Below are 86,889 nucleotides of genomic sequence, written 5' to 3' on the forward strand. Positions count from 1 at the left end.
AAGATGAGATTTCCCATTGCGCAAGCAAGTAAGATCCCTCAAAGACGATGAGGTAGATAGGTTCGAGGTGGAAGCGTGGCGACACGTGCAGCTGACGAATACTAATCGATCGAGGACTTAACCAAATTTGTATACGGAATCCTTGCATGTTCCGGTGTCGTTTATCCAGTTTTGAGCGAACAAGCTCAACCAAACAGTCCAGTGATGATGGCAAAGAGGCCACACCCGTTCCCATCCCGAACACGGCAGTTAAGCTCTTTTGCGCTGATGGTAGTTGGGGGTCTCCCCCTGTGAGAGTAAGACGTCGCTGGGCATCGAAAAGAAGTCGTTACCGATTCCGGTAACGGCTTTTTTTGTCGTGGAAAAAAACAGTGCAATCCTAACATTCCGCACAAGTCTCCGTGCTTCTCCTCTAGCCCCTTAAGAAAGGAGAAGCACTCAATCAGCCGTACATCAGCAGCCGGAAAAATGCCGTAATACTGGAAAACCAGAAGCCACCCATCAGATCCAACAGTATCAATTATTCAAACGAAAGCGAACTAATTGTTATTCTTGTTCAGTACCCTTCAAAACAGTTCCTAACAAAACAGGGAGAAATCGGTTTAAATCATTTATGAGATCCGAATTGGTGTAACTGTGAGGAAAAACGAACAATGGATAGAACCTTCAAAACAGGAAGCAATCAGGCAACCATAAAAACTTAAAAAACCTCTTCCTGATTCTTAAACATTCAGAGAGGCTGGCAGCTAATGAGAAGAATAGATGGAAATAAAGAATGAGCGTTGACTACTAAACTAAGATTAATTTTCACTGGAAAACAACTTTTAGCAGTCTTGCACTATCATTATAGTATATCTGTATAAAATAGATTCTACTTCTATAGAATAATCATATAATGAATACCGCAATCCGAAGAAGTGTGAAAAATCAGCTGGGCAGTATCTGACATTCTAAAAAAAGAATAGAATTACCAACAACCTTTATAGAATAAGGCTTCTCCAACTTTTCTCTCTTGCTTTCTCAGTATTTATCCCCTAATATGAAAATTAATTCTTGTTGGAAAGTGAAAGGGTGTAGAAATTGGATGTAAATCCGTGGATTATGGTATTAATCATTTTCTCAATCAACATCGTATACGTAACTTTTTTCACGGTGCGAATGATTATGACCTTAAAAGGCTATCGCTATTTAGCTGCAGTCGTCAGCATGGTCGAGGTTGTTATTTATATAGTAGGACTTGGTTTGGTACTCGATAACCTTAATGAGATCCAAAACCTTGTTGCTTATGCTTTGGGATACGGTTCCGGTGTCATCATTGGTTCCAAAATCGAAGAGAAAATGGCCCTAGGCTATATCACAGTGAATGTCATTACCAGCGAAGCCGGTGAATACTTGCCTAACAAGCTTCGGGAAAAAGGATATGGCGTGACGGACTGGCATGCAAATGGCCGTGATGGCGGTCGGCAATCCATGCAGATTTTGACTCCACGAAAATGGGAGTTGAAATTGTATAAAACTATCCAAGAAATTGATCCAAAAGCATTTATCATTGCATACGAGGCCAAAACGATTCATGGCGGATTCTGGGTCAAGACAGTGAAAAGGGGAAATCTATTTAAATGAGTAAAAATACTATTTGGTTTGAAGTTGAAGAACACGAGACCATCTCAGAATGTTTGGAGCGTATGAAAGCTGAAGGCTATGCGGCTGTCGGCCGCAAAGAAGAGCCGTTATTTGAAGAAATAAACGGTCAACCAGTACCCATAAGGCAAATTGTTAGATTCAAAGGGAGTAAACTGGAACAATAACAAATTATTCCTATTAAAACCGAACGATTATATAGATGGTTAACTTATCGTTCGACTTTATCATTGACGTCCTTTAACCATCTTGTTATGATAAGTAAGGATACCCCATATATGCAGAAGAATTGGCTTCTGCGTCTCTACCAGGACACCGTAATGTCCGGACTATGCGGGAAAGCAACTTATTGGATTTTAAAACGAAGGATGTGCTCTTCTATGTCATCATCCATGAATTCGTTTCATTTACTGTCCTTAAGTACACTGCTTTTCACGTTATGTGAGCAGTTTACTTAAGGGCTTTTTATTTTTTAAAAGGAGAGTGTATCGATGAATCCGCGAATTGGCATCATTATGGGAAGTACGAGTGATTGGGAAACAATGAAACATGCGTGTGACGTATTGGACGAACTGGGTCTGAGCTATGAAAAGAAAGTGGTTTCAGCACACCGGACACCTGATTTGATGTTCAGCTATGCAGAACAGGCACGTGAACGTGGGCTGCATGTCATTATCGCTGGAGCAGGCGGCGCTGCCCATTTGCCTGGCATGGTGGCGGCGAAGACGACTTTGCCGGTTATCGGTGTGCCCGTTCAATCTAAAGCGTTAAACGGTTTGGATTCATTGCTTTCAATTGTTCAGATGCCAGGTGGAGTTCCGGTAGCTACTGTGGCCATTGGGAAAGCGGGCGCTGTAAATGCAGGTTTGCTGGCAGCGCAGATTCTAGGTACGGTCGATGAAGCAGCAGCACAAGCCTTGCAGGAAAGAAGAGATCGAACTGCAGCCGCTGTGCTGGAAAGTTCAGGTGAACTAATATGACACAAACTATTTTGCCAGGCCAAACAATTGGGATTATCGGCGGCGGCCAATTAGGACGTATGATGGCACTTGCTGCGAAAGAAGCAGGATTTAAAATTGCGGTTCTCGATCCGGGAATGGATTCGCCAACCGGACAAGTCGCCGACATACAAATTGTCGCTCCTTTTGATGATCAGCATGCATTGGAAGAATTGGCTGAAGTGAGCGATGTCATCACATATGAATTTGAAAACATAGATGTGGAAGGATTAATGAAGCTGTCGGAAATTGCTTATGTGCCGCAAGGATCAGAATTGATTCGTGTGACTCAGAACCGGATAGTCGAGAAACAGGCAATCTCCAAAGCGGGTGTGACAGTTGCGGATTATCTTACAGCTTCAACGTTTGAAGAGTTAACAGAAAAAAGCAGCCAGCTATCATTTCCTTTCGTAGTAAAGACTGCCCGTGGCGGTTACGACGGCAAAGGACAGCAAACAATATCTTCTGTTGATGAGTTGCATCTGGCAGAAGCACTGTTCACGAATGGTGAATGTGTGGCAGAGGCCTTTGTTGAATTCACTAAAGAGATTTCAGTGATCATCCAGCGCAATGTCCACGGGGAAACAGCCATTTTGCCAATTGGTGAAAACATTCATAAAGACCATATTCTGCATCAGACGATTGTTCCTGCACGAATCGATAACGAAACGATCGAACAAGCAAAGGCAGCAGCTGAAAAAATTGCTTCTCATTTGAATATGGTCGGAACATTGGCTGTTGAAATGTTTGTTTTGGAAAATGGAAGCATCATAGTCAATGAACTGGCCCCACGCCCCCATAACTCAGGGCATTACTCAATTGAAGCCACAAATATCTCACAGTTTCATCAGCATGTTCGTGCCGTTTGCGGCTGGCCGCTGCGACAGCCTGTTTTGTGGTCTGAAGCAGTGATGGTCAATGTATTGGGCGAGCATGTCGCGCCGCTTGCTTCTAAAATTGCACAATACCCAAATTGGTCGATTCATTTATATGGAAAAGATGAAGCGAAGCAGAAACGCAAGATGGGACATGTTACGATATTAACGGAAGACTTAGAGGCAACTTTAAGTGAAATAGACGCATCCGGCATTTGGCCGGAATAATTGGAGGAACTTTAAAATGATCGAACGCTATACACGACCTGAAATGGGTGCAATTTGGACGGATGAAAACAAATACAACGCATGGCTGGAAGTTGAAATTCTGGCATGTGAAGCTTGGGCTGAAATCGGCGATATACCAAAAGAAGACGTAGCTAAAATCCGTAAAGGCGCTTCCTTTTCAGTCGATCGCATTTTGGAAATTGAAGAAGAAACCCGCCATGATGTGGTGGCTTTCACAAGAGCGGTATCGGAAACGCTTGGAGAAGAACGCAAATGGGTCCATTACGGCTTAACATCTACCGACGTTGTCGATACAGCATTGTCTTACTTATTGAAACAAGCGAACGTCATTATCCGAAAAGACTTGACGAATTTTATCGAAATTCTTGCAAATAAAGCAAAAGAACATAAAATGACGGTCATGATGGGCCGGACACACGGCGTCCATGCAGAACCGACGACTTTTGGTTTAAAGCTGGCGTTGTGGCATGAGGAAATGAAACGCAACCTGGAACGTTTTGAAGCGGCTGCGGCTTCTATTGAAACAGGAAAAATGTCCGGTGCAGTTGGAACTTATGCCAATATTGATCCGTTTGTGGAAGCTTATGTCTGCAAAGAGCTGGGACTAGCGGCATCGCCAATATCGACACAAACTTTGCAGCGTGACCGCCATGCACAATATTTGAGCGTTCTTGCATTGATCGGTTCATCTATCGAAAAATTCGCTACGGAAATTCGCGGACTGCAAAAATCAGAAACGCGAGAAGTGGAAGAATTCTTTGCAAAAGGCCAAAAAGGTTCTTCTGCAATGCCGCATAAACGCAACCCGATCGGTTCTGAGAATATGACAGGGCTTGCCCGACTGATCCGCGGCTATATGCTGACAGCTTATGAAAATGTTGCACTTTGGCACGAGCGCGATATTTCGCACTCATCTGCTGAACGGGTGATCTTACCGGATGCGACAATTGCACTTAATTATATGTTGAACCGTTTTGGCAATATCGTCAAAAACTTGACGGTGTTCCCTGAAAATATGAAGCGCAATATGGATTCTACACTTGGCTTGATTTATTCGCAGCGTGTGCTGCTGACGTTGATCGATAAGGGAATGGCTCGTGAAGCTGCTTATGACACGGTTCAGCCTTGTGCGATGGAAGCATGGGAAAACCAGACGCATTTCCGCCAGATCGTGGAAGCGAATGAAACGATTACGTCTAAACTATCAAAAGAAGAGTTGGATGACTGTTTCGATTACAACCATCACTTGCAGCAAGTAGACATGATTTTCGATCGACTTGGACTAAATTAAACGGGGGCTTCTAAAAATGGAAAAAGGTCAGTTATTGTATGAAGGAAAAGCAAAACGCTTGTATGCAACGGACGAACAGGGAATTTTGTGGGTGGAATATAAAGATTCAGCAACGGCTTTCAACGGTGAAAAGAAAGAGGAAATCACCGGCAAAGGCATTTTGAACAATAAAATCACGTCACTGATTTTCACGAAATTGCAGGAAGCGGGCATTGCTTCTCATTTCGTCAAGCAATTGTCTGACCATGAACAATTGGTGCAGAGCGTCAGCATCATTCCATTGGAAGTAGTAGTCCGAAACATCACAGCCGGCAGTATGGCCAAACGCCTTGGAATTGAAGAAGGCGTGGCCATTAGTCGTCCGGTGGTGGAGTTCTATTTGAAAGATGATCAATTGGGTGATCCGTTGATTACAGATGAGCACGTCGACATGCTGTACTTGGCAACTGCAGAAGAAGTGGCAGAACTCAAGCAGAAAGCGCGGGACATCAACGATATCCTAATCGGCTTTTTCAAAGAAGTAGGTGTCGATCTGGTTGATTTCAAGATTGAATTTGGCCGCGACACAGATGGAAACATTCTTTTGGCAGATGAAATTTCACCGGATACTTGCCGGCTTTGGGATTCTGAAACCAAACAAAAACTCGATAAAGACGTATTCCGCCGCAATCTTGGAAATTTAACTGAAGCGTACGAACTCATTTTAACTCGTCTAGGAGGACAACTCTCATGAAAAAAGTAAAAGTATACGTAACATTGCGTGAAAGTGTATTGGACCCGCAAGGTTCTGCAGTTATGGGCTCTCTTCATAAAATGGGCTATGGTGAAGTGGAAGACGTACGAATCGGCAAATACCTGGAATTGGTTATCGGAGACAGCGAACGGGATGTAGATGCATTGGTCAACGAATTGTGCCACCGTCTGCTAGCGAACACGGTTATTGAAGATTACCGTTACGAAATTGAGGAGGTTGTCTCGCAATGAAATTTGCAGTGATTGTTTTCCCCGGCTCAAATTGTGACTTGGATATGTACCATGCGGTCAAGGACGAACTAGGCGAAGAAGCGGAATACGTGTGGCATGACTCAAAAGATTTGAGCGGCTATGACGGCATTTTGCTGCCAGGCGGATTTTCATACGGCGATTACTTGCGCTGCGGCGCGATTGCCCAATTCTCGGGTGTCATGGATGAAGTGAGAAAAGCAGCGGAGGCAGGAAAACCGGTTCTTGGAATCTGTAATGGATTCCAAATATTGACAGAAGCAGGCTTACTGCCAGGCGTTCTACTGCGCAACAAAAACTTGAAGTTCATGTGCCGTACTGTCGGTTTGAAAGTAGAGAACAACAATACATTGTTCACCAATGAATACGAACAGGGGCAAGAAATACAGATTCCAATCGCTCACGGGGAAGGCAATTATTTCTGCGACGATGCGACTTACAGCCACCTCAAGGAAAATAATCAAATCGTCTTTACGTATGCCGATGATTTTAACGGCAGCCGGAATAATGTTGCAGGCATCATTAATGAACGCGGCAACGTGCTAGGCATGATGCCCCATCCGGAACGCGCCGTATCCGAGTTGATCGGCGGCAAAGATGGATTGGCTTTATTCAGATCAATCGTAAAACAGTGGAGGGAAGCACATGTCAGTCATGCTTGAACCAAATGCTGCTCAAATAAAAGAACAGAAAGTTTATCAGCAAATGGGCTTATCGGATGCGGAATTTGAAATGGTCGAAGAGATTTTAGGAAGAACTCCCAACTACACGGAAACCGGGTTGTTTTCGGTTATGTGGTCGGAACATTGTTCTTACAAAAATTCAAAACCGGTACTGGCGAAATTCCCAACTAAAGGGGAACGGGTTCTGCAGGGGCCGGGCGAAGGCGCTGGGATTGTAGACATCGGCGACGGGCAAGCGGTCGTGTTCAAGATGGAATCGCACAATCACCCATCTGCTATCGAACCTTACCAGGGTGCTGCTACTGGCGTCGGTGGGATTATCCGTGACGTTTTCTCGATGGGGGCACGCCCGATTGCTTTACTCAACTCACTGCGTTTCGGTGAATTGACGACTCCGCGAGTAAAATATCTGTTTGAAGAAGTGGTTGCAGGTATTGCCGGTTACGGTAACTGCATCGGCATTCCGACAGTTGGCGGAGAAGTTCAGTTTGACGATTCCTATGACGGCAATCCACTGGTTAACGCGATGTGTGTCGGGTTGATCAATCACGAAGATATCCAAAAAGGCATCGCTAAAGGCACTGGAAACCCCGTTATGTACGTAGGCGCTAAAACAGGCCGCGACGGCATCCACGGAGCGACGTTCGCTTCTGAGGAGTTGACAGACGGCTCTGATAAAAATCGTCCGGCTGTTCAAGTCGGAGATCCATTTATGGAGAAGCTTTTATTGGAAGCTTGCCTCGAGTTAATCAAATCGGATGCATTGATCGGCATTCAGGATATGGGTGCGGCCGGATTGACTTCATCTTCGGCTGAAATGGCTTCTAAAGCCGGATCAGGCATCGAAATGGATCTTGACCATATTCCACAGCGTGAAACCGGTATGACGGCTTATGAAATGATGCTGTCTGAATCACAGGAACGTATGCTTATTGTCGTTAAAGCAGGCCGCGAGCCTGAAATCGTCGAGCTGTTCGAAAAATACGGCTTGGATGCTGTAACGGTTGGTACTGTTACAGACGATTCCACATTGCGCTTGAAGCATAAAGGAAAAATTGTGGCAGAAGTGCCGGTTGATGCGCTTGCAGAAGACGCACCGGTTTATCATAAACCATCAGCAGTTCCTGCTTACTTCACAGAATTCCAACAGTTGGACAATGCAGAACCGCAAGTTACAGACTATAACGAAACTTTGACTGCTTTACTGAAGCAGCCGACCATCGCTTCAAAAGAATGGGTCTACGATCAATATGATCATCAAGTGCGTACGAGCACTGTAGTAAGCCCAGGATCGGATGCAGCAGTGGTCCGCGTCCGCGGCACCAATAAAGGACTTGCGATGACAACGGATTGCAACTCCCGCTATATTTATTTGGATCCGGAAACAGGCGGCAAAATCGCAGTAGCTGAAGCGGCTCGCAATGTGGTCGTCTCAGGTGCTAAGCCTCTTGCTATCACCGATTGCCTGAACTTCGGCAACCCGGAAAAACCGGAAATCTTCTGGCAGCTCGAAAAAGCGGCAGATGGCATGTCTGAAGCCTGCACAATCCTAGATTCTCCAGTTATCGGCGGTAACGTTTCTTTATACAATGAAACCAACGGGACTGCCATTTACCCGACACCGACAATCGGCATGGTCGGACTTGTCGAAGACCTGTCGCATGTAACGACGCAAGATGCTAAAAAAGAAGGCGATCTTGTGTATTTGATTGGTGAAAGCTTTACGGAATTTGGCGGCAGCGAACTGCAGAAAATGGTTGAAGGACGTATTTTTGGAAAAGCCCCAGCCATCGATTTGGCGGTGGAAGCAAGACGCCAGCAGGAAATTCTTTCAGCTATCCAACAGGGACTTATCGCTTCGGCTCATGATGTAGCAGAAGGTGGCGTTGCCGTTGCTTTAGCTGAAAAAACCTTTGGCAAAGGCTTAGGTATGGACGTGACTTTATCCGGATCAGCGACGACGGCTTTATTCAGCGAATCGCAATCACGTTTTGTCGTAACAGTAAGCCCTGAAAAAGCAGCACAATTCGAAAAAATTGTAACAGATTCCAAGAAAATCGGCCAAGTCACGGGACACAACTTAGTGATCAACGGTGAAGACGGTACGGCTTGGATCAACGATTCAGTCGCAACGCTTCGCTCAGCTTGGAAAGGAGCTATCCCATGCTTGCTGAAATCAGAAGCTTAAACGAAGAATGCGGTATCTTTGGAATTTGGGGCCATCCGAATGCGACGCAATTGACCTATTATGGGCTGCACGCTTTGCAGCATCGCGGCCAGGAAGGTGCAGGAATTGTCTCGACAGACGGTGATGCTCTTCGCCCATTGAAAGGCGAAGGCATGGTCAGTGAGGTTTTTACACCTGAAAAAATAGAAAAAATCGCAGGACACGCTGCGGTCGGTCATGTGCGCTATGCAACAGCAGGGGGCAGCGGCATTGAAAATGTCCAGCCCCTGCTCTTTAATTCGACTACCGGCAGCTTGGCAATTTCGCATAACGGCAACCTTGTCAACGCTACGCAGCTGAAAGGCCATCTGGAACGCCAAGGCAGCATTTTTCAAACCACTTCCGATACGGAAGTGCTTGCTCATCTGATCAAGAGAAGCGGCTATGCATCGTTTGAAGAAAAGGCTAAAAATGCTTTGTCTTTATTGAAAGGTGCTTTTGCCTGTGTCATTTTGACAGAAGAAGCGATGTATATCGCGCTGGATCCGAACGGTTTGCGCCCATTATCCCTTGGAAAATTAGGGGATGCTTGGGTGACAGCATCGGAAACTTGCGCATTCGACATTGTCGGCGCGGAATTTGTCCGCTCGGTTGAACCGGGTGAATTTTTAATCGTTACAAAAGACGGCATGCGTGCAGAGCGTTTTGCTTACCCAGAAGAACGTTCGATCTGCACAATGGAATATGTCTATTTCTCCCGTCCGGATTCGGATATCGATGGCATCAATGTCCATACCGCGCGAAAGCGCCTCGGAGTCCAATTAGCAAAAGAAGTGCAGATCGAGGCGGATGTGGTAACCGGTGTTCCGGATTCCAGCATTTCAGCAGCGATCGGCTATTCGGAGCAAAGCGGCATTCCTTATGAATTGGGATTGATCAAAAACCGCTATGTCGGCCGTACCTTTATCCAGCCTTCTCAGGATCTGCGCGAGCAGGGTGTCAAGATGAAATTATCGCCAGTCCGTCAAGTGGTAAAAGGGAAGCGTGTCATCATGGTGGATGATTCGATCGTCCGCGGAACAACTTCACGCCGCATCGTCAACTTGCTGAAAGAAGCAGGGGCAACGGAAGTGCATGTAGTGATCAGTTCACCGCCCATCAAAAGTCCATGCTTTTACGGCATTGATATCAGCACGGCAGGTGAATTGATCGCTGCCAATAATACAGTGGAAGAAATGCGTGAAATCATTGGCGCGGATTCGCTGACATTCCTATCAGTGGATGGCATGGTCCAAAATATCGGACGGACAGATCCCGGATCGAAATGCGGCCATTGCCTGGCTTGTTTCACAGGCGAATACCCGACCAATATTTATCCGGACACAGTATTGCCGCACGAAAAAGAAAAAGTGAAATAAGGGGGAACCGGTGTGTCAAAAGCATATGAAAAAGCAGGCGTCAATATCGAAGCAGGCTACGAAGCGGTCAACCGCATGAAATCTCATGTGGAACGTACAGCGCGCAAAGGAATGCTGGGTACGTTCGGCGGCTTTGGCGGCATGTTCGATTTATCCGAGCTGAACTTGAAAGAACCGGTTCTTGTTTCAGGAACGGATGGCGTAGGCACGAAATTGAAGCTGGCGTTCATGGCAGATCGCCACGATACAATCGGCATCGATTGCGTAGCAATGTGCGTCAATGACATTGTCGCGCAAGGTGCTGAGCCTTTATTTTTCCTTGACTATATCGCAGTAGGCAAAGCGGTTCCTGAAAGAATAGAACAGATTGTCAAAGGAGTAGCGGATGGCTGTGTTCAGGCTGGTGCCGCATTGATTGGCGGAGAAACAGCAGAAATGCCCGGACTCTATGAAGAAGACGAATACGATATCGCCGGTTTTGCGGTGGGCGCTGCGGAGAAATCCAAAATCGTCACCGGAGAAAAAATCACATCAGGCGATGTCCTGATTGGCCTTGCTTCCAGCGGCATCCATTCGAATGGCTATTCACTGGTCCGCCATATCATCTTTGACCAAAACAACTTGACGCTAGATCAAAAGGTTGAGGGCTACGAAACACTTGGTCCTGTCGGCGACGTTCTTTTGACGCCAACTAAAATATACGCCAAAGCAGTCGCGGCCATAGGCAATGAGATCTCAATCCACGGCATGGCTCATGTAACAGGCGGCGGCTTTATCGAGAACATTCCCCGGATGATGCCGGAAGGCTTAGGCGCGGAAATCTCGATCGGCAGCTGGCCGGTGCTTGACATCTTCACATTGTTGAAGGAAAAAGGCGAACTGGCGGACCGTGATCTGTATTCGGTTTTCAATATGGGCATCGGCTTTGTTCTGGCTGTCGCCCCTGAAGATGCAGATCAGGTCCTGAAAACAGCACAAGCAAACGGCGAGCAGGCTTTCCAGATTGGGCGCGTCTCCAACACGGAAGGCGTTCAATTTGATGGTGAACAGGACGGCACGCTAAATGAACGATAAACCGAAAATCGCTGTTTTTGCGTCGGGCAACGGCTCCAATTTTCAGGCCATTGCCGACGCGATTGCCGAAGGCCGGCTGCAGGCAGAGTTAATGCTTGTGGTAACAGACAAACCACAGGCCTTTGTAATAGAACGCGCTCGAAAGGCGGAAGTGACATCTTTTTCGTTTATTCCTTCTGAGTTCGAGTCGAAGCAGCTTTATGAGCAGATGCTGAAAGAAAAACTGCAGGCACTTGGAGTAGAATGGATCGTTCTGGCAGGCTATATGCGCTTGATCGGTCCGGTTCTGCTGGCAGCTTATGAAAACCGCATCGTCAACATTCATCCTTCGCTCCTGCCTGCTTTTCCTGGCAAAGATGCCATCGGCCAAACAATGGCGGCTGGTGCACAGGAAGCTGGAGTAACGGTACATTACGTGGACGCTGGCATGGATACAGGCAGCATCATTATGCAGCAATCGTTTCCAGTTGCGGGGCGTGGACGCGAAGAAGTCGAGAATCAGATCCATCAGATTGAACATGAATTATATCCTGCAGCTTTGCAGAAATTATTCGACCGGTAGAAATTGCCGGTCTTAATCTATAGGAGGACTATTTGTGAAAAAAAGAGCATTACTCAGCGTATCGGATAAGTCAGGCATATTGGAATTTGCAACAGAACTGGAAAAGATGGGCTACGAGCTCCTATCAACAGGCGGCACCAAAAAATTCCTTGAAGAAAACGGATTGTCGATTACAGCCGTAGATGAAATTACCAAATTTCCAGAAATTCTGGGCGGTCGTGTAAAAACGCTTCACCCTCTTGTACACGGCGGATTATTGGCCAAACACGACGATGCAGAACACCAAAGCCAAATGGCTGAAAACGGCATTTCTCCGATCGATATTCTCTGCGTCAATTTATACCCATTCCGTGAAACCATCGCTAAACCCGATGTGACAGTGGAAGATGCCATTGAAAATATCGATATCGGTGGTCCGACAATGCTGCGTTCTGCTGCTAAAAATCATGCTTATGTAACGGTTATTGTTGATGCAGTAGACTATGACACGGTATTGGCTGAATTGCATAATGGCCAGGCTACTACGCCTGAAACAAGACGCCGTCTGGCAGCGAAGGTTTTCCGCCATACCGCTGCTTATGATTCCTATATCTCCAATTACTTGAGTGACCTGACGGGCGAAGAATACCCGGACCAATTGACGCTTACTTATGAATTGTCCCAAACACTTCGCTACGGGGAAAACCCTCATCAAAAAGCCGCATTTTACCGCAGCCCGCTTGGCTCGGATTTTTCAATTGCCAATGCCAATCAATTGCATGGCAAAGAATTATCTTATAACAATATCCAGGATGCCAATGCTGCACTTCAGATCATCAAAGAATTCAAAATACCGGTAGCGGTTGCTGTTAAGCACATGAACCCTTGCGGCGTCGGGACAGGCGAAACGATTGCGGATGCTTTCGGAAAAGCCTATGAAGCCGACTCGACTTCTATTTTTGGCGGCATTGTCGCATTGAACCGTGAAGTGGATGCTGAAACCGCAAAACAACTAGCGACCATTTTCCTTGAAATCATTATTGCGCCTTCATTTTCTGAAGAAGCGATTGAATTATTGACACAGAAGAAAAATATTCGCCTATTGACCATTCCATTTGACAGCAACACCAGAGATAAATGGAATACGGTTACTGTTGAGGGCGGCTTGCTGATCCAGCAGCCGGATGTATACGGCTATGAGGATGCGGACATCCAAATCGCGACAGAGCGTCAGCCGACAGCTGCAGAGCTTAATGCATTGAAGCTTGGCTGGAGTGTTGTAAAGCACGTTAAATCAAATGCCATTGTCGTTTGCAACTCCGAAATGACATTAGGCATCGGTGCAGGACAGATGAACCGCGTGGGATCTGCAAAAATCGCATTGGAACAGGCAGGCGAAGCGGCACAAGGCGCTATCATGGCATCAGACGCATTTTTCCCGATGAGCGATACGGTAGAAGCAGCAGCACAAGCAGGCATCAAAGCCATCATTCAGCCAGGCGGCTCCAAGAAAGACCAGGAGTCAATCGATAAAGCGAACGAATACGGGATTGCCATGGTCTTTACCGGCATCCGCCATTTCAAACATTAATCGAGGTGAAGCAAAATGAAAGTACTGGTCATTGGAAGAGGCGGCAGGGAACACGCCATTGTACGGCAGTTCTCAAAATCTCCATCCGTCATGAAAGTTTTTGCAGCTCCTGGAAATGACGGGATGCGTGAAGATGCTGAAATAGCCGCAATCGATGAAATGGATTTTGCTGGATTAGCGGAATTCGCTCAGCAGCAAGGTGTGGATTTTAGTTTTGTCGGTCCTGAACAGCCGTTATCTCAAGGCATTGTCGACTTTTTTGAAGCTAAAGGCTTACAAATTTTTGGTCCATCAAAAGCAGCGGCGCAAATTGAAGGCAGCAAAGCCTTTGCCAAGGAACTGATGAAGAAGTACAGTATTCCGACTGCGGGCTATGAAACTTTTACAGAAATTGAACCTGCGCTTGCCTTTATCAGGCAGCAGGGAGCGCCGATTGTCATTAAAGCGGATGGCCTTGCTGCCGGCAAAGGAGTGGTTGTAGCATTGACGGAAGAAGAAGCTGTTTCTGCTGTCAACGATATGCTCGAAGGACAGAAGTTTGGTGAATCCGGTTCGAAAGTAGTTATTGAAGAATTTTTGGATGGGGAAGAGTTTTCGTTCATGTCGTTTGTCCAGAACGGACAGATTTATCCGATGGTCATTTCACAGGATCACAAGCGTGCATATGACGGGGATCGCGGACCGAATACAGGGGGGATGGGCGCCTACTCGCCTGTTCCTCAAATATCCCAAGATATTGTCGATGAGACTTTTTTGGAAATTGTCAAACCGGCTGTCCAAGCGATGGCATCGGAAGGAACGCCTTTTAACGGCATCCTCTATACCGGTGTTATCTTAACTGAAAAAGGTCCTAAAGTAATTGAATTCAACGCGCGTTTTGGAGATCCAGAAACACAGGTGGTCCTGCCGCGCATGAAATCGGATTTCGGCCTTTTCATGGAGGCTATTCTTAAAGGAGAGCCCGCAGTGTTGGACTGGAATAACCAGGCAGTGCTTGGCGTGGTCATTGCGGCGGATGGTTATCCGGAGCAGGTCCAAAAAGGTGCTCATTTACCTGATTTGACCAGACTCTCAGGAGTTGAAGTGACTCATGCCGGCACTAAGCTGTCAAATGGCAGTTACGTAGGGAATGGGGGACGTGTATTGCTGGTTTCAGCGAGTGGGTCCTCTATCCAAACAGCTCAGCAAAATGTTTATGAACAACTGAGCAGTCTAGAATGGAGCGGCTTCTTCTACCGTACCGACATCGGATGGCGTGCAATCTAATTTTCTATATGATATAATCATTGATGACACAAATTCGACAAGAAGATGTGTCATTTTTGTTTTCTCGCATCCCTGCAAGCGATAGAGCAAAGTTGAGGATTTTCAACAACCCACGGTTACCTCTATTTAAACTCCAGAACGAAAACCCATTACGACCTCAGAAACAAATCAGCAGGGCATTTAGAAATTGAAAGGAGACAAATTATGAATTGGTATGAAAAATTAAATCAGTATTTTCCAGTTGAAGAAATGAAGTCAAAAGAGCACATGGATGCGCTATTAAAAGAAAAAGGCAGCGTCTATTACAAAGATGAGGGTCCTTATCATGTGTTGATGTATGCGGAATTCCCGAATTTTACATTCGTCGATTACTTGTTCGTATCAAAAGAATCGCGCGGCATGGGTCTTGGCAAAAAGACGCTGCAAATGCTGAAGGATAAGAACAAACCGATTATTCTTGAAGTAGAGCCGGTTAATTACGAAGATACGGATACAGAAAAACGTCTTCGTTTTTATGCGCGCGAAGGATTTGAACATGCATCATCTATCGGATATTGCCGACGCTCGTTAGCGACCGGCGAAGAAAATTCCATGGAAATCCTTTACTGGACGCCAAGCGGAGAATCAGAAGAGCAGATTTTCGAAGGAATGCAAAAAATGTACGAGGACATCCATACTTATAAGGATGAGCAGTTCTACGGAGAATCTTATGATTCCGTTTCAGACGTGTTGACTTTCCAAGAAGAAGAGAAGAAAGATGTCTTGAAACCTTTCAGTGATCCGATTAATAATTAATCCGAAATCCACGCGGAATGCGTGGATTTTTTGTGTCTGGCGTTAATCAGAATCTTCTTGTTTTTTAAGGGAATAACTGTATTTCATTGCATAATTATGCTACGATATTAAGTATTGAAATAGCAGAAAGCAGGTGCCGGCAAATGGTTAAACCCCTATGGAAAAACACAGAGATTCGAAATCAGTTAAAGATTGTCACAAAAGAAATTGCGCCGGATCTCGTTTTAACGAATGCAACTTATCTTCACGGTATCTTTAAAAAATGGGTGACAGGGAATATATGGATATCGGGTGACCGTATTGTTTATGCTGGAAAAGAAATGCCGAAAATTGATGCCTCTACTGAAGTGGCAGATATGAAGGGTAAATTCATCGTTCCAGGATACATAGAACCCCATGTTCATCCATATCAATTATATAATCCTCATAGCTTTGCCAATTATGCGGCTCAGGGCGGAACAACGATGTTCCTCTCCGATAACCTTACGTTGTATTTAGCGTTAGAAAATGAGAAAGCGTTTTCATTGCTCGATCAATTGGCGGAACTGCCGTTCAATTTCTATTGGTGGACCCGTTTTGATTCGCAAACGGAATTGAATGACGAGGACAAGCTATTCACTTCAACGTTTGTGGGTGAATGGCTGGATCGGCAAGATGTATTATTGGGTGGAGAATTGACCGGATGGCCAAAACTGATGGCAGGCGATGACCAGATGCTGTATTGGATCCAAAAAGCCAAAATGGGCTTGAAGAAAATCGAAGGGCATTTTCCAGGTGCTTCGGAAAAAACGCTGGCTCGCATGAGGCTGCTGGGAGCTGATGGCGACCATGAAGCGATGACAGTGGATGAAGTTGAAATGCGCTTGCTTCATGGTTATGGCGTTACACTCCGCCATTCTTCCATTCGCCCGGATCTGTCGGAATTGCTAAAAGGAATCGTTGAACGAGACTTGAACGTTTTTGACAAGCTGATGATGACAACAGATGGTTCAACGCCGACTTTCCATTTAGACGGTGTTATGGACTTGTGCATCAAGATTGCACTTGAAGCGGGTGTGCCGCCGATTGATGCCTATATGATGGCGTCTTATAATGTGGCACGTTACTATAATGTGACCAGCTTGCATGGTTTGATTGCTACAGGCCGCTATGCGAATCTCAACATACTGGATACACTGGAAAATCCCGTGCCTTCAGGTGTCATTTCGAAAGGGGTTTGGCTCAAGAAGAACGGTAAAAAAGTACAATCCTTGCCAAATATCGATTGGTCGATACTCCCTGATCTGGATATCGACTTTGAACTGACAGAAGATGACTTTCAGTTTTCAATGCCATTCGGTATTGAAATGGTCAATGATGTCATTACAAAACCTTATACGGTCAATGTGGATACCCATGATTCCGACCTATCGAAATCACATGACGAAAGTTTTCTGATGCTTATCGATAAGAAAGGCGAATGGCGTGTCAATACGCTCATTAAAGGATTTGCGCCTGGGTTGGATGGATTTGCTTCTTCGTATACCAATACAGGGGATATCATCTTAATCGGAAAAAAACGTAAAGACATGTGGCTGGCATTTAATGAAATGAAACGCCTGAAAGGCGGCATCGTTCTTGCCGAAAAAGGTGAAATTGTGGAATCCTTGCCGCTGCCATATGGTGGTGTCATGTCAGACCTGCCGATGGAAGAGCTCATTGAGCAGGAGAAATCATTGAAGAAAGCGTTGAAGAAGCGTGGCTACAAACACGGCGATGCGGTTTACACCCTGCTGTTTTTGCAGGCGACACACCTGCCGTATGTCCGGGTTACCCAAAAAGGCATCTACGATGTCATGAATAAAAAAATTCTGTTCCCTGCTTTCATGAGGTGAGCAATATGAAGAACTGGGGTTTCGCCATACTGGTATCAGCAGTGCTTGCGGCATTTGCCGCAGGCTTTTGGCTGATTATGAAGGAAGAACCTGAAGAACCAGCAATGGAAGAGGCGTTGACCGTTGCACCGTTCACCGGTGAACAGGCAGTTTCTCCGGCAAACCGCCGTACTGTCATGGCAGTTATCAACAATCATCCGGATGCCCGTCCGCAAACGGGTTTGACCGAAGCAGATATAGTCTTTGAAATGATTGCTGAATATGAGATTACACGCTTTTTGGCATTGTATCAAAGTGATTTTCCAGAAGCGATCGGCCCTATTCGCAGTGCTCGAAATTATTTTGTCGAATTGGCCGAAGCTTATGATGCTTTTTTTGTTGCACATGGCTATAGTCCGGATGCCCACGTGATGTTGGAGTCAGGAGTGGTCGATCATGTTAACGGCATCCAGCATGATGGCACCTTGTTTCAACGGTCCACTGACCGCGTCGCTCCACATAATTCTTATATCAGTACGGATAGCGTCGAGAAAGCTATGGACACCACACAGGCTTTTACAGAATACAGAGGAAAGTCACCTTATCATTTCTATGACTCGATGGAAAATGCTAAACTTAATGAGCAGGCTCTTTCGGTGAAAGTGGAGTACGGGACAAATGAGCTGTTCTCCAGTGAATATACATATGACAGTCAGTCACATCTTTACAGCCGATCTGTCGGCGGCGTACCGACAACCGATAAAGAAAGCTTGGAAAGTGTGAAAGTCTCGAATATTCTGGTTTTTGAAGCACCGCACCGGACGAACGATGCAGAAGGGCGTCAGTCAATTGAATTGGCTAACGGTGGAGCTGCTCTGTTGTTTCAGGGTGGCGGCGTCCGTGAAATAGAATGGAGTTCGCATAGCGGAATGCTTGTGCCAACAGCAGCCGGGGAGCCGGTAAAACTGGTGCCAGGAAAAACCTGGATCCATATTGTCCCGACTGCTCCAGGTATGGCTCAATCTGTCAGCTATACACCTTGATGATCGTAGCAATGAAAGGATGATGAAGCTGCATGCAAGTTGATAAAATTAGAGGCCATCAGACAGATCAATTGATTGAAGCTGTTCTGGCTTTAAAGGATAAAGAAGAAGCCTATCGTTTCTTCGACGATTTATGTACGATTAGTGAAATTCAATCGCTGTCACAGCGGCTGGAAGTTGCCCATATGCTTCGCATGAAAAAAACGTACGAAAAAATAAAGAACGAAACCGGTGCCAGCACGGCGACCATTTCCCGTGTCCGCCGCTGTCTGAATTACGGTAATGACGGCTATGATGAAATGCTTGGACGCCTTTATCCAGATGAAAAACCGTTTGAACTTCCAAAAGACTGAACAGAGAACCAACTCTGTTCGGTTTTTTTGTTATAATAAATTGATGATAATGATGCAAAGTTAGGTGAAATGAGATGGATTTCAAAACATGGCGGCATGTCTTTAAATTAGATCCGGCAAAAGAGATTACGGATGAACATTTGGAACGAATTTGCAGATCCGGGACTGATGCCATCTTGATTGGCGGCAGTGATAATGTCACACTCGACAATGTCCTTCATTTAAAGAAGCGTGTGCAGGGCTATGTCCTGCCGATGGCCCTGGAAGTCTCGACTATCGATTCAGTAGCACTAGGTTTTGATTATTACTTTATCCCAACAGTCCTCAATAGCGACGATCCGCGGTGGATCAAAGGCCTTCATCATGAAGCCATCCGGGAATATGGTGAGATTCTGGACTGGGATGAATTGGTTGCAGAAGGCTATTGCATATTAAATGCAGATTGCAAGGCCGCAAAAATGACCGGAGCCAAAACGGATTTGACGGCCGCCGATGTCGTCGCCTATGCTCGCCTGGCTGAACATTTTTTCCGTCTTCCCATCTTTTACCTGGAATACAGCGGCATGTTTGGTGATATGAAAATAGCAGAAAAAGTAAAAGAAGTCCTGGCCGAAACCCGCTTGTTTTACGGGGGCGGAATCGACTCAGCCGATAAGGCAAGAGCGGCGGCGGCAACGGCAAATACCATTGTCGTCGGCAATATCATTTATGAAAATATCGATAAAGCGATTGAAACCGTAGAGGCAGTTGCGGAAACGGCTGACTAATCGCTATAATAATAAGAACGAATGTTCGAGGTGGTGCACAATGGAATTAATAACGAAAAATTTACTGAACGGAATGAACCCAGAACAAGCAGAAGCAGTCAAAACGACTGAAGGACCTTTATTGATTATGGCAGGTGCAGGATCCGGAAAAACCCGGGTACTCACGCACCGAATCGCTTATTTGGTGCTGGAAAAACAGGTTTACCCATCAAACATTCTGGCGATTACGTTTACCAATAAAGCAGCGCGAGAAATGCGAAACCGGATCGATGGATTGCTGGGGCATGGAACAGGGCAGCGTATGTGGGCTTCCACGTTTCACTCAATGTGCGTCCGTATCCTGAGACGCGACATCGATCGTATGGGCATGTCGAAGAACTTCTCGATTTTAGATACGACAGACCAATTGACGGTCATCAAGAATGTTTTAAAGCAGCAGAACCTAGATCCAAAACAGTACGAACCCCGTACCATGCTGAACGCCATTTCATCGGCAAAAAACGAATGCATTGATGCAGCTCAGTTTGCGGCGGATATGAATCAGTTTAATCCGTATGAAAAGACGGTTTCGGATGTGTATACAGCTTATGAGAAAAGGCTGAAGAAAAATCAGTCGCTCGATTTTGATGATTTGATTATGACAACCTTGAATTTATTCAATACGGTTCCTGAAGTATTGGAGTATTACCAAAACAAATTCCATTATATTCACGTCGATGAGTACCAAGATACCAACAACGCACAATACCAGTTGGTCCAGAAATTGGCGAGCAAGTTTAAAAATATTTGTGTGGTAGGCGACTCGGATCAGTCGATTTACCGTTGGCGGGGAGCGGACATCACCAACATCCTGTCATTCGAGAAAGATTACCCGAATGCCAAAGTAATCATGCTCGAGCAGAATTATCGCTCGACCAAGCGTATTCTGCAGGCGGCGAATGACGTCATCCAGAAAAATACCAGCCGCTATCCGAAAGAGCTGCGGACCGACAACGACGAAGGTCCGGCGATTACTTTGCACAAAGCAGGAGACGAGCGTCAGGAAGCACAATTTGTGGTGCAGACTATTCAGAAGCTGATGGATGAGGAAAATTACAAAACCTCGGATTTTGCCATTCTTTACCGCACTAATGCACAATCCCGGATCATGGAGGAAATGTTCGTCAAATCGAATATGTCCTATACCATTGTGGGGGGAACCAAGTTCTATGACCGCAAGGAAATCAAGGATCTTTTGGCGTATCTGCGTTTGATCGCCAACAACGACGATGATCTGTCATTGGCTCGTGTCATCAACGAACCGAAGCGTGGCATCGGGGCGACTTCTTTTGAAAAGATGGCGCGTTTTGCAATCGAGCAAGACCGTACCATCATGGATGCTTTGCAGGAAGCCGACTTTATGGGATTGACGCCCAAAACGGCGCAGACTGCTCTTGAATTCCGCACAATGATCGATAGCTTTACGCAAATGCAGGAATATTTGTCGGTGACGGAATTGGTGGAAGAAGTGCTGAAGAAATCTGGCTACCGTCAGATGCTGCAGAGTGATAAAACAATCGAAGGTGAGAGCCGCCTTGAAAACCTGGAAGAGTTCCTGTCGGTAACCAAAGCCTTTGAAAAGCAAAGCGATGACAAGTCGCTTGTGGCATTCCTCACGGATTTGGCGCTGATTTCGGATATTGACTCGTTAGATGATGAAGAAGATGCAGACGGACCAATTATCTTAATGACGATGCATGCAGCAAAAGGGCTGGAATTCCCTATCGTCTTTATCATCGGGCTGGAAGAAAATGTATTCCCTCATTCCCGTTCGAATAATGACGACGAGGAATTGGAAGAAGAACGGCGTTTGGCTTATGTGGGAATCACTCGAGCTGAAAAAAGGCTGTATTTGACGCATGCGTCTTCCCGCACACTGTTCGGAAAAAGCAATTATAATATGCCATCCCGTTTCATCTCTGAGATTTCAGAGGATTTGATTGAACTGACAACGGCGCATCACCGTGCCGGTGCAGCAACAAGCTACAAGCAAGCACCGAAGCGCATGGCTGTGAGCCGTCCTGGCTACAGTCAATCAGGCGGAGACAAACTCGGATGGAAAACCGGCGATAGAGCAGCACATAAAAAATGGGGAACTGGAACGGTCGTCAGCGTCAAAGGCGAAGGCGAAGAAACCGAGCTTGATATTGCGTTCCCAAGCCCTGTCGGCATTAAGCGCCTACTGGCCAAATTTGCGCCGATTGAAAAAGTATAATCGGGAGGTAACCCTATGGATCGCATAAAAGCGGAAGAACGTGTAAATGAACTGAATGAACTGCTTCGGAGCTACGGCCATGCATATTATGTATTGGACAAACCCGCTGTACCGGATGCCGTCTACGATCAATTGTTGAATGAATTGATTGACTTGGAAACATTGTATCCCGATTTGATTTTTCCAGATTCACCGACCCAGCGCGTTGGTGGGACACCAATTTCCAACTTCGACAAAGTAACCCATGAGCGTCCAATGCTCAGTTTATCAAATGTTTTCGGAGAAGAAGATCTGCGTGAATTCGATAAACGAGTGCGCAATGGCGCAGGCGACAGCATTGAATATGTCTGCGAGCTGAAAATTGATGGGCTTGCTGTGTCACTTATGTATGAAGATGGAAAATTCGTTAAAGGTGCAACACGCGGAGACGGCCGAATTGGTGAAGACATTACAGTCAACTTACGGACCATCCGAGCGATACCGCTGAAGTTAAAGCAGCCGGTGACACTTGAGGTGCGCGGTGAAGTTTTTATGCCGAAAGGATCCTTCCATGCCTTGAATGAACAGCGGGGAGAGCGTGGCGAAGAGCTGTTCGCCAATCCGCGCAATGCAGCGGCCGGATCGCTGCGCCAGTTGGATCCGAAAATTGCTGCGAACCGCAACCTGGATGTCTTCATCTATGGAATTGGCGGAGATGGAGAGACCTACGGCTTAACTGAGCACGATGCGTCGCTCAGCTACCTGGCAGAGCTCGGTTTTAAAACGAACCATGAGCGCCAGGTATGTTCGAGTGTTGAGGAAGTACTAGCCTATATAGAGAAATGGACAGAAAACCGGACCAAGCTCTCCTATGAAATTGATGGCATCGTTATTAAAGTCAATCGGTTTCTTCATCAGCAGGACCTGGGCTTTACGGCAAAAAGCCCGAAATGGGCAACGGCTTATAAATTCCCAGCTGAAGAAGTGATGACTATCGTGCGTGATATTGAATTGAGTGTTGGCCGGACGGGTGTCGTGACGCCAACCGCTATACTGGATCCAGTTTCTGTCGCCGGGACAACTGTCCAACGGGCCTCTTTGCATAATGAAGATCTGATCAAGGAAAAAGATATTCGTATCGGCGACAAAGTCATTATCCGAAAAGCGGGGGATATTATTCCTGAAGTCGTTTCGGCGATTATTGAACAGCGGAATGGCAACGAGCTTCCTTTCGAGATGCCGACAAATTGCCCGGCTTGCGACAGTGATCTTGTTCGTATTGAAGGGGAAGTCGCTCTGCGGTGTGTCAATCCGCAATGTCCAGCACAAATTACAGAAGGCCTCATTCATTTCGTCTCCCGCAATGCTATGAATATTGACGGGTTGGGCGAAAAAGTAATCGAGCAATTGTACCGGGAAGGCCTGATCAAGGATATTTCAGATATTTATAAACTGACAAAGGAACAATTGCTGGAGTTGGATCGCATGGGCGACAAGTCAGCCTCCAATCTGATTGCTGCAATCGATGCCTCTAGAAGCAATTCAATGGAAAAGTTGCTATTTGGCCTGGGTATTCGGCATGTAGGTGAAAGAGGCGCGCGAATTTTGTCCGAGCATTTTGGATCGATGGAACGATTAATGGAAGCTTCCAAGGAAGAGCTGGTTGAAATCCACGAAATAGGCGAAAAAATGGCTGATTCGGTTGTCACCTATTTTGACAATGAAGAAGTTCGGGCATTAATGGAACGTTTGCGCGAAGCGAGCGTCAATTTAACATACACCGGCACACGAGTCCGAGTAGAGGCAGGAGCCAATGCGTTCGCAGGCAAAAAAATTGTTCTGACGGGCAAGCTGGAACAAATGACCCGGCAGGAAGCCAGTGCGCAGATCGAAGCGCTTGGCGGCAAATTATCAGGAAGTGTCAGCAAAAAAACTGATTTGCTGATTGCCGGCGAAGAAGCGGGTTCCAAACTAGATAAGGCACTCGAGCTGAAGGTGGACATCTGGGACGAAGAACGTCTCGTTGAGGAATTGAACAAATAAGGGGATTTTAACATGAAACGCATATGGTGGATTCCAATCAGCTTGCTGCTGTTAACGGGATGTGTGCCCTCCGGGACCGAAGAGGAAACGGAAGTGATAAATGAGAAAGAAGAAGTAGAGACGGCAATCATTCCGAGCATGCAGTTGGATGATCAATTTTACCGGACGCTTCTGCCATATAAAGAAAGCGCCACAAGAGGGAAAATCGTCAATCGTTTAAATTCCCGATATGATATTACAGAAACAGAAAATGGGCTATTGCGTTTGTCCCAAAAACAATTTTCGCCTGATGACTATTATTTTCAGGAAGGCCAAATGATTAGCGATGAAGACGTTACTTCATGGCTCCAGCGGACCAGCAAAGATAACCCATCGGGGTTGAATCCTGCCGATGACCGTTCAGAAGAGCAGAAAAAAGCAGGTGAACGTCCCGCCGCTGAAATACTGGCACACGTCATTGAACAGAATTATTTGGTGAAGACCAATGAGGATACGATACGGCTTGGCGGCATCTCAGTTGGCTTGGCTTTAAATTCGGTGTATTACAGTTCTGATGATGGAATTTCCTATGAGGAAGAAATTCCTCAGGAGCAAATTGAAAAAGAGGGCAAGCGCATGGCTGATGAAATCGTCAAACGCCTGCGTGAAAAAGAAGGCTTGGCTGATGTGCCAATTGTAGTGGGGCTTTTCAAGCAAAACTCCCGAAACGCCATGGTGCCCGGCACATACTTTTCATCCGGAGCCGCTCCGGGCGGCCAACAGGCCATAGCCAACTGGAATCCTGTAAGCGAAGCTTATGTACTGTTTCCAACTTCAGGAGCTGATGAACGATACCGGGACATTGATACAGCGTTCCGCAATTTCAAACAGGATGTCGAAATCTATTTTTCCAACTTCACTAGTGTTATCGGCACTGGCTTTTATCAAGAAAATCAATTAAAAGAATTAAAGATTGAAATTCCTATCCAATTCTATGGTGCAGCTGAAGTGATCGGCTTTACACAATATACAACAGGATTGGTGATGGAGCATTTTCCTGAGAATGTATTGGTAGAAGTCAGTATAACCTCAACCAATGGTCCTGAAGCATTAGTTCTTAGAAAAGCGGGAGAAACTGAACCGTTTGTTCACATTTATGAATAATTTGCAGGAAAACGGGGATGGCCACACGGCTGTCCCTATTCATTTTTTTAGAAAAATGTTATGATATAGCGTATGTTTACTGAATCCGGAGGTGTAGAAAAATGGCGAAAATGACTAAAGAAGAAGTAATTGAAGTCGCTCATTTGGCGAGATTGGCAATTACTGACGAAGAAGCGGAGCACTTTGCAGACCAATTGGAAGCAATTACAAATGCAATGGAATTGTTGAATGAATTGGATACAGAAAATGTTGAACCGACTACTCATGTGCTGCAAATGGTCAATGTATTGCGTGAAGACAAATCCATTCCCGGATTAGACCGCGAATTAATGCTGAAAAACGTAAAAGAACATGAAGGCGGACAAGTGAAAGTCCCAACTATCTTAGAATAACCGGAAGGAGGACCTATAGATGTCATTGGTAGAAAAAACAGCTGCACAATTGCAGGAAATGATACATACAAAAGAGATGACGATTGCTGAATTGACTCAAAAAGCGTTTGACCGCATCGAAGCCCTCGAGCCGAAAGTGGATGCATTTCTTGCATTGAACAAAGAACGTGCCACACAGCAAGCCGGAGAAATGGATAAAGTGCCTTTTGCTGACCGCGGACCATTATTTGGTTTGCCGATCGGAGTAAAAGACAATATCGTAACGGAGGGATTGGAAACAACCGCTTCCAGCCGCATCCTTGAAGGCTTTAACCCGATCTACAATGCTACTGTAGTGGAAAAGTTAAAAGAAGCTGGAATGGTGACTGTCGGGAAGTTAAACATGGACGAATTTGCCATGGGTTCTTCCAACGAAAATTCGTACTACAAGAAAACGAAAAACCCGTGGAATCTTGAAACCGTGCCGGGCGGCTCTTCAGGCGGCTCTGCTGCTGCAGTAGCTGCAGGAGAAGTGCCATTTACCTTAGGTTCAGATACAGGCGGATCGATTCGTCAGCCTGCTGCTTTTTGCGGCGTAGTCGGCATGAAGCCGACTTACGGACGGGTTTCCCGTTTTGGCTTGATCGCTTACGCTTCTTCACTGGATCAAATCGGTCCAATCACAAGAACTGTAAAAGATAATGCCTTGCTGCTGAATGCCATTTCAGGGCATGACGACAAAGACTCAACTTCCGCTAATGTTGAAGTTCCGGATTTTACTGCAGCTTTAACAGGTGATATTACCGGTTTGCGCATCGGTGTGCCAAAAGAATATTTTGGTGAAGGTGTCGGCGAAGCGGCAAAACAAGCTGTTCTTGACGCATTGAAAGTATTGGAAGAAAGAGGCGCCATTTGTGAAGAAATTTCACTTCCTCATTCAAAATACGCGTTAGCAACTTATTACTTACTGGCTTCTTCTGAAGCTTCTTCCAACCTTTCACGCTTTGACGGCATTCGCTATGGCTACCGCACCGAGAAAGCTGGAAATCTTCTGGAGTTCTATATGAATACCCGCTCTGAAGGCTTCGGTGATGAAGTCAAGCGTCGCATTATGCTTGGCACATACGCATTGAGCTCTGGGTATTACGACGCTTACTACAAAAAAGCTCAAAAAGTCCGTACCTTGATCAAGAAAGACTTTGACGATGCTTTTGAAAAATACGATGTTATTATCGGTCCAACAACGCCGACACCGGCATTTAAAATTGGTGAAATCATTGACGATCCTTTAACAATGTATGCCAATGATATTTTGACAATTCCAGTAAACTTAGCTGGTGTACCGGCGATTTCCGTTCCTTGCGGATTCGATAACGGCCTGCCACTGGGCTTGCAAATTATCGGCAAATATTTTGATGAAGAAACGGTATACCGTGTTGCGGACGTTTTTGAACAAGCAACCGATTTTCATAAAAAAACTCCTCAAACATGGGAGGGAGCAGCACAATGAATTTTGAAACAATCATCGGACTTGAAGTCCACGTGGAATTAAAAACAGATTCGAAAATGTTTTCTCCAGCGCCTGCTCATTTTGGAGCTGAACCGAACACCAATACAAATGTTATTGACCTTGGCTATCCGGGCGTGTTGCCGGTAGTCAACAAACGTGCAGTGGATTGGGCAATGAAAGCGGCGCTTGCTTTAAACTGCGAGATTACCCGCCACACCAAATTCGACCGCAAAAACTATTTTTATCCGGACAATCCGAAAGCCTATCAGATTTCACAGTTTGATCAGCCGATCGGTGAACATGGCTGGATTGAAATTGAAGTGAAAGGCGAGAAAAAGCGCATCGGTATTACGCGCCTTCATATGGAAGAAGATGCTGGGAAATTGACGCATACCGGCAATGGCCATTCATTGGTCGACTTTAACCGTCAGGGAACACCATTGATCGAAATCGTATCAGAGCCGGATATTCGCACAGCTGATGAAGCTTATGCCTACTTGGAAAAAATCAAAGCGATCATCCAATACACAGGGGTTTCAGATGTGCGTATGGAAGAAGGTTCATTGCGCTGCGACGCAAACATCTCTCTTCGTCCATTCGGACAGGATGAATTTGGTACGAAGACAGAATTGAAGAACTTGAATTCATTCAACTTCGTCCGCAAAGGTATTGAACACGAACAGATTCGCCAGGAGCAGGTTTTGCTTGCAGGTGGGATCATCGAGCAGGAAACACGTCGCTATGATGAATCCACAGGGAAAACCCTGTTGATGCGCGTCAAAGAAGGATCTGACGATTATCGTTACTTCCCGGAACCGGATCTTGTCGATATCATCATTGATGATGCTTGGCTAGAGCGTGTCCGTGCTGAAATTCCGGAATTGCCGGATGCGCGGAAAGCGCGCTACGTTTCAGAGCTTGGCATGTCATCGTATGACGCTATGGTTCTGACACTGGCAAAACCGATTTCTGATTTCTTCGAAGCGACAGTTGCTGCTGGCGCTGACGCCAAACTATCATCCAACTGGCTGATGGGAGAAGTATCTGCTTACTTGAACGCTGAACAAAAAGAACTGAGCGATACTGCTTTGACACCTGAAGGCTTGGCAGGCATGATCAAATTGATTTCGGATGGCACCATTTCATCTAAAATTGCCAAGAAAGTCTTCAAGGAATTGATTGAAAAAGGCGGCGACGCGAACGATATCGTCAAAGCAAAAGGGCTTGTCCAGATCTCGGATGAAAACACATTGCGTGAATTCGTTACAACGGCACTCGACAATAACCCGCAGTCGATTGAAGACTTCAAGAACGGCAAAGACCGCGCAATCGGCTTCCTGGTCGGACAGATCATGAAGCAGACAAAAGGGCAGGCAAATCCGCCATTGCTAAATAAAATCCTTCTTGCAGAAATTGCGAAAAGGTAAGTAATGAGAAAATAGAAAGGATGGTCCGTTATGGGCCATCTTTTTTTGATGAATTGAATAGAGAGAGCTATTGCACATCGTTTAAGCAAAGCTATTGGATGGCTAATTTTTGGAAGCTAAAGAGTGGGGTGGCATATGCTCGAACAAAATCTCGCTTCATCATTCCAATAGCGGGAACTACACAGGATTTCAAGTCGTCTATAAAACGGAATCATTCTTTATATGGAGATAGCCGGCTATAAACAGTGGTTTCTGCATCTCAACCTTGAAGACTTTGCTGGAGAACAGTAAACTGATGATAAAGAGAAAATACAGTCAGTGGGTTTTCTTTATTTACCATTGATAATGCGTCAAACCATTCGGAGTTTTAAGCCGACTGGCCAGTAAAGCAGGATAAGGAGAAGTGATTATATGATGACCGAACAGGAATATTTTGAAAAAGGCATTACACTGGAAAGCTACATGGCTCAAATGGAGTCGAATCAGCAAAAGTCTTACAGTATTTATGAAAAATTTAATTTGCCTGAGGATCCGGAATTCATGGCTTTACTGAAAGACAAGAAGCCCCACATCCTGGTAATTACAGAAGATTGGTGCGGTGACGCCATGATGAATAATGCCATTCTGCGAAAAATTACAGATGCGGCAGATTTAGAAGTTCATTGTGTGTATCGTGACGAGAATCTGGAATTGATGGACCATTACCTGACAAATGGCGGACGTTCAATTCCCAAATACATCATCCTGTCAGAAGAAGGCGATGTACTTGGTGATTGGGGACCGAGAGCACCTAAAGTGCAGGAGTTTGTTGATGAGAAAAAATCGGTTCTTCCTGAGAAAGATGATCCGCAATACGATCTTCATATGAAAACGGTTATTGGTGAAATTTCAGATGGTTTCGTCTACACTGAAGATTTCTGGCAAATTGTCTACGAAGACTTGCACCAGGCATTTGAAAAAGCATTAAAATAAAGTTGATCTTCCATAAGGAAAAGGCGGACATCGTGCTTGGATATTCTTCAATATAATCCGCAGATTGTTTCTGTCTAAGCTTTACAGAAAGTCCAGAAAGGCTGAATCTGATGAAACGTGCACGTATTATATACAATCCAACTTCCGGCCGTGAGCTGTTCCGGAAACATCTGCCTGAAGTTTTGGAGAAAATGGAGAAGGCTGGATACGAAACGTCCTGCCATGCGACAACTTGTGAAGGTGATGCTGTTCAGGCAGCTACTTTTGCAGTAGAGCGAAAGTTTGATTTGGTGATCGCTGTTGGTGGCGATGGTACCTTAAATGAAGTTGTTTCAGGAATCGCTAAATTTGAAGACCGGCCAAAAATCGGTCTCATTCCAATGGGTACGACCAATGATTTTGCACGAGCTGTCCACATTCCACGCGATATTACCAAGGCAGTCGATATCATCCTTAAAGGAGAGTCAATCCCTGTAGATATCGGACTGATGAACGGGGACCGTTATTTCATCAATATTGCAGGAGGCGGAAGATTAACAGAGCTGACCTATGAAGTGCCGAGTAAACTAAAAACGGTACTTGGACAAATGGCTTATTATTTGAAAGGCATTGAGATGCTGCCTTCCATTCGGTCTTCCCGTGTACGCATTGAATACGACGGCGAGATTTTTGATGATAGCGCAATGATGTTTTTAATCGGATTGACCAACTCTGTCGGAGGTTTCGAAAAATTAGCACCGGATGCCAGCATCAATGATGGCAAGTTCACTTTGCTTATTTTAAAAGAATTAAATATAGCAGAGTTTATCCGTGTGGCGTCTTTGGCATTGCGTGGCGAACATTTATCAGACCCACATGTAATCTATGCAAAAGCCAGCAAAATTACCGTGACAACGAATGAGCGGGTGCTGTTGAACTTGGATGGCGAGTATGGCGGCGTGCTGCCGGCAGTATTTGAAAACCTGGCTAACCATATTGAAATATATGTACCTATTGATTCTTTAAATGAAAAAGACCGCAAATAAAAAGCTGGAAAATGGAGATAATCCCATTTTCCAGCTTTTTATATTCCCGTCAGCTTACTACAGCAGTTCGATTGCTTTGTCCTGCTCTGCTGCAAGCTGCGGCAAATCTCTTAATGGTTCCCATCGGAACAACAAAGTCATGCCATTGTCACGGCCATGGCTTTCGATGGTATGTTCAAATCGATCGATTGGTTCTCCCGTGTATTCGAATTGAAAAATATTCCGTTCGTAGGCTTTATCTTGGTGCTCAGGATAATACGTATACTTATGAATCTTTCCGACAAAATCAAGGACTTCACGAGGTAATCCTGTTTCTTCTTGGACTTCTCTGTATAGCGCATCGATTAACAGTTCTCCATCTTCGATGGTACCACCTGGCACTTGCAATCCAACTTCCGGTTCCCCTTTGTACTCAAATACAAGCAATTCACGATTTTCTTCATCACCTCTTGTGATGTAAGCAAATACTTTCCGCTTTGTTCTCATGATGCATCACCCTTTTTATTTGTTCTTTATAGAATACTAAAAATTAAGAAAAATTACAATTCTTTTCCCTTTACGGTTGTCACAGGTTATTCAAAGTTTGGCAGAAAAGCAAGGCTTGGGAGAAGTTTTGAAAAGTCGGTTTGATGTACAATAAGAGTATAGAAACAGTGAAATAACATGTTTGCAGAAGGAGACGAGTAGATTGGAATTTCAAGATCCGGCTTTTCTGAGTCGCATTTTAACACTAATGACTCTATCATTCCATATTCTTTACGCAACAATCGGTGTAGGTGTCCCTCTCATGATTATGATTGCCCAGTGGGTGGGCATTAAGAAAAAAGACGATCATTATATTTTACTGGCTCGCCGTTGGGCCAGAGGTTTTGTAATAACTGTTGCGGTAGGTGTCGTAACTGGTACGGCGATCGGTTTGCAGTTATCGTTATTATGGCCGAATTTCATGCAGTTGGCAGGAAACGTCATTGCTTTGCCTTTGTTTATGGAAGTCTTTGCGTTTTTCTTTGAAGCAATTTTCCTTGGAATTTATCTCTACACATGGGATCGCTTCGAAGATCAGCGAAAACATTTTCTGCTGCTCATTCCGGTGGCGCTCGGTGCTGCCGCGTCATCTGTTTTCATCACCATCGTCAATGCTTTCATGAATCAGCCGCAAGGCTTTGAAATACTGAATGGTGAAATGGTCAATGTAAGCCCGCTTCTGGCTATGTTCAGTCCAGCAGTGCCGACGAAAGTGGCGCATGTCATGGCTACTGCATTCATGACCAGTGCCTTTGTACTGGCTTCCATTGCAGCGTTGCGCATGCTTGGTGGTTCTAACCACATTTATCATAAAAAAGCTTTGTTTTTAACCATGAAGCTGGGTCTGGTATTTGCCATTGCGACAGCTTTAATCGGTGACTTCTCGGGTAAATATTTGGCTGAGTACCAGCCGGAAAAATTGGCGGCTGCAGAATGGCATTTTGAAACTGAAGAAGATGCAGGCTTGGTGATGTTCGGTGTTTTAGATGGTGAAGAAGTGAAGTATGCTATCAGGATTCCTTACGCATTAAGCATTCTGGCGCATAGTGACCCGTTTGCGGAAGTTACTGGGCTAAATGAATTTGCCGAAGATGTAAGACCTCCGCTGTGGATCCATTATCTTTTTGATACGATGGTTACTATCGGCATGTGGCTTGCTTTCTTCTCCTTTGTATATGTGGTGGCGGCTTTCCGCAACTGGTCATTCATCCGAACCCGCTGGTTCCGCTGGCTCACAGTAGCAGGAGGACCACTGGCACTCATTGCCATAGAGGCAGGCTGGTGGTTTACCGAAGTGGGACGCCAGCCTTGGATTCTCAGAAACCATATGAAGGTTGGCGAAGCTGCCACCACTAGTGGACAGGTAGGGTTGATGATCATTTTGTTCGCCGGCTTATTTGTGATCCTGGGTATCGGTACAGTTGTCGTACTGACCAGAATGTACAAACGCAATCCGGTTGAAAAAGAATTAGCATTGCGGGAAAACAGCAAAGGCGGTGAAGAAGAATGACCTTGGAGATTATCGGAATATCCGTTTTATGGCTGTTCTTATTCCTTTATGTCATTGTGGCGTCGATTGATTTCGGCGCTGGCTTCTTTAATGCCTACAGCTCTTTTGTCGGAAAGCAGCATATTTTGACGGGAATTATTCAGCGTTATTTATCACCAGTCTGGGAAGTAACCAATGTGTTCTTTGTGTTCTTCTTTGTTGGAATCATTGGTTTTTTTCCTCAGACTGCCTTTTATTACGGCACCACGCTTTTGGTTCCAGCCAGTCTGGCTTTGATCTTGCTGGCGATTCGCGGCTCCTATTATGCGTTTGCGACTTACGGGGCTAAAATCAACCATAGAGGCTATATCTATATGTATGGCTTGTCCGGGCTATTGCTGCCGGCTTCACTCTCACCGGTACTGGCCATGTCTGAAGGCGGCTTTATTCAAATGGATAATGGCCAGCCCTATTTGGATTATTGGGCGCTGTTCACGAGTCCATTGATGTGGAGTATTGTAGTCTTGAGCTTAACAGCAGTGCTGTATATTTCAGCTGTGTTTTTGACTTGGTATTCCTCCAAAGCTGGAGATATTAAAGCTAATGAATTGATGCGAAAGTATGCATTAATTTGGGCAGGACCAGCCATCGTTACGGCTACCGGTATCATTTATGAGCTCCGTAGCCATAATCCGGAACATTACGCGCGCATTCTTGATATGTGGTGGGTATTCGCTGTTTCGTTCCTGTTGTTTGCAGGAACCGTTTACTTGATCTGGAAAAAACGCCATTACGGCTGGGCTTTCATTTTGTTGATGGGGCAATTTTTCACAGCATTCTTTGCGTACGGCGCATCTCATTACCCATATCTGCTTTATCCGTATTTGACGATCTACGACAGCTTTACAAATGAAGCCATGGCGATTGCATTAATCATCGCGTTTATTGCAGGTCTTTGCCTGTTGCTGCCATCGCTTTACTTATTGTTCCGACTGTTCCTGTTCGACAAAGATTACATTGAAGGCAAATCGGATTACCACGCATAGAGGAGGCATTATCCATGCAGGATTTCATGATATTTTATGCACCATTTCTGGTTTTGTTCGGAGCCATCATTTTCGGATTCTGGTTCTCGCTGAAAGACGGTCCCGTTATGAAAGACCGGGAATAGTAGCGCGTGCAGGCTTTTGCCTGCCGCGTTTTTTCCTGTTTGAAATAAAACTTACAGCTCATCATATATTGTCCAGACTTCAGCGCCCAGATTCTAGGGTCATAAGCCATTTTGACTGTGCGGCTGAAAACATGCCGCTTCGCCAAATTGTCTTATGGCCGTCGAATCTAAAACGGGCGCTTACGCTTTTCTTGTTGTATGATAAGGAGATGTGAAATGGAGTGAAATTTTTGAAACCAGTAAATAAAAACGACCGGATTACGGTCCATGTAGAAGACTTGACACATGACGGTGCAGGCGTAGCAAAAGTGGAAGGATACCCCTTATTCATACCGGGTGCTTTGCCAGGGGAAGATGTACTTGTCCATGTATTAAAAACATTAAAATCTTATGGCTTTGCCAAGCTTATTGAAATACAGCAGGCTTCTCCATTCCGTGTCACGGCGCCTTGTCCGGTTTTTGATACATGCGGAGGCTGTCAGATTCAGCATCTATCGTATGAAGGCCAAATGACCTTCAAACAGAAACTGGTGCGCGATGCCATCACACGGATCGGTAAACTGCCAGACGTCCCGGTGCATCCAGTGAAAGGCATGGAAGAGCCATGGCGCTACCGCAATAAATCCCAGATTCCGTTTGGCGTGCAAAACGGCAAAGTGGTTGCAGGTTTTTATCAGCCGCGTTCGCATGATATTGCGGATACGGATATTTGTCTGATACAGACGCCGGAAGCGGATGCTATTATGGTGTCTTTGAAAAAGAGTCTGGCTGAAATGGGCATCGAGCCTTATGAAGAGGCGACGCATCGCGGCATGCTACGCCATGTAGTGGTTCGTAAAGCTCGTGCTACGGGCGAAATCATGGTAGTTCTAGTCACTAAGAAAAAGAAGTTCCCTCAAGCGGCTCGCGCTATAGAATTAATCCAAGCCACGGTTCCGGAAGTTACGTCGATTGTCCAGAACATCAACAGCGAAAAGACAAATGTTATTTTTGGTGATGAGACTTTGACGCTTTGGGGCGAAGACGTGATAGAAGATCGAATCGGCGATGTCCGTTTTGAGATTTCAGCACGCTCTTTTTATCAGATTAATCCCGAGCAGACTGAGGTTTTATATGGCCAAGCACTTGAATATGCCCAATTGACAGGCAGTGAAACCGTAATCGATGCCTATTGCGGGATCGGAACGATTTCCTTGTTTCTTGCTCAACAGGCCAAATTTGTTATGGGCGTTGAAATTGTACCGCAGGCGATTGAAGATGCAAAGCGCAATGCGGAATTGAACGGTTTATCCAATACATTGTTTGAAGCCGGACCTGCGGAACAGGTGATTCCACGCTGGTACAAAGAAGGCAAAAAGGCAGATGTATTGGTTGTTGACCCACCACGAAAAGGCTGTGATGAGCAGTTGCTTGGAACTATCCTCAAGCAGCGGCCGGCACGTGTAGTCTACGTGTCCTGCAACCCGGCAACATTGGCACGTGATTTGCGTATATTGGAAGATGGGGGCTACCGGACGAAAGAAGTGCAGCCTGTCGACATGTTCCCTCAGTCCACGCATTGTGAAGCAGTGGCCTGGCTGGAATTGGCAGAATGAATAGAGGAACCTGATCAGTAGAAATACTGACCAGGTTCTTTTTTTATTCCATACAATAAGTGACATTTTAATCAGTTACAGGTTTTAAGTGGATGACCAGAAGGGTAAAGACAAGGGAATACTTCATGAGGGAGAGAACGATGAAAATGGAACAGATACCCGAGTCTAAATTCACTGATAAACGTGAAACAATCATTCAGGGTTTGGTGGAACAGAATGTCTTCAAAATCAATGGTCGCCAACTATACGAAACTTCACTTTATGAGTTAATGAAAACCTATACAGAAACTGACCAAGCCGGCTGATTCCGGCTTTTTTCAATGGCATACATCGAATGGGAGGAAAATCCATGCACAATAAAAAGTTGGAAGAGTACCGCCGGGAACGGCTCGATGAAATGACAATTGCTGAAATGCAAGAAGCAATGGAAGCAGGGCAACTGACTTCCGAAGAGCTTGTTTTAATGTATAAAGAAAATATTTCAGTGCGCGACAAAAATACCTGCGCTGTCCTCGAGATGAATCCCGATGCCTTATTGACTGCTCAATCGCTTGATTTTGAACGCCGCCAAAAAGGGCCGCGTTCAGCTCTGCACGGCATCCCCATTCTCATCAAAGATAATATGGATACGGGGGATAAAATGCATACCAGCGCAGGATCTCTAGCAATGAAGGATCATTACGCATTGCAAGATGCCAAAGTGGTGGAAAAACTGCGCCAGGCAGGTGCAGTGATTCTTGGCAAGACGAATATGACAGAATGGGCAAATTTTATGTCGGATAAAATGCCCAATGGCTATAGTTCGAGAGGCGGACAAGTAAAAAATCCGTACGGAAGCTTCGATGTGGGAGGTTCAAGTTCAGGATCGGCTGCAGCTGTCGCCTCCAATCTGGCAGTAGGAGCGATTGGGACAGAGACCTCAGGATCCATCATCAATCCTGCGGCACAAAATAGTTTAGTTGGCATTAAGCCGACTGTTGGATTGACCAGCCGGACGGGCATTATTCCGTTATCGCATACGCAGGATGTCCCCGGTCCTTTAGCACGAACCGTGGCCGATGCCGTAACGCTTTTTAAAGCGATCATTGGCGTAGATCCAGCAGACATCAGTACGGTTTTTGCTGAACAGTTTGAGGATTACGACTGGAACCGTCACTTTAAAGAAGATGGGCTTCAAGGCATAAAACTTGGAGTGGCAAAAAAATTATTCAAGGAAATCAGCGACGATCAGTTAGTCCAATTTGAGAAAGCGCTGGAGGTGCTGCGAAGATGTGGTGCGGAAATTATTGATGAAGTCGATCTAGGCGTTCAACAGGAAGATTTGGGTTTTGCGGTTCTGCTGCATGAGTTTAAGGCGAATCTCAATGCTTACCTGGCGAAGTCAAATCTGGATCATCGCATCCGGTCATTGGATGACATCATTGCTTTTAATAACGAGCATGCAGAGAAAATGCTGAAGTTTGGCCAGAACTTACTGGAACAAGCCAACGGAATGACCGGCATGCTAACGGACCGAGAATACGTGGAAGCGCTGGAGCGCAACCGCTTTTTGGCAGCAGAGCGCGGCATGAAGGAAGTTCTGGACAATGTCGGTGTCGATGCGCTGGTTCTGCCGCAAGATTTCGGCTGCAATATTGGCGCAGCCGCTGGTTTTCCTTCCATCACGGTACCATTTGGCTATAGCAAATCAGGAGAGCCTTTCGGAATCACGTTTGCGGGACAAGCGTTCAGTGAACCAGCTCTAATTGAATATGCCTATGCATTTGAACAAGCTGTCAAAGGACGGCGCAAACCATAAAAAAGAGCGAAGCCTCCTCGGCTTCGCTCTTTTTTATGTGAGGTCTCCTAGATGCTTCCAGACCTGCTCAATCATGATCGAAAGTTCGGATTCAATCTGTTTATCGTTGGCCAAGGTAGTCAGGACACTTTCAACCAACGCTTTTCTTGGAGATTCTTCTGCTAACTCAGCTGAAAGAAAGTGAACCAGCTGCTGTGTATTTTTCTGGTTTTTTAGTTTGGCTGCATACAGTTCCAGCATAGGAGCCAACTCTTCTATGCTGATGCTATCAGCTGAAGTGGTAAGGGGTAATTTCATATTGCCGATAAAGGTATCTTTTGCTGCTATCTGAAGAGCAATGGTCGCCTGCAAGCGACGGATGACGAAAGAAGAAAGCTTAGCTGCTGGAACCTCTTCTGTGGAAAGCAGGCGCCATAGGTGAATCAGCTGCTGAACATAGCCATGGACAAAAGCCGCATTTTCCAGTGCATAAGGAGCAGCTTCCTTACCGAAAACATCTACGATCCGTGATGAAATCCATTCCATTTCCAATGAATATTGCTTAATTGAAAATGATTTTAATTCGGGATCCTGCGAATAGAAAATACTTTCATAAAGTGAAAATAGGTTTTTTTCAAGGTTAAGTTTAATGCGGATATACAATTGTTCTGCCAAAACATCCGGATTGTTAGGCGGCATTCCAACTGCAGCTGCCATTCGTTGCTGCCGGATCTCGCTGCCGATGGATTCCATGATGGCCATGAGGCATTCCGCTTTCGATCCAAAATAATTATAGAAAGTCCCTTTTGATACATTGGCTTCATCTAGAATGTCTTGAATAGAGGAGGAGTTATAACCTTTGTTAATGAAAAGCTCGTAGGCTGCACTTAGAATCTGTTGTTTTTTTGGGTTCATATACCTCACCTTTATACCGTTAGTCTATTAACATAATAACCTGTAAATGCTTTTAAAACAATGTTTTAATTCGATTGATACAAAAACCTTGAAAAAAATATACTATCGGTATAGAATAATGCAATGGAGAAACAAGAAAAAATATAAAGCAGTACTTACGGAGGAAACAAAGATGAAAGAACAGAAAAAAACACCTTATGGCATTATTGCCATTCTCTTTACAGGGGCATTTGTAGCGATCTTTAACCAAACTTTATTGAACATCGCCCTGCCTGAAATCATGCTGGATTTGAATATTGATGCTTCTACAGCGCAATGGCTTGTCACAGGCTATATGCTGGTTAACGGGATTTTGATTCCAGCCAGTGCTTTTTTTATCCAGCGTTATTCGAACCGTTCAATTTTTATCGTGGCTATGTCCTTATTCGCATTAGGAACCCTATTGGCTGCTGTCGCACCAGTGTTCAGCGTGTTGTTGATCGGCAGAATGGTTCAAGCTTCCGGTGCGGCATTGATGATGCCTTTACTAATGAATGTTATGCTTGCCGCTTTTCCGGTTGAAAAACGCGGATCTGCAATGGGCGTTTTCGGACTGGTCATGGTTGTTGCACCTGCAATCGGACCGACGCTGTCAGGATTTATCGTAGAGCATTACTCATGGCGTGTGCTTTTTTGGGTTGTCTTGCCGGTGGCTTTGATTCCACTGGCTTTAGGAATTTTTAAATTAAAGAATCTGACATTCCAGAACAGGGAAATATCGCTTGATAAAGCCTCACTGGCTCTTTCAAGTTTAGGTTTCGGTGGCGTATTATATGGATTCAGTTCTGCTGGTACCTTGGGCTGGTCCGATCCGATTGTTCTGGCTGCGATCGCCGTTGGTGTGGTATCGCTGATCATCTTCGGATTCCGCCAGTTGAAATTGGATGAACCCTTGCTTGAAATCCGAATTTATAAATACCCAATGTTTGCTTTGTCATCAGCTATTTCCATTGCCCTTTCCATGTCAATGTTTTCTGCAATGATCCTGATGCCGATTTACATCCAGACTATCAAGGGCATTTCGCCGATCGAATCCGGTCTGCTGATGCTGCCAGGGGCTTTAGTGATGGGACTCATGTCTCCGATTACTGGCCGGCTTTTCGATCGCTTCGGAGCAAAAGTATTGGCGATTCCCGGTTTGGCGATTGTTGTACTGACAACTTTTATGTTTAGCCAATTGAGTTTGGATTCGAGCTATATTAGCATTATGCTGATGTATACGCTGCGGATGTTCGGCATCTCCATGGTGATGATGCCAGTTATGACAAATGGCTTGAATACGTTGCCGATGAAAGCATACCCGCACGGGACAGCAATTAACAACACATTGCAGCAAGTAGCAGGTGCTGTGGGATCTGCTTTCCTAATTACGATCATGAATACGCGCACTGAGTCGACAGCGAAAGAGCTGGCTGCAGGTGGAACGGCTCCGGAGAGCATCATGAATCTGGCAATGCTCGATGGCATTAATTTCTCGTTTTTCGTTTCCACTTTTATCGCGCTGGTGGCGTTGATACTGGCTTTCTTCATTAAAAAGCCGGTTCGTCCAGTAACGGAAGAGGAAAAAGAAATCGTCTATAGACAACAAGAAGTAACAGAATAAATGACTCAGCCAGTCCGCATTGCCGGGCTGGTTTTTATTGTCTCAGAAAGGCGACAGAACACCAGATATGGTACACTTATAGCATTGAAAAGAAGGTGGAATCGCAAATGACTTTTATAAATGAATTAAGTCCGATATGGCAAGAAAAATGGAAAAAAGCTGGATTTGAAACGGCAATGCCGATCCAGGAACAGATGATTCCGGAAATGTTGGCCGGCAATGACATCGTTGCAGAATCTCCAACAGGTTCCGGTAAGACTTTAGCTTATGTACTTCCGATATTGGAGCGGGTGAATCCGGAAAAGCAGGCAATCCAGGCGATGATCGTAGCTCCTTCACAGGAATTGTCGATGCAAATCGTCAATGTATTGCGCGAATGGACAGAGGGAACTGACGTAACGGTCACTCAATTGATCGGTGGGGCAAATATGCAGCGTCAGTTGGAGAAGTTGAAGAAAAAACCGACCATAGTCGTGGGGACTCCAGGACGATTAAACGAATTGGTAAAAACCAAAAAGCTGAAAATGCATGAAATCCGCATGTTGGTATTGGATGAAGGCGATCAGCTGATGGCGCGTGAGCACCGGGGGATCATGAAGGACCTGATTGAAAAAACCCAGCATGAGCGCCAATTGGTGCTAGTATCAGCAACGATTACCGAAGAAATCGAATTGGTAGCGGAACGTTTGATGCAACATCCGACGCGCTTGCAAGTAACGGCAGAAGATTTGCCGATGTTTGGTAAAGTGACACATTCTTTCATCAAAGTGGATGAGCGGGACAAAACCGAAATGCTCCGCAGCATTTCGCATATTCCTGGTATGAAAGGCTTGGCTTTCGTTAATAATCTGGACCAATTGCTGATGAAGGAAAATAAATTGAAGTTCCGTGACGCGAAAATCGTCACTTTGCATTCCGAAATGAAAAAAGATGAACGCAAAAAAGCGTTGGATGCTTTCCGAAAAGGGGAAGTGGCTGTTCTGATTGCAACCGAAGTAGCGGCTCGTGGGTTAGATATCGATTCAGTGACGCATGTGATCCATGTGGACGTTCCACAAACGGTCGAGCAGTATCTGCATCGCTCAGGAAGAACCGGAAGAGCGGGGGCGGACGGTGAAGTCTTGACTTTATTGGCGTATGCTGACGAGCGCCATTACAAGAAATTCACCAAAGAATTGCCTTCCAAACCTGTGCAAAAAGTGATACACGGTGGAAAGCTTATTGAAGGATCCAGCAAAACCATTGCTGCAAAGGGGAATAAACGATGAATTTTCAAGAAAAGCTTGAACAATATGCTGAATTGACCGTTTATGTTGGGTTGAATGTTCAAAAAGGGCAATTGATCGTCATTAATACTACGACCGATACACTTGAATTTACACGCATTGTTGTTAGAAAAGCATATGAAGCAGGTGCGAAGCGGGTACAGGTCAATTACGAGGATCCAGTGCTGACGCGGACCCATTTCGATTTGGCGCCGGACGAGGCATTTCAGGAATATCCTGAATGGTCAGTCGTTCAGCGCGACGAAGTCATTAATACGGGCGGTTCGTTCCTGTGGATTGATGCGGAAGATCCCGATCTGTTGACTGGAATTCCGGCAAAACGCTTGGCTGATTCGCAAAAGTCTGCAGGAAAAGCACTGGAGCGTTATCGTCAGGCCGTTGGATCAGACAAAGTAGCCTGGTCAATTGTAGCCATTCCTTCACCGAAATGGGCACAGAAAGTCTTTCCGGACCTGCCTGCTGAACAGCAGATGGAGGCATTATGGCAAGCTATTTTCAAAACAGTGCGCATCGGTGAAGGAAACGCAGTAGAATTATGGAAAAACCACATTGCTTTATTGGAGCAGCGAGCTTCTCAATTAAATGAGAAACGATATGTGAAATTGCAGTACAGTGCGCCTGGAACAGAACTGACGATTGAACTTCCTGACAAGCATATTTGGATGTCGGGTGCTTCAAAAACGCCTCAGGGCAATCCTTTCATTGCAAATATGCCGACTGAAGAAGTCTACACGGTGCCGCTAAAGCATGGCGTGGACGGTAAGGTCCGCAACACGAAGCCTCTTGTTTACCAAGGCAATGTCATCGATGGCTTTACCCTAACTTTTGAAAAAGGCAAGATTGTCGATGCCAAAGCAGAGACAGGGCAAGAACTCCTTCATGAAATGATTCATGCGGATGAGGGCGCGGCTTATTTGGGAGAAGTGGCATTGGTGCCGCATCAATCGCCGATTTCCGATTCCAATATTTTGTTCTATAATACGCTGTTTGATGAAAATGCCTCTAATCACTTAGCTATCGGTGATTCTTATCCGACCTGCTACGAAGGTGCGCGTGACCTTGAACGTAATCAATTGGCAGCCATTGGCCTGAATACATCAATTGTCCACGAAGATTTCATGATTGGCAGTAGCAGTATGGATATTGACGGCATTACAGCAGAAGGTTCAAAAGAGCCTATCTTCCGGAATGGAAACTGGGCATTCTAAGAGGTGATTGAAATGAAGAAATATTGGATTGCGGCAATGGCAGGCTTTTTAATTTTCAGCGGGTCGGCTTCGGCAGAAGCGAAGATTGAACTTCCTGTAGCTTACGTGGCGATTGGTGATTCATTGGCAGCAGGCCAGACACCTGAACGCCAAATAGACGCCGGATACACGGATTTGATTGCACAGGAACTGATGCGCAATCAACCTGTTGCGTTCTTTTCGAAAAATCTTGCATTTCCGGGTTTTACTACAGCAGATGTACTGGAAAGTATCCAAACCGATGAAGCAAAAGATGTACTGGCCACAGCTAATCTCATAACTGTATCAGCAGGAGCGAATGATCTGCTGCGGCTTGTTCAGAACGATCCGGTACAGGGATCATTGACTTTCCAGCAGATTCAGGCAGATTTTGCCCTTAATGCGACAAGGAAAAACATGGATTTGATTCTGTCCGAACTTACGGAAACCTCTCCGGATGCCAAGGTCTATGTAATGGGTTATTATTTTGCTTATCCGCATGTCCGTGATAGCCAAAAGAATGGCACGGCCAAACAGCTTGACCGGCTTAATGAAATTCTTCGGCAATCAGCTGAAAAAGCAGGTGCAGTTTTTGTATCAGTAGACCAATCATTTGGTTCAGACGCCATGGATAAGATTCCGAATCCGGGTGATGTCCATCCAAATCAATTGGGCTATCAAGCGATGGCGAATTCTTTCTTCGAAGAATACCAAGATGCATGGAAGGTGGAAGATGTTGAATTGCCACAGCCGAATCCATTATCTTTCGAAGAAATTATGGAAGCTCAGGATGAACAGGACCAACAGGATCAGCCGGACAGCGAAGCCGAAGGAACTGCACAGCACCCTTCAAATCAGAAGAAAACCGGCTATCTGGCAATACGGGAAGCAATGCCTTATATCTAGAAAAGCGCAGACGCCCGTGTAGCTTTGATGGGCATAAGACAGACCGGCGAAGCGGCGCTCTTTGCCGCATAGCCGGATTGGCTTATGACCCGAAAAGCTGGGCGCTGAAGTCTGGACAAAGAAAAGCGCAGGCGCCCGTGTAGCCTCGATAGAGAAGAGACCAGCATTTTAAACTTCGTATTCTGTCAAACAAAAAAACGTACCGGCATAAAATGCCGGTACGTTTTTTGTTTTAGCGTTTTTTGCTGCGTGTATCAGTTTCTCTGGAAGTTGTCTGTCCAGCTTTGCCTTGTTTTCTTTTATTTAATACTTTACGGATGATTGGATAAGCGATGGGACCATACTTTATCGCAGATTTTACTAGTCTTCCAATTGCCATTTAAATCTCTCCATTCATGGGGTTAGTAATTACTATTTTCCCGAATTTTGCAGGATGCAAACCTATTTAGGCAGATTGTACATGAGCCAATAGAATTTTCTTATAGTCATGGACACTCGAAATTAAAACGTATTCCGCATTGCCATGCCAATCATCGCCGCTTGGACCAAATTCGATGGCCCCTTCTCCACCTGTAACCGCTGCGTAATAACGTGTATCTGCAGCACCGTGCTGACCGAATAAAATCGGTTCTTTTTCAGTGGTTTCCAAAATGCTTTTCTGAAGGCGTTGAATGAACGGGTTGTCCTTAGTTGTTGTCAGGGCGGGTGTGGAGCCTGAAGCTTTATAGTCCATATCAACATTTAAGGTATCTGCCAAATCGGCCAATTGGCGAACAATCTCATCTTTATCTTGTCCTGGCATAAAGCGGATATCGTAGGACATTTCACAGATTTCAGGAACTACATTGTAACGATCTCCTGCTTTAATGATTGGCAAGTTGACAGAAGGCTGCTCGTAATACTCAGTAGATTCTTTACGGAAAGGCAATTCGGATGAGGCCATATGGAACTTCATCGCCGATTCAATGGCATTGATGCCTTCCCAAGGACGACTGCCATGAGCGGGCTTGCCTTTAAACGTCATATCCATGCGCAAAATACCTTTCGATTGCAATCCAACTTTTAATCCTGTAGGTTCTCCGCAAATGACAAAATCACCGTGATATCCTTGCTCCACCAGCCATTTAGAAGTGTTGCGGCCGCCAATCTCCTCATCGGTGACGATATGTAATTGAACAATCCGATTTAAATTTGAACTATCCAGCTCGGTGAACGCCTGCATCATGGCCGCCACACCCGCTTTCATGTCGGCTGATCCACGTCCGTAGAGACGACCCTGTTCCTCGAATGGCACAAATTGTTCTTTGTGACCGGGAACCACATCGACATGGCCGTTCCAGACGATGGTTTCTCCCCCTTGCCCTTTAGCAGCGGTCAACATCATATAGCCCTTATTGTCGTGAATAGTAACCGTTTCTCCTTTCGCTTTCAGCCAATCTGCACAAAAAAGAAGAGCTTCATTGGCTCCTTCCTTTGTATCGCTTTGAATTTTTATCAGGTCTTTTAATAGTTCAATCATCTTTTCGGCAAGCCTAAATTCCGGCTGCCTCCACCACCTTTCGATTTTCTTCATTATCCATTGTTTTACCCTATCACACCATCTTAAAACGACCTTGCATAAAAGGAAAGCCTTGTGTACAATACAGGTGACTGATAAATATCTGTATACACCACAAGGGGAGCTTTTGCTGAGAGTGAACATCTGTTCTTACCCTTTGAACCTGTAAGTTAACACTTGCGCAGGGATGTGGATGGAAACCGGCCTTTACAACGGCGTCAGGCTCTGTCCTGACGCCGTTTTTAATATGGTTTTATTCGCGGCCCTTCTGGTGATGTGCATAACACATTTAAGGAGGAAGTCATGAGAAATAAAAAAGTATTGTTAATGATGGAAATTGCTATTTTCGCTGCTCTTGCATTTGTGTTGGATTTTATTTCTTTCCGGATGCCTCAGGGCGGTTCAGTTAGCTTAGTAATGATACCGATCGTTTTGATCGCTTTTAGAAGAGGCGTCGGTGCTGGTGTCCTCACAGGATTGCTGGTAGGTTTGCTGCAGATTGTCTCAGGGTTCATCTCAGTAGCTCCACTATCTTTCGGTTTTGTGGTCATGCAGGTTATCCTTGATTACTTGTTGGCATATGGCGTCGTAGGACTTGCTGGTATTATGCGCGGAAAATATCTTCAGCATGCGAAAGCCAAACAAACAGGGAAAATGCTCATCGCAGTAGTTGCCGGTGTACTGATTGCTTCTGCGTTGCGCTATCTCGTTCATGTTATTACCGGAGTTCTGTTCTTCGGCATGTTCGCTGAGGGCAATGTGGTCATTTATTCCGTGGTTTACAACGCAACCTACATGATTCCGGTATTTTTGCTAGCTGCATTTGTCTGTGCTGCGCTTTTTGCGGCAGCTCCGAAATTGGTCGACGCAGAAACTTGAAAGTCGAAAGGCTGTCTTTGGACAGCCTTTTTTCTATGCATGTCTTGCTGACTAAATGAAACAGGGCAGGAGCCTCTCTTTTAATTTTGTGGTATAATTCTTGAATAGAAAAGCTTGAAAGAAGGGTATTTGATGATAGCAACTACTGAAAAAGATATTGAAATGTTGAAAAAAGCCGGACAAATGGTGGCTGAAATTCGCGAAGCGATGAAAGCAGCAACCAAACCGGGGATCACTACAAAAGAAATCGACGAATTAGGCGGTAAGTTATTCAAGGAACTGGGCGGCGTTTCAGGACCTAAATCAGAATATGATTTTCCTGGATTTACTTGCATCAGTGTCAATGAAGAAGTGGCACATGGCATCCCGGGCGATCGTGTGATTCAAGACGGAGATATCGTCAACATCGATGTTTCTGGATCATACGAAGGATTTTTCTCGGATACTGGAATTTCGTTTGTAGTTGGTGAAGGGCATGCTGACAAGGAAAAAATCTGTGAAGCTGCAGCATCGGCATTTGATCGCGCGATGACAAAAGTCAAAGCAGGCGCTAAGCTTAACCAGATTGGCAAAGCCGTTGAGCGCGAAGCAAAAGAGCAAGGCTTGTTTGTCATCAAGAATTTGACCGGTCACGGCATCGGCAAATCGCTGCATGAAGCCCCTCAGCATATTTTAAACTATTACGATGCTTGGGAAACAACCATCCTTAAAGAAGGCATGGTGCTGGCAGTAGAACCGTTTATCTCACAAAAAGCCGAACATATTGTTGAATCGGGCGATGGCTGGACATTCATCACACCGGATCAGTCATTAGTGGCGCAAATTGAGCATACGGTGCTTGTTACTAAAGGCGAACCGATCTTACTGACTAAATTGGATAAGTAACAATACAGCAAAAAGGATCCGGTTTATACTTCCGGATCCTTTTTGTTGTTTCTTTCGCAATCGAATTTATGGGTAATAAAAACGGCAAACAACTCGTTCAAAACAAGTTGTCTGCCGTTTTACTGAACTGCTGGAGTAGCTCTTTTCTTAATTAATAAAATACCGGTCAAAATGACGCCGCTTAAGAAAAGAGAGGCAGTCGTCACCAGCATTTCGTCGGTTCCGTGTTTGACGGCAATTCCGATGAACGCCCAGATGAAGACCAATGCAAAAGGAATATCCGAGTGATGGAAGCGAATATGCAAAGCAAGCGCAGTTGCGACAGTCAGCATGATAACGGTCCATAATTGATCACTCAGACCCCAGCCGCTCCAATTATAATAAGTTAAAACGAAACTGATATTAGCGATAGTAGCTACACTGATCCAACCCATATTGACTGATATCGGCAGCCGTTCGGTGAACTTTCTTTCGGAATTGCTGTATTGCAGATAAAGAGCAATTAACGCAACTAGGTAGCCCAGCATTGCAGCGATTGACCAGATAAAAAATTCATAATGCCATAATAGCAGCCAAGTGATATTAAAAATGCAGCTTAAGATAAAGAACAAGGCAATCTTGGATGAAGGGGTTTCTCCCTTTCTTAAACGCATCCAGAAAGCGATGATCCAAACAGCCAGCAAAAGATAGATGATGGACCAAATTGAAAATACGTAACCAGCTGGCGTAAAGAGGACCAGAAGCCGATTAGATATTTCACCTGTAGTTTGGCCATTCAATGGCAAGGTGTTTGCCAAAGTATTCATTACAATCACTGCAATAAAAGCGATTGTCATAAACAAAATGCGAATCATACGAAATCCCTCCTTCTAGTTAGTATACCTGTAGCCGTTTCAATCAACAAATATCCTTTTCCAAAAAATTCCCTAAAGATGGCGATAAGGTGAAGTACGAAAAGCTAAGGTGGAATATTGTTCCGGTTTAGGAAAGAAAAATGTTATACTAATAAGTGTTTTTAGAAAATTAAGTTTACCAGGGGGCAGAAACATGACGGTTAACTATCCAGAAGTATGGGATTTGGATACGCTATTTCCAGGAGGCAGCGAATCAGAGGAATTACGGCTGCATATGAACGAGGCAGTAACAAAAATCGCTGAATTTGAAGCGCTGGTTCAGCAGTTTCAGGTGCCAGCTTCGAAAAAAGATGCTCAAAAAGTAGCCGATTTGCTTGAACAGATGAGCCGTGTGATGAAGCATCTAAGCCAATCTGGTGCATTTATTGGCTGTCTGATGGCTCAGAACACGCAAGATAAAAAAGCGGGGATTTTGGAAAGCGAAGCGTCTTCTTTATCTGCCCGATTCCAAAATTCATTCCAGAAAATTCAGCAGGATCTAGCGAAAACTGAAGATGGGATATGGGCAGAGCTGTTAAACGATGAGCTTCTGCGTGAATTCACATTTGTCTTGAACGAATGGCGTGAAGAGGCTAAGATGCTGCTGTCAGAAAAAGAGGAAAGCTTGATCACAGCCTTAAGCATCGATGGGTACCATAGCTGGAGTCAATTATACGATATGCTGGTCGGAGAAATCACAATCACAGTCACTGTGGACGGCGAAGAAAAATCTTTGTCGGTTGGCCAAGCGAATAATTTAAGCTCCCATAAAGACGCTGCAGTCCGACAGGAATCCTATGAAAAGCTGGAGCAGGCTTGGGCGGAAAAGGAAGAGTTTTTTGCAAAAACCTTGAACGCCATTGCCGGCTTCCGTCTGGAAACTTACAAGAAGCGCGGGTGGGATAATCCACTCCAAGAACCGTTGCACATAAACCGGATGAAACAGGAAACCTTGGATGCTATGTGGGGGGCTATCAGTAAAAACAAACAGCCTTTCGTCGATTACTTGAATCAAAAAGGCAAGCTGCTTGGAAAAGATGGACTGGACTGGTATGACGTAGATGCACCAGTGACAGAAAGTACACAGCAGTTTTCCTATCAAGAAGGTGCGGAATTTATTCTCAAGCAGTTCGGCAAATTTGGTCCTGAACTGGAACAATTCGCCCAGCAGGCTTTTGAAAATGGCTGGATCGAAGCAGAAGACCGTCCGAATAAGCGTCCAGGCGGATTTTGCACAGGATTGCCGTTGACTGAGGAGTCACGCATTTTCATGACTTATAGCGGATCAATGTCCAACGTGGCGACTTTGGCACACGAACTCGGGCATGCATTCCATACTTATGCATTGCGTCCCGTCCATTCCTTAAATCGTTCATATGCGATGAATGTTGCGGAAACCGCATCGACGTTCGCTGAAATGATTGTAGCGGATGCAGCTGTAAAAAATGCGCAATCCAACGAAGAAAAAATAGCTTTGCTGGAAGATAAAGTACAGCGCAGCGTCGCTTTCTTTATGAATATCCATTCGCGTTTCCTTTTTGAAACTCGTTTCTATGAAGAACGCAAAAAAGGGGTTGTTCCTGCAGCCAGATTGAATGAATTGATGGAGCAGGCACAGACAGAAGGATTTGCAGGCGGATTGGCATCAACGCATCCACATTTCTGGGCATCCAAACTGCATTTCTATATTACTTATGTTCCGTTTTACAATTTTCCATATACCTTCGGCTACTTGTTCTCACTGAGTGTCTATGCAAAAGCATTAGAAGAAGGGAGCGGCTTTGAAGAGAAATATATGGCTTTGCTTCGCGATACAGCAGTAATGTCGGCAGAAGACTTGGCAATGAAGCATTTGGGCGAGGATATTACACAACAGGCGTTCTGGGAAAAAGGAATCGCTTTATGTGTCCAGGATGCCAAGGAATTCATTTCGCTGACATCTGCTGAGGCCTAATATGAACTTGCTTTTCGAGGGACAGACTTGTTACCTGCGCAGTTTGACAGTTGAAGATGCAGAAGAAATGGTCCAATTGCTGCTGCGAAACCGGAATTATTGGTCTGTATACGAACCTCGTCATCGGGACAGCTATTTTTCGGCAGCCGTTCAGCGTGAAAAAATTCGGGAATCCATTTATCAAGCGAGAGAAAACCGGGAATACAGCGTTGGAATTTTTGAGCATCATACCAATAAACTGATTGGCCACATCTCCGTATACAGCGTTAAGCGCATGCCTTTTTTAAGCGCTTTGGTCGGCTATTCCGTTGATGAGGCATGTGTTGGCAAAGGAATTGCGACAGAAGCGGTAAAGTTGATGACTGCCTTTGGCTTCGAACAACTTCGTCTTCATCGGATGGAAGCATATGTTTCTCCAGAGAATGTAGGATCGATTCGGGTATTGGAGAAAACAGGATTTCGTCAGGAAGGCTTGCTGAAGGAGTTTCTTTACATCAATGGCGAATGGAAAGACCATTATTACTATGCCATGATTGAAGAAGAATTTTGAAAGGGCAAGGCCACCTATAAAAAATGGTGGAAAGAAATGCAGCGCTGGTTTGAAACGTGAATAAAAGTAGAGGAAGGTGCGTAAAAGATGGATAAAGACAAATTGTTCTCTTATCATAAATGGGCGACACTTGCTTGCTTAGAACACGTTCAGACTTTGGGTGAAGAATTTTACCGGAAAAATGGAGCCAATTCTTTTGCTTCAATCCAACAGACGGTTGAGCATGTTATTGGAGTCGAAAAGCTTTGGCTGCTTCGCATGAACGGGGTCGCAAAACCAGCATTTGAACATTTTGACGTAGGGACAGCTGAAAAAGCAATCGAAGCTTTTATGTTGCTGCATGCTGAGATGGAACTGTTTTTTGCTTCTTTAACGGAACAGCAATGGGAAGAGTCCCTTGATTACCAGAATATGCGTGGGGATCATCTTTCCACAACAAGAGAAGAGATGCTGTTTACCATTGTTAATCATGCGAGCTACCATAGAGGCCAGATTACCTCTTTTCTCCGGCAATTTGGCAAGCAAGGGATACCGCTCGATTATATTTATTATCAAAAACAAAACCGCTGAGAATTTCTCAGCGGTTTTCGTTTCCATTGATGACAACATCCAATTTACCAGTAGTCGGATCGATAACAAGACCATGGACAGGAACGCTAGTATCCAGCAAGGGATGGTTGCGCACCATGTTGACACTATGTGAAACACTTTCTGTTACATCATCGAATCCTCGAAGCCAGCCTTCCAGATTCACTCCGGAATACTTCATCATCTCGATAGTTTTCTCATCTATGCCTCGTTTTTTCATCTTCTCCAGCATATTTTCAGGTTTAATAGAGGCCATTCCACAATCATGATGCCCAATGATATAAATTTCATCTGCGTTCAATTCATAGACAGCGACTAGCAAGCTGCGCATGATGCCGCCAAATGGGTGGTTGATGATAGCTCCGGCACTTTTAACAATTTTTACATCGCCGTTTTTAATATTCATGGCTTTTGGCAGCATTTCAAGAAGACGCGTATCCATGCATGTCAAAATGACAACTTTTTTGTCAGGAAACTTAGTGGTGACAAACTCTTCGTAACGCTTTTCCTTCACAAACTCTTCGTTATACTCCAAGATTTCATCTAATAAAGCCATACTGATTCCCCCTTAGTGATTGATACCTTATAAGTTTAATCCAAATTTCTGAAAAAGACGAACTGAAATAATAATAAAGCATAAAGTTAGCGTATATTAAAGATTTTTAATCATCCTGCTTTAGGTTTCTGCAATTTTTTCTACACGGGCGTTTCCGCTTTCTTTTTAACGGGACATTTTTTCTAATTGTTTAATCATGCCAAGCGACATTCCTGTACCGATAGCAACAGACTCAAGCGGTTGGGGAGCGATGTGGACAGGGACTGAAATTTCTTTTGCCAGCCATTCCTGCATGCCTTTCAACAATGCACCGCCTCCAGAAATGACGACTCCTTGATCGACCATGTCACCGGACAATTCAGCTGGGCAATTTTCTAAAGTGGCGCGGATGCATTCCAAAATAGCGGACAAAGATTCCTTTAATGCTTCCTGTGTTTCAAGTGAACTCAAGTTAATGGTTTTTGGCAAGCCGGTCATGATGTCGCGGCCGCGGATTTCCATGTTCTCGACTTCGTGTGGTACAGGTGCGTAGCCAATTTCCTTTTTTATATTTTCAGCCGTGCGTTCCCCGATCAGTACATTATATTGTTTGCGAACGTAATGGATTATATCTTCATCCATACGGTCGCCTGCCACTTTGACGGTGTTTGAAGACACCACTCCGCCAAATGAAATGATGCCGACTTCTGTGGTGCCGCCGCCTATATCTACAATGACGCTTGCGACCGGTTCACTGATGGGCAAATCTGCGCCAATAGCGGCCGCTACCGTTTCTTCGATCAAGTGAACGGTTTTGGCACCGCTTTGTTTCACAGCATCATGGATAGCGCGGCGCTCTACCGTCGTGGCTCCAGAAGGCGTACAAACCATAACATTGGGTTTCCGGTAAGCACTGCCGAGCTGTTTTGCTGCTCGTTGCATGATGATTTTTAACAAATCCCTCGTTACATCGAAATCTGCAATGACGCCATCTTTTAATGGACGGATGACGAGAATGGAATCGGGAGCTTTGCCGAGCATGGCTTTTGCTTCATCTCCAACTGCCAGCACTGCGCGTGTTTTCGCATCTAGTGCTACTACGGAAGGCTCATTTATGATGATGCCTTTTGCTTTTGTATAAACTAATATATTCGCGGTTCCTAAATCGATACCAATATCTATTGCTGAAAACATATATGAATTCCTCCTATGAATAAAGACGCTGACTAGTTCGGATTCTACCATTACAGGCAGGGGAGCGAAAGAGCCGAAGGGACCTAAAGAGCCGGGAAAATGGATAAAACTTTTAGTTTTAGTATGGCTAATGAAGCAGAGAACATAAAAACCGGCTCCTAGTAAAGAGCCGGTTTTTGTCGCTTAGTATTTTTTTTCAGGAATAGGATCTACATGTTCTGCGTCGTGCGTATGAAGCTCTTTCCCAAGAAAGTGAAGAAGCGTAAAGAAAAACATGAAAATTACGGCCATGAAGCCGAGAACGACAGTAATGCCATAAAACATAATGATAACTCCTCTCTAAACTGTAATTATCATAATTTAGTATACATGATTTTGCCTGAAAAAATAAGTGTCGAATTATCGATACTTAAAATGCCCAGTTGCCGCCGCGGAAAATCGGTTCGCGTGTACCATCTTCCAGAATACCATCAATATCCATTTCAGAAGAGCCGACCATAAAATCAACATGGGTGATGCTTTGATTCAAGCCATTTTTAAGAAGGTCTTCCTGTGACATGTTTTTTCCCCCTTCAATGCAGAACGCGTAAGCGCTTCCGATAGCGAAGTGGTTTGAGGCATTCTCATCGAACAAGGTATTATAGAAAAGAATATTCGAATCGGAAATCGGTGATTGATGTGGCACCAGGGCTACTTCGCCAAGGAAATGGGAACCTTCATCAGTAGCGACCAATTGCTTCAAGACATCTTCACCTTGCGCAGCTGTCACTTCAACAATTTTTCCATGCTCGAAAGTTACTTTGAAATCATCGATGATGTTTCCGGCATAGCTCAATGGTTTTGTACTGGATACATAGCCGTTGACGCCTGTTTTGTGAGGTACGGTGAAAACTTCTTCAGTCGGCATGTTGGCCATGAATGGATCACCTTTTTCATTGATCGATCCAGCTCCGCACCAAAGATGTCCTTTTGGAAGCGCTACTTCCAAATCAGTTTTTGGTGAAGTATAGTGGAGTTTTGCATATTTTTTGCCGTTTAAATAATCGACTTTTGTATGCAGCAAGCGGTCGTGCTCTGTCCATGCTTCAATCGGATCATCAAGATCTGCACGCACTGCTTTAAAAATTGCGTTCCACAATGTTTCGACTTGTTGTTCTGCCGGTACATCCGGGAAAACTTTAGCTGCCCATTTTTCTGATGGTGCTGCAATGACTGTCCAGCTTATTTTATCGGACTGGACATACTGCCGGTATTTGCTAAGTGCCTGACCTGTCGCTTTCTGGAAAGCTGCAATACGTGTTGAATCAATTCCAGCCAAAAGATCCGGGCTTTGCGACACCACACTGATAAACGCAGCGCCTTGTTCCGCCAATTGCTCGCGCTCCTGTACTTTCCAGGCAGGATAGTCTGAGAACGAATCTTCTGGTGCCAATTCAAAGCGAAGACGTGAGACGGCATCATCATTCCAATCTACATATACTTGTTTTGCTCCTGTCTCGTAAGCTTTTTGGGTAATTAGACGAACCAGTTGTGCTGCATCAATGGAAGCAGCAATATAAAGCGATTGTCCGGGTTGAATATTTACGCCCACCTTTACAGCTAATTCAGCATAGCGGGTTAATTTTTCATTAAAAGATGTCAAATAAATCTCTCCTCTCATCTCTTCTATAGTAGCAATTTTCAGTCATGGCCTGCAATCATTTGTAACGATATTCGAAATATTATTTCTCTTGCATTTTTTGTTATAAAAGTTTATGATTTAAACAAATGTTTGAACGGAGGTGCAAAAATGAATCGCAAAGAAGTGGAAGTGCTGGATTTGATCCGCCGCAATCCTTACTTGTCCCAACAAGAAATGGCGGAACGCTTAAATATGTCCAGACCTTCGCTTGCCAATTTTATTTCAAGTCTTATGAGGCAAGGAAAAATAGTGGGACGCGCTTATGTATTGCCAGAGGAAAAAACAGTTATTTGCATCGGCGGTGCCAACGTGGACAGAAAGTTCCTAATGGATCGTCCGGCGCAGATGGGTACCTCTAATCCCGCATCCGTTTCAGGAAGTGTCGGCGGAGTTGCCAGGAATGTAGCAGAAAATTTAGGGCGGCTTGGCCGCTCAGTCAAGCTGTTGTCCATTGTCGGAAATGATCCTGAATGGAATCTGATAGAAGAAGCTTCAAGTCCTCATATGTCGACTGAATTGACAAAAGCCATTGATGGACTTTCAACGGGTACGTATACAGCGATTTTAGAGCCGGATGGTGAGATGTTGCTGGCGATGGCGGATATGAAAATATATGATTCCTTAACACCGGATTATATTGCAAAAAATGAGAGTGTTTTATTATCAGCAGCTTTTTTAGTCATCGATTTGAACTGTCCGCTTGAAACAGTGGAGTATGTTCGCCAGTTAGCTCTTGCCAATAATATTCCATTAGCTGTCATACCAGTATCCGCCCCCAAAATGGAGCGTCTTGGCAGTGACTTAACGGGCATCAGCTGGCTGATCCTAAATCGCGACGAAGCAAGCAAACACCTGCAGATGCCGATTGAATCGGTGGAAGACTGGCATCAGGCGGTTCGACAGCTTCTGGATCAAGGTGCGGAAGCTGTGGTCATTACTGGTGGGAAAGATGGGGCTATAGCCGGGAATGCTGCGGAAGTATATCATTTTCATTCTATACAAGTCGGTCAAGTAGCTGATGTAACAGGAGCAGGAGATGCGTTTTCGAGTGCCCTCGTTCATAGTGTGATCGATGGCGCAGAATTTGAATCCATTATTCAGGCGGGCATGGTTAACGCAGCAAAAACTTTGGAAAGCAATGCGACCGTCCGCCATGAACTTACAGCCTTACAATTACAAAATGAACTGGAGGAATTAACATGACATCAATGATTTCTTATTCAACGGAAGTACAACAAGCAATGGACGATAAAAAACCGGTTGTGGCGCTCGAATCCACTATCATCTCACACGGCATGCCTTATCCGCAAAATGTCGAAACGGCACGTATGGTGGAACAGATTATCCGCGATAATGGAGCAGTTCCTGCAACGATTGCAATTATGGATGGCAAGATTAAAATTGGCTTGTCTGAGGAAGAACTGGAATTGCTCGGCAATACTCCAGGCGTTTCAAAAGTCTCAAGAAGAGACATCGGCCAATTGATTGCGACTAAAAAAATTGGAGCTACAACCGTTGCAGCAACAATGATCTGTGCCGAACTCGCGGGAATCCGAGTGTTTGCAACAGGCGGCATTGGCGGGGTGCACAGAGGTGCTGAGACAACCATGGATATTTCGGCAGACTTGGAAGAATTATCGAACACCGGAGTGGCTGTCGTATGTGCAGGTGCAAAATCAATATTGGATATCGGATTGACATTGGAATACCTGGAGACAAAAGGTGTACCGGTCATCGGCTATCAAACAAACGAAATGCCAGCATTCTATACCCGCTCAAGCGGTTTTGATCTGACTTTCCGGAGCGATGATGCTGCACAATTGGCGCAAGTGCTAAAAGCAAAATGGGACTTGGGCATTAAGGGCGGAGCCGTGATCGCCAATCCGATTCCGGCAGAACATGCATTGGAAGATTCATTCATTAACGATATCATCACTCAAGCAATGACTGAAGCAAAGGACAATGGCATTTCTGGAAAAGAAGTCACGCCTTTCTTATTAGGAAAAGTAAAAGACTTGACTGAAGGCAAAAGCTTGGTTGCCAATATCGAATTAGTTAAGCACAATGCTAAAGTAGGAGCTCAGCTCGCTGCAGCTTATAACGAACTTTAAGAATAATTTGTGAAGAGAAGTCCGTTCCTGGGCTTCTTTTTTTTATTGCGCAGGTTTAGGGGTTTTCAGTGTCCTAAAGGTAGGGTAAGGAGAAAGAAGGGGATGAAGCAGATGAAAACAGATGTATTCATCGGCGGGGGTGGAATCGGTGGATTGACGCTGGCATTGAAATTGGTGCAGCGTGGAATCGATGTGGTTCTCGCCGAACGGATGGCTGTTAAGGCGCCCACTTATAAGGGAGAGCTGCTGCAGCCTAAAAGTATGCAGATATTCGATGGCCTTGGAATTTACAAAAAAATATGTGACCGTTCAAATGAAATCAAAGTTTTAGATATGCTTGAACTTTCAAGCTCCCTGCAAGTGAAGGACCAAGCTTTTATGGATTACAGCGTGTTGCCAGGCAAATACAATGCAGCTTATATGATGCATCATGAAGAATTGAAGTCAGTTATTTTAAAAGCTGCTTGTGAATATGGCAATTTCCATTATCTGAAAGGGACTGCCTGCAAAGGCTACGGAGAAAACACAGCTTTACTTCAGAAAGGAACAGAGAAATTCGAAGTAGAAGCGCGGTTTTTCTTCGGTGCAGAAGGTCGTTCTTCAGTGACGCGTAAAGTGATGGAAATTGAAGTCAAGCAGACCACCTACAATCACCACTTTTTGACAGTTACCTTTCCCCGTTCCGAAGATTTCACAGATGGCAAAATCATTTCTACATACAATCGCTTTCTGGGACTTTTTCCGCTGCCTGATGACCAGGTCCGCAGTGTTTACTTGATTCCGCCAGGGGATTACAAGGAATTGAAAGAAAAGCCGATTAGCCATTTTCATAAATTATATACTGATTTGGCTCCAGCGGTAGACGGCTATGTACAAAAGTTGACAGATTGGAAAAAAATCCAACTGATGATTCCTGTTATGTACCATGCCAATTCCTATGTAAAAGGCAATAAAGCCATTATTGGTGACGCCAGCCACGCTGTTCATCCAATGGCAGGTGAAGGCATGAATATGGCTATTCAAGATGCTGATATTCTCGGTGAATTGACTGCGGATATGTTCGAGCAGGGAAAAACCGATTCAAACAACTTGAAATGGTATGAAACAGTCCGCTACAAACGGGCAGATCATGTAATCCAGCTTAGCCATTTGGCCGCACTGGCTTACTCATTTCCGTTCAAACCGGTGAGTTATATCCGGCAGCGGACGTTTGAGCGTATGGAGGAAGATCCGATACTTCATTTTAAGCAGATGCTGAACGTTTCGGGGCTTGGCATGTGGAAGGAAAACTTTCGCGACCGCTTTATTCAAGGAGGCATCATGCCCGTCCGCATGAAAGATTTGAGTAAAGATAGAAAAGAATTAAAGTATTATACACCGGAAGAAGATTATCCATGGAAAGCGGAGGGACTCCAATGATTGATGTCATGAAGATGTTTAAAGCAAGAATGTATATGAAACGCAATGAACCTTTTTTATACAGCTGGCATGCATATGTCGGCTATGAATTGGATTTATTTAAAGCGTTCGAGCGGCCAATGAGTAAAGCAGATGTCGCCGACGCACTGAAGTTAGACGAAGACTTATTAAACCAATGGGTCAGTGTCGGTGTATCGATTGGCCATTTAAAAGAGGCAGGAAGAAATCGCTACAAAACCTGGAATGCCTGGAAACTGCCAAAACCGAAAGGCAATAACTCTTCGGGAGTGCTATTGAAGGAAATGATGGAATTGCACATCCCGACATTATTGAATTACCCCGATATGATGCGCAAGCAGGAACGCCTCCATTTCGATGAAGAAAAGCATGCGCCAACAGTTGCAGAGACGAGTCGCCTCCTGGAAGTTTTAGCGTTGCCGAAAATGTCCAGACGCCTGAAAGGAACCGGTATTAAAACGGTACTGGATATCGGTTGTGGGGAAGGTGGCTATATCAAAAAATTAGCTGAACGCTTTCCGAATACACATTTCACTGGAATTGAAATCAGTCCTGCGGTGACGGAAGTCGCTAAAGCCTTGACCGAGGACAATGAGAACATTTCAATTGAAAACGCAGACCTTTGGAAATATACACCTGCTGAAAAACAAGGCATGGTCATGATGAATAATGTCATCCACTATATCGACCTTGAAAAACGACAGGACCTATTCACTGAACTGGCCAGCTGGATTAAAGATGAAGGAATATTGTCTGTAGTGACGCCGATTGCCGGTGATAGCGACAGCCCACCATTTGCAAATGTCTTCAATAGCTTCTTCTCATCGTTTGATAACCTCTACCGCCTGCCAACCCGTGAAGAGCTGGCCGAATGGGGAGAACAGGCAGGACTTCAATTGCTCAGCATCCAAACCGTCATCAAAGAAGGCGGATGGTACATTGTTCAGTATGAAAAGAAAAACTGAGGTGACCGCTTTGCTCCGACAGACATAAGATGAACTTTCGAAGCGGCGTATTTTGCCGCACAGGAAGGGCAGCTTATGATCCGAGGAGCAGGTCGCCGAAGCTGGACATGAGAAAAGCTGACGAAGCCGTCAGGGTTCGAAAGGCATAAGACAGACCGGTGAAGCGGCGCCTTTTCAGCCGCTCAGCCGGGTTGGCTTATGACCCGAGAACCTGGCTTCCGAAGCTGGACAAAGAAAAGCTGAGGAAGCCGCTAAGGTGTGACTGGCCACAATTTCAGCAAAACAAAAATGCCTTAAAGGAGAAAATCCTTTAAGGCATTTTTGTTTTGCTTATTTACGCAAAGAACCAAGTTCTGTAGCAATGGCCTGCATTTCACTTGTGCTGAATTTATCGCGATTTGCGACCATTTCGTAAAGCTCCCGTAAGTCTTCGTATTGCGAAGCATTGAAATGCTCGGCTTTCATAGCATCTACATTGACCATTCGCAATTTAGATTTTATTTCTTCGATCATGTAGCTCACGTTTTCTGGAGATGGTTTTGATAAGTCCATGATAAGTTCCTGCCTTTCAGGTGGGTATGCTTTATCATTTCATTATTCAAAAGTAATGTCAATTCCCAGTACGTTCCGCTTCTTTCTCTTCTTTGATTTTAGCAATAATTCGCTTCGTTTCGTAAACAATGACGCCGGACAAGCCAAGAAGGCCAATTAAGTTCGGGAACGCCATCAAACCGTTCATAACGTCAGAGAACGTCCAGACCACATCAAGTGACACTGTGGCTCCAACGAAAACCATTAACACGAAAGCGACGCGGTAAACAATCAGCAATGCTGGATTCTTGAACAAGTATTGGAAACATTTTTCGCCGTAATAAGACCAGCCGATGATTGTTGAAGAAGCAAAGAAAATCAAGCCGATTGCCACAATGATCGGGCCAGCGCCGCCAAGAAATTGTTCAAAGGCAGCTGTTGTCAATGCCGCACCTTCAAGTGATTCATCTGTATAAAGGCCGGACATAACGATGGTAACACCTGTAATCGAACAGATGATAATCGTATCAAAAAGTACTTGCGTCATGGAAACCAATGCCTGGCGTCCCGGAAGATCTGTAATTGCTGCAGCTGCTGCGATTGGAGCCGATCCAAGACCAGCTTCGTTGGAGAAGACGCCTCGGGCGACACCATATCGAATAGCGGCACCAATTGCACCACCGACGGCAGCTTCACCTGTAAATGCGGCACTGAAAATTGTACCAAAAGCAGCTGGGATCAATTCCATGTTGAAAATCATAATAATTATTCCAGCAATTATGTAGAATAATGCCATGAAAGGAACGAAGAATGAAGTGACGCGGCCGATGCTTTTAATTCCGCCAAGCAGTACCAACGCAGTAAAAATTGTTAAAATGATTCCTGTAATCCAAGTTGGAACACTGAATGTATCGCGAACAACAGAAGCTACTGAATTTGATTGTGTACCATTTCCAATTCCAAAAGCAGCAATAGCGCCGAAGATGGCAAATAATACAGCCAACCATTTTTGTTTCAGGCCATGCTCCAGGTAATACATCGGTCCACCGGCCATCTGGCCACGGGCATCGACTACACGGTACTTGACTGCGAGCACAGCTTCTCCGTATTTGGTCGCCATCCCGAAGAATGCAGAAAACCACATCCAGAAGATAGCGCCTGGTCCACCGAGAATTACAGCTGTTGCAACACCGACAATATTACCGGTACCGACTGTAGCAGCCATGGCGGTCGACAGTGCCTGAAAGTGGCTGATATCTCCTTTAGAAGTTGTATCCGTATTTTTAGTGAAAACCAATTTCAAGGCATAAGGCAACAAACGGAGTTGCAGAAGACCTAGGCGGACAGTTAAGAAAATTCCTGTACCTACTAATAAAATCAATAAAGGCGGTCCCCATACAAAACCGCTTATAGTGCCCAATAATTCTTCAATTTGTGCCATTATTTTTCCCCCTCTTGAATATCTATTTTATCTATAAAACCTCCTGTAAACATAATATTCCGAAAGTTTTTCAATATAGTCAAGCTATTTTTGAAAAATATATTCTGCATAAGTGTTTAGATATTCAAAGATTAGGGAAAATTCCTAACAGATGTGAAAATCATATTTATACTTGGGAGGAATTTAGGATGAGCCAAAACAAATTGATGACAGGTTTACTAGTAGGAGCGGCAGTGGGTGTCATTGTCTCACTACTTGACAAAAACACAAGAAATGATGTTGTACAAACATCGAAGAAAGCAACCAATAATGCAAAATACTATGCGTCGAATAGAGACGAATTGGTGCAGGCTTTCCAACAGCAGGCTGAAAGAGCACAAAATCTGTATTCTCGTATTTCAGAGGATGCTTCTTATGTAGGCAGCAAAGTAAATGAATTAAAAGAAATGACACCGCAAGTGAAAGAAATGGCTCTTGAAACAAAAGAGGCCTTTATGGATACAAAAGATGCAGTTATTGAAACGAAAGATGATGTAATTTCAGCAGTTAAAGAAGATAATCCTTCACCAACCTCTTCATTAACTGAAGATAATAAAAATTCTTCATCACAATCGAACAATAATTCATCACAATCGAATAATAATTCATCAAGATCTAATAACAATTCATCGCAATCAAATAATAATTCATCACAATCGAACAATAATTTCTCTTCAGGCAATCAGCCCGGGAAAAATTCAACTTCCGGGAATCGGTCATAATCCGATTAGCCCGATAAAATCTACAGGACAGCAAGAGGATGAGAATCAAGGGCGTGTTCATTCGGTCACCTTTGACGTAACTTCACGTACTGGATTTTTTAAAGAATTATTGCAACGGATTAAAGACGTCGACGTGCCAGGGCTTGGAGCACAGTTGGCGTTTTTTTTCCTCTTATCCATTTTTCCTTTGCTGATATTCCTGGTCACCCTGTTGCCCTACTTGTCTTTATCGCAAGATCAAATTTTTAGTTTCATGGAAGAAGTCGTGCCTGCAGAAGTGTATGTGCTGATAGAAAGCACTTTGGAAGAAATTTTGACAACTCAAAATACCGGTTTGTTGTCATTTGGTATTTTAGCGACAATTTGGTCGGCGAGCCTTGGAATGGATGCCTTAATCAAGTCGCTAAACCTTTCTTATAAAGTAGCAGAGAATCGTCCGCTTCTAATAGCACGCGGAATGTCGATCCTGATGACGATCCTGCTGATTTTTATTCTGATCGTTGCTTTAGCATTGCCGGTTTTTGGCGAGCAGCTTGGATTGTTGATATTTTCCTTCCTGGGATTGGAAGAAGGGTTCTTAGCACTTTGGAACTCTATTCGCTTTACAATTCCGGCAATTATTACTTTTGTTGCCTGTGCCATTATTTACTGGCTGGCGCCAAATGTGAAGATGAACATACTGAGTGTATTGGGAGGCGCCGCTTTTGCTGCAATCGGCTGGTTGGTAACTTCTTATTTGTTTTCAATTTATATCAGTAACTTCGGTAATTTTTCAGCCACCTATGGCAGTATTGGAGGAGTTATCATCTTAATGCTGTGGCTTTATATCTCAGCGATGCTCCTGATTATCGGCGGACAAATTAATGCGGTGATGAAAGAACGGCGTCATTTACTTAAGAAAAGAACAGCCTGAATGCTGAAATTCAGGCTGTTCTTTTTAATACCTAAATACCTTCAGCTGACTTGTGAAAACTTTCTTTAACTTTATGGCTTCTCAAAGTGAACTACAAGGTTCTAAAGGAAGGTACGGGTTTAATGATCTGGAAAAGTTCAAAATGAGCAGTACAGTAAATAAGAAAAATCCGTTGCCTAAAAGGCGACGGATTTACTGCTTTCTCTTATTCAGTTGGACGGCCTTGGAATTGCTTCATCTTATCGTCCAAGTCATCAACCATCGCAATCAAGCGATCGATATCTTCAAGCTCCGTGTTTTCAGGTTCGATGGCATCTAGTACTTCCAAAAACATGTTTAAGCGCTGTTTCATATAAGAGACCTGCTGTTCTTTGTTGGTAATGGATTTTCCCATTTGGTACACCTCATTTCGCATGTTAATCGTAACGGAAAATGACGTTGATTTCAATAAACTATAGGTAGAACTAATTATTTTACTAGTTTATTTATTTTGAATATTTACTTAATATAAAGTTTGTGTTAAATTAAGCTTAATTAAACGAGAGGGGAGGCCGAAGGGAATCAGCGAAACCAGACCAAACATCAGGAATTTCAAAGGAGGGGGTTCGCACATTTCGTCGGCATCTGAGACGAGAATGGGATTATGATAAATAATTTAACTGTATATAAAACATAAAGGCTCATCCGCAATCTGACATCAGATACGGAATGAGCCTTTTATGATTGTCGCTTTGCAGTAATGGCAGAGGAAGCCAAGGGTTCCAAAATTGGATGCAGACTGTTTTTACTGCACTTCAAACGTTTCGATAATTTCAATAGAGTCTTTGACAGACTGGACCATTGAGCAATTTTTTCTGGTCAGTTCTAAAATGCGCGGCATTTTTTCTTCATTGATCTCTCCGCTGACAATAAAGTGCAAATGAACTTTTTCTACCCGATCAGCCTCATCTTTGTTGCGAACGATTTCTTTAATCTCAACTTTTATATCTTCTGCAGGCATTCTCATCTTATCTAAGACCTTCCTCATGACACCGCCGCTGCAGACTGCCAGCGAAGAAACCAATAATTGATATGGACGGAATCCGTATTCTTCATTGCTCGAAATTTGAAGTTCCCCAAAAGGCAGATGCCCAGTAAAGCCATTTTTGTTCATTGAATAATTCATCTGTTGACGCCTCCTTATGTTAGAATTGTATCTGAATTCTTATTAAATACAAAAGAACGTGCTTGTTCGGGGAGGCATCATGAAAGGTTTTTTGAAAAGTGAGCGTGGCCGCTTTTGGATTCTGGTAGCAATCGTATCCATTTCCGGTTTTTCGCAGGGAATGCTGCTGCCGCTGATAGCGGTTATTTTTGAACAGGATGGTGTCTCATCCGCTTTAAATGGTCTGAGTGCGACGGGTTTGTATGTGGGAACTCTTTTGATTGCCCCATTTATGGAACCGCAGCTTCGGAAATTCGGTTATAAGCCGTTGATTTTGGTAGGAGGGGGATTGGTCATTTTGTCCCTGCTTCTTTTTCCACTATGGAAATCAGTGCTGTTCTGGTTTGTGCTGCGTATTTTAATCGGTGTCGGGGACCAGGCACTGCATTTCTCGACGCAAACCTGGATTACGAGTACTTCTTCTCAGCATCGGCTGGGACGCAATATTGCCATATACGGCATGTCATTCAGCATCGGTTTTGGCGCAGGACCTCTTTTTGTGCCTATGGTGGAAATATTTGAAGCACTGCCATTCATTGTATCAGGGCTGCTGTGTCTGTTGGCTTGGTCATTGGTTTTCTCCTTGAGGAATGATTTCCCTGAAGTTTCAGGAAGCGCCATGACTGCAAAAGGTACGGCCGGCCGCTTCAAGGCAGCTGTGATCATTGCATGGGTCGCATTTTTGCCGCCGCTGGGCTACGGGTTCCTGGAAGCTTCGCTGAATGCGATCTATCCGGTTTATGCTTTGCGTCAATCGATAGAAGTCGGAATGGTTTCTATCATGCTGGCAGCATTTTCTGCAGGGGCGATTGCGACACAATTGCCGCTGGGGAATTTGAGTGACCGGATTGGCAGAAGAAAAGTTCTGCTGTTGGCTCTGTTAGGTGGAGCGGCCGTCTTTGCAACTGCGAGTTTCTATGAAACGAACGCATGGTTGACCGTAGGATTTTTTGCGTTTGCCGGTATGTTTGTTGGTTCTACGTTTTCTCTAGGAATCTCCTATATGGCTGACCTTATGCCGAAAGATCTTTTGCCAACGGGCAATTTACTATGCGGTATTGCCTTTAGCATCGGTAGTCTTGCCGGGCCTTCCATGGGCGGATTGTTTATTGAATACTCAGGGGGACTCAGCTTCCTGCTGCTGATCGCCGGAATTTTGCTGTTGATTGCAGTATTGATTGCTTTAAATAGCAATGTAAAAAAAGTGGAGACTATATAATCTGAAATAAAGAAAAGCTGGACTAAAGAGTTTTCACTCTTCGGTCCAGCTTTTCTTTATTGTCCAGCTCCAGCGCCCAGATTCTCGGGCCATGAGCCACCCTGGCAATGCGGCTGAAAAAACGCCGCTTCGCCAGTGCATCTTATGCCTGTCAAATCTACACGGGCGCTTGCGCTTTTCAATGTCCAGCTCCAGGGCCCAGATTCTCGGGTCATAAGCCACCCTGGCAATGCGGCTGAAAAAACGCCGCTTTGCCAGTGCATCTTATGCCTGTCGAATCTACACGGGCGCTTGCGCTTTTCTTATTTCAATACCAATTTTGTTACTGATTCAACTTGCGCTGTTTGCGGGAACATATCAACCGGCTGAATGTATTCGATGCGGTAAATTTTGGTCAATTGCTGCAGGTCCTTGGCTAATGTGGAGGGATTGCAGGAAGTGTAGACAAAGCGTTTTGGTTTTACCTTCAAAATTGTTTTCAAAAGCGAATCAGCGAGTCCGGTTCTTGGTGGATCTACAGTCAAGACGTCAGGAATGAAACCTTCAGTGCTCCACAGTTCCAGCCATTTTTCAGCGGTACCGGTCACGTATTTAGCTGCATAGCCCTGCTTTTTAGCATTCGCCTTTGCATCGACGACACTTTCATGTACAACGTCCATGCCACGGATTTCCTTGGCGCTGTCTGCGAGCCATAAACCGATGGTGCCAACTCCGCAATAGGCATCGACAACCTTTTCCTTGCCTGTCAGTTCAGCGGCACGTTTGATTTCATTGTATAACTTAACAGTCTGTGTTGGATTAAGCTGGAAAAATGCACGAGCTGACAGATCGAATGCCAGTTCACCCAATTCTTCATGAATGGTGTCTTTGCCGAATAAGGTAATCGTCTCATCTCCGAAAATAAGAGAAGTTTTTTCTTTGTTGATATTCTGGACAATCGAGACCAAGTTCGTATCGATTTTTTTCAGACGTTCCAGGAGTAATTCTTTTTGTGGAATTTTTGACCGCGTCGTCACCAGAACCAACTGAATTTCGCCTGTTTTCACACCAGTACGGACGACGATGGTCCGGATGATGCCTTTCATCGTCTTGCCGTCGTATATCGGCATTTTCAGTTCTTCCAAGATTCGCTTGACCGCATTAGTGATAACTGTTGTGTCGGGATGCTGAACGATGCATTGCTCGATATCTAACAATTGATGGGAACCTTCCGCAAATAATCCGGCAATGACTTTCGTACCTTTCAGCCGCGTTTGGAATTGGCTTTTATTGCGGTAATGCCAAGGGTCTTCCATGCCGATCGTTTTCTCAACATGAACTTTTGTACCTTTCAAGTACCGTTCCAATGCCTGTACAACCAGATCCCGTTTTTCGACTAGCTGCTGATCATAAGTCATGTGCTGCAATTGGCATCCTCCGCATGCTTCATAGATCGGGCACGGCGGTGTTTGGCGGTGAGGAGAGGGAGTCCGCATTTTAACGATGCGGGCTTCTGCAAAATTGCGCTTGACCACAGTCACTTGGGCGGTAATTTCTTCCCCCGGCAAAGCTCCCGGCACAAATACTACATTGCGTTTGAAATAGCCAATGCCTTCGCCGTTAATACCGAGCCGTTTGATCGTCATCGGAAATTTTTGGCCTTCTTCAATAATGGGTTTATCGTTCATGGATATCACGTCCTTCAGTTAATCATCCCCCCATTATAGCCCTATTTATAGATATCAGCCAGTGCCGATCGCAAATTAGGAAACTTGAATTGGAAACCATGCTGCTCAAGGACAGTCGGAAGTACCCGCTGGCCTTCCAGAACCAATTGGCTTTTATCCCCCAAAGCGGTTTTCAATGCGAAGGAGGGAACTGGAATCCAATGGGGGCGGCCAAGTGCGTGTGCAATTTCTTTTCCGAATTCCTTCATTTGTTTTGGATGAGGTGCCGTGACATTAAATGCTCCGCTGAGCTGCTCGTTATCCATTGCAAAAACTATGGCTCTTGCTACATCCTTTACGTGAACCCATGACAGCCATTGTTTTCCTGATCCTACCGTACCGCCTGCAAACATTTTATATGGCAAAGCCATTAACGGCAAAGCTCCATCCTCTTTGCCAAGCACGATGCCGAATCGGCCACATGCTACACGTAAACCTTCCTCTTCAGCTCGAGCAGCTAAAATCTCCCAATCACGTAAGGTTTGTGCTAAAAAGTCAGAAGCTCGATCGACTGAAGCTTCTGTATAGGTAACGGTTTCCGATGGTGGATAAATTCCGATTGCACTGGCATTCACCAAAACTTTCGGTTTCTTCTCCAGATTTCGGATGATCCGCAGTAATTCATTAGTCGCATCAATACGGCTTGAATAGATCTGTTTCTTTTGGGTTTCATTCCAGCGTCCATCATTAATGGAAGCCCCAGCCAGATTGACAATAGCATCGATGCCTTCAAGCTGGTTTTCAGGAACTGCATCTTTCGACAGCCACTTTACATATGTAATCTTCTCGGCAGCCCTTTTCGGATTTCTTGTCAAAATATATACCTCATCGCCTCTTTCCAGCAGCAAGCGGGTCAATTCTTCACCGACAAATCCAGTTCCACCAGTAATTGCTATTTTCATTTCCTATCGCCTCCATTTTCTTATTAGCATACCCTTTTAGGAGTCAAGCTATGCCATTGTAGCTTTTAAAGGTGTATAATATGAGGAAGAGAGAGGTGCCAGTGAATGCCGATAATTTCTAAAATCACACAGGGAAAGAAGAACCCTGAAAGGTATAATATCTTTTTTGAAGATAAGTATGCTTTTAGCGTGGATGAAGCGGTGCTTATCAAACATCAGCTCACAAAAGGAAAAGAGCTGGATCAATGGACCATCGAGGAGATCAACTTCGAGGATGAAGTCCGAAAAGCTTACAATAAAGCGCTGTATTACCTTGGCTTCCGTATGAGAAGTGAGGGGGAAGTACGCCAGAAACTGAAAGAAAAAGAATACGGCGATGCCGTAATAGATGAAGCCATTAAGAAACTGTATACGCATAAATTCCTGGACGATCAGCAATTTTCAGAAGCATTGATGCGGACGCAAATCAATTCAGGGAAAAAGGGGCCGCGTGCAATCCAGCAGGATATGCAAAAGAGAGGGATTGACAAACAGATGCAAAAAGACGTTTTAGATTCCTATTCCGAAGAAGAGCAATTGGAAATTGCTAAAGGCTTGGCAGAGAAAATCGCCATCAAAGAAAAAATGAAGACCCCGAGTCAGATTCATCAGAAAATCAACGACAATTTAATGAGAAAAGGCTATAATTATTCGTTGATCAAACTGGCAATCGAAGGATTGGACCTTGAAAAAAACGATGATGAATGGACCGACATTGTCACAGAACAGGGCGACAAATTATGGCGCAAGCACAGCTCGAAACTGACCGGCTATGATTTAAAGTCGAAGGTGAAACAAGGGCTGTACCAAAAAGGATTTCCTGGTGAAGTGATCAATGATTACTTGGATAAAAAGGAGCTTGAAGATGACTGAAGACAAACGCTACAGCGATATGACCGAACATGAACTCCGTGGAGAAATAGCCCGGTTAAAGGAAAAGGCTAGAAAAGCTGAACAATTGGGCATTGTTAATGAATTTGCGGTGCTGGAACGGAAAGCTATAATGGCGGCAGCTTATCTGGTTGATCCCGCTGATTTTAAAAAAGGCGAAGTTTACCGCATCGAAGGAGACCCCAATGTCTATTTCCAGATTGATTACTTAAAAGGACGATTTGCTTGGGGATATAGAATGGGTGGAGAAAAACATACGGAAGCGTTGCCGATATCCATGCTTCGCCCGTTAAAGGAAGGGAAGTAAGCGAATGAAAGAGATTATTGACCAATTGACAATCGAATTACAGGAAAAAAACCCGAATCTGACGGAAGAAAAAGCACGTATTTGGATTGAACTGCTTGCATCTGACTTCGAATCTTCTTATGCAAAGGCAGGATATGACTACCAGGGCACGGCAGTAGTCGAAAAAGTAATGCGCCAGTGGATTGATAGCTATGGGGATAAAATTCATGAGTTCGCCAGCACCAACCCGAAGTATGCCCATTTGCTAAAAGATTAAAAAACAAGCGCATAATCAAGTACGCTACGATGGAAACTCTAGACGTTTAACTAAAAAAAAAACGCGCACCTATAGGTGTGCGTTTTCTAATTATGACTGAAATCCAGTTTTTTCCTTAGCTTATCTTCGCTAAAAATCCAACCCGTATAGGAATTAATGATTTTGCATTCTTTATCCAAATGGGCAACAGCCACAAACGGGTAATAATCATTGCTTCGGTAACGTAGATCAATCAGCCGTACTTCAAAGATATCGCCATATTTGTTGATTTCCCAACGATATAATGGAGAAAATGAAATGAAAGCTGAGATATTTTTATCTTTCATTGCCGCTTGAATCAGGTTGTTTTCAGGCATCTCTTTTTTCATGAATTTATCATAAATGTTGATGGTTCGACCGTATGCCCGTCCAACGTAGTGGTGCTGGTTTGTATCGGCAGCGACACGCCAGTGGAAAAAGCGCATGGTCGGTGCTACAAACACTTCAGTGGTACCAGGTATTGTATTGCGGACTGCGTGTATGATGGCTGCCTGTACTGCGAATCTTGCGATGTAATAGAATAACATGACAACATACAAAATGCTGATGGTCCAAACCGGATCAGCCCCGAATGCCCAGATCATCAAGGCCAGTACATGAGCACCAAAGATGATCGGATCGAACGTATTGATGACGCCAAGTGCGATCCAGCGGTTGGAAAATGGCCTGAGAGCCTGCGTACCATACGAATTGAAGATGTCGACAAATACGTGCATAAAGACCGCAAGGAAGGTCCACAGCCACAGATGGAGTAAATTGGCTTCGGGAAAAATAAAAGATAGCGCTCCAGCTATTAACAACGGCCAAAGCAACACCGCAGGAATCGAATGTGTAGCCCCACGGTGGTGTCGGATATAAACCGCATTGTCACGGAGTTTCAATACAGTATCAACGTCGGGTGCCAATGAACCGATAATAACACCAGAGACGACAGCGGTCATGGTGGCGGGATGGCTGGCGACGGCCGGATCGGCCATTGCGATGCCGCCGAGGGCAATGCCCATGACAATATGAGTTCCTGTATCCATTGCCTCATCCCCTTTCTAAAGAAGTTAAATTTGTAGGGGAAACGAAAAGTTTTGGTAAAATAAACTTACTCCCTGCTTACATATATACCCGAAATAGCATGGGAATAATCAAGTTGAACGGAGGCAATCCCCATTAAATTAGAGAAAATACAATTTCAAAATGACTTGATCAGCTGGTTTGCGGCAGAGAAAAGAGATTTGCCATGGCGACGTACAGCGGACCCTTATCAAATCTGGATTTCAGAAATTATGCTTCAGCAAACACGCGTGGATACGGTTATCCCCTATTATAAACGCTTTATTGAAAAATTCCCTACTTTGAACGACCTGGCAGAAGCTGATGAACAAATTCTGCTGAAGCAGTGGGAAGGACTAGGCTATTACTCACGTGCCCGCAATCTTCAGGCGGGGGTGAAAGAAGTAGCCGAGAATTATGGTGGCATCGTCCCCGATAATCGAAAGGATATGTCTTCTTTAAAAGGCGTCGGTCCTTATACAGCTGGAGCCGTACTGAGTATCGCCTATGGCATACCGGAGCACGCAGTAGATGGCAATGTCATGCGAGTATTGTCCCGGATCCTATTGATTGAGGAAGATATAGCTAAGCCAAAAACACGGAAAGTCTTTGAAGAAGCCGTTACAGAAATCATCAGCCATGAAGACCCTTCTTCATTTAATCAAGGTCTAATGGAATTGGGTGCTTTGATCTGTACACCGACTTCGCCGAAATGTCTGCTGTGTCCAGTGCGTGAACATTGCGCTGCCTTTCACGAAGGCAAACAGCATGAACTGCCGATTAAAACAAAAGCGAAAAAAACAAAATCCTTGCAGTATGCGATGATAGCCATCCGCCACGAAAACAAATTGCTCATGGAGCAGCGGCCGACCACGGGTCTGTTAGCAAATATGTGGCAGTTTCCGATGCTTGAAACAGCAGCTGATGTCTTGCCATTGGAAATTGAAGAGCAGCTGTCGGAAAAATTGAAAGGCGTAATCGGCAAAGCTGAAAAAATTACTTCTTTCAAACATGTCTTTTCTCATTTAACATGGAACGTGGATGGCTTTATCGCCGACAGTGAAAATATAGTGGCACCTGCCCATATGAAATGGGTGACCGCAGAGGAATTGGATTTATTGCCGATTGCAGGACCGGTCCAAAAAATGAAAACAGCTTTACAGCAAAGAGGAGATGTAGGATTATGGCAGAACAAAAAGTAGCATTGGTGACAGGCAGCAGTAGAGGTCTTGGCAAGGCGATGGCAATTGCCCTCGCAGATCAAGGGTACGATATCGTCGTCAATTACGCGCGCAGCAAAACCGCGGCACTCGATACAGTGAAAGAAATTGAGGCAAGGGGTCAAAAAGCATTATTGGTTCGTGCAAATGTTGGAGACGTTGAAAAACTACGTGGCATGTTTGAGACGATCAAAGAAGAATTCGGGCGGTTGGATGTATTTGTCTCCAATGCAGCTTCAGGAGTTTTACGTCCTATTATGGAGTTGGAAGAATCGCATTGGGACTGGACGATGAATATTAACGCTAAGGCGATGCTATTCGGTGCTCAGGAAGCGGCAAAACTGATGGACAAAGGCGGCAAAATCATCGGCATCAGTTCACTTGGTTCTATTCGTTATTTGGAAAATTATACGACGATAGGAGTTTCGAAAGCGGCGGTAGAGTCTCTTACACGCTATTTGGCTGTAGAGCTGGCGCCTCTTGGAATTGCCGTTAATACGGTATCTGGCGGAGCACTTGATACAGAAGCTTTGAAGCATTTTCCGAACCGTGAAGACCTTTTAAACGATGCTCGTGTCAACACACCGGCAGGCCGGATGGTTGAAATTGAAGATATGGTCAAAGCCGCTTTATTCCTGATTTCTTCTGATGCGGATATGATCCGTGGACAGACAATTATTGTCGATGGCGGCCGTTCAGTCGTCATGTAATCCTTTGGTCCTTCCGCCTTATTGCTGTATGTTTTCAGAATTGATTGATATAATACTGAAATAGCAGATAAACAAAGGCTTAGACAAGAAGGTGGGATGGTACATGGCGATTCCTGCGGAGGGTGAAACTATCCAAATCCACAGTTATAAACACAACGGCCGAATCCACCGTGTCTGGCAGGAAACAACTGTACTGAAAGGTACAAATAATATTGTAATTGGTGCAAATGAACGGACGCTGGTGACAGAATCCGATGGCCGAACCTGGTTGACGCGCGAACCGTCAATCTGTTATTTTCACGCAGAGCATTGGTTCAACATCATCTGTATGCTCCGAGACGACGGTGTTTATTATTATTGCAATGTCAGTTCTCCATTCGTCTATAATAATGGCTCGTTGAAGTACATCGATTATGACTTGGATGTAAAAGTGTTTCCAGACATGTCTTACACGCTGTTGGATGAAGACGAATATGAAGACCATAAGCGGCAAATGGGTTATCCTGAAGTGATTGATCAAATTCTTCACCGGAATGTGGAGAAATTGATTGGCTGGATTAAACAGCGCAGAGGGCCATTTGCCCAGGACTTTATCGAAGTATGGACGAACCGCTATGAATTTCATAGACTGAACCGGATTCGTGATTAAAATGAAAACCTGTTGCTTGCCAACAGGTTTTTCGTTTTGAATAGAATGGAGTGAAAGTTTTGAGCAGTATGAAACGCTATATGCAATTTGTCAAACCGTATTATTGGCAGATTGCGCTGACAATCGTCATCGGGGTATTCAAATTCGCAATTCCGCTTTTTATTCCGTTGCTGATTAAGATCGTCATTGATGACATTATCGGAGCAGATGCCCTGTCAAATGCAGAAAAACTGGAGCAATTGTATCTCTGGCTCGGAGGAACCGCAATCGTTTTCTTCCTATTGCGTCCGCCGATTGAATATTACCGTCAGTATTACGCGCAATATGTCAGCAACAAAATTCTTTATGACATCCGCGGCTTTCTTTACGGTCATCTGCAGCGCTTGAGTTTGCGCTATTACGCCAATACACGGGCTGGAGAAATCATTTCGCGGATCATCAACGATGTGGAACAGACCAAAAACTTTGTCATGATCGGCTTGATGAACGTCTGGCTTGATCTGGCGACGATACTCATCGCAATCGTCATCATGCTGACAATGGATGTGTCCTTGACCATTGTTGCCTTGTTGGCGTTTCCGTTCTATGCATTCAGCGTCAAATATTTCTTTGGCAGACTGCGCGACCTGACACGTGAACGCTCGCAGGCATTGGCCAATGTCCAAAGCTATTTGCACGAACGCGTGCAAGGAATAAGCATCATCAAAAGCTTTGCGCTTGAAAAGCATGAACAGAAAATTTTCAACGATACCAATGATCAGTTTCTGGAAAAGGCTATAGACCATACCAAATGGAACGCCAAAGCATTTGCAGTAGTGAATACCATTACAGACGTTGCTCCGCTGCTGGTAATCGGTTATGCCGGTTACCAAGTCATACAAGGGAATTTAACGCTCGGTACGATGGTGGCATTTATCGCATATATTGAACGTCTCTACAACCCGCTGCGTCGTTTGGTCAATTCTTCGACGACTCTCGTGCAGTCTTTGGCTTCCATGGACCGTGTGTTTGAGTTGATTGATGAAGATTATGACGTAACAGATAAGGAAAAAGCACATGACTTGAAGGTTGTGGACGGCAAATTGGAATTCCGTGACGTCTCTTTCCATTACAATGATGGTGGGACGGAAGTGCTATCGGATTTAAACTTTACTGTGAAACCGGGAGAAACTGTTGCTTTTGTCGGAATGAGCGGAGGCGGAAAATCAACCATCGTTTCATTGATTCCGCGTTTTTATGACGTCACCAGCGGCGGCATCTTTATGGACGATCACGACTTGCGCGATGTAACGACTCATACATTACGCGACCAGATCGGTTTAGTCCTGCAGGATTCCATTCTCTTCAGTGATTCAGTGAAAGCCAATATTCTAATGGGGAAACCAGGAGCGACGGATGAGGAAGTGATTGCGGCGGCAAAAGCAGCCAATGCACACGAATTTATTTCTCAGCTGCCTGAAGGGTATGAAACGAAAGTCGGAGAACGTGGTGTGAAGTTATCCGGTGGCCAGAAACAGCGGGTAGCAATTGCGCGGGTATTTTTGAAGAATCCACCAATTCTTATTCTGGATGAAGCGACTTCTGCTCTTGATCTCGAGAGCGAAGCGCTGATTCAGGATTCGTTGGAACGTTTGGCGCATGATCGAACGACTCTTATCGTAGCGCATCGCCTTTCAACTATTACCCATGCAGATCAGATACTTGTAATTGACCACGGCAAGCTTTCTGAAAGTGGAACACATAGTGAACTGATGAAACAGCAAGGTGTCTATTATAATCTGTTCCAAGTCCAACATTTTAATTGATATTATTAAGAGCCTCTAATATTTTAGAGGCTCTTTTTCTATGGCCGCAACTTCCAGCAAATTCAAAAAGAGATATTGCATTAATAATAATATTACGTATAATTAAAAGAAGGAGAATGTTCTGAATCATTTTTTTGTGCAAAAGGGGGAGCATCATGAATGAACGCAAAACCATCTTAGATGTTAAAGGTTTGAAAACATCCTTTTTCACAGATGACGGGGAAATACCAGCGGTAGATAATGTAGATTTTCACATACGGGAAGGCGAAGTGCTTGGCATTGTCGGTGAATCCGGCTGCGGTAAAAGTGTCACTTCCCTGTCCATAATGGGGTTGGTACCAAGTCCTCCAGGAAAAATTACTGGTGGAGAAATTTTATTTCAGGATAAAGATTTAACAAAATTATCCGAGAAAAAAATGAGGGATATCAGAGGCAATGATATTGCAATGATTTTCCAGGAACCGATGACTTCGTTAAATCCGTTGTTTACAATTGGTGATCAACTTCGCGAAGCGATTAAGATACACAAACGGAATTGGTCCAAAAAACAGATTCAGGAACGCGCCATCGAAATGATGAAGCTGGTGGGCTTGCCACGGCCGGAAGGGTTGATGAAGGAGTATCCGCACCAATTATCAGGAGGAATGCGTCAGCGGGTCATGATTGCTATGGCACTGTTGTGCGATCCGAAAGTCTTAATAGCCGATGAACCGACCACAGCACTGGATGTAACCATACAGGCTCAAATTCTGAAATTGATAAAAAATCTCAATGAGCGGCTGAATACTGCAGTGCTATTGATTACCCATGATTTGGGAGTAGTAGCTGAAACTTGCGAACGGGTTGTTGTGATGTACGCAGGAAAAGTGGTCGAAGAAGGGCCGGTCCATACGATTTTCAATGATCCGCAACATCCGTACACAAGAGGATTGCTGGAATCGGTTCCAGACATGCGTTTCAAGAAAGAGCGTCTCTATTCAATTCCAGGAAATGTACCAAAACCAGGCACTATTAAAACCGGATGCAAATTCGCAGCACGCTGTGAGTTTGCTTTCGACCGCTGCATCGGAGAAACACCGGAACTGTACCAAACGGCGGACAATCACCAGACCCGCTGTTTCCTATTTGATCCGAAGGAGGTACAGTCTCATGACAGAACCGTTGTTAAAAGTTGAAGGGCTGAAAAAATATTTTCCCATTAAATCAGGTATTTTAGGGAAGGTCAGCAATCACGTCAAAGCAGTCGACGATGTGTCATTTACTGTTCAGGAAGGTGAAACGCTCGGAATTGTAGGAGAATCCGGATGTGGAAAATCCACTACAGGACGTATGCTCATGCGTCTTTTGGAGCCGACAGAAGGAACCGTTACATTTGATGGCCAGGAATTGACCAGCCTGTCGAATAACGATATGCGAAAAGCGCGCCGTGATATTCAAATGGTCTTTCAAGATCCCTATGCTTCATTGAATCCGCGTCATACGATCGAAAAGATTTTAATGGAACCGCTTAACGTCCATGAAATTGGCGATCCGAAAGAGCGTAAAAAGAAAGTGCATGAGTTTTTGGAGATTGTCGGGTTGAGCAGCTATCATGCCAAACGCTACCCACATCAATTCAGCGGCGGGCAGCGACAGCGCATCGGCATTGCACGTGCTTTGATGACAAATCCGAAACTGATTATTGCAGACGAACCCGTATCGGCACTCGATGTATCAATCCAGGCGCAGGTATTGAATCTGATGCAGGATCTTCAACGAGATCTAAAGCTGACTTATATTTTCATTGCCCATGATTTAGGAGTCGTGCGCCACATCAGCGACCGCGTGGGCGTCATGTATCTTGGTCAAATGGCTGAACTTGCCAACACGGAAGATTTATATGAAAAACCGCTGCACCCATACACGCAGGCGCTATTGGCCGCGGTACCAGTGCCGGATCCGGAATTTGTCCGGGAAGAAGTTGTCATTTCGGGAGATGTACCAAGCCCTGCAAATCCACCGAGCGGCTGCAGGTTCCATACGCGCTGTCCGTTTAAAATGGATATTTGCTCTAAAGCCGTACCGATTTTTGCAGAGGTTGAGAAAGGTCATTCTGTAGCCTGTCATCTTTACGAAGAGTCCAGGCCGCAATGATAATAAATAGAAAAAACGGAGGGGTTAAAGTGGGGAAGAAAAAATTCTTATCGTGGGCATTTCTGCTGCTTTTATTAGTATCGACAGCTCTTTATGGCTGCAGTTCTGATAATGCATCAGAAAACAGCGAAGGCGAAAGTGGAAGCGAAGGGGATTCCGCTGAACAAAAAGTATTGATCTTTGGACGTGGAGGCGACTCGGTTTCACTTGATCCAATTACAGTCACAGATGGAGAATCTTTTAAAGTCACTAAGAACGTATTTGATACATTAGTGAATTTTGGTGAACAGGATACAGAAATCGAACCAGCATTGGCTTCTGAATGGACAGCTTCTGACGATGGACTTACGTATACCTTGACATTAGAAGAAGGCGTTAAATTCCATGATGATACGGATTTCAACGCAGAGGCAGTAGTGAAGAACTTTGAGCGTTGGGCAGCCGGTGACGGAGAGCAATACCCATATTACGGTTCAATGTTCGGTGGATACGGCGATGAAGAAGGGCACGTTATCGAATCTGTTGAAGCAACAGGCGATTACGAAGTTACCTTCACATTAAAACGTCCACAGGCACCATTCCTTAAAAACTTGGCAATGAGTCCATTTGCGATTGCCTCGCCAACTGCATTTGAATCAGCGGGAGACGCTTTTGGCGACAACCCAGTTGGAACTGGCCCATTCAAATTTGTTGAATGGAAACGCAACGATACAATCACAATCGAGAAATTCGAAGATTATTGGGTAGAAGATGAGCCAAAATTGGATCAAGTCGTATTCCGTGCGATTCCAGATAACTCAGCTCGTTTAAATGCTTTACTATCGGGAGAAATTGATCTTGCAGATGGGATCACACCTTCAGATGCATCAACAATTGAAGGAGATGAAAATCTTCAATTATTTGAACGTCCATCGATGAACGTTGGTTACTTAGGTATGACAGTAACTCGCGAACCTTTCGATGATCCAAAAGTACGCCAAGCATTTAACCATGCGATTGATAAGCAAGCGCTTGTAGATGCATTTTTCGAGGGTCGTGCTGAAGTTGCTAAAAACCCAATTCCGCCGGTAATCAGCGGATATAACGACAGCATTGAAGGGTATGACTACAATCCAGAACGTGCAAAAGAATTATTGGCTGAAGCAGGATTCCCGGACGGATTTGAAATGGAACTTTACGCAATGCCAGTTCCGCGTCCATATATGCCAGATGGCCAAAAAGTGGCAGAAGCCATTCAAAAGAATTTGGCTGACGTAGGCGTAACTGCTGAAATCGTGTCATTTGAATGGGCAACATATCTTGAAAAAGCAGCAAATGGAGAAGCCGACGCATTCCTACTTGGATGGACTGGCGATAACGGCGATGCCGATAACTTCCTTTATGCGTTGCTTGACCAAGACAATGTTGGTACAAACAATTACACGTATTACGAAAGCCAAGAATTACACGATGTATTGATCCAGGCACAATCAGAAGTTGATGAAGATGTAAGAAACGACTTGTACATGCAGGCTCAGGAAATCATTCATGAGGATGCTCCTTGGGTTCCACTTGCACACTCTACACCGCTATTAGCTGGTGGGAACAATGTCGTTAATTTCAAAGCACACCCAACAGGTTCTGACAAATTGGCTTCAGTAGATTTAGAGTAGGCAATTCTAGGGAGGAAGTCGGGATGATTTCCTCCCTTTTTTATTACTGTTATACATATTGCATATTGTAAGAGATGGAGAGGTGAAGAAGATGCTTCACTATATCGGAAGGCGGCTTCTACAGTTAATCCCGGTTTTACTCGGTATGACATTTATCGTATTTATGATCATCCGCGCAATACCTGGTGATCCTGCACAAGTCATCCTAGGTCAACAAGCATCCGAAGAAGCGATAAAGGCATTACGAACAAATCTGGGGTTGGACAACCCTTGGTATATTCAGTACTTTGATTATTTAAAAGGACTGGTAACAGGAGATCTGGGAGAGTCACTTCGTACGCGAACTCCAGTGGTAGATGAAGTATGGCCGTATCTGGCTGCAACGATCGAACTTTCCTTATTTGCTATTATTATTGCAGTTGTTATCGGGATCAACGCTGGCATCATTTCAGCTTGGTTCCAGAATTCTTGGTTTGATTACTTAGCTATGATCATTGCATTGATTGGGGTATCGATGCCAATCTTCTGGCTGGGTTTGATGAATCAATGGATTTTCTCGATTGAACTGGGAATTCTTCCGACAACTGGTCGTGAAAACGTCCGTGATCCTGTAGATGTCGTCACGAATTTCTACGTTATCGATACCTTGATCGCCGGAAATTTTGATCAACTGGCGACTGTCCTGAAACATCTAGTATTGCCGGGCACGGCATTGGCGACAATTCCAATGGCAATTATTGCCAGAATGACCCGTTCGAGCATGTTGGAAGTTATGCGGTCTGATTATGTCAGAACAGCTCGGTCTAAGGGGTTATCAATGTTTTGGGTAGTTTATAAACATGCCCTTAAAAATGCTATTATTCCAGTATTGACGATTATCGGGCTTCAGATGGGGCTGCTTCTTGGGGGCGCTATTTTGACTGAAACCATTTTTGGCTGGCCTGGAATCGGACGTTATATCTACGAAGCAATTGGATTCCGTGATTATCCGGTTATTCAATCCGGGATACTGATCGTGGCGTTTATCTTTGTCATGATTAATCTGTTTGTGGATCTGCTTTACGGTTTAGTCGATCCGCGTATTAAATATGATTAGGAAGGAGGAGAAGCACATTGGCTGAAACAGCAATCAAACAAGAGGAAGCGGAAATGCAAAAAGTCGCGGGTCCTTGGAAAGAGGCATGGCGCGGTTTCCGTAAAAGCAAAGTAGCGGTTGTCGGAATGGGAATTGTCATTTTCTTCATTCTGCTAGCAATTTTTGGTCCGCTTCTTACACCGCAAGGCATCAATGAACAAAACTTGTCCCAACGGCTTTTGCCTCCTTCTTCTTCGAATTGGATGGGAACAGATGATTTTGGACGTGATATTTTATCGCGAATTGTATACGGCGCCCGCATTTCATTATGGGTTGGCTTTTTAGCGGTTATTGGATCGGTTGTAGTCGGCAGTATTTTAGGAATCTTGGCAGGATATTACGGACGCTGGGTAGATACGATCATTTCCCGCATCTTTGATATCATGTTGGCATTCCCAAGTATTTTATTGGCTATTGCAGTAGTATCAGTTCTTGGACCATCATTGCGCAACGCGCTGATCGCCATTGCAATCATCAACGTGCCAAACTTTGGGCGTTTAATCCGTTCAAAAGTATTGAGTATCAAAGAAGATGAATACATCATGTCTGCGAAAGCAATTGGCATGAAAGACAACCGAATTCTGGTGTCGCATATTTTGCCGAATTCCATGGCTCCGGTTATCGTTCAAGGAACTCTAGCCATCGCAACAGCAATCATCGAAGCGGCAGCTCTCGGCTTCCTCGGATTAGGAGCGCAGGCTCCGTCTCCTGAATGGGGCAAAATGTTGGCAGACTCGCGTTCGTATTTAACGAATGCGCCTTGGACCATGATTTTCCCAGGGGTTGCCATCATGCTGACGGTTCTTGGCTTTAACCTTATGGGTGACGGCTTGCGCGATGCTTTGGATCCACGAATGAAGTCATAAGAAAAGCGCAAGCGGCATGTTTTCAGCCGCATAGCCAAGATCTTATGGCCCTAGAATCTGGGCGCTGGTGGCTGGACAACAAACAAAAAGCTAAAAAATTATACTTCTTAAACATTAAAAAACGTGTGGAGAATTGCTCCACACGTTTTTTTATATGACATCTTCAAGGTCGCTATCCACTTCTTCTGAATGATAGTTCAAGTAAGCGATAATCAGTAGGTCTAAATGTTCCAGTTGCTCTTCATAATCGAGAATAGCTGAGAGGACATGCATCAAATGGTAAACCGAAAATTCATCCTCGTTTTCCTCATGTGCAAGATTGATTTCTTTTACAAAAATGGTCATAACTTCATTGCGTTTCATAATGGCATTTTCTCCAGAACCTTCACTATGCTCCGGTCGCAATTTCCCAACGTATTTCATATAAAGTTGTTCGTGGTAACTCGCGAGACTTTCCAAACGCTCCTGAACCATCATGTGGAAATGCTCAGGAAGCTCTGACAACTCATTTTCAAAGCGGTGGAGCCTTTTCAAGACTTCCAAGCTTTTTTTCGATGTAGCGATCATTTGTCGATAAAGCACTAACTTTCTTGCTTTTGTATACTGCTGCTTTCTCGTGTAACTGCGTTCATCCTTATAAAAAGAATACCACTGATCTACCTTGTCAAGTTTGTTGGATAATTTATCAATATCATTTTTTACTGAAGCATGATCAGAAGCATGACGGATGGATACTCGGATCCAGCGGATAACTTCTTCAGTTACTTCGTGGATGGAGGTAAATAACCTGGTTTCGTATTTAGGCGGCAAAAAGATCAAGTTGACAATGAATGAAGAAAAAATTCCCAATAAGATAGTCAGAAATCGCAAGCCAGCAAACTCGAGAAATTCGGGTTCGTGAGATTCCATAATAACTATGATAGTAACAAGCGTTAAAGGGACTGGATTATTAAGTTTTAGCTTTAGCATGATAATGATAGCTAATATAGCTGCTAGTCCAACGGTCAAGTAGTTTGAGCCGAGTGTCACTACAAAAACTACAGCAATTGTCGCGCCTATTAAATTACCATAGATCTGATCGAGTACCGTAAGATAAGAGCGATAAATTGAAGGTTGAATAGCGAAAATAGCTGCAATACCTGCCATGAAAGGAATAGGTAAATTCAACCAATTAGCTAGGAACAGAGCTAATGAAATGGCTATTCCGGTCTTAAATATCCGTGCACCTAATTGCATAATATTGGTCCTCCTTTCTTCAATAATGCAGGTATTAGATTGTGTTACAGCTGCTTAAAGGCTTGTCGTACCGCTTGAATTGAATATTCAATATCTTTTTCAGTATGCTCAGTTGTTAAAAACCATGCTTCATATTTAGATGGGGCTAAATTGATCCCTTGTTCCAGCATCAGCTTGAAGAAACGGCCGAAGATCTCACCATCAGTTGCTTCAGCTTGTTCGTAGTTCTCAACTTTTACGTCAGTGAAATAAATGGTTAAAGCGCCTTTTAGACGATTGACGGTAATCGTCACTTCAAATTCTTCAGCGGCTGCTAAAATACCTTTTTCCAGTTGTGCTCCAAGTTTATCCATTTTCTCATAAATGCCATCTTGACGAAGAACTTCCAGACAAGCAATTCCAGCTTGGATAGAGGCGGGATTTCCGGCCATTGTACCAGCTTGATAAGCAGGACCTAAAGGAGCCACTGTTTCCATGATCTCTTTCTTTCCGCCATAAGCGCCAATCGGCAATCCGCCGCCAATGATTTTTCCGAGTGCTGTCAGGTCCGGAGTCAATCCGAGCATATCCTGTGCACCTCCGTAATGGAAGCGGAAAGCTGTAATCACTTCATCATAAACGATCAATGCTCCTTTTTCATGGGCGATGCGGTGAACTTCCTGCAAAAATCCTTCGTGCGGCTCAACGATACCAAAATTACCTACAATCGGTTCGACCAGGATGCAGGCAATTTCTTCGCCCCAACGATCCATAGCTTCTGCATAAGCCTGTGGATGATTAAAGGGAATTGTGATCACTTCTTCAGCAATAGACTTAGGTACCCCAGCTGAATCAGGAGTGCCAAGTGTAGCGGGACCAGATCCGGCAGCTACAAGAACCAAATCGGAATGACCGTGGTAACAACCCGCAAATTTCATGATTTTTGTCCGGCCAGTATAAGCCCGCGAAACACGGATCGTCGTCATGACCGCTTCTGTACCGCTGTTGACGAAACGGACTCTGTCCATATTTGGCATTGCTTCTTTTAACATTTTAGCGAATGTAACTTCGTGACGGGTTGGAGTTCCGTATAGAAGTCCGGTTTCCGCCGCATGTGTAATCGCCTGTGTGATATGCGGATGCGCATGGCCGGTAATGATTGGCCCGTATGCAGCCAGATAGTCTATGTATTTATTGCCGTCTACGTCCCAAAAATAAGCGCCTTGTCCACGCTCCATGGCAATGGGAGAACCTCCACCTACCGCTTTATAGGATCTGGATGGACTGTTGACGCCGCCGACAATATGTTCTAATGCTTCTTCGTGAAGCCTTTCTGATATTGAATGGTTCATTGGATGAATGCCTCCTAGTGATTAATCTATTCCTTATTGTAGACAATCTCATGGGGAAACGCCAAAGAAATTGAAACTCGAGCTGTGGTTCGGTACGATAGAGATAAGAAAAGGAGTGTTGAAAATGACTGTATTGGAAGGCACACAAGCACCGGATTTTTCATTGAAGAACGAAGCGGGAGAAACGGTTTCTCTGCAAGATTTCGCAGGCAAAAAATATGTGGTCCTGTATTTCTATCCTCGGGACATGACGCCAGGCTGTACGACGCAAGCCTGCGATTTCCGTGATGCACAAGCGGATTTTTCTGCACTCAATGCAGTGATTTTAGGTGTTAGCGCTGATTCGGAAGACCAGCACAATAAATTTATCGAAAAGCATGGACTGCCATTTTCATTGCTGGTGGATGAAGACCATAAAGTTTCCGAAGCCTACGGCGTCTGGGTGGAGAAGAATATGTACGGAAAAAAATCGATGGGCATTGAACGCGCGACTTATCTGGTCGATCCAACAGGAATGGTCGTAAAAGAATGGCGTAAAGTCAAAGTTCCAAATCACATCCAAGAAGTCCTGGAAACTCTGAAAGAAATCAGCAATCAGTAAGAAGGGAGACATTCATGGAAATCCTGTTTACGTTCGTTCCAAAAGAAGATCAGCAAGCGAGGCTGAAAATCGAATTTCCGGAAATCGATTTCTATTTCCTCTATAAAGATAAGACGCGTTTGTCTTCTGCTGACATCATTGTCACCTACGGAGAAGACCTGGCAGCAGAGGACATAGCTGCCGCTGAAAAGCTGCAGTGGATCATGGTGGCCAGCGCGGGTATTGAAAAACTTCCTCATCAAGCAATTGCGGGGCGGGGGATTACGGTCTCGAATGTCAAAGGCATCCATAAAATTCCAATGGCTGAATCTGCTCTGGCTCATTTACTTTCCCTTAAGCGGTCGCTTCCGGTAATTTACCGTAATCAGCGCAATCATGAATGGAGCCGCAGAACACATTCATCGGAAATGCATGGGTCAACAGCGCTGATTTTGGGGCCGGGCGCTATCGGTTCCGAGATCGGCCGCCTGCTGAAGGCTTTCGGCGTCCATACAATTGGTTGTAACCGATCTGGAATGCCAGCTGACCATATGGATGAAATGGTTTCTTTTGAAGCCATTTTAGAAAAACTTCCACAAGCTGATTATGTCATTTCAGTTTTACCGAGCACGAACGAAACCAAGTACTTATTGAAAGAAGAACATTTTCAAGCAATGAAAAACACTGCTATCTTTATGAATCTGGGCAGAGGCGATCTTGTTTCGGATAAAATCCTGCTGAGTGCATTACTCAATGAAGAAATTGCCTATGGAGTTTTGGATGTTTTCGAACAGGAGCCACTTCCAGAGGACCATCCGTATTGGTCGATGGACAATGTTATTGTGTCACCTCATGTATCCAGCCATTCAGGCAAGTATGTCGAACGTGCTTTAGATGTATTTATTCCGAATCTCAGAAAATGGCAAGCTGACCAAACGGCTCCGGCTAATCTGGTGAATATGGAAAAGGGGTATTAAGCATGAAAATCTATACAAAAACCGGCGATAAAGGTACGACTTCTTTGGTGTATGGAACGAGGGTTGCGAAAAATGATGCAGTGGTCGAAGCTTATGGAACCTGTGATGAAGCGAATTCTTTGATTGGTCTTGCAATCGGTCATATGAACGCAGAGTTTTTTGAGGAAAAGGAAGCGTTGTGTGAAATCTTTCATGAAGTACAGACAACTTTATTTCACGTAGGAGCTGAATTGGCCACGCCCAAAGGAAAAGAAGTCAAATGGAAATTAACCGAAGAGGATGTATTTAAGCTGGAACAATGGATCGATCAGTATGATGCTGAAGTTCCTCCACTCAGCAATTTTATTCTGCCTGGAGGACATCCTTCAGGCGCGGCTCTTCATGTTGCACGGACTGTTGTCAGAAGAGCTGAGCGAACAGCCTTGTCCATCGGAACTGAGGTTTCTCCAAATGTTCTAGCGTACTTAAACCGCCTATCCGACTTTTTGTTCGTGGCGGCGCGCCTGGTCAACCAACGACTCGGAAGGAAAGAGAAGGGACTGCACGAAAAATAAAAGGAATACGCGTGGCAAACGGCGGTAATATAGTGATTTCTTGACATCGACCACTACGATTAGGTACACTGATTATAACGATTACAATGTAAGAATATATATGAAGTGAGGTGCACGGCGATGTCTGAAGTACAATTAAAAGACGCGCTTGATGCTTTGAAGTCAACAGGTGTACGAATCACACCCCAACGCCACGCGATTTTGGAGTACATGATTCATTCAACAACGCACCCAACAGCGGATGACATTTATCGCGCGCTCGAAAAAACATTTCCTAATATGAGTGTTGCAACTGTTTATAATAATTTACGTGTGTTTAGAAAAGCGGGGCTGGTCAAAGAATTGACTTACGGAGATTCCTCAAGCCGCTTCGATTTTGTTACGCATGATCATTATCATATTATCTGTAATGACTGCGGAAAGATCGTTGATTTCCACTATCCAGGATTGGATGAAGTAGAACATTTAGCTTCGCATGTTACCGGGTTTCAAGTGGACTATCATCGTCTTGAGATTTATGGTACTTGCCAAGTATGTTCCGGCAAAACAGCAAAAGCCCAATAATATCTTTCCAGTCAGAAGCTTACCTCATTCTAGGGTAAGCTTTTTTTATGCCATAAAAAAACATCCAGCGAAGTTCTGTTCGCTGGATGTTTTCATGGTTGTGAACTTTTCTTGTTATAGTCCTGGTTAAATTCTTTCCCTTCAAGCGAACGATCCATTGTCAGGGGTTCGTTGCAATGCATGCAGATATCTACACGACCAAGCATCTTTGTATGTTTTCCACAATTAGGACATTCAACCGGTGTGGTTTTCATTGAAAGCAAACCGATCCAGGCATAAACACCTGTACTACCGATTATCGCGACCACGCCAAGCAGCATAAAGATCACCATGACAACAGGATGATTTCTAAAGTAAATACCGACGTACATGATGACGATTCCAATGAAAATCAGCGCAAGTGCAAACGTCCGAATGCGATTGATTTTATTTTTATAAGGTTTCATAGTTTATTTCCTCCTTGCATCCATCATACTATATCATAAATACTCTTAAAAAGTGATATCGATTATCAAATGAAGGAATTGGCAATAAATATGTCGAAATAAAGAAAAGCAGAGACCATTAGATTTGGTTTCACCGTCTGACAAAAAGAGAACGGGAAACCCCCGCAGACTATAGGGAAAATGAAATTACGCTGCAGTTCATTACTAGCCGCTCCGTTCAACTACATGACGGAATGTGATAGAGACAGCAAGGAGTGAAAGTTGATGGAACAAATCCTACGACCTATTTATCAGGAACGCGCCAGCCAGGAAAGTACGCTGGGGGTGATCTTAGTAGAAAAAAGAGAGAAGGTCAGCCAGATTACAGATACCTTCGATTCGGTTTTATTGATCATCACGAAAGAGAACGAAACTCCGGTGTTCACTAAACATTACACCTACTTGGATAAAAAGGCAGCAATGCACATCGTAACCGAAAAGCAATTACATAAATGGCTGCTGCTTGGCACGAACCGTAAAATCGTAGATTGGCTATTCTATGGACGTGTCATTTATGACCGAAATGAATTTATGGAAAAACTAAAAACGGAACTGAAAGACTATCCTTTCTATGGCCGCAAAATCAAAATGGGTATGGAGTTTGCTAAGTTGATTCGACGCTATATGGAAGGAAAAGTGTTTTTTGAAGAAAAGAACTATATGGATGCCTATCATCATATGGTAGAGTCGCTGCACCACCTGGCACGACTGGCAGTACTTGAAAACGGATTGCCGCCCGAGGTAACTGTCTGGTCTCAGGTGAAACAAATGGAGCCGGCTATCTATAAGCTTTATGAAGAACTGATCTCGAGTGATGAACCGATCGATAAGCGGCTGGAGTTGTTATTTTTAGCAAGTGAATTTTATATTCATTCACGGACTCAGGACGGTGCTCTTCATATAAGGGAAGTAATGGAAAAGCAAAACAGTTGGACAATCCAGGAATTGCATGAGCAAGAAGAATTGAAAAACTACTCTTCTAATCTCGAGGTGTTTATCGAGTATCTGGTAGATAAAGAACTTATCTTTATTAATGGAGTTACTACAAAGAGTGAAGGAATCTTCCATCGATATTATTATGTGAGAGAGTAACTGAAGGATTCATTTTATAACAAACGTCAATTTCGGTTCTGTTCGCTCTTGGAACTTTTCATGAAGGCTTGAAGTTGGGGAAGAAAAGAATCCTTTTCTATTGAAAGGATCTTATGAAGTGGATTTTAGAATACCCTTGTAATGCAGATGCTGCCTCGAAAGCCGGTTATCCGACTGTTGAGGCAGCATCTCTATTTGAGTGAGAAGCAAAGTAAGAGCGCGATGAATAATGATTTAGAAAGGGGTTTGATAAGTAGATTTAAGTTTTTTTATTTTTTTTGCTTTAATCGTTGACATCTTTAGAGAGAATGTATTATGATAATACACGTCGCTAAGGGAAATTAAGTTTTTCACAATAATAAAAAGGCTTGACTCTTCCGCTTAACGGTGTTAAATTAGAGAAGTTGCTTTTACAGGACGAACATATTGAACCTTGAAAACTGAACAGCAAAACGTCAACAATACAGCAACGGCCGCGCAAACGGCCCGCGCAAAACGTACTGATCAGCTCATGCAGATCAAAGCGAATCGCGCGTCTTCGGACGGCGATACGC

The 86,889-nt window shown here is 44.5% G+C and carries 85 protein-coding genes, 2 rRNA genes and 2 riboswitches; of the genes, 68 read left to right on the top strand and 19 right to left on the bottom strand.

Features of this window, described 5'->3' with window-relative positions; all coding sequences use genetic code 11:
• From FQV26_RS17455 to FQV26_RS17595, 29 genes are all read left to right on the top strand, one after another.
• Nucleotides 1-125: ribosomal RNA gene (locus FQV26_RS17455) — 23S ribosomal RNA — on the top strand; the annotation flags it as partial.
• A gap of 72 nt (nt 126-197) precedes the next feature.
• Nucleotides 198-313, top strand: a 5S ribosomal RNA gene (gene rrf / locus FQV26_RS17460).
• Nucleotides 314-1,101: 788 nt separating this feature from the next.
• On the top strand, nt 1,102-1,623 hold the full coding sequence (locus FQV26_RS17465; protein WP_186760060.1) for a DUF2179 domain-containing protein: 522 nt from the start codon (nt 1,102-1,104) through the stop codon (nt 1,621-1,623).
• Complete coding sequence (locus FQV26_RS17470) at nt 1,620-1,808, top strand: NETI motif-containing protein (RefSeq protein ID WP_146559230.1); 189 nt, start codon at nt 1,620-1,622, stop codon at nt 1,806-1,808. The genes FQV26_RS17465 and FQV26_RS17470 overlap by 4 nt, the downstream gene beginning before the upstream one ends.
• Before the next feature lie 85 nt (nt 1,809-1,893).
• Nucleotides 1,894-1,993, top strand: a riboswitch (purine riboswitch).
• 139 nt (nt 1,994-2,132) lie between these two features.
• The gene (purE, locus tag FQV26_RS17475; RefSeq protein WP_146559232.1) at nt 2,133-2,621 is read left to right on the top strand and encodes a 5-(carboxyamino)imidazole ribonucleotide mutase; all 489 of its coding nucleotides are present in this window, start codon (nt 2,133-2,135) and stop codon (nt 2,619-2,621) included.
• Nucleotides 2,618-3,742, top strand: a complete 1,125-nt coding sequence (gene purK / locus FQV26_RS17480) for a 5-(carboxyamino)imidazole ribonucleotide synthase (RefSeq protein WP_146559234.1) — start codon at nt 2,618-2,620, stop codon at nt 3,740-3,742. Before purE ends, purK begins: the two co-directional genes overlap by 4 nt.
• Before the next feature lie 16 nt (nt 3,743-3,758).
• Nucleotides 3,759-5,054, top strand: coding sequence for an adenylosuccinate lyase (gene purB, locus FQV26_RS17485; RefSeq protein WP_146559236.1), 1,296 nt, complete (start codon nt 3,759-3,761; stop codon nt 5,052-5,054).
• Between the two features lie 16 nt (nt 5,055-5,070).
• On the top strand, nt 5,071-5,787 hold the full coding sequence (purC, locus tag FQV26_RS17490; RefSeq protein WP_146559238.1) for a phosphoribosylaminoimidazolesuccinocarboxamide synthase: 717 nt from the start codon (nt 5,071-5,073) through the stop codon (nt 5,785-5,787).
• Nucleotides 5,784-6,038, top strand: a complete 255-nt coding sequence (gene purS, locus FQV26_RS17495) for a phosphoribosylformylglycinamidine synthase subunit PurS (protein WP_142829926.1) — start codon at nt 5,784-5,786, stop codon at nt 6,036-6,038. Before purC ends, purS begins: the two co-directional genes overlap by 4 nt.
• Nucleotides 6,035-6,718, top strand: a complete 684-nt coding sequence (gene purQ, locus FQV26_RS17500; RefSeq protein ID WP_146559240.1) for a phosphoribosylformylglycinamidine synthase subunit PurQ — start codon at nt 6,035-6,037, stop codon at nt 6,716-6,718. Before purS ends, purQ begins: the two co-directional genes overlap by 4 nt.
• A complete protein-coding gene (gene purL, locus FQV26_RS17505; protein WP_146559242.1) occupies nt 6,702-8,927 on the top strand; it encodes a phosphoribosylformylglycinamidine synthase subunit PurL in 2,226 nt (741 codons plus the stop codon). Before purQ ends, purL begins: the two co-directional genes overlap by 17 nt.
• The gene (gene purF, locus FQV26_RS17510; protein ID WP_146559243.1) at nt 8,903-10,324 is read left to right on the top strand and encodes an amidophosphoribosyltransferase; all 1,422 of its coding nucleotides are present in this window, start codon (nt 8,903-8,905) and stop codon (nt 10,322-10,324) included. The genes purL and purF overlap by 25 nt, the downstream gene beginning before the upstream one ends.
• A 12-nt stretch (nt 10,325-10,336) precedes the next feature.
• Nucleotides 10,337-11,398 (top strand): phosphoribosylformylglycinamidine cyclo-ligase, encoded by a 1,062-nt coding sequence (gene purM / locus FQV26_RS17515; RefSeq protein WP_146559244.1) that lies wholly within the window; start codon nt 10,337-10,339, stop codon nt 11,396-11,398.
• Complete coding sequence (purN, locus tag FQV26_RS17520) at nt 11,388-11,960, top strand: phosphoribosylglycinamide formyltransferase (protein ID WP_146559246.1); 573 nt, start codon at nt 11,388-11,390, stop codon at nt 11,958-11,960. The genes purM and purN overlap by 11 nt, the downstream gene beginning before the upstream one ends.
• Nucleotides 11,961-11,994: 34 nt before the next feature.
• A complete protein-coding gene (purH, locus tag FQV26_RS17525) occupies nt 11,995-13,530 on the top strand; it encodes a bifunctional phosphoribosylaminoimidazolecarboxamide formyltransferase/IMP cyclohydrolase (RefSeq protein ID WP_146559248.1) in 1,536 nt (511 codons plus the stop codon).
• A gap of 15 nt (nt 13,531-13,545) precedes the next feature.
• Nucleotides 13,546-14,796: a phosphoribosylamine--glycine ligase gene (gene purD, locus FQV26_RS17530; RefSeq protein WP_146559249.1), complete on the top strand. Its 1,251-nt coding sequence runs from the start codon at nt 13,546-13,548 to the stop codon at nt 14,794-14,796.
• A gap of 204 nt (nt 14,797-15,000) precedes the next feature.
• Nucleotides 15,001-15,591 carry a GNAT family N-acetyltransferase gene (locus FQV26_RS17535; RefSeq protein ID WP_146559251.1) on the top strand — a complete coding sequence of 197 codons (591 nt, stop codon included), beginning with the start codon at nt 15,001-15,003 and terminating at the stop codon, nt 15,589-15,591.
• A gap of 143 nt (nt 15,592-15,734) precedes the next feature.
• Complete coding sequence (locus FQV26_RS17540; RefSeq protein ID WP_146559253.1) at nt 15,735-17,465, top strand: adenine deaminase C-terminal domain-containing protein; 1,731 nt, start codon at nt 15,735-15,737, stop codon at nt 17,463-17,465.
• Nucleotides 17,466-17,470: 5 nt separating this feature from the next.
• Nucleotides 17,471-18,487 carry a DUF3048 domain-containing protein gene (locus tag FQV26_RS17545; RefSeq protein WP_146559255.1) on the top strand — a complete coding sequence of 339 codons (1,017 nt, stop codon included), beginning with the start codon at nt 17,471-17,473 and terminating at the stop codon, nt 18,485-18,487.
• A 32-nt stretch (nt 18,488-18,519) separates the two neighbouring features.
• Entirely contained in the window at nt 18,520-18,840 is a 321-nt protein-coding gene (locus FQV26_RS17550) for a YerC/YecD family TrpR-related protein (RefSeq protein WP_142829903.1), read from the top strand.
• 74 nt (nt 18,841-18,914) lie between these two features.
• The gene (gene pcrB / locus FQV26_RS17555) at nt 18,915-19,607 is read left to right on the top strand and encodes a heptaprenylglyceryl phosphate synthase (protein WP_146559257.1); all 693 of its coding nucleotides are present in this window, start codon (nt 18,915-18,917) and stop codon (nt 19,605-19,607) included.
• A 40-nt stretch (nt 19,608-19,647) separates the two neighbouring features.
• Entirely contained in the window at nt 19,648-21,861 is a 2,214-nt protein-coding gene (pcrA, locus tag FQV26_RS17560) for a DNA helicase PcrA (RefSeq protein WP_146559259.1), read from the top strand.
• A 15-nt stretch (nt 21,862-21,876) separates the two neighbouring features.
• Nucleotides 21,877-23,883 carry an NAD-dependent DNA ligase LigA gene (ligA, locus tag FQV26_RS17565; protein ID WP_146559261.1) on the top strand — a complete coding sequence of 669 codons (2,007 nt, stop codon included), beginning with the start codon at nt 21,877-21,879 and terminating at the stop codon, nt 23,881-23,883.
• A 12-nt stretch (nt 23,884-23,895) separates the two neighbouring features.
• Nucleotides 23,896-25,026, top strand: a complete 1,131-nt coding sequence (locus tag FQV26_RS17570) for a CamS family sex pheromone protein (protein WP_146559263.1) — start codon at nt 23,896-23,898, stop codon at nt 25,024-25,026.
• Nucleotides 25,027-25,127: 101 nt separating this feature from the next.
• Nucleotides 25,128-25,418 (top strand): Asp-tRNA(Asn)/Glu-tRNA(Gln) amidotransferase subunit GatC, encoded by a 291-nt coding sequence (gatC, locus tag FQV26_RS17575; protein ID WP_146559265.1) that lies wholly within the window; start codon nt 25,128-25,130, stop codon nt 25,416-25,418.
• Between the two features lie 19 nt (nt 25,419-25,437).
• Nucleotides 25,438-26,907, top strand: coding sequence for an Asp-tRNA(Asn)/Glu-tRNA(Gln) amidotransferase subunit GatA (gene gatA / locus FQV26_RS17580; RefSeq protein WP_146559267.1), 1,470 nt, complete (start codon nt 25,438-25,440; stop codon nt 26,905-26,907).
• Nucleotides 26,904-28,334: an Asp-tRNA(Asn)/Glu-tRNA(Gln) amidotransferase subunit GatB gene (gene gatB, locus FQV26_RS17585; RefSeq protein WP_146559269.1), complete on the top strand. Its 1,431-nt coding sequence runs from the start codon at nt 26,904-26,906 to the stop codon at nt 28,332-28,334. Before gatA ends, gatB begins: the two co-directional genes overlap by 4 nt.
• Nucleotides 28,335-28,745: 411 nt before the next feature.
• On the top strand, nt 28,746-29,306 hold the full coding sequence (locus tag FQV26_RS17590) for a thioredoxin family protein (protein ID WP_146559271.1): 561 nt from the start codon (nt 28,746-28,748) through the stop codon (nt 29,304-29,306).
• A gap of 110 nt (nt 29,307-29,416) precedes the next feature.
• Nucleotides 29,417-30,331, top strand: a complete 915-nt coding sequence (locus FQV26_RS17595; protein WP_146559273.1) for a diacylglycerol kinase — start codon at nt 29,417-29,419, stop codon at nt 30,329-30,331.
• Between the two features lie 57 nt (nt 30,332-30,388).
• On the opposite strand, the gene FQV26_RS17600 is transcribed toward FQV26_RS17595, so the two are convergent.
• Nucleotides 30,389-30,817 carry an NUDIX hydrolase gene (locus FQV26_RS17600; protein ID WP_146559275.1) on the bottom strand — a complete coding sequence of 143 codons (429 nt, stop codon included), beginning with the start codon at nt 30,815-30,817 and terminating at the stop codon, nt 30,389-30,391.
• A gap of 202 nt (nt 30,818-31,019) precedes the next feature.
• Here FQV26_RS17600 and FQV26_RS17605 point away from each other — a divergent pair, with 202 nt between their 5' ends.
• The 6 genes from FQV26_RS17605 (at nt 31,020) to FQV26_RS17625 (ending at nt 36,909) form a co-directional block, all read left to right on the top strand.
• Nucleotides 31,020-32,366: a cytochrome ubiquinol oxidase subunit I gene (locus FQV26_RS17605; RefSeq protein ID WP_146559277.1), complete on the top strand. Its 1,347-nt coding sequence runs from the start codon at nt 31,020-31,022 to the stop codon at nt 32,364-32,366.
• On the top strand, nt 32,363-33,391 hold the full coding sequence (locus tag FQV26_RS17610) for a cytochrome d ubiquinol oxidase subunit II (RefSeq protein WP_146559279.1): 1,029 nt from the start codon (nt 32,363-32,365) through the stop codon (nt 33,389-33,391). Before FQV26_RS17605 ends, FQV26_RS17610 begins: the two co-directional genes overlap by 4 nt.
• A 14-nt stretch (nt 33,392-33,405) precedes the next feature.
• Nucleotides 33,406-33,516, top strand: a complete 111-nt coding sequence (gene cydS, locus FQV26_RS19115; RefSeq protein ID WP_397431613.1) for a cytochrome bd oxidase small subunit CydS family protein — start codon at nt 33,406-33,408, stop codon at nt 33,514-33,516.
• Between the two features lie 230 nt (nt 33,517-33,746).
• Nucleotides 33,747-35,111, top strand: a complete 1,365-nt coding sequence (rlmD, locus tag FQV26_RS17615) for a 23S rRNA (uracil(1939)-C(5))-methyltransferase RlmD (protein ID WP_146559281.1) — start codon at nt 33,747-33,749, stop codon at nt 35,109-35,111.
• A gap of 140 nt (nt 35,112-35,251) precedes the next feature.
• Complete coding sequence (gene fbpA / locus FQV26_RS17620) at nt 35,252-35,416, top strand: Fur-regulated basic protein FbpA (protein ID WP_146559283.1); 165 nt, start codon at nt 35,252-35,254, stop codon at nt 35,414-35,416.
• 44 nt (nt 35,417-35,460) lie between these two features.
• The gene (locus tag FQV26_RS17625) at nt 35,461-36,909 is read left to right on the top strand and encodes an amidase family protein (RefSeq protein ID WP_146559285.1); all 1,449 of its coding nucleotides are present in this window, start codon (nt 35,461-35,463) and stop codon (nt 36,907-36,909) included.
• A 33-nt stretch (nt 36,910-36,942) separates the two neighbouring features.
• Here the strand turns inward: FQV26_RS17625 and FQV26_RS17630 are convergent, their stop codons facing one another.
• On the bottom strand, nt 36,943-37,803 hold the full coding sequence (locus tag FQV26_RS17630; RefSeq protein WP_146559287.1) for a TetR/AcrR family transcriptional regulator: 861 nt from the start codon (nt 37,801-37,803) through the stop codon (nt 36,943-36,945).
• 172 nt (nt 37,804-37,975) lie between these two features.
• On the opposite strand from FQV26_RS17630, the gene FQV26_RS17635 reads away from it, so the two are divergent.
• From FQV26_RS17635 to FQV26_RS17650, 4 genes are all read left to right on the top strand, one after another.
• Nucleotides 37,976-39,445: an MDR family MFS transporter gene (locus tag FQV26_RS17635; protein ID WP_146559289.1), complete on the top strand. Its 1,470-nt coding sequence runs from the start codon at nt 37,976-37,978 to the stop codon at nt 39,443-39,445.
• 107 nt (nt 39,446-39,552) lie between these two features.
• The gene (locus FQV26_RS17640; protein ID WP_146559291.1) at nt 39,553-40,713 is read left to right on the top strand and encodes a DEAD/DEAH box helicase; all 1,161 of its coding nucleotides are present in this window, start codon (nt 39,553-39,555) and stop codon (nt 40,711-40,713) included.
• Nucleotides 40,710-41,939 carry an aminopeptidase gene (locus tag FQV26_RS17645; protein ID WP_146559292.1) on the top strand — a complete coding sequence of 410 codons (1,230 nt, stop codon included), beginning with the start codon at nt 40,710-40,712 and terminating at the stop codon, nt 41,937-41,939. The genes FQV26_RS17640 and FQV26_RS17645 overlap by 4 nt, the downstream gene beginning before the upstream one ends.
• Before the next feature lie 12 nt (nt 41,940-41,951).
• Nucleotides 41,952-42,863, top strand: a complete 912-nt coding sequence (locus tag FQV26_RS17650; protein WP_146559294.1) for an SGNH/GDSL hydrolase family protein — start codon at nt 41,952-41,954, stop codon at nt 42,861-42,863.
• A gap of 232 nt (nt 42,864-43,095) precedes the next feature.
• On the opposite strand, the gene FQV26_RS18900 is transcribed toward FQV26_RS17650, so the two are convergent.
• The gene (locus FQV26_RS18900; protein WP_186760053.1) at nt 43,096-43,242 is read right to left on the bottom strand and encodes a hypothetical protein; all 147 of its coding nucleotides are present in this window, start codon (nt 43,240-43,242) and stop codon (nt 43,096-43,098) included.
• A gap of 66 nt (nt 43,243-43,308) precedes the next feature.
• Nucleotides 43,309-44,382 carry a M20 family metallopeptidase gene (locus FQV26_RS17655; protein WP_146559375.1) on the bottom strand — a complete coding sequence of 358 codons (1,074 nt, stop codon included), beginning with the start codon at nt 44,380-44,382 and terminating at the stop codon, nt 43,309-43,311.
• Nucleotides 44,383-44,528: 146 nt separating this feature from the next.
• Nucleotides 44,529-44,626, top strand: a riboswitch (TPP riboswitch).
• 98 nt (nt 44,627-44,724) lie between these two features.
• Here FQV26_RS17655 and thiT point away from each other — a divergent pair.
• Nucleotides 44,725-45,300, top strand: a complete 576-nt coding sequence (gene thiT / locus FQV26_RS17660; protein WP_146559296.1) for an energy-coupled thiamine transporter ThiT — start codon at nt 44,725-44,727, stop codon at nt 45,298-45,300.
• A 132-nt stretch (nt 45,301-45,432) separates the two neighbouring features.
• Nucleotides 45,433-46,185, top strand: coding sequence for a type I methionyl aminopeptidase (gene map, locus FQV26_RS17665; RefSeq protein ID WP_146559298.1), 753 nt, complete (start codon nt 45,433-45,435; stop codon nt 46,183-46,185).
• Nucleotides 46,186-46,304: 119 nt separating this feature from the next.
• Here the strand turns inward: map and FQV26_RS17670 are convergent, their stop codons facing one another.
• Nucleotides 46,305-47,039: a TspO/MBR family protein gene (locus FQV26_RS17670; protein ID WP_146559300.1), complete on the bottom strand. Its 735-nt coding sequence runs from the start codon at nt 47,037-47,039 to the stop codon at nt 46,305-46,307.
• 193 nt (nt 47,040-47,232) lie between these two features.
• Between FQV26_RS17670 and FQV26_RS17675 the strand changes: the two genes are divergently transcribed.
• The 3 genes from FQV26_RS17675 to FQV26_RS17685 all read left to right on the top strand — a co-directional run bounded on the left by FQV26_RS17675 (nt 47,233) and on the right by FQV26_RS17685 (nt 50,152).
• Complete coding sequence (locus tag FQV26_RS17675) at nt 47,233-49,032, top strand: M3 family oligoendopeptidase (RefSeq protein ID WP_146559302.1); 1,800 nt, start codon at nt 47,233-47,235, stop codon at nt 49,030-49,032.
• A gap of 1 nt (nt 49,033) precedes the next feature.
• On the top strand, nt 49,034-49,582 hold the full coding sequence (locus FQV26_RS17680) for a GNAT family N-acetyltransferase (protein ID WP_146559304.1): 549 nt from the start codon (nt 49,034-49,036) through the stop codon (nt 49,580-49,582).
• A gap of 87 nt (nt 49,583-49,669) precedes the next feature.
• Complete coding sequence (locus tag FQV26_RS17685) at nt 49,670-50,152, top strand: DinB family protein (RefSeq protein WP_146559306.1); 483 nt, start codon at nt 49,670-49,672, stop codon at nt 50,150-50,152.
• A 7-nt stretch (nt 50,153-50,159) separates the two neighbouring features.
• Here the strand turns inward: FQV26_RS17685 and FQV26_RS17690 are convergent, their stop codons facing one another.
• The 4 genes from FQV26_RS17690 to FQV26_RS17700 form a co-directional block, all read right to left on the bottom strand.
• On the bottom strand, nt 50,160-50,726 hold the full coding sequence (locus FQV26_RS17690) for a beta-class carbonic anhydrase (protein WP_146559309.1): 567 nt from the start codon (nt 50,724-50,726) through the stop codon (nt 50,160-50,162).
• A gap of 165 nt (nt 50,727-50,891) precedes the next feature.
• Entirely contained in the window at nt 50,892-51,899 is a 1,008-nt protein-coding gene (mreBH, locus tag FQV26_RS17695; RefSeq protein ID WP_146559311.1) for a rod-share determining protein MreBH, read from the bottom strand.
• Nucleotides 51,900-52,082: 183 nt separating this feature from the next.
• Nucleotides 52,083-52,223 (bottom strand): hypothetical protein, encoded by a 141-nt coding sequence (locus FQV26_RS18905; RefSeq protein ID WP_186760055.1) that lies wholly within the window; start codon nt 52,221-52,223, stop codon nt 52,083-52,085.
• An 85-nt stretch (nt 52,224-52,308) separates the two neighbouring features.
• Nucleotides 52,309-53,541 carry an aminopeptidase gene (locus FQV26_RS17700; RefSeq protein ID WP_146559313.1) on the bottom strand — a complete coding sequence of 411 codons (1,233 nt, stop codon included), beginning with the start codon at nt 53,539-53,541 and terminating at the stop codon, nt 52,309-52,311.
• Between the two features lie 147 nt (nt 53,542-53,688).
• On the opposite strand from FQV26_RS17700, the gene FQV26_RS17705 reads away from it, so the two are divergent.
• The 4 genes from FQV26_RS17705 (at nt 53,689) to FQV26_RS17720 (ending at nt 58,093) form a co-directional block, all read left to right on the top strand.
• Nucleotides 53,689-54,783: a carbohydrate kinase gene (locus FQV26_RS17705; protein ID WP_146559314.1), complete on the top strand. Its 1,095-nt coding sequence runs from the start codon at nt 53,689-53,691 to the stop codon at nt 54,781-54,783.
• Nucleotides 54,780-55,691, top strand: a complete 912-nt coding sequence (locus FQV26_RS17710) for a pseudouridine-5'-phosphate glycosidase (protein ID WP_146559316.1) — start codon at nt 54,780-54,782, stop codon at nt 55,689-55,691. Before FQV26_RS17705 ends, FQV26_RS17710 begins: the two co-directional genes overlap by 4 nt.
• Before the next feature lie 111 nt (nt 55,692-55,802).
• Entirely contained in the window at nt 55,803-57,110 is a 1,308-nt protein-coding gene (locus FQV26_RS17715; protein ID WP_146559377.1) for an FAD-dependent oxidoreductase, read from the top strand.
• Nucleotides 57,107-58,093 (top strand): class I SAM-dependent methyltransferase, encoded by a 987-nt coding sequence (locus FQV26_RS17720; protein WP_146559318.1) that lies wholly within the window; start codon nt 57,107-57,109, stop codon nt 58,091-58,093. Before FQV26_RS17715 ends, FQV26_RS17720 begins: the two co-directional genes overlap by 4 nt.
• A gap of 330 nt (nt 58,094-58,423) precedes the next feature.
• On the opposite strand, the gene FQV26_RS17725 is transcribed toward FQV26_RS17720, so the two are convergent.
• Complete coding sequence (locus FQV26_RS17725; protein WP_146559321.1) at nt 58,424-58,645, bottom strand: DUF1128 domain-containing protein; 222 nt, start codon at nt 58,643-58,645, stop codon at nt 58,424-58,426.
• A gap of 58 nt (nt 58,646-58,703) precedes the next feature.
• A complete protein-coding gene (locus tag FQV26_RS17730) occupies nt 58,704-60,065 on the bottom strand; it encodes an alanine/glycine:cation symporter family protein (RefSeq protein ID WP_146559323.1) in 1,362 nt (453 codons plus the stop codon).
• A gap of 188 nt (nt 60,066-60,253) precedes the next feature.
• On the opposite strand from FQV26_RS17730, the gene FQV26_RS17735 reads away from it, so the two are divergent.
• The gene (locus FQV26_RS17735; protein WP_146559325.1) at nt 60,254-60,826 is read left to right on the top strand and encodes a YtxH domain-containing protein; all 573 of its coding nucleotides are present in this window, start codon (nt 60,254-60,256) and stop codon (nt 60,824-60,826) included.
• Nucleotides 60,827-60,839: 13 nt separating this feature from the next.
• Nucleotides 60,840-61,739: a YihY/virulence factor BrkB family protein gene (locus tag FQV26_RS17740; protein ID WP_146559327.1), complete on the top strand. Its 900-nt coding sequence runs from the start codon at nt 60,840-60,842 to the stop codon at nt 61,737-61,739.
• 205 nt (nt 61,740-61,944) lie between these two features.
• Here FQV26_RS17740 and FQV26_RS17745 read toward each other — a convergent pair whose 3' ends face one another.
• Nucleotides 61,945-62,133, bottom strand: a complete 189-nt coding sequence (locus tag FQV26_RS17745; RefSeq protein WP_146559329.1) for an SE1561 family protein — start codon at nt 62,131-62,133, stop codon at nt 61,945-61,947.
• Nucleotides 62,134-62,523: 390 nt separating this feature from the next.
• Complete coding sequence (locus FQV26_RS17750; RefSeq protein WP_146559331.1) at nt 62,524-62,904, bottom strand: OsmC family protein; 381 nt, start codon at nt 62,902-62,904, stop codon at nt 62,524-62,526.
• A gap of 79 nt (nt 62,905-62,983) precedes the next feature.
• Between FQV26_RS17750 and FQV26_RS17755 the strand changes: the two genes are divergently transcribed.
• Entirely contained in the window at nt 62,984-64,162 is a 1,179-nt protein-coding gene (locus FQV26_RS17755; RefSeq protein WP_146559333.1) for an MFS transporter, read from the top strand.
• 302 nt (nt 64,163-64,464) lie between these two features.
• Here the strand turns inward: FQV26_RS17755 and rlmD (FQV26_RS17760) are convergent, their stop codons facing one another.
• Entirely contained in the window at nt 64,465-65,829 is a 1,365-nt protein-coding gene (rlmD, locus tag FQV26_RS17760; RefSeq protein ID WP_146559335.1) for a 23S rRNA (uracil(1939)-C(5))-methyltransferase RlmD, read from the bottom strand.
• 41 nt (nt 65,830-65,870) lie between these two features.
• The gene (locus FQV26_RS17765; protein WP_146559337.1) at nt 65,871-66,770 is read right to left on the bottom strand and encodes a TIGR01777 family oxidoreductase; all 900 of its coding nucleotides are present in this window, start codon (nt 66,768-66,770) and stop codon (nt 65,871-65,873) included.
• Between the two features lie 105 nt (nt 66,771-66,875).
• Between FQV26_RS17765 and recX the strand changes: the two genes are divergently transcribed.
• Genes recX through FQV26_RS17780 form a run of 3 tightly spaced genes read left to right on the top strand, consistent with a single transcriptional unit; the run spans nt 66,876 to nt 68,263 of the window.
• Nucleotides 66,876-67,682 carry a recombination regulator RecX gene (gene recX / locus FQV26_RS17770; protein ID WP_146559339.1) on the top strand — a complete coding sequence of 269 codons (807 nt, stop codon included), beginning with the start codon at nt 66,876-66,878 and terminating at the stop codon, nt 67,680-67,682.
• Complete coding sequence (locus FQV26_RS17775; protein WP_146559341.1) at nt 67,675-68,007, top strand: YfhH family protein; 333 nt, start codon at nt 67,675-67,677, stop codon at nt 68,005-68,007. The genes recX and FQV26_RS17775 overlap by 8 nt, the downstream gene beginning before the upstream one ends.
• Nucleotides 68,008-68,011: 4 nt before the next feature.
• Nucleotides 68,012-68,263, top strand: a complete 252-nt coding sequence (locus tag FQV26_RS17780) for a YfhJ family protein (RefSeq protein ID WP_006830870.1) — start codon at nt 68,012-68,014, stop codon at nt 68,261-68,263.
• Between the two features lie 86 nt (nt 68,264-68,349).
• Here the strand turns inward: FQV26_RS17780 and FQV26_RS17785 are convergent, their stop codons facing one another.
• Nucleotides 68,350-69,330 carry a metal-dependent hydrolase gene (locus tag FQV26_RS17785; RefSeq protein WP_146559343.1) on the bottom strand — a complete coding sequence of 327 codons (981 nt, stop codon included), beginning with the start codon at nt 69,328-69,330 and terminating at the stop codon, nt 68,350-68,352.
• A 147-nt stretch (nt 69,331-69,477) separates the two neighbouring features.
• Here FQV26_RS17785 and mutY point away from each other — a divergent pair, with 147 nt between their 5' ends.
• The 9 genes from mutY (at nt 69,478) to nikC (ending at nt 79,516) form a co-directional block, all read left to right on the top strand.
• Nucleotides 69,478-70,548, top strand: coding sequence for an A/G-specific adenine glycosylase (gene mutY, locus FQV26_RS17790; RefSeq protein WP_186760063.1), 1,071 nt, complete (start codon nt 69,478-69,480; stop codon nt 70,546-70,548).
• Complete coding sequence (gene fabL, locus FQV26_RS17795) at nt 70,530-71,276, top strand: enoyl-[acyl-carrier-protein] reductase FabL (RefSeq protein WP_146559347.1); 747 nt, start codon at nt 70,530-70,532, stop codon at nt 71,274-71,276. The genes mutY and fabL overlap by 19 nt, the downstream gene beginning before the upstream one ends.
• 103 nt (nt 71,277-71,379) lie before the next feature.
• Complete coding sequence (gene ntdP / locus FQV26_RS17800; protein ID WP_142829796.1) at nt 71,380-71,925, top strand: nucleoside tri-diphosphate phosphatase; 546 nt, start codon at nt 71,380-71,382, stop codon at nt 71,923-71,925.
• Nucleotides 71,926-71,984: 59 nt separating this feature from the next.
• Nucleotides 71,985-73,730, top strand: a complete 1,746-nt coding sequence (locus FQV26_RS17805) for an ABC transporter ATP-binding protein (RefSeq protein ID WP_146559349.1) — start codon at nt 71,985-71,987, stop codon at nt 73,728-73,730.
• Between the two features lie 155 nt (nt 73,731-73,885).
• Nucleotides 73,886-74,905: an ABC transporter ATP-binding protein gene (locus FQV26_RS17810; RefSeq protein ID WP_146559350.1), complete on the top strand. Its 1,020-nt coding sequence runs from the start codon at nt 73,886-73,888 to the stop codon at nt 74,903-74,905.
• Complete coding sequence (locus tag FQV26_RS17815; RefSeq protein ID WP_146559352.1) at nt 74,880-75,863, top strand: ABC transporter ATP-binding protein; 984 nt, start codon at nt 74,880-74,882, stop codon at nt 75,861-75,863. The genes FQV26_RS17810 and FQV26_RS17815 overlap by 26 nt, the downstream gene beginning before the upstream one ends.
• A gap of 29 nt (nt 75,864-75,892) precedes the next feature.
• The gene (locus FQV26_RS17820; RefSeq protein ID WP_146559354.1) at nt 75,893-77,515 is read left to right on the top strand and encodes an ABC transporter substrate-binding protein; all 1,623 of its coding nucleotides are present in this window, start codon (nt 75,893-75,895) and stop codon (nt 77,513-77,515) included.
• A gap of 91 nt (nt 77,516-77,606) precedes the next feature.
• Nucleotides 77,607-78,611 (top strand): ABC transporter permease, encoded by a 1,005-nt coding sequence (locus FQV26_RS17825; RefSeq protein ID WP_146559379.1) that lies wholly within the window; start codon nt 77,607-77,609, stop codon nt 78,609-78,611.
• A gap of 53 nt (nt 78,612-78,664) precedes the next feature.
• Complete coding sequence (nikC, locus tag FQV26_RS17830; RefSeq protein ID WP_186760068.1) at nt 78,665-79,516, top strand: nickel transporter permease; 852 nt, start codon at nt 78,665-78,667, stop codon at nt 79,514-79,516.
• 150 nt (nt 79,517-79,666) lie between these two features.
• Here nikC and FQV26_RS17835 read toward each other — a convergent pair whose 3' ends face one another.
• Nucleotides 79,667-80,752, bottom strand: coding sequence for an FUSC family protein (locus FQV26_RS17835; protein WP_146559358.1), 1,086 nt, complete (start codon nt 80,750-80,752; stop codon nt 79,667-79,669).
• A 44-nt stretch (nt 80,753-80,796) separates the two neighbouring features.
• Nucleotides 80,797-82,083 carry a glutamate-1-semialdehyde 2,1-aminomutase gene (locus tag FQV26_RS17840; RefSeq protein WP_146559360.1) on the bottom strand — a complete coding sequence of 429 codons (1,287 nt, stop codon included), beginning with the start codon at nt 82,081-82,083 and terminating at the stop codon, nt 80,797-80,799.
• 124 nt (nt 82,084-82,207) lie between these two features.
• On the opposite strand from FQV26_RS17840, the gene bcp reads away from it, so the two are divergent.
• From bcp to perR, 4 genes are all read left to right on the top strand, one after another.
• Complete coding sequence (bcp, locus tag FQV26_RS17845) at nt 82,208-82,684, top strand: thioredoxin-dependent thiol peroxidase (RefSeq protein ID WP_146559362.1); 477 nt, start codon at nt 82,208-82,210, stop codon at nt 82,682-82,684.
• Between the two features lie 14 nt (nt 82,685-82,698).
• Nucleotides 82,699-83,640 (top strand): D-2-hydroxyacid dehydrogenase, encoded by a 942-nt coding sequence (locus FQV26_RS17850; protein ID WP_146559365.1) that lies wholly within the window; start codon nt 82,699-82,701, stop codon nt 83,638-83,640.
• Nucleotides 83,641-83,642: 2 nt separating this feature from the next.
• Entirely contained in the window at nt 83,643-84,194 is a 552-nt protein-coding gene (locus FQV26_RS17855) for a cob(I)yrinic acid a,c-diamide adenosyltransferase (RefSeq protein ID WP_146559367.1), read from the top strand.
• Nucleotides 84,195-84,314: 120 nt separating this feature from the next.
• Nucleotides 84,315-84,758, top strand: a complete 444-nt coding sequence (gene perR / locus FQV26_RS17860) for a peroxide-responsive transcriptional repressor PerR (RefSeq protein WP_146559369.1) — start codon at nt 84,315-84,317, stop codon at nt 84,756-84,758.
• Nucleotides 84,759-84,850: 92 nt separating this feature from the next.
• Here the strand turns inward: perR and FQV26_RS17865 are convergent, their stop codons facing one another.
• Nucleotides 84,851-85,204, bottom strand: a complete 354-nt coding sequence (locus FQV26_RS17865) for a YgzB family protein (RefSeq protein WP_146559371.1) — start codon at nt 85,202-85,204, stop codon at nt 84,851-84,853.
• A 264-nt stretch (nt 85,205-85,468) separates the two neighbouring features.
• On the opposite strand from FQV26_RS17865, the gene FQV26_RS17870 reads away from it, so the two are divergent.
• Entirely contained in the window at nt 85,469-86,335 is an 867-nt protein-coding gene (locus tag FQV26_RS17870; RefSeq protein WP_146559373.1) for a nucleotidyltransferase-like protein, read from the top strand.
• The last annotated feature ends 554 nt before the right edge of the window (nt 86,336-86,889 follow it).

It is taken from the genome of Planococcus sp. CPCC 101016 (genome assembly GCF_007859295.1).
Lineage (GTDB): Bacteria > Bacillota > Bacilli > Bacillales_A > Planococcaceae > Planococcus.

What these genes read in the sequence shown, in the direction of transcription:
- FQV26_RS17465 (WP_186760060.1), top strand. Translation starts at nt 1,102, where the DNA reads ATGGTATTAATCATTTTCTCAATCAACATCGTATACGTAACTTTTTTC.
- FQV26_RS17470 (WP_146559230.1), top strand. Translation starts at nt 1,620, where the DNA reads ATGAGTAAAAATACTATTTGGTTTGAAGTTGAAGAACACGAGACCATC.
- purE (WP_146559232.1), top strand. Translation starts at nt 2,133, where the DNA reads ATGAATCCGCGAATTGGCATCATTATGGGAAGTACGAGTGATTGGGAA.
- purK (WP_146559234.1), top strand. Translation starts at nt 2,618, where the DNA reads ATGACACAAACTATTTTGCCAGGCCAAACAATTGGGATTATCGGCGGC.
- purB (WP_146559236.1), top strand. Translation starts at nt 3,759, where the DNA reads ATGATCGAACGCTATACACGACCTGAAATGGGTGCAATTTGGACGGAT.
- purC (WP_146559238.1), top strand. Translation starts at nt 5,071, where the DNA reads ATGGAAAAAGGTCAGTTATTGTATGAAGGAAAAGCAAAACGCTTGTAT.
- purS (WP_142829926.1), top strand. Translation starts at nt 5,784, where the DNA reads ATGAAAAAAGTAAAAGTATACGTAACATTGCGTGAAAGTGTATTGGAC.
- purQ (WP_146559240.1), top strand. Translation starts at nt 6,035, where the DNA reads ATGAAATTTGCAGTGATTGTTTTCCCCGGCTCAAATTGTGACTTGGAT.
- purL (WP_146559242.1), top strand. Translation starts at nt 6,702, where the DNA reads ATGTCAGTCATGCTTGAACCAAATGCTGCTCAAATAAAAGAACAGAAA.
- purF (WP_146559243.1), top strand. Translation starts at nt 8,903, where the DNA reads ATGCTTGCTGAAATCAGAAGCTTAAACGAAGAATGCGGTATCTTTGGA.
- purN (WP_146559246.1), top strand. Translation starts at nt 11,388, where the DNA reads ATGAACGATAAACCGAAAATCGCTGTTTTTGCGTCGGGCAACGGCTCC.
- purD (WP_146559249.1), top strand. Translation starts at nt 13,546, where the DNA reads ATGAAAGTACTGGTCATTGGAAGAGGCGGCAGGGAACACGCCATTGTA.
- FQV26_RS17535 (WP_146559251.1), top strand. Translation starts at nt 15,001, where the DNA reads ATGAATTGGTATGAAAAATTAAATCAGTATTTTCCAGTTGAAGAAATG.
- FQV26_RS17540 (WP_146559253.1), top strand. Translation starts at nt 15,735, where the DNA reads ATGGTTAAACCCCTATGGAAAAACACAGAGATTCGAAATCAGTTAAAG.
- FQV26_RS17545 (WP_146559255.1), top strand. Translation starts at nt 17,471, where the DNA reads ATGAAGAACTGGGGTTTCGCCATACTGGTATCAGCAGTGCTTGCGGCA.
- FQV26_RS17550 (WP_142829903.1), top strand. Translation starts at nt 18,520, where the DNA reads ATGCAAGTTGATAAAATTAGAGGCCATCAGACAGATCAATTGATTGAA.
- pcrB (WP_146559257.1), top strand. Translation starts at nt 18,915, where the DNA reads ATGGATTTCAAAACATGGCGGCATGTCTTTAAATTAGATCCGGCAAAA.
- pcrA (WP_146559259.1), top strand. Translation starts at nt 19,648, where the DNA reads ATGGAATTAATAACGAAAAATTTACTGAACGGAATGAACCCAGAACAA.
- ligA (WP_146559261.1), top strand. Translation starts at nt 21,877, where the DNA reads ATGGATCGCATAAAAGCGGAAGAACGTGTAAATGAACTGAATGAACTG.
- FQV26_RS17570 (WP_146559263.1), top strand. Translation starts at nt 23,896, where the DNA reads ATGAAACGCATATGGTGGATTCCAATCAGCTTGCTGCTGTTAACGGGA.
- gatC (WP_146559265.1), top strand. Translation starts at nt 25,128, where the DNA reads ATGGCGAAAATGACTAAAGAAGAAGTAATTGAAGTCGCTCATTTGGCG.
- gatA (WP_146559267.1), top strand. Translation starts at nt 25,438, where the DNA reads ATGTCATTGGTAGAAAAAACAGCTGCACAATTGCAGGAAATGATACAT.
- gatB (WP_146559269.1), top strand. Translation starts at nt 26,904, where the DNA reads ATGAATTTTGAAACAATCATCGGACTTGAAGTCCACGTGGAATTAAAA.
- FQV26_RS17590 (WP_146559271.1), top strand. Translation starts at nt 28,746, where the DNA reads ATGATGACCGAACAGGAATATTTTGAAAAAGGCATTACACTGGAAAGC.
- FQV26_RS17595 (WP_146559273.1), top strand. Translation starts at nt 29,417, where the DNA reads ATGAAACGTGCACGTATTATATACAATCCAACTTCCGGCCGTGAGCTG.
- FQV26_RS17600 (WP_146559275.1), bottom strand. Translation starts at nt 30,817, where the DNA reads ATGAGAACAAAGCGGAAAGTATTTGCTTACATCACAAGAGGTGATGAA.
- FQV26_RS17610 (WP_146559279.1), top strand. Translation starts at nt 32,363, where the DNA reads ATGACCTTGGAGATTATCGGAATATCCGTTTTATGGCTGTTCTTATTC.
- cydS (WP_397431613.1), top strand. Translation starts at nt 33,406, where the DNA reads ATGCAGGATTTCATGATATTTTATGCACCATTTCTGGTTTTGTTCGGA.
- fbpA (WP_146559283.1), top strand. Translation starts at nt 35,252, where the DNA reads ATGAAAATGGAACAGATACCCGAGTCTAAATTCACTGATAAACGTGAA.
- FQV26_RS17625 (WP_146559285.1), top strand. Translation starts at nt 35,461, where the DNA reads ATGCACAATAAAAAGTTGGAAGAGTACCGCCGGGAACGGCTCGATGAA.
- FQV26_RS17630 (WP_146559287.1), bottom strand. Translation starts at nt 37,803, where the DNA reads ATGAACCCAAAAAAACAACAGATTCTAAGTGCAGCCTACGAGCTTTTC.
- FQV26_RS17635 (WP_146559289.1), top strand. Translation starts at nt 37,976, where the DNA reads ATGAAAGAACAGAAAAAAACACCTTATGGCATTATTGCCATTCTCTTT.
- FQV26_RS17640 (WP_146559291.1), top strand. Translation starts at nt 39,553, where the DNA reads ATGACTTTTATAAATGAATTAAGTCCGATATGGCAAGAAAAATGGAAA.
- FQV26_RS17645 (WP_146559292.1), top strand. Translation starts at nt 40,710, where the DNA reads ATGAATTTTCAAGAAAAGCTTGAACAATATGCTGAATTGACCGTTTAT.
- FQV26_RS17650 (WP_146559294.1), top strand. Translation starts at nt 41,952, where the DNA reads ATGAAGAAATATTGGATTGCGGCAATGGCAGGCTTTTTAATTTTCAGC.
- FQV26_RS18900 (WP_186760053.1), bottom strand. Translation starts at nt 43,242, where the DNA reads ATGGCAATTGGAAGACTAGTAAAATCTGCGATAAAGTATGGTCCCATC.
- FQV26_RS17655 (WP_146559375.1), bottom strand. Translation starts at nt 44,382, where the DNA reads ATGATTGAACTATTAAAAGACCTGATAAAAATTCAAAGCGATACAAAG.
- thiT (WP_146559296.1), top strand. Translation starts at nt 44,725, where the DNA reads ATGAGAAATAAAAAAGTATTGTTAATGATGGAAATTGCTATTTTCGCT.
- map (WP_146559298.1), top strand. Translation starts at nt 45,433, where the DNA reads ATGATAGCAACTACTGAAAAAGATATTGAAATGTTGAAAAAAGCCGGA.
- FQV26_RS17670 (WP_146559300.1), bottom strand. Translation starts at nt 47,039, where the DNA reads ATGATTCGCATTTTGTTTATGACAATCGCTTTTATTGCAGTGATTGTA.
- FQV26_RS17675 (WP_146559302.1), top strand. Translation starts at nt 47,233, where the DNA reads ATGACGGTTAACTATCCAGAAGTATGGGATTTGGATACGCTATTTCCA.
- FQV26_RS17680 (WP_146559304.1), top strand. Translation starts at nt 49,034, where the DNA reads ATGAACTTGCTTTTCGAGGGACAGACTTGTTACCTGCGCAGTTTGACA.
- FQV26_RS17685 (WP_146559306.1), top strand. Translation starts at nt 49,670, where the DNA reads ATGGATAAAGACAAATTGTTCTCTTATCATAAATGGGCGACACTTGCT.
- FQV26_RS17690 (WP_146559309.1), bottom strand. Translation starts at nt 50,726, where the DNA reads ATGGCTTTATTAGATGAAATCTTGGAGTATAACGAAGAGTTTGTGAAG.
- mreBH (WP_146559311.1), bottom strand. Translation starts at nt 51,899, where the DNA reads ATGTTTTCAGCAATAGATATTGGTATCGATTTAGGAACCGCGAATATA.
- FQV26_RS18905 (WP_186760055.1), bottom strand. Translation starts at nt 52,223, where the DNA reads ATGTTTTATGGCATTACTGTCGTTCTCGGCTTCATGGCCGTAATTTTC.
- FQV26_RS17705 (WP_146559314.1), top strand. Translation starts at nt 53,689, where the DNA reads ATGAATCGCAAAGAAGTGGAAGTGCTGGATTTGATCCGCCGCAATCCT.
- FQV26_RS17710 (WP_146559316.1), top strand. Translation starts at nt 54,780, where the DNA reads ATGACATCAATGATTTCTTATTCAACGGAAGTACAACAAGCAATGGAC.
- FQV26_RS17715 (WP_146559377.1), top strand. Translation starts at nt 55,803, where the DNA reads ATGAAAACAGATGTATTCATCGGCGGGGGTGGAATCGGTGGATTGACG.
- FQV26_RS17720 (WP_146559318.1), top strand. Translation starts at nt 57,107, where the DNA reads ATGATTGATGTCATGAAGATGTTTAAAGCAAGAATGTATATGAAACGC.
- FQV26_RS17725 (WP_146559321.1), bottom strand. Translation starts at nt 58,645, where the DNA reads ATGGACTTATCAAAACCATCTCCAGAAAACGTGAGCTACATGATCGAA.
- FQV26_RS17730 (WP_146559323.1), bottom strand. Translation starts at nt 60,065, where the DNA reads ATGGCACAAATTGAAGAATTATTGGGCACTATAAGCGGTTTTGTATGG.
- FQV26_RS17735 (WP_146559325.1), top strand. Translation starts at nt 60,254, where the DNA reads ATGAGCCAAAACAAATTGATGACAGGTTTACTAGTAGGAGCGGCAGTG.
- FQV26_RS17745 (WP_146559329.1), bottom strand. Translation starts at nt 62,133, where the DNA reads ATGGGAAAATCCATTACCAACAAAGAACAGCAGGTCTCTTATATGAAA.
- FQV26_RS17750 (WP_146559331.1), bottom strand. Translation starts at nt 62,904, where the DNA reads ATGAATTATTCAATGAACAAAAATGGCTTTACTGGGCATCTGCCTTTT.
- FQV26_RS17755 (WP_146559333.1), top strand. Translation starts at nt 62,984, where the DNA reads ATGAAAGGTTTTTTGAAAAGTGAGCGTGGCCGCTTTTGGATTCTGGTA.
- rlmD (WP_146559335.1), bottom strand. Translation starts at nt 65,829, where the DNA reads ATGAACGATAAACCCATTATTGAAGAAGGCCAAAAATTTCCGATGACG.
- FQV26_RS17765 (WP_146559337.1), bottom strand. Translation starts at nt 66,770, where the DNA reads ATGAAAATAGCAATTACTGGTGGAACTGGATTTGTCGGTGAAGAATTG.
- recX (WP_146559339.1), top strand. Translation starts at nt 66,876, where the DNA reads ATGCCGATAATTTCTAAAATCACACAGGGAAAGAAGAACCCTGAAAGG.
- FQV26_RS17775 (WP_146559341.1), top strand. Translation starts at nt 67,675, where the DNA reads ATGACTGAAGACAAACGCTACAGCGATATGACCGAACATGAACTCCGT.
- FQV26_RS17780 (WP_006830870.1), top strand. Translation starts at nt 68,012, where the DNA reads ATGAAAGAGATTATTGACCAATTGACAATCGAATTACAGGAAAAAAAC.
- FQV26_RS17785 (WP_146559343.1), bottom strand. Translation starts at nt 69,330, where the DNA reads ATGGATACAGGAACTCATATTGTCATGGGCATTGCCCTCGGCGGCATC.
- fabL (WP_146559347.1), top strand. Translation starts at nt 70,530, where the DNA reads ATGGCAGAACAAAAAGTAGCATTGGTGACAGGCAGCAGTAGAGGTCTT.
- ntdP (WP_142829796.1), top strand. Translation starts at nt 71,380, where the DNA reads ATGGCGATTCCTGCGGAGGGTGAAACTATCCAAATCCACAGTTATAAA.
- FQV26_RS17810 (WP_146559350.1), top strand. Translation starts at nt 73,886, where the DNA reads ATGAATGAACGCAAAACCATCTTAGATGTTAAAGGTTTGAAAACATCC.
- FQV26_RS17815 (WP_146559352.1), top strand. Translation starts at nt 74,880, where the DNA reads ATGACAGAACCGTTGTTAAAAGTTGAAGGGCTGAAAAAATATTTTCCC.
- FQV26_RS17825 (WP_146559379.1), top strand. Translation starts at nt 77,607, where the DNA reads ATGCTTCACTATATCGGAAGGCGGCTTCTACAGTTAATCCCGGTTTTA.
- nikC (WP_186760068.1), top strand. Translation starts at nt 78,665, where the DNA reads ATGCAAAAAGTCGCGGGTCCTTGGAAAGAGGCATGGCGCGGTTTCCGT.
- FQV26_RS17835 (WP_146559358.1), bottom strand. Translation starts at nt 80,752, where the DNA reads ATGCAATTAGGTGCACGGATATTTAAGACCGGAATAGCCATTTCATTA.
- FQV26_RS17840 (WP_146559360.1), bottom strand. Translation starts at nt 82,083, where the DNA reads ATGAACCATTCAATATCAGAAAGGCTTCACGAAGAAGCATTAGAACAT.
- bcp (WP_146559362.1), top strand. Translation starts at nt 82,208, where the DNA reads ATGACTGTATTGGAAGGCACACAAGCACCGGATTTTTCATTGAAGAAC.
- FQV26_RS17850 (WP_146559365.1), top strand. Translation starts at nt 82,699, where the DNA reads ATGGAAATCCTGTTTACGTTCGTTCCAAAAGAAGATCAGCAAGCGAGG.
- FQV26_RS17855 (WP_146559367.1), top strand. Translation starts at nt 83,643, where the DNA reads ATGAAAATCTATACAAAAACCGGCGATAAAGGTACGACTTCTTTGGTG.
- perR (WP_146559369.1), top strand. Translation starts at nt 84,315, where the DNA reads ATGTCTGAAGTACAATTAAAAGACGCGCTTGATGCTTTGAAGTCAACA.
- FQV26_RS17865 (WP_146559371.1), bottom strand. Translation starts at nt 85,204, where the DNA reads ATGAAACCTTATAAAAATAAAATCAATCGCATTCGGACGTTTGCACTT.
- FQV26_RS17870 (WP_146559373.1), top strand. Translation starts at nt 85,469, where the DNA reads ATGGAACAAATCCTACGACCTATTTATCAGGAACGCGCCAGCCAGGAA.